The following is a 109,924-nucleotide window of genomic DNA, read 5'->3' on the forward strand; positions in this document are numbered from 1 at the left end:
GTCTGAGAAGCTGGCATCGTGACTTGAGTGGGTTACCATTACAATGGTAGTTCCTTGTTCGTTCAATTCGCATAGTAATTCCATTACCTCATTACCATGACTACTATCTAGGTTACCGGTAGGCTCATCGGCTAAAATCAGCTTAGGTTTGGTTACAAGTGCTCTTGCAACAGCTACGCGTTGTTGCTGTCCGCCTGATAATTGTTGTGGAAAATGTCCTTTACGATTAACGATGTTCATACGCTCAATAATCTCGTTTACTAACTTTTTACGCTCAGAAGCAGCTACTTTATTGTAGATCAACGGCAGCTCAATGTTTTCAAATACGCTCAGCTCATCAATAAGGTTAAAGTTCTGAAACACAAAGCCCATATTTCTCTTTCTGAAATTGGAACGTTCCTTATCATTTAAAGTAAGTAATTCAGTATCTATAAACTTGTAGCTTCCTTTTTCAGGTTTATCTAATAAACCCATCACATTTAATAAGGTAGATTTACCGCAGCCAGATGGTCCCATAATAGAAACAAATTCCCCTTCTTTAATTTTGAAGTTAATACCATTCAGCGCAGTGGTTTCAATTTCTTCGGTTTTGTATATCTTTTCCAGATTCTCTATTGTGATCATATTTTAAGGTTTTTATTTTTTTTATTCAACGCATAATAAGTTGGCGCCCTGTTCAACGCACCTGATTCAGGGCTTAACCAACCTAAAATTATAACTGGTTTATTTGGTTTATTTAGTAATTTCTAACATATCATATTGGTTAAACAAATCGTAAGATGAGGTTACTACATTCTCTCCTTTCTGCAAACCTTCAAGAACTTCGTAATACAGATAATTTTTACGCCCTATTTTTACATTGCGTTTAGTTGCCTTTCCATCTTTTTCTACAAATACCCAGTTGCCTCCGGTACTTTGAAAGAACTGTCCCTGCGACAATAACAGCGATTTACTGTTATCTGAAAGTGTTAATTTAGTTTGCATAGATAAACCTCTTCTCAGGTTCTCAGGCGCTTTGCCATCAAATACCATTTCTACTTGAAACTGACCAGCTGTTACCTCTGGTATAACTTTGTTTACTTTTAATTTGTAAGTCTGTCCGTCAAACTCACAATGTGCACTTTGCCCTTCTTTAACTCTGTTGATATAATACTCGTCTACCCCAGCCTGTAATTTATAACCTTGCAGTACATCAATTTTTCCCAACATCTCGTTAGATGAATAAGATTTACCTATTACAGGATCGTAAGATGATAATCTTCCTGATACAGGTGCTTTAACGGTCATGTTCTCTATATTTTGTCTGATCAGCTCCAAACTTTCATTCATACGGCCTATAGAGCTTTCTATCTGCTGGAGCTGCATTCCACGACTTTGGTTTTCTTGTTTAATTGCTTGCTGTAAAAGTGCTTTACGTCCTTTATAATAATCGTAATCTTGTGATGACATAGTAAATTCTTCTCTTGTAATTACTTTACGATCAAATAAAATGCTGTCTGCTTTAAATTTACGGGTAGCCGAACGCAGTTTATTATCAATATCCATCATATCCTGCAACATTACACGCTGATTTTGCTCCAAATCTAAACGTACCTTACGCAATTGGTTAATTTGTTCGGTTATGCTGGTTTCACTGGCAGTATAACTTGCCAAAGCATTGGGGTTAGCTATTCTTAATAAAGGTGTACCTGCTTTTACAAATGATCCGTTCTCTGTAAAAATCTGCGCTACTGTTCCTCCTTCGCTTGAGCTTACAATTACAGAAGTTAGAGGCACAACACTGGCATTGAGTAGCACTACATCTTCAAAATCTCCGTATTCTACTTTACTCAATGTAATTTTATCTGCTTCAACCCTGTAAACTTTGTTTAATGATAAGCGATATCCGTAAGCAACCAATGCAATAAAAACAATAGCTGCAACCATGATAATAATGGTTTTGCGGTTAAATTTTTTCTTCTCTATTACTTTGTCCATGAATTTTTTAAACGTTACCTGCAGTTTGCCAAGTTTATGCCAACTCACAACAAAAACATTAAACAACTATAAATCAACAAGATAAATACAATTATCAAAAATAAGGTGTTCGTTATTGAACATTTACTGTGCAGCAACGTACACTTCCCCTATTTTTGCAACATGATAGACAGCAATATCCTTGTAATTGATGATGATGACGACATTTTACTGAGTGCCAAGCTTTTTTTAAAACTGCATTTCAGAAATGTGATTACCTGTAAATCTCCAAAAGAAATCAATGTCTTATTGAGCACCAATGATATAGACCTTATCTTACTGGATATGAATTACCAGAAAGGGGCCAGCGATGGCCGTGAGGGACTTTACTGGCTCGAACATATTCTTTCTATCGATAAAGATTACGTAGTCATCTTAATGACTGCCTTTGGAAGTGTAGAGCTGGCTATACAAGCCATTAAAAAGGGTGCTATAGATTTTATCCTTAAGCCTTGGGAAAATGATAAATTGTTTGCCACTTTATCTGCCGCCTCAAAACTGACCCAGTCTAAAAAGAAAGTTAAAAAGCTCGAAAGGATACAAAGCTCTCTTCATACCGATATTGCCCGAAAATTTGAAAATATAATAGGCGACAGTGCCGATATTCAGCTTTTGCAAAAGAACCTGCTTAAAGTTGCTCCTACCGATGCCAATGTGCTAATTCTTGGAGAAAATGGAACAGGAAAACAGGTGTATGCCTACGAAATCCATAAAAAATCATTGCGCAATCAACAAATTTTTATGCATGTTGATTTGGGTTCATTAAATGAGAATTTATTTGAAAGCGAATTGTTCGGTTATGCCAAAGGTGCATTTACAGATGCTAAAGAAGACCGTCCGGGCAGATTTGAAATGGCCGAAGGTGGTACCATCTTTTTAGATGAGATTGGTAATTTATCCTTAACCCTACAAACTAAATTACTTTCGGTTTTACAGAACAGAACAATAACCCGTTTGGGTGAAAGCAAGGAAAGGTCTATTAATGTAAGATTAATTGCAGCCACCAATATGCCTTTAAATGAAATGGTTGCTAAGGGAACATTCAGACAGGATTTGTTATTCCGTATTAACACGGTAGAACTGTTATTACCACCTTTAAGAAAAAGAGGAGATGATATACAGGTACTTGCCAAACATTTTATTGATGTTTTTAGCAATAAATACCATAAGCCTGCCAAAACCTTATCTCTACAGGCAAAAAAAGCTTTACAGGAATATAGCTGGCCTGGTAATGTGAGAGAATTGCAACACGTTATTGAACGGGCCACCATCATGTCTGAAAATTTTGAAATTACTGAAGATGACCTGCAGTTATCACCTCATAAGTTTAATCATCAGCAGGCTGTAGCTATGGATCTGCCTTTAGAAGAAATGGAAAAAGCTATGGTAGCCAAGGCTATAGAAAAACACAAAGGCAATATATCTCGGGCCGCAGCAGAATTGGGTTTAACCAGAGCTGCACTCTACAGGCGTATCGAGAAGTTTGGCTTATAGTTTTGTTGCTTGTAACTTTAAACAAATTTTAACAGAGAAAGAATCATTAGTTATATGTTCTACCAGCGTTTTACTTTCAGACTTATTGTTAAGCTTTTATTTATCAATCTGCTGGCAATTGTCTTATTTTTCTTAATCCGTGAAACGCAGTTATGGTTTACCATTATAGGTATAAGCCTTGTGTTGATTATAGCCATTATCTCTTTATATTATTACATTAACCAAATCAAAGAAGATATCCGGCGTTTTACACTGGCTGTTAAAACCAAAGATCATACTTTAAATTTCAGGAATAAGGCTACTCGAGGTAGCTTTCCGGAATTATATGAATCTTTCAATGAAATCATTGATGTGCATAAGAATGTTCAGTTAGAACAGGATGCTATCGCCATGCTCATTAAAACTATATTGGAACAGGTTCCGGTTGGCGTAGTGGTTTTAAAAACACAGATTAGTGATTGGGAAAAGGCACAGATTGCTTTTTTTAACCTTGCTGCAAGCAATCTATTAGGTGTACCTTCTTACAGTTACTGGCATCGGTTTAAACAACATTTACCTCATTTTGCGATAGAGATTGAAAAAATAGCACAGGGCGGTAAAAGGTTTTTAGAGCTTAAGATTCATGAAAAAATCGTGCAGTTATCTATAGAAGTTATTCCTTTAAATTTATATGGCGTCGATTACAAAATTATTTCTTTTAAAAATATCAAAGACGAGATTGAGCAGAAAGAAACAGAAGCCTGGAACCGGCTGGTAGGTGTGATCTCTCATGAGATTTTAAACTCAATTACGCCAATCAGTTCTTTGTCTGATACCGCAAATCAGATGATTACGCATAAAGATCATTTGAATGAAGAAGAATTAGCCGATCTGAAATCAGCTTTGCAAACCATTAAAAAGAGATCTGAAGGTTTATTACAGTTTGTGAATGACTACAGACTTATAGCTGAATTGCCTACTCCTAACAGAGAAGCAGTTACCATGAGTGAAATTTTAAATCACATCAAAACCCTGATGTTACCAATGGTTAAATCTAAGGGCATTGTTTTCGATGTAAAAAATACTTCATCTAAAATTACATTGATGATAGACTTTAAATTGATTGAACAGGCTCTGATCAATCTGATTACCAACAGCATTTATGCATTAGAAGAGACGGAACATTCGTGCATAGAGGTCAATTATCATCTTGCTGATAACAAGATACACCTGAATGTTACAGATAACGGACGTGGCATTGAACCTGATAAAATTGATAAGCTTTTTGTCCCTTTTTATACCACAAGAAAAAATGGTTCTGGCATTGGGTTAACCATTACACGTAACATTATGAAGATGCACAATGGTAATATAGAAGTGGTTTCCGAACCGTATAAACACACCACTTTTTCTTTGATTTTCAATTACCAGTAGTTCGTTGAATTGGTTAATTGAAATTACATCAAGATAGACCCTGAAATAAATTCAGGGTGACGCCGCTATTATCGTCATGCTGAACTCGTTTCAGCATCTTAAAAAGTAGTCACTCAAAGGTCACCTTAATATGCTGACTTGGAGCAAAGCTATAAAGTAAAACGGGTTCAGCATGACGGTAAGTAAAGGTCAACAATGTGTCAGGCTGTCCCGATAGCTATCGAGATTGTCGAAGCATACATTTCGACAGGCTCAATGTGACAAGGACAAGCTCAATTTGACAATTGGGTTTTAATTAACCTTTAATAGCATTGATAATATCATATTGAGTAATGATATCGAAACGCCCGTCCGGCAATTCAACCAAAACAGCACTGTTCTCTTTATTGATCAGCGATGATATTTTATCAATTGAAGTATTCAGATCAACAAAAGGAAAAGATGAAGTCATGATACTCTCAACTGGTGCGGATTTAAGGCTTGGATTTTCTAACAATGCTTTTAAAATATCTCCCTCGGCAAGTTTACCCACAAACATACCTTTCTGCGTAACCGGAATTTGCGAAATATTTAATGTATTCATAGTATTGATTGCCTCAGAGATGGTTTTCTCACAATCGATGCTCACAATTTCTGAACTTTCTTTTTTAGCCAGAATTGTACTTGCCGTAAGTTTTTCGTCTTTCAGAAATCCTCTCTCTCGCAACCAGTCCTCGTTGTACATTTTACCCATATAACGACTTCCGTGATCATGGAAAATTACAACCACTACATCTTCAGGTTTTAAATGATCTTTTAACTGTAATAAACCCGCGATTGCCGCTCCGGCAGAGTTCCCTACAAAAATGCCTTCTTGCCTGCAAATTTCACGGGTCATTAAGGCAGCATCTTTATCGGTTACTTTTTCAAATAGATCAATGGTATCAAAATCCACGTTGGCAGGTAAAAAGTCTTCACCAATGCCTTCGGTTATGTATGGATAGATTTCATTCTTATCGAAAATACCGGTTTCTTTATATTTCTTAAACACAGAACCATAGGTATCGATACCCCACACTTGTATATTCGGGTTTTTCTCTTTTAAGTATTTACCTGTGCCCGAAATGGTACCACCGGTACCAACTCCAACCAAAAGATGGGTAATCTTACCTTCTGTTTGTTCCCATATTTCTGGTCCTGTTTGTTCATAATGTGCCTGAGAATTGCTCAGGTTATCATATTGGTTAGGTTTCCATGAATTGGGTACTTCGCGTTCTAATCTTGAAGAAACTGAATAATACGAACGCGGATCTTCAGGCTCAACGTTAGTAGGACAAACAATTACCTCAGCCCCAAAAGCACGTAAAGCATCTACTTTTTCTTTAGATTGCTTATCTGTTGTGGTAAAAATACATTTGTAGCCTTTTATAATAGCGGCCATAGCCAGTCCCATACCTGTATTTCCAGAGGTTCCCTCTATAATAGTACCGCCCGGTTTTAATTTTCCGCTTTTCTCGGCATCTTCAATCATTTTAAGTGCCATACGGTCTTTAATAGAGTTACCCGGATTGGTTGTTTCTATTTTGGCTAAAACCGTAGCAGGAATATCTTTAACGATCTGATTAAGTTTTACCAATGGCGTATTGCCAATGGTTTCTAGAATATTGTTATACCACATGCTGCAAAAATAAGGATATGCTTTTAGTATTAAGGTAATTATAAAGCAATTAGAATATTATTTTAGCGAGATTTTTAGCAGAAAATTTTATTTCATTTTTAACCTTAAAAGCCCGGTGAAAAAGTGATTAATTAGGCAAGCTTATAAATTTTACCTGGCAAAGAAACAATTACACCTTTCATTTCCAGCATGAGCAGTTGAACAGCAAGCTTACTTTGCTGAAGGTTCAATTTGACTTGTAAATCATCTACGCTCAAGGTTTTTTCTGTCAAGGCGTTTGCAATCAATTGTTCTTCTTTAGACAGGTTAAGGTTCAAAACCGTTTGTTTTACGGGTTCAGGGTTTAATGCACCTTCCCATCCCATATAATACATCAAATCTTTGGCTTGATGAATTAAAGCTGCCCTATTGGTCTTGATTAAAAAATTGCACCCTTTTGAATATTCATCCGTTGTGCGGCCCGGGTAAGCAAATATATCTCTGTTGTATGAATTGGCAATCTCTGCCGTAATTAAGGCGCCGCCTTTAGCAGAAGCTTCAACAACTACAATTGCATCAGCCATGCCTGCAATAATCCTATTCCGTTTAGGAAAATTTTCTCTGTCGGGGTTGGTACCGGGCAAGTATTCTGTAAGCAAGCCCCCGTTTTTTGTCATTTTTTTAGCTAGTTCTGCATGACTTGCGGGGTATATACGATCTAAACCATGCCCCAGAACCCCTACAGTAGGAATATCGCAATTTAAACTCTCCTTGTGCACTATGGCATCTATACCATAAGCCAATCCGCTAACGGTGAGAACATTTTGCTCGCGCAACCCCTCTAAAAGATCTTTACATAGCCCTTTGCCATAAGTTGTAGCATTACGTGTACCTACAATGCCTACTACACGTTTATGGTTAAGATCTGCACTACCTTTGTAGTATAAAATTAAAGGCGCATCAATACAATTTCGTAAACGTTTAGGATATTGTCCATCTGTATAGAATAAGACTTCTATCTTGTGCTTTTCTATGAAATTAAGCTGTTCTTCTGCTTTTTTAAGAGCTGTTGTATGCAAAATTGCTTTAGCGGTCTTCTCGCCTATGCCCTCTGTCTGCACCAGCTGATGGTATTTAGCATCAAATACAGCTTGCGCTGTTCCAAATTTTTGCAACAGGTTTTTAGAAATCCGCGGTCCTACACCGTGAATCATTGAAAGCGCAATTTGATAAACTATTTCCATTTTAAAAAAAATATTTAACTGAAAATAAGCTAATTACATAATCAAACTATAAAAATAGTTGCAAAACTATTTTTATAGTTTTAAATTTAAATTATTACAAAATACACTTTATGAAAGAATTAACAAAAGCTGAAGAACAAATAATGCTTATCCTTTGGGAAATGAAAGAAGGTATAGTAAAAGATATTATTGAAAAGATTAGCCCGCCAAAGCCTGCGTATAATACGGTTTCAACTGTAATTAGGGTATTAGAAACTAAAAATTTTGTTGCCCATAAGGCAATCGGTAATACGCATGTTTATTACCCGATAATAAGCGAAGAACAGTACAAACATTTTGCATTAGATAAAGTTATGCATAACTATTTTGAAAATAATTATGAGCGTTTGGTATCATTTATTATTGAAAAGAAAAACATTGACATAAAACAATTAGATGAATTGGTAAACCTAGCTGAAAAACTTAAAAATAAGAACTCATGAACTGGATATACTACATTCTTGAAGTAAACTTATACGTAAGTATCTTTTACGTATTTTACAAGTTAATTTTGCAACATACCACTTTCTATAATGCAAACAGGTATTATTTAATATTGGCCGTTGTGGCATCTTTTATTATCCCGCTAGTTCAATTAGGTTTTTTAAAACCGCACGCTTTTATTGATCCAGAGCTTAATTACCACCCTATGCCTTTAGAACTACCAGAAACTAAAACGATTGAGCAAACACCTGCCTTAGCTTTTGAAGATTATGTTTTGTACTTCTATATAATTTTAGTTTTTTTCTTAGGTCTGAGGTTTTTAATAGCTATCTCCAAAATCATTAGAATGTATTTTGGTAACAGGAAAAGTAAATATGGGAAATATACTTTGGTAGAATTACCTACCGAACAAAGCCCCTTTTCATTTTTCAATATCCTTTTTATACACCCTATTATGGCTAAAAATGAAGCTGTTTTAACTCACGAAAAAATACACATTAGAGAAAAGCACAGCATAGACATCATCTTGTTGGAACTGCTTAAAATTATTTGCTGGTTTAATCCGGTTATCTATTTCATTAAAAATGACTTAAGGTTACTACACGAATACATTGCAGACGAAAACACCACAACGACAATTATTTCTAAACACGAGTATGCGATGTTTCTTATCGAAAACTCGATAAGCGCATTCTCCACTTCATTTGTCAATCATTTTTTCAATCAACCCACATTAAAAAACAGAATCAAAATGTTAAACAAAGAAAAAACAGCAAATCGGGCAAGGCTCAAATATTTGCTAACCATTCCGCTTGGAATTGGATTACTCTGTGTATCAACACTTAGCTTTAGTAAAAGTTATGGATATATAGATTTGCTTGCTGAGAAAAGCTTTTATACTGATGTTCAAGAAAAGCCCAAAGCAGTAAACATTAAAAGAGATCAGGTTAAATTTCCACCGCAAATTGTAAAAACTGATTCATTGAAAAAACAAAATCCTAAAAGAGATCAAATTAAGTTCCCTCCTACGTACAAACCTAAAAATCAAACCTCATTTTATCCTCTAAATCATTATAAAAACCAAAAAGCTGTACAGGTAGACAATAGACTGATCATAATTAATGGGTTAAAGGTAGAAGACAACAGTAAATTTTATGGTGTTACCAACAGTGATGAAGTTTTGATTTTAAATTCAACGGAAGCAGTAAAAAAATATGGACCTAAGGCTAAATACGGAGCAGTAGAAATTTCTGGAAATGTAAAAGAAATAGATCTGGCAGAACCACCACCCTCGTTATATAAATTACCAATTGAGATAGACCGTACTAAAGGAGAATTATTAAGTTTCAGCACGATCACAGGTGCAAAATCGCTGACGATTTACGATAGATTTGGAACTATAGTTTACAATAATACCGCTTATAATGATGATTGGAATGCCAAAAAAGGTAATTACGGTAAATTTGAAGACAAAGAAGTTGCCAGAGGTACTTATTATTTTTTTGTTAAAGTAAATGAGGAGCCTGAAAAAAGCCAAAGGGGTTCAATCATAGTTAAATAACCCTATTGTGGTACATAAACCACATATTTGGTATCAAAGAATTCTTCTTCAAAATAATCTGAAAGCGGATACAGCTCCGCTTTTAATTTAGATTCTTTGATTTCTTCGGTTAAATCGCCACCTTTTAGGTATAAAATACCATTTTGAATGGCGTTCAGGTTTTCTTTGGCAAATTTACCTCTTACCCAAGGGTAAAAATCACCCAGACGTGTTACTGCACGAGACACAACAAAATTATATTTATCTGTAATTTGCTCTGCCCTACTGTGGCTAGCTTTTACATTCTTTAACCCCAAAGCCTGAGCCACTTCTGTTACAACCTTTATTTTTTTACCAATAGAATCTACCAGATGGAATTGGGTTTCAGGAAATAAAATAGCTAATGGAATACCGGGGAATCCTCCTCCCGTACCTACATCCAATACTTTCTCTCCTTTTTTAAAGCTGCAAAATTTTGCAATACCCAAAGAGTGCAAAATATGACGCTCATAAAGCTCCTCAATATCTTTTCTCGAAATTACATTGATCTGTGCATTCCAGAAGCTGTACAGTTCAAATAATTTTTCAAATTGAACCGTTTGTTCAGAATTCAGGTTCTTAAAATATTTATAAATGATATCGGGTTTAATTTGCGCCATTTTAAATTCAAAGATTATTTCCAGCTTACTTTTTTTACAAAGATAGACAGAATAGCATTAAAGACTAAGAACAACACCAACAATATATCCAAAAATGGAAACCACCAGCGTAGTTCTTTGTAATTAAGCCTATGTAATAGCTTAGGGTAAACAAAACTCCTTACAATGATGTTTAGTATCAAAATACCCAAAGCAATAAACTGTGTGGCTTTAAAACATAACAAAGCCACAATTAGCGCATAAAACAAAAACTGAGTAACAATCTGTAAGCTTAAAATAAATTTATGCTTGGGTTTATAGAGTTTTCCAGCGCCTATATGACGTTTTTTCTGCCTGATGTAACTTAAAAAAGTTAGTTTAGGCCCGCTCCAAACATGTGTTTCACGGTTAATCTGTATAATGGTATTATCGGCAGTAGCATTTGCATTTACAAACAGATCATCATCGCCCGATGGTATGTGCATATGTGCAGCAAATCCTTTGTTCCTAAAAAACAGTTCTTTATGATAGGCCATATTTCTGCCTACGCCCATGTAAGGCATCCCCTTTAGCGCAAAAGAAAGGTAATTTACTGCAGTAAAAAAAGTTTCAAAGCGAATTAGCACATTCAATAAGCTTCTTTGCTTTGTATAGGGCGAATAACCCAGTACAATTTCTGTATCACTGTTCACAGTTTTTTGCATACCCAAAAGCCAGTTTTCTGAAGCGGGCATACAATCAGCATCGGTAAATACAAGCCAGTTGTACTTAGACGCTTTAATGCCCATGGTGGCAGCAAATTTCTTTCCGGCAATAAAGCTACCGCCTTCGCTTACTGTTACCATTTTAAGGTTAGCATATTGTTTGGAAAATTCTTCTAAAAGCTCTTTTGTGCCATCCCATGATCTATCATTAACCACTACAACTTCATATTGCCCATAGTTCTGATTAAACAGTTTGGGTAGGTTTTTTCTTAGGTTTTCTGCTTCGTTTCTGGCACAAACAATTATACTTATAGGTTCATGTTGCCCGGTATCAATTCCCGTAATTTTATAACGGGCCAATTTAACATGTACAAACAAGGTATAGTAAAGCTGTATCAGCACACAAATAACAAGCGCAATTAAAAGCGTAAATTCAATTAAATTTAGTTCCACAATGATGATTACAAGCCAGCAAATTTCGTTTTTTAATCTGTATTATTGCCTGATGTTGAAAAATATGCGCTTTTAACAATCAGTCTTGAACTATCCCAACAGTTTAAATGCGGTTTAGAAGAATTTTCTTTTTACTTTTGTTCGATTTTTTGAGGAATAATACAGGATATGAAATTTGAGTTAACCGCAGCCGATCCGCATTCTAAGGCCAGAGCAGGAAAAATAACCACTGCGCACGGCGAAATACAAACCCCTATTTTTATGCCGGTAGGTACAGCCGGTTCGGTAAAGGCGGTACATCAAAGAGAGTTGAAGGAAGATATTAAAGCTCAGATTATTTTAGGTAATACTTATCATCTGTACCTCAGACCGGGCTTAGATATTCTGGAGCCTGCCGGTGGACTGCATAAATTTATCGGATGGGACAAACCTATTTTAACCGATAGTGGTGGTTATCAGGTTTATTCTTTAAGTCAAGTAAGAAAAATCAAAGAAGATGGCGTAACTTTCAGATCACATATTGATGGCTCAAAGCATCTTTTTACGCCTGAAAATGTAATGGATATACAACGCACCATCGGGGCCGATATTATTATGGCTTTTGATGAATGCACACCTTATCCATGTGATTACAAATACGCTTCCAATTCACTGAACATGACCCACCGCTGGCTAAAGCGTTGTTGTGACAGGTTTGATCATACCGACCCTAAATATGGTTATGAACAAACGCTTTTCCCTATTGTTCAAGGCTCTGTATATAAAGACCTAAGGATTAAATCTGCCGAGTTTATTGCAAGTATGGACCGTGATGGAAATGCTATTGGCGGATTATCTGTTGGAGAACCTGCAGAAGAAATGTATGCCATGACAGAAGTGGTATGTGATATATTGCCTCAAAATAAACCCCGCTATTTAATGGGTGTAGGTACACCGATAAACATATTAGAGAATATTGCTTTAGGTGTTGACATGTTTGACTGCGTAATGCCTACAAGGAACGCAAGAAATGGCATGTTGTTTACCAAAAACGGCGTAATCAATATCGGCAATAAAAAATGGGCAAATGATTTCAGTCCTATTGAAGCAGATAGCGATCTATTTGCCGATCAGGTTTATTCTAAGGCTTACTTAAGGCATCTAATGCATTCTAAGGAAATTTTAGGCGCACAAATTGCTACCTTGCATAATCTTCACTTCTATTTATGGCTTGTGCAACAAGCACGCGAAAAGATATTGGAAGGTACTTTTTACGAGTGGAAAAACAAAATGGTAAAAGTATTAGGCACTAAACTGTAAATGAAAGCAATTAAACAGCGTTTAAAAATTCTCGATGCCTTTATTATTGGCAAATATCTAGGTACTTTTCTTTATACGCTGGCTGTATTTATTGTAATCATCATCATTTTTGACCTTTCAGAAAAACTGGACGATTTCTTGAACAGTGGCCTGAATATTTGGGGCGTAATTACCAAATACTATGCAGGTTCAATTCCTTTTTATGTAAATATGCTTTCGCCGCTGATGAATTTTATTGCGGTAATTTTCTTTACAGCAAAAATGGCAGATCAAACCGAAATTGTTCCCATATTAAGCGGAGGTGTAAGTTTTAACCGTTTCTTAAGGCCTTATTTTATTTCCGCATTCATTATTTTTTCGGCCAATCTGATATCAAACCTTTATATCCTGCCTTATACTAACCGCATTAAAAACAAGTTTGTAAACGAAGTTGTAAACAAAGACGATCCTTTTACAAAATTCAATATCCATATGAAATTAGATAAGAATACCTACATCTATATGGATAATTTTGATAACCGCAGCAATATTGGTTATCGCTTTACCTTAGATAGGTTTAAAGGCGATACATTAACTAAAAAGCTGGTTGCTGAACGCATTGCGTACGATTCGGTAAAACGGGTGTGGAAGATCTCTAACTACTCGGTGCGCAATATAGACGGCCTAAAGGAAAACTTCAGCTCTTATCTCAACTCTACAAAAGATACCCTGCTGGATATGACACCAGAAGATTTCTCGGTATATGACAATGTAGTTGAATCCATGAGCACAAAAGAATTGGGCATAAAGATTGAAAAAGAGAAAATAAGAGGTTCAGGCATGATGAACGACCTGCTATTTGAATATTACAAACGCTGGGTACAGCCCCTTTCTGCATTTATTTTAACGCTTATAGGGGTCGCCTTATCTTCAAGAAAAGTAAGAGGTGGCGTAGGTCTTCCGCTAGGTATAGGAATTGTTCTAAGCTTCGCTTACATCGTTTGTGACCGCTTTGCCAAAATGTTCTCTACCAAAGGTGGATTACATCCTTTATTAGCCAATTTAGCCCCTGTAATCCTGTTTGGCCTGTTGGGCTATTACCTGTTAAGGAGAGCACCAAAGTAAGCGCTAAAAACACCTATTTATTATATTACCGTAGAGATTACTCTTCTATGAATCTCTTGTACGGAAAAGTCCTGTATTTGCTCAACATTTACAATCTATTCTTACGCTCTCCGAGCCATTGGACAAACCTTATTACATTTTAAATTCCAGCTTTATTTAGATAAAAGTATCATTTCATCGGTCTAAACAGAAAGGAAGATAATCACAAAATACATTACAACATTTCTTTTAATGCTTCATAAAAAAAGTTACAAACCTCTTAAAAAAACGAAATCAAAACCACTTGTAAAATCAACATTTCGCATCAAATTACAAGTCGGTATTTATCTTATTTTGTTTCTCATGAGCAGGAGATAAACACTAAGAAAAGCACTAAAACGCCTGCATAAAATAGCAGTTTTTACAAGGTCAGTTTTACTACCTTTTCAAATATTTAGGCGCTTAAAAACATTCCCTATTTCTACAAATACATATTCTTAAAGGCTGTAATTTCATGACTTTAAAAACGAAAACCTATCTATTTTTTTGAAGAAAAAAAATAGATAAAATTAAATGAAAAATACACTAAGTATAAAAAATAAGAAAAAGTAAATACAAAATATCTTTCTAACATCAGGTAAAAATCATAGAAATACGCAGCTATAAAAAACCTCATTAAATCATATTTTTGTCAGTAAAAAAACAACAAACATTACATCCAAAGATCTCTAAATAAACAACAGATTCATACGAGTTAATGCAACCCAAGTTACGGGCTAAACAAGTTTCACAAAAACTAAATTAAAGCAAAATACCCTACAAAAATCAAACATGAAATAGTATTTATTTTTAGAAAAGAATTGCTAATTATTTATACAAATCAAAAAAAAGAGCTAAAAAACAGCAAAGAAATTAACCATAATTAGTGTACATAAAATTCACTATATAATACATTTATTTTTTTGTATGTTTGATGTATAAAAACCCATATAAAATTACCAAAAACAACAAAAATAATTTGATTTTAATCTTAAATAATAGAACTATAAAAATATAAATATCAATTATTTACAAAATTCAAATAAAATTTAAGTCAAATTAATAACCCAAAAAAATCAAAATAAAAACTAATATTTTTAGCAAACAAACAAAATGCACAAAAACAAAATATATAAATATTTAAAAATCAGTACATTAGTTATTATAATATTAATAATAAATTCATATTTTGGTTTTGCGCAGATTTTCGACTCCTCACAAAGTCCACTTAGTGTAAAATGGAGGCAAATAACCGCAGGAGGCTTTAAAATCATCTATCCTGCCGAAATGGAAAAAGAAGCCCAGAGAATGGCCAATACATTTACTGCCTCCTACCCTCTCATCGGCGCTGACTATAAACAACAGAAAACACGTATCCCGATCATCCTTCAGAACCAGGGAATAAGCGCAAATGGCTTTGTTCAACTAGCTCCTAAAAAGTCGCAATTTTATACTACGCCACCTCAATATTTTGACAGTCAGGATTGGCTAAATAATCTTACTGTTCATGAGCTAAGGCATGTAGCGCAATTTGATAAAATCACCGGAACACATGGCTATCCTTTTCCTGAAGAAATACACTTTGCCTATTTAGGCGCAAGCATCCCTACCTGGTACCTCGAAGGTGATGCAGTGTTGACCGAAACCATATTGACCCACTCTGGAAGAGGCAGGCAACCCAATTTGATAATGCCCTACCGGGCCTCTCTTCTTAGTGGAAAAAACTTCTCTTATTCTAAGGCCTATTTTGGTTCGGACAAAGACCAAACTCCGGGTTATTACCAATTGGGTTATTTACTCGTTTCAAAACTTAGGGAAAAATACGGTAAAGACATCAATGACCAGCTTCTTACCGACATCAACAAAAGACCTCTCAGACTTTATCCTTTTTCATCTAGTTTAAGGAAAATTACAACGCTAAACACCAACCGCTTTTACCACGAAACTTCAAATACATTAAAACTGCAATGGCAAAAACAAGACAGTTTAACCACTAGTAAATCTTACTCTCTTTATAACCGTGAAAATAATTTCGCAACAGATTATTTCTTGCCCGTAAAAATAGATGAGCACTATGTGTTAGCATTAAAACAAAGCAAGGCCGAAACTTCAAAATTTATACTTATTGATAGCACCAAAAACGAAAAGACTTTATTTCACATCGGCTATCAAGAGCAACCTTGGTTCAGTTATGCCAACCATAAAATTGTTTGGAACGAAACACGCTATGACCCACGTTACAGACAAAGGAGTTATAGCGTAATCTGCATTTACGATTTTCAAACCAAAAAGAAAAGCCAAATCACCTACAAAAGTCGATTGTTCTCCCCAAGTCTTTCGGCCGATGGCAAAAAACTAATTGCCGTGAGTATTGACAAAGCCAATCAGTCTGAACTTGTATTTGTAAATCTTAGCAATGGAAAACTCACAAGTGCTTTTTTAAATGATAAAAACGATATTCTACAAACTCCCGCTTTAAGTTTTGACGGAACAAAGATCAGTTGGGTTAGTGTTAGCGAAAAGGGGAAAGCCCTCTGGTTAAAAAATTCAGACGGAAAAATCCAGAAAATCATCGACGACACAAAAGAGCAGTTGAGCAGGCCTGTATTTATAAACCACCAAATCGCTTTTAATGCCCATTACAACGGAATTGATAACGTTTACAGCATAGACCCTCAGAATAAAAAGATAGTGGCGCTAACAGCCGCAAAATACGGTGCCTTTAATCCGTCATTTAGCACAGCTGGGAATTCCCTCTTTTTCAATCTTTATACCGAGCGAGGTTACCAGATAGCAGAGACTACATTTGAAATACTCCCATTGCAAGAGAACCATTTTGTTTACTTCGCTCAAGCCGCCCAAGATCAAGAGAACAGCAGTTCTATTTTTGAAAATATTCCCGACAGTACTTTTGAAAGCAAACCTTACAAAACATTCTTTCACACCATTAATTTACACAGTGTTACTCCCGTAACAGATGAAAAAGAGAAAATAGGGCTTGAGTTAAGATCTAATGACCTGTTAAATACCACCAGCATTTACGGAGGCGCATCATACAACACCAACTTGAAAAGATTAGAATACAGCGCTGGATTAATCTATAAAGCACTGTACCCTGTTTTCAGTATAAACTTTATGAACAGGCCTCGAACACAATTTTACAAATACAAGAACCAAATCAACCAGGCCAACTGGCGTGAAGATTACATCAATTTCAAAGTAAACCTACCTTTAAGCGGCAGCTATATGGATCATAATTACAGTATTAACCCAGAGGTCAGCACTTATTACATCAAACGTTTTTTTGAGCCTAAAGAACAAGGCGTTTTACGAGATGTGGTTAAATTTCCAATGAAATATAGGCTTAATTTAAATCACACTTTAAGAATGGCCCAACGAGATATCGCACCAAGGTTTGGCCAGAATATTATTGTGCAATACTTAAACCAACCTTTTGACAAAAATTTAAAGGGCGAGCTGTTTTCGTTTGAAAGTTATTTCTATTTTCCAGGCATAGCTAAAAATCACTCGGTCATGACTAGTTTTAATTACCAAAGTCAAAGCGGTATTTTTAATGGCTCAACAGAGATCCAAACTGTATTTGGCTACAACCAGATCAAGGCAAAAAACCTATTAAAAAATTCTTTACTGTTTAATTATCGCTTCCCTTTCTTATATCCCGATCTTGAAATAGGCCCTTTAGCTTATATCAGAAACGTGAGGGCTACCCTATTTAGCCATTATGAAAATTTTGGCATCGAAACCAATCTGTCGCAACCTAAAACCTATGGTTTTGAATTGAGAAGCGACATGAATTTACTCAGGTACCAACCTGTAGTTGATTTAGGCTGCAGAGTTATTTTTGTTAATAAAATCTACAACCAAAACCCTATATTCGAGTTATTATTTAATTATAGCTTTTAAAAACCCTCTTAATATCCTTAAAAATGAAAGGGAAAACTATTTTCATTATCGTTGTAACGGCTTTACTAACCATTTTCTTAATGGTTAATCGTGAACCTGTTGACTTTGATTTCTTGATAGGCTCACCAGTAGCTATTCCAAAACTGATCGTAATCGGTGTATGCATCCTTATTGGTTTTATTTTAGGTTTTATTGCCGGAAGACCCAGAAGCACCATGAGCAGTTACAATGATGAAATTGAGAAAAATCAGGTAAACGAGCAAAATAAAAACACCTTATCTGATGAAGATCGCGACTATATCAATTAATAAGCAACTTTTCACACTTTGCTAAACTTGTTTGTAAAAAGTTTATAGGTCATCAAAAATAAAGTCACTGATATACTCTATTTTAGAATATCTCAATATTAATATTACTTATCTAACCTCTTTAAAAACACATTTTTAAAAACCGTTTTGCTATTTTTGCTATATAAAATATAGTCCCTTGCTTTCTTTTATATTATATAAAACACCACAAAAATATTTTAAGGCATTTGATACCCACTACAGCTTAATCAATCTCAAACAAGTTAAAGTAATCAGTGCCTGCATTTTGGTTTTAGCTCTATTTGCCCGTATTATAGGGGTTGTTTTTTATGCAGAAACAAGCAAAATACCAAATTATGATGAATACTCTCTTAGCAATTGGATACAATTACTGGGCGGTATTCTGTTTTGGTCTGTTAGCTCATACATCTTGAGTTCTACTAAAAGCACACTTACACAACGTAAGGTCACTGTTTTTCTTTTCCTTCTGTTTCAGTTACTTATTTCATTAGGAATAAGCTATACCGTTTCTCATCACAACACGAAAAATACACTTACGATGCTATTGGTAGGCATATTGGTGGTGAGCATTTTTTTTGTCATAGAATTGAGAGAAATCATTTTCACTTCAATCTTCCTTGCCCTGGCCTTTATTGTAGCTATTGTTTTCCCAAAAATAGCATTAGAAGAAAAACTCATCAATATTATTGCCGGTGTTACATTAAGTTTTATTCTCTTTTGTTTCTCAAGGCATACTTATCAATCAAAGTCGGCACATTTTATTAAAATCAAAGAATTAGAAGAGAAAAACGAAGAAATTGCGCTATTAAACACCCAGAAAACCAACATTTTATCTTTTGTGGCTCATGACCTGAGAGGACCTTTAAACAACATTGATGCCCTTAGCAGTTTAATGCTTTTGGAGAATGAAGACAATGCCGAAGCTAAAATGATCCAATCCTCAGCATCACAGGCAAAAAATATTATCAACGACCTGATAGAAGGCATTAAACAAGGAGACGATAATTTTAAAAAGGAAAAGATTTCTCTAAACAACCTGTTACAGCAAATTGTAAAAAAATGGAAAATCAACAGCGACAGGTTGATTGACTTTACTTTACCAAAAGAAGAATTTTTTATTATGGCCAACCCTTCCAAATTAGAGAGGGTTTTAGATAACCTTATCAGTAATGCTTTAAAATTTTCGCCCAAAAGCACTGCCATTAAAGTTAATTTACATCAGGAAGAAAATCATGCTGTTGTGGGGGTGCAAGATTTTGGTATTGGCATAGATAAAGTCATGCAAAACTTTATTTTCGATCAGTTTTCTAAAGCTGGCAGAAAAGGTTTATTGGGCGAAAAATCCATCGGTTTAGGACTTTATATTTCAAAACAACTCATTGAAAAACATGGTGGGAGCATAGAAGTTACAAGTGAGCAGAACCAAGGCACTACCTTTACCATAAAGTTGCCTTTGGCGTAATCAGAAATCCTCTTCGATTCTGTCTTTAAAAAAAGTCTTACCAAAGTTTACCAGAAACAATTCTCTTTTGGCACGGGTTACAGCCGTGTATAACCAGCGCAGGAAATCCAAATCGAGCATATCTTCTGTTAAATAACCTTGATCTACAAAAACCGAATCCCATTGCCCGCCTTGCGCTTTATGACAAGTTACCGCATAAGCAAACTTAATCTGCAAAGCATTATAATAAGGATCTTGCTTTATAGCGACCATTTTAGCCTTACGGTTCGCAATATGATCATAATCAAGCAAAAGTCCCTCATATAATTGTTTAGCAGCTGAGAATGGAAGATTTGGGCTCTCCACCTGAATCGTATCTAATATTACTTTACAAGTTATAGCGCCTAAATCAGGATAATCCAGCAATTCTATCTGTGCTTCTGCAAACCTGAAACCATAACGTTCTTCTTCCCTCCTTACCCGTATGATCTTAGCCATATCTCCGTTCGCAATAAAAGAAGCATCGCTGTTTTCGGGCAGCCAGAAATAATTGTTACGCACAATCATAATCAGATCCCCACCACCCAGTTCATCATCTTTGTATAAGATGCGAGTACGAATCTGGTTATTATAAGCATTTGCAGATTTATTTGACCTGCAAACAACCAAAGTATTTTCTACACCGTATTTGCGGTAAGCATACTCAAGACCTTCTGTAAATTTATGCCCGTTCATGCTGAAGATGTCTTTATAAGCCTTGGTTGCAAATTTCGGGACACCAGATTTATGCCGCTGAGAAATATGGATCATTTTCCGGAGCATAGTTGCATTTTCAAGTATACCCGATTTCTTTTGCTGTCTTACCACTTCCGTTAGCTCTATGCTTTGTGCATTTAGCCCAAAATGATTGGCCAAGTATTTTTCATTTAGCGCAGGACTTTCTATACTACCTACCGGTGGTAGTTGGGCTGTATCGCCCACAAAAAGCAACAAACAGTTTTTCTCACTCCCATCATGGGCCGGTTGGTACACATACTCTATCAAATCTTGTAAGAGAGAGGAGCCGTTTTGTGTATTATATTCATCCGCTATCATGGATGCCTCATCTATGATAAACAAAGTTTGTTTAACAAGATTTGGTGCCAAACCAAACCGTGTATCCATTTCATTAGAAGTTTTTTTCCTGTAGATTTTCTTATGGATGGTATAGGCTTTTTGTTGGGTGTAGCTACTCATAACCTTAGCCGCTCTACCAGTGGGCGCTAATAAAATAGATTTATATCCAAATTTTGGAAGTACTTTTACCAATGCCGCAACAGATGTTGTTTTTCCCGTTCCGGCGTAACCTCTCAGAACAAAACAGCTTTCTGGCTTTTTAGCTGTTAAAAATCCCGCCATTGCCTCACAAAATTGTAGTTGTTGCGCAGTTGGGTTAACATTGTAAGCCTGTGCTATAATTTGTCCGTTGTGCATTTGGCAAATATGCGATGCTAATCTTATAGAAAAAAACTTATTTTTGCCTAACATGAACGAGAATAACAGCATTTTATTGATCGATCCCGGTTTTCATCCAGAAACAGCCGCTTCATGCAGCCTGATCGTAAAAATAGGTTCCGGTAATTTATCCTATACTATCATCAATAATGATGAAACACGTGTTATTGCTCTTTATGATGAACCTGAGTGTACAAACAGTATCCAGAAATTTAACCAGCTCTTAAAAACCGATATTTATTTAACCCTGCCCTATGCAAAAATCAGCATAGCGGTTAATACAGGTAACATCGCTTTTATTCCTAACGAACTGTTTAATGAAGATGAAATAAACACATATACCCAGTATTTTTCGGAAGACAGCTCGAAACAGATTTTTGTACAACCAGATCGTAGCGCAGGTTTTACAACAGTTTTCTCACTACCTTTACTTACCGAAAAAAGCATTTCGGGTATATGGCCTCATTATAAGGTATACCAACAGAACCAAGGATTAATCGCATTGGGAAAGGGTTTTGAAAAACAGAATCTCCTGCTTGATTTTTCGGCCCATACCTTTGAAGCTTTGGTATTTAATGATGGTATTTTGCAATTTCAGCAACATTACGAGTTTGACAATAATGAAGAGTTTGTATATTATCTCCTCCTTATTGCACAACAATTAAATCTTGATTTTGAACAGGTTAACGTTTTAGTAAGTGGGATTATCCATTTAAACGATGAAAAATGGAACAGTATCAAGAAGTATTTTACTAATTTAAGTTTATTGAACACTGATATTGCTTTAAACTGTTATGTGATTGAAGACATGCCTAAGCATTATTACGCAGGGCTATTATCTATTTACATATGCGGATAATTGGCGGAAATCTTAAAGGAATCTTTATAAAAGCACCCGATAAGCTTCCTGTAAGGCCTACTACCGATATGGCTAAAGAAGCCTTGTTCAATATCCTCAATCACTCTTTTGATTTTGGAGAATGTGATATCTTAGATTTGTTTAGCGGAACGGGCAACATCAGTATAGAGTTTGCTTCACGCAATGCAAAACATATTACAGCCATAGACAAACATCCTGCTTGTGTACAATGGATTAAAAGTATTTCACAAAAGCACCAGCTTACCCAGATTAATCCTTTAAAAGCCGATGTATTTAAATATCTGCAACAGGAAAAACGGCAATACGACATTATCTTTGCCGATCCTCCGTATGACCTGCCAAATATACCGACAATTGCACAACTGGTTATTGAACATAATTTATTAAAATCTGATGGTTTATTGATTATAGAGCATCCTTCTATGCTTAAGTTAGACCAGAAACCAGGTTTTTCTGAATGCCGGAAATATGGAAATTCTTCGTTCAGTTTTTTCAGAAATTAAATAATTCAATTTTAGAAAGGCATTCCTATACCAAAGTTGTACTGTAAAAAGCGGTATCTGTCCGGGCTATGCGTAAGTTCATAAGCTGCTTTAAACGCTTTTGCCCCACTTAAGTACTTGCTGATAACCCACTGTTCTCCAGGTGCAAACTGAGGATCTTTCAACTTTAAGCCTACATCAAACCTGAAAACAAAGTACTGTACATCATACCTGAAACCTAAGCCTGTTCCCAAAGCAATTTGTTCATGTAATTTTTTAAAATTAAAATAGGTTTGTGGTTGCGGGTTGCCTGGCGCAATATTCCAGATATTTCCGCCATCTAAAAAGGTAGCACCTCTCAATTTACCACCAAAAAATTTCGAGGCCAAGATAAATCTATATTCCAGATTGGCTTCAATACGCATCTGCCCTAACTGATCGATACCAAAAGAAGATGCACGCACCTCGGGACTCGAAATCACCTCACGATTGTAATTACCCGGACCTAAAGTACGGGCCTGCCAGGCTCTAACACCACTTGAACCACCAGCATAGAACAATTTATCAAAAGGCATAGCCAAAGAGTTACCATACGCATACCCCACACCTGCGTTTATGCGTGCTACAAATTGCTTTTCATTATCAAAGTTCTTATACCATCTAATATCTACCTCAGGCCGCAGGTATTGGTTATAAGGCAAACCTAAAACTTTTCCATAATTACCTGCTGCCGGATCAGGTTTTTTACCAAAAATCCTATTGCCCAGATACAAAAGATTACCGCCTATCTCCATATTTCCTTTAAAATAAATGAAAGTACGCTGTTGCGAAAGTTTCTCCGCATTTAAACTGTAAGCATATTTCATACCTAAGGTCACGTCTTTACGTCCGAGCAAAGTAATGTTATAGGAGTTTTTCTCAAAAAGTTCTTTATTATCAAGATATTGCTGATAATTTGTTTTGTCAGTGGTGTCTATCAGTACACTACCAAACCGGTATTCAAAATTTAAAGGAGTAAATGAATGTAATTTGGATTTCGTTTCAACCCAGTCGTAACTAATAGAGTTGATAAAAATACGCCTTACCGTTATATCTTTCTGTAACGCATAAAGATAGCTGCTTGAAAACGTAGTATAAGGAATACCATTTTTTCCCATAAGCGGAATGTTAAACGGCACCATTAATCTTGGCACGGTTAAACTTGCACTTACAGAGAAATCTCTCTGGTAGATATCTGAAAACAAAGAAGTTCCTTTGGTATTTCTAGCTTGCAACCCACCTTTGATCTGGAACTGAAAGCGCTCTGCGCCTTTAAAAATATTATTATTGGTATAGGTATTACTAATGTTAAAACCTACTGTAAAATCATTAAAGGGTATTTCGCCTTCAATACGATTGCTCATTCTCTTTTGTGGCGTTAGCATTACCACGGGGTTTACCTTATTCGTACTGTCTTTAGGCTTGTAATAATCTATCTTAACATTTTTGAACACATTGAGATCATACATCCTGTCATAAGTCAAGGTTTCTTTATCTATATCATAAATTTCACCCGGTTTAATAAAATTATAGCGTATAATGGGATTTCTTCTGTACTTATGAGAAAGATCTGTAAACCGTATATCTCTGAAAACGCGTTTATTTAATTCTATCGAATCTGTAAATCCCTCATAGCTTGGCGCAATGATAATATTGGTTTCACCTATGGTATAAATCTTGTGCTTACCCGAACTGTCTATAGGATTATCTATAATCAGTTTTACGCTTACTTTATTGTTATTTTGGTTAGAATCAGGTTCATATCTTACATAAGGGCGCACAAAATCAAAATATCCGTTCTGGCGCATAAGCTTATAGATGTTTTCACGTTCGTAAACCAGTGAATCCTCATCATACTGCATACCTTCACTCAAATGGGTAAATCTCGATTTATTTCCCATATAAAGGTTTTTCACCTGTTCATCAGGTATTTCATAGTTGATTTTATTAACCATGAAAGGAGCACCTGTATTGGCCTTAAACTTAACGGTAGCCAGTTTATTTTTTACAGAAATTTCTGATTGTACTTTTGCATTAAAGAACCCTTTACTTCTCAGGTACTTTTCAATCTGCGTACGCGAGATTTCTACCAGTGCACTATCTAAAATTGCCGGAGGAGTACCCAGAGGTTTGATGTTATGCGTTTTATACTTTCCGTTCTTGGTATTAAAAATATTATATATTCCCTCGTTAAGCCCTAACCAACCTGCAGGTCGTATATCTTTCTGAACATAATTGTAGGCAGCTTCTTCATAAGGTTTTGAAATGCTATCTATTTCTACCTTTTTAACTATAGACTGGTAACTTTCAATATATTTAGTTGATGAGCATCCTGCTGTAAAAAGCAGAATTAATAGTATTATTGCAAAGTGGAAATTCTTTTGCTTATAGTTTAGGTAATATGCTTTCAAAATCTCAAATCAGTTTTATAAAGTCGCTACATCAAAAAAAGTACCGCAATGCAAACGGGTTATTTATTATTGAAGGTATAAAAACATTAACAGAATTTTTAAAATCTGATTATATCCTACAAAGCATCTATTTTACACCCGCTTATGCCAAAGCTATTGCTGCACTTAAACTTGGTACAAATATAAATTTATTTGAACTAAGCGATGCTGTATTAGAAAAGATTAGTACACTGCAAACACCACAAGGTGTATTGGCTGTAGTTGAGATACCAAATACACGAGCTATTGATCCTCAAACCCTAAAAAGCAAATTTTCGTTAGTTCTTGATAATGTTCAGGATCCCGGAAATTTAGGGACGATTATCAGAACTGCCGATTGGTTTGGCATACAGCACATCATCTGCTCTGAAAACACTGTTGAGGCATACAATCCTAAAACAGTACAATCTACCATGGGTTCTTTATGTCGGGTAAATATATCCTATACTTCATTAACTGATTTCTTAGCCCATACCTCTTTACCTGTATTTGGGGCTTTGCTTGAAGGTGAAAATATTTACAAGGTAAATTGGGGAAATGAAGGGCTGATTTTATTAGGCAACGAAGGACATGGCATTTCTCATGAACTGATCAAAAAAATTAACATACCTGTAACTATTCCCCGTATAGGCCAAACAGAATCGTTAAATGTGGCTGTTTCGGCAGCTATTTTTTGTAGTGAATTAGGGCGCATGAAATTTTAGTATAAATTATTCTAATTTTTCTCATTTCTAATTTGCAACCTCACAATTAATTGTTATTTTTGCAGCCTTGAAAAAGGTCGAGTGGCCGAGTGGCTAGGCAGAGGTCTGCAAAACCTTGTACAGCGGTTCGAATCCGCTCTCGACCTCAAGATTAAATAATAAAAGAAATTAAAGCTTATTGTTATGGGAGTTACAAGATTAAAAAGAAAAGACAGATATAATAAAACTGTTTCTCGCTTAGAAGTTCAAGGGTTAAAATTAGCTACTAACTTAGAATTGGGAAGCCGTTCTAAACAATCTAAAACTGATCAGTTAGCTAAAAACAACGCTATTTTAGCTGCTTTGTCTAAATAGTCTTCTTTAAAGAAATTAAAAAAGCACGTGCTTACGTGCTTTTTTTATAAACTTTATATTTGATAGGCAATGATGTCTGCCTTGAACCGCCCTGGTGCTGATGATATCTACTTAACATACTATTAAATTAGTGTAGATTTTTACCATGGACATCAAAATTTATAATTTCTTGTTTTACCTGCTTAAATGGCTGTTCATTACTCTACTTATCAGTATTTTAGTGGGCTCTGCTTCGGCTTTCTTCTTGTACACATTAGACCAAGCCGGAAAATTTAGGGATAACCATCCTTTAATTATTATTTTGCTACCTTTTGCAGGCCTTGTAATAGGTTACGTATATTTTAAATACGGTAATGGCGTAATTAGAGGTAATAATCATTTAATTGATGAATTTCATACCCCAAGATCCGTCATCCCTTTTAAAATGGCTCCCATGGTTTATGTAGGAACCTTACTTACCCATTTATTTGGTGGTTCAGCCGGACGTGAAGGAACCGCCGTGCAAATGGGCGGAGCAATAGCCGATCAATTTACCACTCTGTTCAGGCTGTCAAATCACGAGCGTAAAACAGTATTGATTATAGGTATAAGCGCAGGATTTTCGTCTGTTTTCGGAACACCTTTAGCAGCTGCTGTTTTTGCACTAGAAGTATTAAGTTTCAGAAAACTGAAAAGTTCAAATGTATGTATAGCGCTGGCTGCAGCTTTTATGGCTGATTACATCTGCCGTTTATACCCTATAAATCACAGTCATTATATATTATCCTCTTTCCCGAGCTTCAGTTTCAAAATCTTATTCTGGTGCATTGTTGCAGGTTTAATATTTGGCATAGCTGCTTATTCTTTTTCAAGTCTGCTGAGATTTTTTGAAAATACATTTAAGAAAGTGATCAAACATGTTGTTTTAAGACCTGTTGTTGGTGGAGCAATTATTGTTATAGCGGTATATTTTATGGGCACCAGGTACACCGGCTTAGGTGTCCCTGTAATCAATAACAGTTTTGAAAACCTCCAGAACAACTATGATTTCCTACTTAAGATGCTGTTTACTACTTTTACTTTAGGTGCCGGCTTTAAAGGAGGAGAAGTTACACCTTTGTTCTTTATTGGTGCCACATTAGGTAATGTTTTAAGTTGTTTTGTTCCTCTACCCATGGCTCTTTTAGCTGCTATGGGTTTAGTTTCTGTTTTTGCAGGAGCAACTAATACACCTTTAGCGAGTTGCTTTTTAGGCTTTGAATTGTTTGGTGCGCCTGGTATTTTATTTATTTCTATTTCCTGCATAACGGCTTATTTATTTACCGGCAAAAAAAGCATTTATCATTCTCAGTTACCTTTAGGCCCTAAGTATCTGATTTATAAAAAGCTTAGAAATTTTAAAAAGTAAATCTCATTATTTAACTTAACGTAGAAAAATCGTCGATTGATTCCTTGCTTTTACGAATCTACAAAGGTTTGTATTGTTATTGCAGAGGCAAGATAGATTTAAATCAATTTAAGGGCTTTGAAAGATTGATATTGCTTAATTTATAATTTTATGAAAAATCAGGATATTGAAATAACGGTTTTAATTAAAGCTCCCGTAACAAAAATTTGGAATGCCATTTCTTCTGTTGAGGAGATGAAGAACTGGTATTTTACCCTGAAAGATTTTAAACCCGTACCCGGATTTAAATTTAAATTCTGGGCAGGTCCTGATGAAAAACAATACCTGCATTGCTGCGAAGTGATTGATGTAGAACCTCTAAAAAGGCTGAGTTATACCTGGCGTTATGAAGGTTTTCCCGGAAACTCTTTAGTGATCTGGATACTTGAAGAACAGCAAAACAACCATACTCTGCTTATCTTAAAGCATGTAGATGTAGAAACGCTTAAAAATGAATATCCTGCTTTTGACCCTGAAAATTTTGTAGCCGGATGGAAATCCATCACTCATAATTTAAAGGAATACGCAGAACGTTAGTATAAGGCTTTACATATCCGTTTAATCAAACCCGGTCCCTCGTAAATAAAACCGGTATACAATTGAACCAGTGAGGCACCTGCCTCCAGTTTTTCCTTTGCATCCTGAGGAGTATGAATACCTCCTACGCCTATTATTGGAAATTTACCTCCAGACTTTTTAGAAATATAGCGGATAACTTCTGTAGATTTTTTAGTTAAAGGTTTGCCGCTTAATCCTCCGGTCTCACGTTTCAATCCATCTGCCGCATATAAACCATTTCTGTCAATTGTGGTGTTCGTTGCGATTACACCTGCTATTTTGGTTTGATTAACGATTTCTACAATATCATCTAACTGTTCAAAAGTTAAATCTGGAGCTATCTTTAATAAGATAGGTCTTGAAACACCTTCTTTATTATTTCTAAGCTGCAAAGTGTTAAGAATATGCATTAGAGGCTCTTTTTCTTGTAACGCCCTTAAACCTGGCGTATTAGGCGAGCTTACATTTACCACAAAGTAATCTACCACATCAAAAAGCCTGTCGAAACATTTTATGTAATCATTAACAGCCTCTTCGTTAGGTGTGTTCTTGTTTTTCCCAATATTACCACCCACTACAATATCAGAATGCTTGCATTTAAGTAGCCTCAAACGCTCAGCCATTACATCTACACCTTTATTGTTAAAACCCATTCGGTTAATGATTGCTTCGTCTTCTTTAAGTCTGAACATCCGCGGTTTATCATTTCCGGGTTGTGGCAAAGGTGTAACCGTACCCACCTCAATAAAACCAAAGCCTAAATTGCTCAATGCTTCTACAAATTCTCCATTTTTATCAAAGCCTGCAGCCAGCCCTACCGGGTTTTTAAACTTCAGTCCAAAAACCTCACGTTCCAGTTCTTTACTATGCAGGTGATATGATTTTCTTAGAATTTTCTTTCCCAAAGGAAAAAAGTCATGAAACCATTTTAAACGTTTAACCACAAAATGATGCATCCTTTCAGGATCAAATTTGAAGAAAACAGGTTTTACCAAACGATACATGGCACGAAGATAGAAAAAAGCCCGATATAATTTTTAGAAAGCGCTTGTTAACAGCGTATATCTGTTTGCAAATATAATAAAATGAGCCTGATACATTGCAAAAGATAAACTTTATCGATCTGTATCAGGCTCTTGAAAATCTATTTAAGATTTATTGCTTAGGCTTGCTTAAATAATAAACCGGGATACCAATCAGCATAATCAGTACGCCCCAGCCACAGGTGCTGGTTTTAAATACCAATAACGAAATGCTGATCGCGCTGGCACAAATAATATATAATGCAGGTAGAACCGGATAAGCAAAAGCCTTGTAAGGTCTTTCTGCATTCGGCATTTTCTTTCTTAATATGAAAATACCTAAAATGGTAAGAATGTAGAAAATCATTACAATAATGATCACGAAATCAAGCAAATCCCCATATTTACCAGTAAGGCATAACGCCGAAGCCCATATACATTGAGCCCATAGCGCCCATGCAGGTACGTTGAATTTATTTAAATGGCTTGCTTTTTTAAAGAACAACCCGTCCTTAGCCATCGTATAATATACCCTTGCCCCTGCCATAATCAGTCCATTATTACAGGCAAAAGTAGAAATCATGATCATAATAGCTATAATGTATGTTCCCATGCTACCAAATATAGGCTGGGCGGCTGCAACAGCTACTCTGTCATCGGCTGCAGTTGCTATTTCTTGTAAAGGTAATACGGCCAAGTACATCACATTGGCCAGAATATAGATTACACTCACAATTAAAGTCCCCAAGAACAAACTTAGACCTACATTACGCTGAGGATTTTTAATTTCTCCGGCAATAAAGGTCACACCGTTCCAAGCGTCGCTACTGAATAAAGAGCCAACCATTGATGCCGCTATACCCGATACTAAGGCTACTCCTGTAATATTAACCCAGTCGCCTGTTTCCATATTAAATGCTTTTGGTGTCCAAGCATCCTGCCAGTTGGCATTCCATATCTCGGCTTTGGCACCCAACATAAATCCAAATACAATAAGGCCAAACAACGAAAGAATCTTAATAATGGTTAAAAAGGTTTGCAAAATTTTACCATCTTTAACACCTCTACTATTTATAAATGTTAAAATGATAATGGTTACTATAGATACCAATTGAGCGGCATTTAGTTTAAATGAACCAATTTCATACAGTACGTTTTTATCACTGAAAGCCGGAAAAAGATATGCCGCAAACTTAGAAAAAGCTACACCTACCGCCGCAATGGTACCAGTTTGAATTACGGCAAAGAAACTCCAGCCATACAAAAAGGCAATCAGCTTATTATAAGCCTCTTTTAAATATACATATTGCCCTCCCGCCTTGGGAAACATGGCGCTCAGTTCACCATAGCTTACAGCAGCAATCATCGTGATTAACGCGGTTAGTACCCAGATTAAAATAAGCCATCCGGCAGAACCTACCTGTCTGGTAATATCTGAGCTCACAATAAAAATACCCGAGCCAATCATTGAGCCCACCACAAGCATGGCGCCGTCAAAAAGTCCTAATTCGCGTTTAAAAGATTCTTCTTCTTTTAGATTTTCCATAATTCAGTTTAGTTCTGGTTAATAGTTTAGTATTAGCGAATATAAAAGAACCCTTTAATTTTTTTACATCCTATAAGCATATTAATTATAATTTTTTTATGACATAGACCAAATAATCTTTGGTTTGATTTAAAAATGCAATTACTTTTTTAAGGTAAAAAGGCATTTTTTATTTCATTTTGAGAAAAATTTGTTTATTAGGCAAACAAAATTATCTTTGTTTAAACCACTTAAACTCAACCAAAACTAAAACGTAAGTATGACTTTTTTACAAACTAACTTAATTTATCTGATACCCATATTAGGCCTAATAGGCATTATGGTAATGGCAGTAAAAAGCGCATGGATTAACAAACAGGATGCCGGTGATGCAAACATGAAAGAACTTGCCACTTATATAGCTAATGGCGCTATGGCTTTTTTAAAAGCCGAGTGGAGAATCCTAAGTATATTCGCTGTTATTGCCGCCGCCTTGTTAGCTTATTCTGGCACTGTAACCCATATTAATGGTAAAGAAATACACTCAAGCTGGATCATTTCCATTTCCTTTATTATTGGAGCCGTATTTTCGGCTACAGCTGGATATATGGGCATGAAAGCAGCTACAAAAGCCAATGTAAGAACAACACAGGCAGCTCGAACCAGTTTAAAGCAGGCTTTAAAAGTTAGTTTTAATGGCGGAACAGTAATGGGATTAGGCGTTGCCGGATTAGCCGTTTTAGGATTAGGCGGTTTATTTATCGTTTTTTTAAAATATTTTAACGTAATCAGCCCAAACAGCAATGAGCTAAGAACAGCTATAGAAGTACTAACCGGATTTTCATTAGGTGCAGAATCCATTGCCTTATTTGCCCGCGTAGGTGGTGGTATTTATACCAAAGCTGCCGATGTGGGCGCCGACCTTGTAGGTAAAGTAGAAGCAGGTATACCTGAAGATGATGTACGTAATCCTGCTACTATTGCCGATAATGTTGGCGATAACGTAGGTGATGTAGCAGGTATGGGTGCCGATTTATTCGGTTCTTATGTAGCTACCATCTTAGCTACTATGGTTTTAGGACAGGAAATTGTTTCTACCGATTCTTTTGGTGGTATGGCTCCTATATTATTACCTATGCTGATTTGCGGATTAGGTATTTTAGCCTCTATTGTAGGCACATGGTTTGTAACCATTAAAGATGAAAAATCGAGCGTACAAAATGCCCTTAACCTGGGCAACTGGTCTTCAATTATCATTGTAGCTATTGCATCTTTCTTTTTAACTAAATGGATGCTTCCAGAAACGCTTAGCTTACGTGGTTATGAATTTAGTAATGTGAACGTTTTCTATGCAATTATAGTAGGCCTTGTAGTGGGTACCATTATGAGTATTGTTACAGAATATTATACCGCCATGGGAAAATCCCCTGTAAATTCTATTATTCAACAATCGTCAACCGGGCATGCTACCAATATTATTGCCGGACTTTCTGTAGGAATGAAATCTACCGTAGTTCCAATCTGTGTCTTAGCCGCAGGAATCATGGCCTCTTATCACTTTGCAGGTTTATACGGTGTTGCTATCGCTGCAGCAGGTATGATGGCTACTACTGCCATGCAATTGGCTATTGATGCTTTTGGTCCTATTGCCGATAATGCAGGTGGGATTGCAGAAATGAGCCAGTTACCTCCCGAAGTTCGCGAAAGAACGGATAATTTAGATGCAGTAGGTAACACTACTGCTGCTACAGGAAAAGGATTTGCCATCGCTTCGGCTGCCTTGACTTCTTTAGCCTTATTTGCCGCCTTTGTGGGTATAGCAGGTATCACAGCTATTGATATTTATAAGGCTGATGTTTTAGCCGGTTTATTTGTAGGAGGTATGATTCCATTTATATTTTCTGCATTATGTATCCAAGCTGTTGGTAAAGCCGCTATGGATATGGTACAAGAAGTACGCCGACAATTTAGAGAGATTCCGGGCATTATGGAGTACAAAGCAAAACCTGAGTATGAAAAATGCGTTGCCATTTCAACACAAGCCTCAATCAGGGAAATGATGCTTCCAGGTGCTATCGCCTTAATTACTCCGGTGGCTGTTGGCTTTTTATTTGGCCCTGAGGTTTTAGGTGGTATGCTGGCCGGTGTAACTGTTTCGGGTGTTTTGATGGGCATATTTCAGTCTAATGCAGGCGGTGCATGGGATAATGCCAAAAAATCCTTTGAAAAAGGGGTGGAAATTAATGGAGAAATGCATTATAAAAAATCAGAACCACACAAATCTTCAGTAACAGGCGATACAGTAGGCGATCCTTTTAAAGACACGTCAGGTCCTTCTATGAATATTTTGATTAAGCTGATGTCTATCGTATCTCTGGTTATTGCGCCTTACATCGCTGTAAGTGCTTCAAAAACAGCAAATCAGGTAGAAATTAAAAAAGAAGTCAGGATCAGTAAAACTATAGATTCTTTAGGTAATGAGAAGATTGACACCTTAAAAAATGAGACCGATACGGTTTTATATCAATAAATTGTTACTCAAAAACGAAGCTGTAAACAAAATCCGTTTTTCATTTTAAATAATTTTTATTTAGGTTTACGCCTCAAAAACAATCAAACTAATCAAAACTTAATAACGTATTATGAATTTGAAAAAGCCCATTGATGTGCTAATTGCCGAGTCGGCAGAGAGTGGAGAGGGCACCTTAAAAAGAACATTAGGAAATACCAGCCTTATTGCATTGGGTATTGGTGCCATTATTGGTGCTGGGTTATTCTCGTTAACAGGTATAGCAGCAGCAGAAAATGCTGGCCCTGCAGTTACGCTTTCATTTGTTTTAGCTGCATTAGCCTGTGCTTTTGCTGGTTTATGTTATGCAGAATTTGCTTCCATGATCCCTGTTGCAGGTAGTGCGTACACCTACTCATATGCTACAATGGGCGAATTTATGGCCTGGATCATAGGTTGGGATCTTGTACTTGAGTATGCTTTAGGAGCTGCTACCGTAGCTGTATCATGGTCAAGGTATTTATTGGAGTTCTTCCATAAATATGGTATAGATCTTCCACACAATTTATTGGTTTCTCCTTTCGAATCTTTAAAGCTTGGTGATGGAACTTTTATTGCTAAAGGTGAAGGTATAGTTAACTTACCAGCTATTTTCATTATCATATTATTATCTGCGGTTCTGATCAGAGGTACTAAAGAATCAGCAACCATGAACAATATCCTTGTAATTGTTAAAGTTGCCGTTGTATTGATATTTATCGCTTTAGGCTGGTCGCATATCAATAGTGCCAACCATGAGCCTTATATACCTGCTAATACAGGTGTATTTGGTGAGTTTGGATGGAGTGGTATTGCACGTGGTGCCGCGGTAGTGTTTTTTGCTTTTATTGGTTTTGATGCGGTTTCTACAGCTGCACAGGAAGCTAAAAACCCTAAAAAAGGTATGCCTATCGGTATATTAGGTTCATTAGTAATTTGTACCTTATTATATGTATTATTTGCTCACGTAATGACAGGACTTGTAAACTATAAAGAATTTGCAGGCGATGCAAAACCTGCTGCTACAGCTTTTGCTGTAACAGGTTACTCTTTCTTACAAGACGGCTTGATTATTGCTATTTTGGCAGGTTATACTTCTGTAATGTTAGTTATGTTGATGGGCCAATCGAGAGTATTCTATACGATGTCTAAAGATGGTTTATTACCTACGTTCTTTAGTTCGATCCACCACAAATTCAGAACTCCATGGAAAACCAATATTTTCTTTATGTTCTTCGTAAGTATTTTCGCTGGTTTTGTTCCGGTATCTGACTTAGGGCATATGGTTTCTATCGGTACATTATTTGCATTCTCTTTAGTATGTATCGGCGTATTGGTATTACGTAAAACTGATCCTAACAGAGAACGTCCGTTTAGAACCCCACTTGTTCCATTTGTTCCTATTTTAGGTATCATTACCTGTGTAGGTTTAATGGCAACTCTACCATTAGAAAGCTGGGAGCGTTTAATTATATGGATGGCTTTAGGTATAGCAATCTATTTCTTCTACGGAAAGAAAAACTCAGTTTTAGGAAAAAAACAAGCAGGAAATTCTTAATTCTTATCGAAAACAAGAAAGCCACCTTAAAGGTGGCTTTCTTGTTTTTATACATCGACGTTTTACAACAATATATCTAACTTACTTATTTTCTTTGCTCATTTTCTTAATCCAGGAATAAACCGAGAAGATAACAGTTACAATAAACAACAGAATAAAGATTACACGGTTTCTGTAAACAAAATCGTGAAAACAAGCTCCTACTAAAATATAGGCACTGGCAATACATAATTTTAATGGAATAAATTCTCCATTAGTCCATGTGGTTTTACGGTTAAAGAAATTCATACAATCTTATTTTAAGTAAACAAATTGTTAATTAAATATACCAATAATCGGACTCATTCTACCAACCCTTTACACCCTGTTCCAATTTTTCAAGCATAGAGTAATCATCAGGAGTAATTACAATTTTTTTATGCTGCTTGGTTATGATTAAAATTCTATTCTTTCTTTGAGTGGCATATAAGGTTATACTGCCTATTTTATTTGCATAAAATTTACCAAAGTAGCCAAAGAGTCCTCCAACACCAAATGTTCTAATCAGACCATTCATTTCTCCTTCTTCAACTGCACGAACCTGATCTATATCATCAAATTTCAGGCTAACCTTACCTATTATTCTGTTGACAGAAAATCCCGTTTCATCTATACCATAAGATTGCGGAGCATAAAGATAGCAAAACAGCAGTGTAGCAATGAGAAATAAAAGTATAACGGTATGAACAAAGATTACTCCCCTGCTTGTACCGGCATGCATAATGGTACGTAAATTATTTTGCCCTATAAAAAGAAAAAGTACCAATACCCCTGTGGTAATAATCTTAACAGGTTGATCTGTAGATGCGATGTATTTCATATATAGTTTATCAATTGTGTAATCTAGTTTACAGCTTTTTAATTAATTTGTAACAATTAAAATTTACTTTTGTAAAAAAATTGAAACAATGGAATACCTGAAATTCGACTTCAACCAGATTTTGTCTACCACAATGATCCTTTTTGCCATCATTGATATCTTAGGTTCTATTCCTATTATTATTGAATTGAGAAAAAAAGCGGGCCATATACAATCTGAAAAAGCTTCAGTAGTAGCAACAGTTCTGATGGTTTTGTTCTTATTTGCAGGCGAATCATTGTTAAGCGTGATTGGGGTAGATGTACAGTCTTTCGCCATTGCGGGCTCTCTGGTTATTTTCTTTATTGCCATGGAGATGGTTTTAGGAATTAATTTCTTTAAAGAAGAAGCTCCTGAAACTGTATCTATTGTTCCTCTGGCTTTCCCGCTTATTGCAGGAGCAGGTACCATGACTACCCTGCTTTCGCTAAAAACAGAATATCATACACAAAATATATTGATAGGTATTTTATTAAACATGCTTTTTGTGTATTTTGTACTTAAGAATACCGCCAAGCTTGAAAAACTTTTAGGTAAATCGGGCTTAAATGTTTTAAGAAAGGCTTTTGGTGTAATCTTGTTAGCTATAGCAATTAAATTGTTCAGATCAAATGCTGGTCTGTAACAAATATAGCCAAGCAGTATCTTATAACTAAAAGATATTTGATGATGAACCCTTTCGAAAAATATACCGTTGTAATTGGCGCATTAGCCATACTACTGGAAGTCGTTCAGTATATCAAGAATAAGATTAAACAATTGTTTTAATCTGTTCTGATCAAACGGGCAGCAAACATGCTATCTGCTTTATGGCTATAGCCTTTAATCAGTTCCATTTTTTCTAATTTTAAAGGACAGTTTTCCACCAGATAAGCTACTACATCTTCGTTTTCGGCTTTAAATACCGAACAGGTCATGTATATTAAGGGCTTACCAGGTTTAAGGTATTTAATTACATTACTTGCAATGTTTTTCTGTAAGTTATTGAAATAAGAAACCTTTCGCCCATTAAAACTGCTTAACATTTCAGGAGTACGCCCCCATGTGCCAGAACCTGTGCAAGGAGCATCAAGCAATATACCATCAAAACTAAAATTGTGCAGTATCTGATCATTATTCTGCAAAAGATCCAGAACTTTTTTTTGGTATTTTTTGATACCTGCGAGCCTAAATCTTTCCTCAAGATTAATCAGACTACTTTCTCTTACATCGCTTACCAAAAGATTAATATCAGGTTGCAGATCATGCAAAAGCAGAGATTTTCCACCAGAAGCTGCACAACAATCCCACCAATATTCGTAAATATGGGGTTCAAAAAAAGCAGAGGTTTGCTGTGAGGATAGATCTTGTATATGATATAAGCGCTGATCTGGAATTATGTGATCTAACTTAGTTCCATTAGGCACACTTAAAGTAAAGTTCGAAATCTCATTTACCGGTATGTCATGGTTTGAAAGTATATTTTTTACTAAAGACAAATGCGTTTCTTTTATCCGGATAAACAAATCGGGCTGAATAAAGAAAGAATGCAAAAATGCTGTTTTATCTATTGTAGCAGATAAAGTTTCGACAAAAGGAAATACCTGTTCTATATTAAAATCCGTATAAATCTCCTTTATACGTTTAAGCTTAAGCCCTAAAGACTGTTCAATTTCTGAAACAAGATTTGGAAGGTATTCATTAATAACAAGACTCAAAGTAGGATTACACAAAAAGTCTGCAACCGCTAAGCGTTCAACCAAAGGCAAATCTGATAAAGCATTGCCAAGTCTAAAATAACTATATAAATACCTGCTGGCCCATCTCCTGTCTGAAGAGCCCATCTGCTTATTTTGTTTATAATAATTTACCAAAAAACGATGCAGAGGAAGCTTATGGTCATATCCTGCTAATATCTTTTCGAAAGTTTTGATCTGGTAATGTACTTTCATAAAAGTTAATCAATTACATTAAGCATCAGGTTTCTGTATTGCAACAGCATCAGACTTTTATTATAGTAACCATAAAGTGGGTTAAAATCAAATTCAAAATCATTATGCAGCCCCTTATATTTCTCTTTCCTTATAAAATCAAGGTAATTACGGCCATACTTTACCATCAGTTTACCAAAATAAAAACCAATATCAAAGCCTTTAAAAGCATATTCTGTTGGCTCTACTTGATACTTTGCCCGGTATCTTTTCACAAAATTCACTACTTCTGTAGATTTGTAATCTACAAAATAAGAGGAACTTATAATGGTATTGAGATTTTGTAATTGCTCTATGTTATAATTCTGCTTTACCCAATTTGGATGTCCAAAAAGATTAATTTGGTAACCTGTGTTAGGTAAAGTCTTCAATTTATAGAGTTTTGCAATAGATGGAGTTACAAATGGCACATCTTGTGAGCAAATAATAACCGCATACTTTTTATCCCTGATCATCTTTGTTTCAAAAATATTTACAGAGGCGTATTCCTGTATCAGGAAATTAGGGTAACGCTTTTTAAAGGTTTCTTTTATAGGGTCAGCAAACTGTTTGTCTAAAGCTTTTTGCGTATTGATCAAAACCACAATACTGTTTGCAGCATTGTAATGCTTAGCAATATAATCAGCTATTTTAATGCCATGCTGATCAATATCATTTACAATAGAAATTAGATTAGGATTATTAAACTCTGAAGGCTTTGAAGCCGCCAAAGGCGATACTACAGGAAGATCATTTGCAATAGAGAAATTGGTAACGTATTTTAATCCGTCAGGAAAAACAGGGCCTATAATCAGGTTACTTTTTTTAATGATATTGTTTTGTAATAAGGCTCCTAAACGAGTGTTATTATCTCTGGTATCAAAAACATTTAATTTAAAGTTTAAACCCAAATTGGCTGCCGAATCAAAACCATAGGTTAAACCCTGATAGAAATCAAGAGGCATTTCAAATTTTTCGAACTGCTTTTTGGTAACGGTATTCGGGTTAAACTCATTGAGCTTAAAAGGGACAAGTATGCTTACCTCTGCTTGCGTAAAATTATTAAGGTCCTCGGTTTTCTCTGGTTTTACCACAGGGATGGTTACAGGTTCTTTTTTTTGCACTACCTTAGGAGAACAAGCACCTAAGGTAATGATACAGCACAGTACGATTAGAAACTTATTCCCATTCAATTGTAGCCGGTGGTTTTGAGCTAATATCATATACAACCCGATTAATTCCTCTTACTTTATTGATAATTTCATTAGAAATTTTTGCGAGTACATTATATGGCAAATGGCACCAGTCTGCGGTCATTCCATCTAATGATTCAACTGCTCTCAGGGCTATTACATTTTCATACGTACGCTCGTCGCCCATCACACCTACAGATCTTACCGGTAAAAAGATTGCACCCGCCTGCCATACTTTATCGTATAATCCGGCTTCTTTTAAGTTATTGATATAAATATGATCTGCTTCCTGCAATATAGCAATTTTTTCGGCAGTAACCTCACCAATAATCCTGATTCCTAAACCCGGACCTGGAAATGGATGACGGCCTAAGATGAAACTTTCTAAACCTAAAGCAGCTCCAACCCTTCTCACTTCATCTTTAAATAAAGTTTTAAGAGGTTCTACTACCTTAAGTTTCATAAAATCTGGTAAACCTCCCACATTGTGGTGCGATTTAATGGTAGCAGACGGACCTTTTACTGAAACCGATTCGATTACATCAGGGTAAATAGTACCTTGTGCTAACCATTTTACATCTTGTATCTGATGCGCTTCATCATCAAAAACTTCGATAAATACACGACCAATTATTTTACGTTTTTTCTCAGGGTCTTCAACTCCGGCAAGTTCGCTTAAGAACCTGTCTTTTGCATCAACACCTTTAATATTTAAGCCAAAATTTTTGTACTGTTCAAGTACATTTTCGTATTCATTTTTACGTAAAAGGCCGTTATCAACAAAAATACAATGCAAGTTTTTGCCTATTGCTTTATGCAATAATACTGCTGCTACACTTGAATCTACTCCTCCAGAAAGTGCCAAAACTACTTTATCATTACCTAACTGTTGCTTCAAGTCTGCGATTGTAGTTTCTACGAAAGCATCAGAAGTCCAGTCTTGCGCACAACCGCAAATAGTTGTAAGGAAATTACCTAATAAAATCTTTCCATCTACACTATGCGTTACTTCTGGGTGGAACTGGATCGCGTAAACATCTTTACCTTTTAACTGGTAACCTGCTACCTTAACATCTGCCGTACTTGCAATAATATCGAAATCTTCAGGGATATGTGTAATGGTATCACCATGACTCATCCAAACCTGAGAATCTTTCTGAATGCCTTTAAATAATTTGTTATCAGCATTTACATAGTTCAGGTTGGCTCTGCCATATTCTCTGCTTGCCGATGCTTGTACATTACCCCCATGTTGCTGCGCAATAAACTGTGCACCATAACATACCGCCAAAAGCGGATAATCTTTAAACAAATTCAAATCAACATAAGGTGCATCTTCCTGTCTTACAGAGTAAGGGCTACCTGATAGAATAATACCTTTAACAGTTGAATCTAATTCCGGAATATGATTAAAAGGGTGGATTTCACAGTACACGTTTAATTCGCGAACGCGACGAGCAATAAGTTGTGTGAACTGAGAACCAAAATCGAGGATAATGATTTTTTCAAGCATGTGCAAAGGTAGGTTTTTTCAATGATTTTCACATTAAAAAAGCGGCAAAAACACAACAATTTAAAGGCGTATTAAAATAGAATGTTTACTATCTGAGCCTCTAACGTTCTTATTTTTCAAGCTGAGCAATACTTACCCCAAAACGTTTTAAGAAATCAACGCCTTCATCGCTGCTTAAACCTTTATATGCAGCGTATGAATCTCTGTAATATACCTGGCTAATACCTGATGATAAAATCAGTCTTGCACAGGCAATACATGGCGAAAGTGTAGTGTATAAGGTTGCTCCTTCTATTTTAGAGCCATTTTTTACTGCATAGAGTATAGCATTTTCCTCTGCATGCAGGGCTAATGAGCAACTTCCTTTGCTATCTCGATCACAACCTTTTCCAGGCCATTCTTCATCACAATTATGAGTACCTGACGGCGGGCCGTTATAACCTATAGAAATGATACGGGTATCTTTTGTAAGTACAGCACCTACCTGGGCTCTCACACAATGGGAGCGCCCAGCCAGATCTGTAGCTAAATTCATAAATATTTGATTAAAACTAGGTTTATGCATCTTTTAAGCCTGCTTTATAGCCTCTAACCGCATAATAGAAAATATAGATATAAGCAGGTAACATACAAATTAAAAATGCCATGTTATTTGCTACACCGAAGTCTTTTTTTAAGTGTCCGTAAATTTGCGGAATGATAGCACCACCCGCTATACCCATAATTAACAAGGCAGAACCAGTTTTGGTAAAACGACCTAACTTATTAATGGCTAATGGGAAAATAGCCGGCCACATTGGTGCATTTGCCAGACCTAATAAAGCTATAAAAGTAACTGCTGTATAACCATCGGTAAAATAAGCACCTAAGGTGAATGCAATCCCTAAAATCGCTGCTAATTTTAAGCTGGTTTGCTGGCTGATAAATTTAGGTATAGTAAGAATGCCGATAATATATCCTGCTAACATGGCAATCAAGGTAAAAGTAGTGAAGTACTTGGTTTCATCTAAGCTCATTCCCATAGAGCGGCCATAATTACCTATAACATCACCTGCCATTACCTCTACTCCTACATATAAAAACAAACAAATTACACCTAACACTAAATGAGGATAAGAAAAAACTGAAGATTTTGCAGGTAATGCCGTACCTGTTTCTACCGTTTCTTCTTTATCTGTATCAATTTCAGGTAAAGCTGATTTCTTAACCAAAAATGCGACCAATGATAATACTACCGCTAATACAATATACGGCATAATTACTTTTCCTGCCAGTTCATTTAATAAAGTAGTTCTTTCATTGGTTGTAATGCCTACCATATTAATTTTTTCCTGAACAGCATTTGCACCGCTTAATACCAGAGCGCTTAATACTAAAGGACTAAGGGCTCCCGCTATTTTATTGCATATACCCATAATACTTATACGTTGGGCTGCACTTTCCATAGGACCAATAATTGCCGCATAAGGATTGGATGCTGTTTGTAATAAGGCTAAACCTGCACCCTGAATAAATAATCCGGTTAAAAACAAAGTAAAATTACGTTGCTGAGCAGCAGGTATAAAAACCACACAACCTATAGCCATTACAAAAAGACCTAAGGCCATTCCATTTTTAAATCCTGTCTTTTTTAGAATTGATGAAGATGGAAGAGCAAAAACTGCGTAAGCAATATAAAAGGCAAAGGTTACAAATAATGCCTGATGTTCATCTAAATCGCAGGCCAGTTGTAAAAAAGGTATAAGCGTACCATTAAGCCATGTTATAAAACCAAAAACAAAAAATAATGCACAAATGATTACCATTTGCTGAACATAGTTGGAAGATCTCTTTTCCATAAAAATAGTTTAGGTTGTTTGAAATTTTGGCCTAACTTAAAAAATTTATAAATGCCAACCTATTTTTGTTAAAAATAACGTAAAAAGTATCTTATTTTTTTCAAAAAATACAGATCGAAACAAAGGGACTTACATAGATGTTAAAAATTAAAAAATATATTTTTAACTTACAAAAGTGCATATTAGCAAAAATTTTTACGGCAGATATTAATGTTTGAAGCGATTATATTAGGTCTTGGTGCAGGGTTAATTTCCTCATTTATAACTGGTCCGGTTTTCTTTGCCATGATTAAAACAGCTATTGAAAGAGGCTTTAAAGCGGGCTTTTCTTTAGCAATTGGCGTTTTTATCAGCGATATTATCTTAATCAGTATCGTTCTTTTTGGTAGCCAGTTTTTTGTATACAGGGAAAATTTAGATAAATATATCGGTATTATAGGAGGCCTGTTCCTGCTTGGAGTGGGCATTTATTATATCTCCTCTCGCATATCACTAAATTACCAGGAAAACAGCTTGGTTAAGATCAGTAAGCGGGGTTATATTATCAAGGGTTTTTTGATGTGTATTTTAACACCTTCTACTTTCATGTTTTGGGTAGTGGTAAGCGGTATCATCTCTGTTAAGCTTAATAATTTAATGTATGAGAAGATTATTTGTTTTATTATAGCCTTACTTACTCAACTTTGTATCGATGCCGTTAAAACTTTCTATGCCGGTAAATTGCGCTATCGCATACATGAGAGCCATCTTAAATTGCTCAACAAACTGGCCGGGATAGTTATCATTGCTTTTGCGATATGGCTAATCTTAAAAACTTATCTGCAATTCTATAGTTAAGGTATCTTTCTGTTCTATAAAAGAAATTTAACAGTATCTTTAGATAATTCATCATACCAGGTAATTAACTTATTTGTATGTACTTCAATATCTATTCATGTCATTTATAAAAGAATTTCGTTACGCCTGCTTCTATGGGTCTATTTTAGCCATGCTAATATTTATATTAAAATGGATGCAATGGAAATTTTTAATTGACGACCTTAGAATAGAAATTTATACTGGTATGGTTGCTTTATTTTTCACCATATTAGGTATTTGGATCACAAATCAGTTCGCAAAACAAAAAAATAACATTCTTATTATTGAAAAAGAAATTCCCGAAAATTCCCTGATTGATAAAAACGAGTTGCAGAAATTAAACTTAAGTAACCGTGAATATGAAGTATTGAAACTTTTAACAAAGGGTTACAGTAATGCCGATATAGCTGATCATCTGTTTCTTTCGGTAAGTACGATTAAAACCCATGTTTCCAACCTTCTCTTGAAAATGAATGTAAAAAGCAGGACGCAGGCCATAGAAAAAGCCAAAAGACTGAAAATTGTTGAATAAATTATCGTCTACTTTAAATAAAGTATTCCTAAAAAATGTTTTTGGTACTAAAGTATGAACTAAACTTCATTTCCTGATTTTAATTTTACAGCAATTTAAATGGTAAAAAAATGAAAAAGACGGTATTGATTTTCGGTTTAATTATTGGGGTAATTTTATGTGCTAACATGATCTTAATGATCAATATAATGTACAATAAACCCGAGTTTAAGGGTAATGATATTGCAGGTTACACTGCAATGATCGTACTTTTCTCACTTATTTTCTTTGGAGTAAGAAATTATAGGAACAAGTATCTAAATGGTAAAATCTCTTTTGGGAAAGCCTTAAAGACAGGTGTTTTGATAACCTTCGTAGCTTCTACTATGTATGTTATTGTATGGCTGTTCTATTATTATTTATTCGTACCCGATTTTATTGACATATATACTTCTCATGTTTTAAAGCAGTGCTCTGCAAATGATCTGGCAGCTAAGACCGCAGAAATGGAAAGTTTTAAAAAGATGTATAAAAACCCTCTTTTTGTAATTTTAATTACGTATTCAGAAGTATTGCCTGTAGGGCTGGTAGTTGCCTTTATAAGCGCCTTGATACTTAAAAGAAAACCAATAGAAAATTAATATTTAATGGCTAATAAAAAAGCAGTGTTAAAAACACTGCTTTTTTATTTATGAGGAATTTTAGTACGCTCTTTGATTATTGCCTTCTTTCCAGTTTACAAAAGCTTTGTTTACTACTTTATTTCCTCCAGCAGTAGGATAATTTCCTGAAAAATACCAATCACCAGTATGATTAGGTGTAGCCAGATGAAGGTTATCTAAAGTCTGATAAATTAATTGTACTTCTGCATTTGTACCTTCGGGTGTGATAATTTCAGCTATTTTATCAGAAATTTCCTGTTGTTTAAACGGTTTATAAATTTCCTTTACGTGATTTACAATCTGATTTTTCGGCAGCAATAAAGAAGCTTTACATTTCTCGTAAACTTCTTCAATAATATGTTCCATCCCTCTTTCTTTCAATAATTGTATAGCGGCATCAAAAGCTACAAATTGTCCCATTTTAGACATATCAATCCCATAACAGTCAGGATATCTGATTTGTGGTGCAGAAGAAACAATAATTATTTTTTTAGGATGTAACCTATCTATAATTTTAATGATACTTTGTTTAAGGGTTGTACCTCTCACAATAGAATCATCTATGGCTACCAAAGTATCTACATGGTTTTCTATAATACCATAAGTGGTATCATATACGTGTGCCACCATTTCACTACGATCTGCATCTTGTGTAATAAAGGTGCGCAGCTTAACATCTTTAATCGCCAGTTTCTCAACTCTTGGTCTTAGCGATAGTAATTCATCCAGTTGCTCATCGTTTAAATTTTCTTTGTTTTTAATGAGCTTTTCTTTTTGGAGATTTCTGATGTATTCATTTACACCTTCTACCATACCGTAAAACGAAACTTCGGCAGTATTAGGAATAAAAGAGAATACTGTATTTTTAATATCGTGGTTAACTGCCTGTAAAACCTGCGGACAAAGTAACTGCCCTAATTTTTTACGTTCTTTATAAATATCGGCATCACTTCCTCTTGAAAAATAAATGCGTTCAAAAGAACAGGCTCTTTTTTCTACAGGATCGCGGTACATTTCCTGGCTTACTGTCCCGTCTTTCTTCACAATAAGCGCATGTCCGGGTTCTATTTCCCTTACATCTTTAATTGGTATGTTAAAAGCGGTTTGTATAGCCGGACGTTCTGATGCGGCCACTACAATCTCATCGTCTGCATAATAGAAGGCGGGTCTTACTCCAGCCGGATCACGCAGTATGAAAGCATCGCCATTACCTACAATACCACAAATGGTATATCCTCCATCCCAATTTTTAGCCGATCGGCGTAAGATATTAGCAATATTAAGGTTTTTAGAAATCTTTTGGGTAATTTCTACATTACTTAAGCCTTCTTTTTTATATTCATCAAAAAGTTCCTGATTTTCATCATCTAAAAAATGGCCGATCTTTTCTAATACGGTTACAGTATCAGCTTTTTCTTTAGGATGCTGACCCAGTTCGTAAAGCTGCTCTAACAACTCATCTACGTTGGTCATGTTAAAGTTACCAGCTATAACCAGGTTTCTGGTCATCCAGTTATTCTGACGTAAAAAAGGATGGCAGTTTTCAATACTGTTCTTTCCATGTGTACCATAACGCAAATGCCCCATTAAAACCTCGCCAACAAAGCTTACATTTTGTTTAAGGTATTCAGCATCTTTCATTAACTCAGGCGTTTCTTCTTGTATGTTTACAAATTTGTTTTGTACATAGCTGAAGATATCTGATACTGCATTTTGGGCCATTGAGCGGTAACGGCTAATGTAGCGGCTACCTGGCTTCATATCTAGTTTAATGGTAGCGATACCCGCGCCATCTTGTCCGCGGTTATGCTGTTTCTCCATTAAGAGATAAAGTTTATTCAGGCCGTAAAGTGTTGTACCGTATTTTTCCTGGTAATATGAGAGAGGTTTTAACAAGCGGATAAAGGCTATTCCGCATTCGTGTTTGATCTGATCGCTCATTGATTTGTATTGAAGCGCAAATTTACCCTTTTAAAAATTAAAAACCAGAAACAAGGATGATAAAAATTCAGCTTCACCATCATTTTTATGTTATATTTCTGGATCTTAAATATTTACCATTCCATTTTTAAAGATGTTACAGCCTGTTCTAAAAAAACAGCTGCATGTTGATCAAAGTTTTCGGTATCTCCAGATGTATAAAATAGTCGTTCCTGATTTTTAAACAATCCATTTTCTATTTCAGGATGTCTGTTTAGATAATCAAGGAGACTTTTGGCAACAATATCTGCCTGTGCTACTATCTTAATCTGGTTAGAGACATGTGCTGCTATCTTAGGAATCATTAATGGATAATGCGTACAAGCTAACAGCAACGTATCTATATCTTTAGATTGAACAAATAATTCATCTAAATATTTCTTTACAAAATAATCTGCGCCTTCATTTAAATGCTCGTTATTTTCTATCAAAGGTACCCATAAAGGACAGCTTTGCTGAAATACTTCAACATCCGAAAAAAAATGGCTGATCTCTATAGGATAAGAGTTTGAACGAACCGTTCCCCTGGTACCTAATATACCTACTTTTTGAGTTTGAGTAAAATTACCTATTATTTCGGCTGTAGGTCTAATTACACCCAAAACCCTGTAATCAGGGTATTTTTTAGGTAAAACCAATTGCTGTATATTTCTAAGTGCTTTTGCCGAAGCTGTGTTACAAGCCAATATAACCAGTTTGCAACCTTTACTAAATAGCCATTCTACACTTTGCAGTGTATAATGATAAACGGTTTCAAAGCTATGGTCTCCATAAGGAGAACGGGCATTATCACCTAAATAAATATAATTATAGTCTGGCAGGATTTCTATAATAGATTTAAGAACGGTTAGCCCACCGTAACCCGAATCAAAAACACCTATTGAAAATTCTCTTTCCATAAAAAAACGGAATTGAGCTATCTTCAATTCCGTTTTCAAATTTAGTAAAATCTGTTACTAATTTTTAGGTTTTGTAGCTCCTGCGGCAGGTTTATTTGCAGCTGGTGCCGGCGCTGTGGCAGAAATACCTAATTTTGATTTAATTTCTGCGGTAAGATCTTCTCCTCCATCAGAATAAATAATATTGTTGAAACCTTGAGAGGCAGCAATGTCAAATATATAAGCGAAACCTTTTTCTTTCGCTACAGCTTTAATCACGTTTCCTATTTTGGTATGCAAAGGTGAAAACAATTCTTGTTGTTTAGTTTCAATGTCTTTTTGAGCTTTTTCTCTTGCTGCCTGAATTCTGTTTTGCAAATCATTAAGCTCTTTACCCATTTTCTCTAATTCCTGGTTAACTTGCGCTTGGTTAGAAACACTTCTTGAATCTTCTTTGTCCTGAGCAGCTTTAAGCTTAGTCTGGTACTCGCCCATCATTTTATCGATCTCTTGCTGCTTAGTATTAGAAAGGTTATTAATTTCTGTAGCCGCTTTTGTCCAATCTCCCCAAACACTTAAAATCGCTTCAGAATTGATGTGCCCTAATTTTTGTTGTGCATTTGCCACACTTACGCTAAGCATCAAACCCGCCGTTACGCAAATTACGTTAATTAACTTTCTCATTTTTTCTTATTTTCCTAATTTAATTTTCTAAAATACTATTTTACTACAGTTCCAGGCTTAAAGCCTAATTTAACAATCACATCATTACTGATATCAAATGATGCACTTGCATAAATCATCATGGTAGATTCGCTGCTTTTATCAAAAACGAAATCAAGGTATTTGATTTTAGCAACTTCTCCTACAGCTTTCGCTACTTTTTCCTGAATAGGTTTTAAAAGCTTGGTACGCATTTGAAACAGATCTCCTTCCGGACCAAATTTTTGTCTTTGAATTTCTTTTGCTTTTTTCTCTTTCTCTATAATCTCATTCTCACGTCTTTTGCGCATATCATCTGTTAGCAGTACCTGGTCTGCTTGATATGCACGATACATTTTATCTACTTCTGCAAACAACTGATCTACATCTTTCTGGTATTGCTGCGACAATCCTTCTAACTGTGTTTGTGAGGATTTATAATCTGGTAAATGTTTTAAAATATACTCTGTATCTACATAGGCAAATTTTTGTGCCGATACAGTTAAACCACATAACAGAAATAAACAGGCTAAAACAATTTTTTTCATGTGTGTTATTTTTAGTTAAAACCGCCCAGTTGTTGTGCTATACTAAAGTGGAACTGTCCTTTGTTAGCATCTGGCAAACCCGGTATCTTATCAAAACCGTATCCATAATCAATACCCAACAATCCAAATATCGGCAAAAATATTTTAGCTCCAACACCTACAGAACGTCTAACGTTAAACGGATTGAAATCGCTAAATCTGTTCCAGGTATTTCCGGCCTCTGCAAATGCTGTTAAAAATGCCGTTGCCTGTTGCGAGTTGATAACCGGATGTCTTAACTCCATTACATATTTAGTAAAAATAGGGCTTCCCGAACTTTGTGCAATATTAGGATCTGCTCCAACCGGAATAACAGAGTTATTCGAATACCCACGCATCGCTATAATTTCTGATCCCTGTAAGAAGTCAAAACCTTGCATACCATCACCACCTAACTTAAAGCGTTCAAAAGCCGACTGACCTACCGCACTGTTATATGAACCTAAGAAACCAAATTGTGCCTGTCCTTTAAACACCAATTTACCCACTAAAGTTTCAAACCATTGTGCCTCAAATTTCCATTTATGGTATTCAGTAAACTTATAACGTTGTTTATCTGATGCTATTGCGTAGTTAACGTTATTCAACAATGAATATGGTGGGGTTGCCTGTACAGTAAATTTAATATAAGAACCTCCAGTAGGGAAAATATTATGATTTCTTGAATCACGACTGATCTCCTGTGTAAAGTTCAGGTTGTATGATGTACCGGTGCTAAACAAATACCCTGGATAGTTCTGTAATATATACTGGTTCAGGTTAACCGAATGTACTAAAGCAAACCAGTTATCAGGCCATTTTAATTTTCTACCTAAGCTCACCGAAACTCCATTTAAGCGTATTTTATAGAAACTCGCATTAGATGATGATAAACCATTTGATTGCAAAGACGTAAATGCACTTAAACCAAAACTAACTGGTTTTTTACCTCCAAACCAAGGTTCAGAGAACGAGAAACTGTATGACTGGTAGTATTTTCCGTTAGTTTGTCCGCGTAAGCTTAAACGTTGCCCATCTCCTTTAGGAAGTGGTCTATAAGCTTCACCTTTAAATAGGTTTCTCAATGAGAAGTTGTTAAAAGTTAAACCTAAGGTACCGATTACACGACCACCGCCAAAACCTCCTGATAACTCTATCTGGTCTGATGGTTTTTCTTCAACATGGTAAACAATATCTACTGTACCATCAGCCGGATTCGGTTTTGGAACTGGATTGGTTTTAGCCTCATCAAAGTTACCTAGCTGGCCAATTTCACGAACACTTCTGATCAAAAGGTCCTTGGAAAATTTCTCTCCTGGTTTGGTACGGATTTCTCTAATTACTACCCTATCGTTAGTAATGGTATTACCCTGTACAGAAATTCTGTTGTTGGTATATTGGGGGCCTTCATAGATACGCATTTCTATATCAATTGTATCTTTTCTGATCTTAGTTTGCACCGGATCTACATTAAAAGTCAGGTAACCGTCGTTTAGGTAAAGACTTGATACGTCATCACCGTTTGCGCTGCCACGAAGTTTCTTTTCTAATTTTTCTTCGCTAAATACTTCACCTTTTTCTATACCAAAAATCTTCTCTAATGCGCTGGTAGGGTACTTTGCGTTACCTATCCAGTTGATATTTCCGAAATAATATTTAGGTCCTTCGTATAAATCTATTTTGATACCCACAGTTTTATCATCGTATTTGTAAAGACTGTCTTTGATGATAGTAGCATCACGGTATCCTTTCTCATGCATTTTTGAGATCAGCTTAAGCTTATCTTCTTCGTATTTTTCTTTATTAAATTTACCACTGCCAAAAATCTTATAAAATGCCCGCTGTTTGGTCTTTTTAAGATATGATCTTAGTTTTCTTGATGAAAACTCCTTATTACCGGTAAATTCTATTTTTTGTACTTTAACCCGGCGCCCTTTGTTTACATCAACTACAAGTATAACGCTGTTTTCCTGATTTGGATCAGGCTTTTGTTTATAATCTACCGTGGTGTAGAAAAAACCTTTTTCGTACATGTACTTGGTTATAACAGATTTTGTAGTATTAAAAAGGTTATCGTTTATGATACTTTTACCTGCCTTATCTGCTAATTTTTCTGAGATATCATTCTTTTGAGATTTGGTTAAGCCCACAAATTCAAAACCGCTTAATCTAGGTTTCTCAACAACAGCTATGTTAAAATATACCGTATCGCCATTTACTTTATCTACATTTACCTCAATATCATCAAATAAACCCTGTACCCACAGGTTTTTAATGGCATTGGCAGTAGCCTCACCCGGCAACATTACGCTTTCTCCTTTAATAAGTTTGGATAATGTAATGATTACATCTTTATCCAGATATTTAGTCCCGGTTAAAGTTGTTCCCCCTATTATATATTCTCTCGGATTAAAATAATCTAAATCAGAGCCCTGTACCTTTAAAGAAGGCATAGTTTGCATATTTCTAATTTGCGCCATTGCAGGCAAACCAAAAAACACCAGAAAAATGAATTGATAAAAGATTCTCATTTATAATTTGTAATAGGTGGCTAAGTTAATTTAAAGTCATGTTAAAAAGTGTTAAAAGAAAAATTAGTTTAATTGCTCACTAATTTTGCCAAATCTGCGTTCTCTTTTCTGATAATCTACAATAGCCTCAAAAAGATGTTCGCGTCTGAAATCAGGCCAAAGCGTTTCAGTAAAATAAAGTTCTGTATATGCTAACTGCCATAACAGAAAATTACTTATCCTGTGTTCGCCACTGGTTCTGATCATTAATTCCGGATCTGGAATGTTATATGTAGTTAGTTGTGCGGCTAACTCCTGTTCGTTTATATCGTTCAGGTTTAATTCGCCGGCCTTAACTTTTGCTGCTATTTTTTTTGCAGCTTCAACAAGCTCCCATTTAGCGCTATAACTCAATGCCAGTGTAAGTGTACATTTATTGTTATTCTTCGTTTTTTGCATGGCATCATGCAAATCATCAATACACTTTTGCGGTAAAGAATTGATATCACCTATGGCATTAAGCCTGATATTATTTTTGTTCAGGGTTTCTGCTTCTTGGTTGATAGTTGAAATGAGTAATTCCATCAATGCATTTACTTCCTCAATTGGCCTGTTCCAGTTTTCTGTAGAAAACGCATACACTGTAAGATATTTAACGCCTACTTCTATACATCCTTCTACAATATCTTTTACGGATAAAACACCACTCTCGTGTCCAAATACTCTAAATTTTCCTTTATTTTTTGCCCATCGTCCATTTCCATCCATTATAATGGCAATGTGTTGTGGCAATTTGGTTAAATCAATTTGTTCTTTAAAGCTCATGTATTATTTAGCGATCCTATTAACTTAGAAGCACTTTTGGCTCACAAAGGTATAAGTTATGCCAATACCAACAAATAGATAAGTATCTCTTTTTCTAAAATCTCCACGCTGTGTATTAGGCTTTCCGATATAAATTCCTGTATTTTCGCCAGATCTGTCTGAAAAAACTTTTTGCAGGTGCGATATATTGCTGTCTTTGCTTAACTGCGAGGGGTCAGGGTAATATCCGCTTACATCATCCAGATAATCGGTATAGGCATTTCTATACCCGAGGCTTGCTGTAGTGCTCCAGTTGCCTGCTATATTGTACTTTACACCAACTCCATAAGGAATGGCCAATGCGTAATTCTCATACATTTTGTCCTGCCCTTCTGTTAAATAATATCTCAATTCGTAGGTTTTATCCATATACCTGGTTTTGGGATTAAATAGTGCCATACCTACACCGGCATATAAATAAGGTGTTACTTTATGGCGTCCTCCTTCAAGAATATAGTCTAAAAAATTAAAATCAACCATCAAGGCAAATTCTGTTAAAGGTGTATAGAAATTCAGGTTACGATCTCTGAATTGTTGATTTTTAGAGCTTGCGTCATCTCCTTTTATTTTTGAAGTAGTAACATATAGACCTAAAGACCAATAAGGATTAAAATTATTTTTGATAAAACCACCTGCTGCAAAGCCACTTATTTTTAAAGGATTATCGGGATTTAAATCTCCCATATACCCTGCGCCACCACCAAAACCACCAATTTCTAAAGTCTGGGCGAAACCTACGGTTTTAATAGTTAATAAAAATAAGAAAATGATTAAAGCCTTTTTTAGCATGCTAATAATTTCGCGTATCTATACCCCAAAGCAATTTATTCCTTAACGTAGTTAAAAAGGTTTCATTATTTAATCGGACTAAATTTATGTGAAAATTAGCTTTACTGATGTTTATTTCAATTTTGCGGTCAACCGTTTCGGTCCTTGAATCGCAGGTTAAAAGAAATTTCGTACTTCTGGCTTCTACCTGAAAAGTAAGTCGCACATCATCGGGTACAATAACAGGTCTTACATTTAAGTTGTGCGGAGCTACAGGGGTAATGACAAAGTTTTGTGCACTGGGTAAAATGATAGGTCCTCCGCAGCTTAAAGAATAAGCTGTAGACCCTGTTGGCGTTGCTATGATTAACCCATCTGCCCAATAAGAGTTTACAAACTCCCCATTCATATAAGCATGAATGATCATCATGGCTGAATCATCTCTGCGATGAATGGTAATATCATTTAAAGCAAAATTCTCTTTTCCAAATAAATTATTAGGCGATTCGAGGTTTAATATACTGCGTTTATCTAAAGTATATTCACCGTTTACAAGTGCTCTGATGGCTGCTTTAATATCAGCTTTATTGATACTCGCCAGAAAGCCTAAACGTCCAAAGTTTATTCCTATTACAGGAATTTTGGAATCTCTTATCAACGTTAAAGTATCTAACAAAGTGCCATCGCCTCCTAAACTTAACAATACATCTGTACTGTTTAACAATTGAGTATGTTCCTGAAAAGTTTCTGTATCTGTTGGGAGTTGTACTTTTTGGTGTATGAAATTGAAAAACTTTTGAAAAACCGTGATCTTTATATTGTACTCGGCCAAGCTATCAAATATCTCCTGTACATAAGGTAGTACATTGTCATTAAAATCTCTACCGTAAATAGCTATTTTCATAGGTTATACATTTAAATAGTTCATAAAGGACTGGTATCTGTCCCATGAACCATCATCATAAGCGGTATTGTTAAATACGGCTCTTATTTCGTAATCATATCGTTCAAAAGAAGCTATAATAGCAGAAAGATCTGTTTTATTTATCTTTAAAGTAACTTCTAAACGTGTAGAATCTGGAAAAGACCTTATATATGATGAAAGTATTTGTGCGTTATCTGATTCTACAATCTGAGCCATGTGTGCCAAAGAGTTGTTTCTGTTGCTTATGGATAAAGCAATAATACCTCCCGGTTCATCTACAGAAAAGATAGAAGCTGTATAATTGATCAGGCTATTGATTGATATAAGTCCTAAATAATTATTCTTTTGATTTAAAACAGGCATTATTGATAGCCGCAGCTGATGAAATAACTTTATAACATCATATATATGAGAATTATCAAATACAAAAGGATTAATAAGTGATAATGATAATGCACCTATTGGTGTTTGCTGATCTCTTACCTCTATCAGTTCTTCTTCTGATACAAGACCCAAAAACTGAGCTTCGTTTACAATTGGAAGATGAAAAATTTTGAACTCACTCATTCTCTCCAAAGCTTTCTGAGCCGTATCAGAGGTCCTTAGCGGAGGTATAATATCCGAAATGAGTTCTATAGCAAACATTATTTCAATAATACGCGTTTTAAAAACTTATCCAAATAAGCGTTAAATTCTTCGGGATGTTCCATCATTGGAACGTGCCCGCATTTATCTATCCAGTTAAGTTCAGAATTAGGCAGGCATTCATGAAACTCAGTAGCAACCTCAGGTGGAGTAATTTTATCCTGTTTACCCCAAATCAAAGATACCGGGATGGTTATTTTTGTAAGCTCTTTAGACATATTATGTCTGATAGCCGATTTAGCCATAGCTAAAATCCTGATGACTTTTGCCCTATCGTTAATGGTAGCAAAAACTTCATCTACCAGTTCTTTAGTAGCAATAGCCGGATCATAAAAGGTAAAAGCAACTTTCTCACGCACATAGTCATAGCTCTCCCTTCTCGGAAAAGAACCTCCAAAAGCATTCTCATATAAACCCGAACTTCCAGTTAACACAAGTGCTTTTACATATTCTTGATGATTGACTGTAAAAACCAGTCCTACGTGCCCGCCTAAAGAGTTACCTACTAAAACAGCTTGGTTTATTTTTTTAAATTTCAAAAATTTAAGTAAATATTTAGAAAGTGCTTTTACACCCAGCGTAAGTATAGGTAAATCATAAATGGGCAAAATTGGTACAATAACCTTGTAATTCTGCTTAAAGTGGCTTATTGTATATTCCCAATTGCTTAACTCTCCCATTAAGCCATGAAGTAACACCAGCGGATCGCCCTCACCTGTCTCAATGTATTTAAAACCATCTTCTTGTATTACTTCGTATGTCATAAAATTTGCGTTATATAAATTTGGTATGTGTCACTAAGTTAACAATATTCGGATAGAGTAATTTAAATTTATTACAATTATAATTTATTCTTTAAGAATACAAAATATTAAGACAATCTGCTTTTTACAATTTCTCCAATCAGTTTGCCTTCTGCTTTACCGGCCAGCTCTTTGTTAGCAAGTCCCATAACTTTACCCATATCTTTTATATTTGTTGCTCCTGTTTGGATAATGATTTTCTGTATAATCTCCTCAATATCTGATCTTTCAAGCTGCTTAGGCAAATATTGACTGATTACCTCTATTTCTTCCTGTTCTACCTGAAGCAGGTCTTCTCTACCCTGATTTTTATAAATATCTGCTGATTCTTTGCGTTGCTTTACCAGCTTCTGTAGAATTTTAATTTCGGCATCTTCTGTCAGGTCTTCTGCTCCTCCTTTTTCTGTTTTTGCCAATAAGATTGCCGCTTTAATAGCTCTTAATCCCCTTAATTTAACCTGGTCTTTGGCTAACATGGCCTGTTTTATTTCCTGATCTATATTTTCTGAAATCATTTTTCTGTTGTTTAATTTCTATTTACAATTGAACCATTAGCCTGTGCGGTAGGCATAATTAACATATCATTAATATTTACATGTGGGGGTCTGCTAACCACAAACCAGATTGCATCTGCTATATCCTGTGCAATTAAAGGTTCTAAACCGTCATAAACTTTTTTTGCCCGGCCAGTATCCCCTTTAAATCTTACAATTGAGAATTCTGTTTCTACCATACCCGGATTAATTGCCGTAACTTTAATACCATGTGGTAATAAATCTATACGCATACCCTTGTTTAGCGCATCTACCGCGTGTTTAGTTGCGCAATAAACATTACCATTGGCATATACCTCTTTTCCTGCTATAGACCCAATGTTAATGATATGGCCTTTTTTTCGTTCAACCATCCATCCCGAAACTGCCTTGGTAACGTATAGTAAACCTTTAATATTGGTATCTATCATCGTGTCCCAGTCATCGGGATTACCTTTATCAATAGGTTCTAATCCTTGGCTTAAACCTGCATTGTTTACCAGCACATCAACTTCTTTCCAATGTGCAGGTAATGTTTCCAATACATAAGCGATATTCTCTTTATCTCTTACATCGGCCTGTATCTTTTTAACCTCGATCTGGTGTTTTTGTTTCAGGTTTTCAGCTAATTTCTCAAGCAATTGCTCTCTTCTGGCAATTAAAATTAAATGATATCCCTGTTCTGCAAATGTATGTGCACAGGCTTCGCCTATACCTGAAGTTGCACCGGTAATTAATGCAATTTTAGCCATTACTCTAAGATTTTTAATGCAAAAATAAAGTTTTTATCAGAAGGTCTTTACTCGAAAAACAAACTAAATGTAAAATTGCGTAATATGGCTTTCTCTATTGGGGTTGCATAAGGTGTATTTTCTCTTTTCATTACATTTCCAATGGAATGAGAAATCTTTATCTCGGGCGACATCTTAAAATATTCAAAATAGAGATCGAAACCGATACCTGCTTCATAAGAAAAGAATGCTTTCTTATTCTTAAGGAACTTATCTATAGCTGCAAAATCTTCATCTTTGTATTTTTTACCCGATGCTAAATCCATAGAGTATTTACCTCCACCAAAAAAGTAGGCTCTGAAATTATTTTGCCTGTTCGATTTTACTTTAAACAATAAAGGCAGATCTAACATAGTTGACTGCACTTTTTGCTGTTTTTCTGAAAATGCTACGTTATTAACAGGGGGTGTTTCATATTTATAATCAACAAGCCTGTCGTTAAAAACGATTGAAGGTGTAAACCTTAGATCTGTATTTTTGCTTACATTACGATTTAACACAAAACCTATCCCAAATCCGGCAGATAAAGGAGAAGATATAGAATTTAAAGGATCTGTTACCGGAATCCCCCCTTGTTCTGCATCTCTAAAAGGTGCTCTCCAGTTAGGCGTTTTTATAATCTTGAATTCGGAAGCAACATATTGGAAAGTAAAGCCCCAGTTAAAATCTTCATCATCTATCCCTCCACCCCAGTTTTGCGCCTTAACATGGAGGCTAAAACAAGATAATAATAGAAACAGGGTTAAGAGTTTTCTCATTTAATACCGGTATAAATGGCACTTATACCAAACGTTAAAGAACGGTGTTTGGTATTTTTATAACCTACTTTTTGCATCAGATCTGTAAAACGCTTTCCATCAGGAAAAGCTACAACCGATTCTTGTAAATAGGAATAGGCTTTTTTATCCTTTGAAAACAAACCTCCAAAAAACGGAGTAATATATTTAAAATAGATGTGATAAGCCTGTTTTATGGGAAATGCCGTAGGGTTTGAAAATTCTAAGATAACCACTTTACCTCCGGGTTTCAATACCCTTAACATATCCGTTAATCCTTTTTCAAGGTTTTCATAATTTCTAACACCAAAAGCAACTGTAATGGCATCAAAAGTATGGTCTTCAAAATGCAGGCCTTCAGAATCTCCCAACTGTACTTCAAACACCTCTCCTAAACTCCTTTCCGCTATTTTTTGCTTAGCCACTTCCAACATTCCTTCAGAAATATCCACGCCCGTAATTTTATGGGGTTTAAGAATCTTAATAGCCTCAAAAGCAAAATCTCCAGTACCTGTAGCTACGTCTAAAATATGCTGTGGTTTATCTTTTAAAAGTTCTTTGATTGCTTTTTTACGCCATATAATATCAATACCTAAAGAGAGAAAATGGTTTAAAAAGTCATAGGTCTTTGAAATGTTATTGAACATGCTTGCAACCTGCTTTTTCTTAGTATCGTTACTTGCGTAGGGGGTGATTTCTGAATTCATAATATGCTGCAAAGATAGAAAAGAATGATCTATTTTTTTGTGAAATGATGAAGTAGCGTATGCATCTTAAGCGCTTTATCTGACTTCACCAACTAAATTACTACCTTTGCCCTATGCTTATTAAATCAGCAACATTTGTTGTCAGTAACACTAAAATTTCGGCTTTGCCTGCTCCAGATATGCCCGAATATGCTTTTATTGGGCGTTCAAACGTAGGTAAATCTTCATTGATCAATATGCTGGTTAGCCAGAAAGGGTTGGCTAAGACCTCTCAAAGACCAGGTAAAACCCAGTTGATCAATCATTTTTTAATTAACAGCAACTGGTATATTGTAGATTTACCAGGCTATGGTTATGCAAAAGTTTCCAAATCGAGCAGAGAGAAATGGGAAAAATTTATTAGAAACTACTTAACCAAAAGAGAAAATCTGCAATGTGTTTTTGTGCTGGTAGACAGCAGGCTTGAGCCTCAGCAAATAGACCTTGATTTTTGCTGCTGGCTGGGCGAATGTGGTATTCCTTTTGTGATTGTTTATACAAAAGCAGATAAGCAGTCTATCAATAAGTCAAAACAAAATATGGCTGCTTTTAACAAAGCACTGAAACGCTGGTTTGAAGAAGTACCTGCTTCTTTTTTAACCTCATCTGAAAATGGATTGGGCAAGAATGATATCTTAACTTTTGTAGAGGAGGTAAACAGTAATTTTGTATTACCTGATGTAGCGGCTAAAAACCCAGAAACTGAATAATTTTAAAAATCTGAATGAACATGAAGAAGTATTTTTCATTGGTATTATTTGCGCATTCTATTTTTGCTTTACCTTTTGCCATGATCGGTTTTTTTTTGGGCGTAAACAGTACCGAAAAGCCTTTTAATTGGCTGTTATTTATAGCTGTAATTTTATGTATGGTATTTGCACGGAACGCAGCAATGGCATTTAATCGTTATTTAGACCGTAGCATTGATGCCAAAAACCCACGTACGGTCACTCGTGACATACCTGCCGGAAGGATTAGCGCAAAAGAAGCGCTGATTTTTGTAATTGTGAATTGTGTTCTGTTTATCACCGCTACATGGTTTATCAATCCTTTATGCTTTTATCTTTCTCCGGTTGCTTTGTTTGTAGTACTTTTTTATAGTTACACTAAGCGTTTTACTGCTTTATGCCATTTAGTTCTGGGAGTTGGTTTAGGCCTTGCGCCTATAGGCGCTTATATTGCTGTAACCGGTCATTTCAATATCGTTCCTGTACTTTATGCTTTTGCTGTGTTATTCTGGGTTAGCGGTTTTGATATTATTTATGCTTTACAGGATGAAGAGTTTGACCGAGGTGAAAAACTACATTCCATACCTGCCGCATTAGGCAGAAAAAATGCCCTGCGCTTATCTGAATTTCTGCACTTGCTTTCGGCAACCTGCGTTATATTACCTTTAGCTTTTTATAGCTTTGGCTGGCCTTATTACATCGGTATTGCTTTCTTCTGCTTTATGCTCATTTATCAACATCTACTGGTTAAACCTACCGACATCAGCAAAGTAAATAAAGCATTTGCCACTACAAATGGTTATGCTTCTCTGGTTTTCGCCATCTGTTTTTTAACTGATGCTTATTTAAGAACGCATTAAACAGGCAATCTGTTCAGTTCTATATCATCAGGCGACACAAAAATCAAAGGCACTTTTTCTACTTCAACATAACTGGAATCAAGACCAAAACTTGATACTTCTGATAAAGCAAAACGTTTAAGTATAAAATAGTAATCCATAATGCTTCTCTCATAAAAGCTCAGATTGGTAAATTTACTTAAGTGTTTTTCTAAAAGCACGAACCTGAAATCACCTGCTATTTTATGTTTATTTAAAGAAGTGTATTGACTGGTAATATCTACCTCATTATTTTTTACCAGTTCTTCAATTACTTTACGGTATAACAGATTTACGCGTTGCTCTATTCTAAAACCTAATTTAAAATCTATTCTGATTAGTTTACCAGGTATCAAGAACTCAACCTTATAATCCATGGTATAAGGCTCGTCCATTACGTCAACGTGTACCAGCCAGTAAATATCTGCCCTTTTAGGTTCTTTCTGAATAATGGAATAAATAATCTTAGATTCAATCTCTGTTTTAAAATTAGCACTGGTTAAGTACACCAATTGCGAAGAGTATTTAGGTACACTCTCGTCAACGCTTAACTCTTTAATAATATCAAAATAATCTTCTATCTCTACATATTTAACAAATCTGTTTTTGATTTTCCTTGAACTGTACCAAGTCCACATTACACTTAACAGAACCGAACTGATTAGAAGTGTTACCCAGCCTCCATGTACAAATTTAGACATGTTACCAATTAAGAAAGCAATTTCGATCACACCATAAATCAGTACAAAAAGAACAATAAGATATTTTGGGAATTTCTTTCTCAGCATAAATACGGTAACCAGAATGGTGGTCATTAGAAAGGTAAGGTTAATAGCTAAACCGTATGCCCCTTCCATATTATCTGAAGTTTTAAATACACTTACCACAATTAAACAGCCCACAAATAAGATCCAGTTAATAGAAGGAACATATAATTGTCCCTTTTGAATGCTTGGATAATTAATCCTTACTTTTGGCCAAAGGTTTAAACGCACTGCCTCAGAGATAAGAGTAAAAGAACCCGATATCATAGCTTGAGATGCGATTACTGCTGCCGTTGTTGCCAAAGCAACCATATAAACCACTAAACTTTCCGGAACGAGTTCAAAAAATGGGTTTACCACATGTGGATCATAATTAGGGTTTTTCAATACCCATACACCTTGTCCTAAATAGTTAAAAATAAGCATAAGCTTTACAAAAGTCCAGCTTACTCTTATATTATCTTTACCACAGTGACCTAAATCAGAATAAAGTGCTTCGGCCCCTGTTGTACAAAGGAAAACACCACCTAAAATTGCTAAAGCACCCGGATTTGTAACCAATAGATGTACTGCGTAATAGGGGTTAAGTGCTTTAAAAATACTTGGATCGTGTATTACCTGTGCTAAACCTGCCACACCCAATGTGGCAAACCAGACAAACATAATCGGGCCAAAAAACTTGCCAACCAGATTGGTGCCAAATTGCTGTATGATAAACAGCACTGTAACAATGGCCAGTACAATAGGCAATACCTGTACATGCGGGAATTTTACTTTTAACCCCTCAATGGCTGAAGTTACAGTAATACTTGGAGTGATAATTCCGTCGGCAAGCATGGCAGCTCCTCCAATAATTGCAGGAATAACCAGCCATTTTGCTCTTTTACGTACCAATGAGTACAAAGAAAAAATCCCTCCCTCTCCTTTATTGTCGGCACGGAGCGTAATTAATACATATTTTATGGTAGTTTGCAGTGTTAAAGTCCATATGATGCAAGATAAAGCACCTAATACCAACTCGGGATTAATGTAATTACCAGCCGCATGTGTAGTTTCTGAGACCTCTTTTGCTGTTTTAAAAATGGCTTTTAATGTATATAACGGAGACGTTCCTATATCACCGAAAACAATACCTAAACTAACTAAAACACCTCCGGCAGTAAGTTTATTTACGTTACTAAATTTTGACACTTCTGTTTCTTTAATTTTGCCACAAAATTATGAAAATATAATTCACTTTATCTTCTGCATAACATAAACATTGTTCTGTATTAAAAGTTTACAATATCAGAAACTTAAACAAGGCTGTTAAATTTTGTTAAAATGCTTTCAAATACGTTTCACGCTTGATAATTTCAATATTTTTTTTATATTTTTGTTGCCATAGATCGATGAGAAACTACTTAGAAATAGCGCTCAAAAATAAAGTCATTTACCTTTCGGTATTGCTGGTGAGTTTTGCTTTTACTGTTTTTGGTCAAAAAGTAGACTCGTCATCAATAAAAAACGGTTTCAAAAATTTTATTCCCAAAGCCCCTCAGATTAAGGCAAACATTACTCCATATAAACCTAAAGCTTATATGGGTGCATTAGCCGCCGGTAAAGAAACAAACCTTATCTCAGCTTCAACTGGCAAAAGTGGCAAAACGCTAACTGTATTAAAAATCTATCCTAACCCGGTAGTTGATCAGTTGAATGTTAATCTAAGACTGGACAGGGAGGTTAATCTTTCTATCAAGATTACTGATTTATTGGGCAATGACGTGGTAACATTGGCCAATGAAAAAGCTCCGCATGGTGAGCAGACCAAAACTTATACCTTGCCAAACAAATTAAATCCCGGCATCTATTTTCTTAAGATCATAGCAGGAGGCGAACCTGTAATAAAACGTATTTCTGTACTCTAAATATTTTTTCTTTACTACTTTTGTTTATGAAAATTATTGCAATAGGCAGAAATTATGCCGCTCACGCCAAAGAATTAAACAACGAAATACCAACCAAACCTGTTATATTTCTAAAACCTGATACAGCGGTACTTAAAGATAATAAGCCTTTTTACATGCCCGATTTTTCTTCAGATATTCATTATGAATTAGAAATTGTGCTCAAAGTATGCAAAGAAGGCAAACATATTGCCGAGAAATTTGCATCGGGTTACTATGATGAAATTGGATTAGGAATAGATTTTACCGCTCGTGATATACAAACCGAGCATAAACAAAAAGGATTACCCTGGGAATTGGCCAAAGCTTTTGACCATTCGGCAGTAATCAGTAATTTTTTACCTAAAAATGAGTTTAAAGATTTATATAATTTAAATTTTGAGCTGGATATCAATGGTGAAAAAAGACAAAAAGGACACACAGCTAATTTGTTGTTCTCTTTCGAAAAGATAATTGCTTTTGTATCTCAATATATCACCTTAAAAAAAGGAGATCTGATTTTTACAGGAACACCAGAGGGTGTAGGGCAAATTAACATCGGCGATCATTTAACGGCTCATTTAGAAGGCACCGAATTACTTAATTTCCATATCAAATAAAAAATGCATCATAGCCGTTTATACAAATTCAATATATACACTGGCTTATTACTGTTTTCAATTACTTGTTTAAACATGAGCTTAAGTAGGGCTCAACAAGTTTTCAGTAATAATAAATACCCTTTAACAGATTTCAGATATCCGCTTGATATTGTACCCCCTGCACTTGCCGGCTCATTTGGCGAACTAAGAGCCAATCACTTTCACTCGGGCATTGATTTCAGGACCAACCAACGTACAGGCTACCCTGTTTATGCTACTGCCGATGGATATATTTCAAGGCTGCGGGTACAAAACAGCGGTTTTGGTCTGGCACTTTATATTACGCATCCTAACGGTTATACATCTGTTTATGGCCATTTATCAAGATTTAATCCTAAAATAGCCCAGATTGTAAAACAGTTACAATACGTAAAGAAATCATATGAAATTGATGAATTTCCTAATGCAGACCTGATTCAGGTACGTAAAGGCGAGGTAATTGCCTATTCTGGTAATACGGGCAGTTCAGGTGGTCCTCATTTACATTTTGAATTACGTGACAGCAAAACTGAAGCTACGATTAATCCTCAGTTGTTAGGTATTGATATACCTGACCATATCCCTCCGGTTATCCATGCCATGTATGTTTACCGCTTAAATGGTCAGGCTTTTAATGAATTTACACCTAAACAATATTTCCAGATTGCAGGTGTGAACGGAACGTACACGCTTAACAAGGTTAATACCATAAATTTAGGAGGAGAAGTGGGTTTTGGTATTGTAGTTAACGACAGGCATGATGGTGCATCAGGTAATAATGGGGTATATAGCATTGAATTGTTCGTAGATGATATCGCAGTTTATACTTCCGCTTTGGAGCGTTTCAGCTTTGAGAACAGCAGGGCTATCAATGCGCACATAGATTATGCTACCGCACAGAAAACCAAACAAAATATCCAGAAGAGCTTTGTTGATCCGGGCAACCCTTTAAAAATTTATTATAATTTGGTAAATAATGGTAGAATTGACTTTACAGATGAAAAATTACACAAAGTAAAATATGTAATTACGGATGCAAAGGGAAATAAAAGCACACTTTCCTTTAACGTACAAGCCAATAATAAGGCAACAATACCTACACCTAAAGCTGGCGATGGCATTTTATTTCCTTATGGGCAGGTAAATGAATATACCGCTGAGGATGTTAAAATTGTATTACCTAAAGGCACTTTATATAACGATCTAAATTTTGTTTATAAGAAACATAACCGTCCGCAGGGCAATGCTTTTTCGGCTATGCACCAAGTACAAAACGCCTTAACACCCTTACATACAGGATTTGATATCTGGATTAGACCAGACAGTTCTTTGAGCAAGTATCAGAATAAAGCATTAATTGTAAACAGTAACCATGTTTCGCAAGGGGGCTTTTTTGAAAATGGCTGGGTTAAAGCAAGCCTAAGAACTTTTGGAAATTTCTTTATTGCCATAGATACCATTGCGCCTAATATTGTGCCGGTTAATATTACAAACGGTAAAAATATGGCTGGCATAGCCAAAATGAGTTTCAGGATCAGTGATAATCTTTCAGGGATAAAAAGCTTTAATGGTTATATCGATGGGAAATGGATCTTAATGGAATTTGATACTAAAACAGCAAATCTGTGGCATTCTTTTGATGAAAATACCAAGCCAGGAAAACATAGTTTTGAGCTGATTGTTGTTGATATGAAGGATAACGTAAAGCGTTATGCAATTGATTTTTATAGATAAAGCGAAATAAAATGAACGAGTTAAAAATAGGCGATAAAGCGCCATCATTTACAGCAAAAGACCAGGATGGTAACACCATTACGCTTGACCAATTTAAAGGCAAGAAAGTGATCTTATATTTTTATCCTAAAGATGATACCCCAGGTTGTACAACAGAAGCTTGCGATTTTAGAGATAATTACCAAAGTTTAAAGGCCAAGGGTATGGAAGTTTTAGGTGTAAGTGTTGACGATGAAAAATCTCACCAGAAGTTTATCAGTAAACACAACCTACCTTTTACCTTACTGGCCGATACTGATAAACAAATTGTTGAAGCATACGGCGTATGGGGAGAAAAAAATATGTATGGCAAGAAATACATGGGCACAAACCGTAAAACATTCATTATTGATGAAAATGGGAATATTGCCCATATCATCAATAAGGTAGATACCAAGAACGCTTCGCAACAGGTTTTAGAGGCTCTTGCCTAAAAATAAAAATACTGCCCTGAACAGGGCAGTATTTTTATTTAAATGATTTCTAAGAGCTATTTAGAATCAAGTGAGGGTGCACCTGTATGCTTTATTAACGCAACAGGGGTAATTTTAATAATCTTAAATTCTGTACGACGATTTAACTGATGCTCAGCTTCCGTACATTTAATTCCATCTGCACATTGGTTAACTAATTGGGTCTTACCTTTTCCTATAGGTTTTAGCCTTTGTGCATTTATCCCTTTTCCAATCAGGTAATTCATAGCGCTGGCTGCTCTTTTTTCAGAAAGTTTCTGATTGTAGGCTGCTGTTCCTCTTGCATCTGTGTGAGCTACCAGTTCCAGATTGATCTGAGGCATACTGTTCATAAACTGATCTACTTTATTTAGTTCTGCCTCTGCGTCTTTTCTAATATTCCATTTATTAAAATCGTAATAAATGTTATTAAGGGTAATGGTATAAGCATTCTTAGACTTCTCCAATTCAAACTTAATTTCAAAGACCGTAGATTGCTTAATGCCTTTTGTAGAAATATCACCTCTTTGAGAAGTAAAATATTTATCTGAGTTACCACTTAACACATAATCCATTTCTTTATCAAGCCTGAAACTAAATTTGCCTTGATCATCAGAAAAAACGCTGGTTTCCTCACCGTTATTTTTATTACGAAGAATAATCTGTAACCCCATAATAGGAGCATTACTGCCTTTCTCAACCGCAATACCCTGGACCACATAAATATTTTCGAGAGGTTTTTCTTCAACTTTGATTCCTAATTTAAAGCTATAAATATCATCCATTCCAATTCCTCCTGCTCTATTACTTGATAAGTAACCAGTTAAGTTATCCTCATTAAATACAATCCCGAAATCATCTTTAGGCGAGTTAAGCGGAGCTCTCAGATTTTCTACCTTAGAAAAATTGTTTTTAGAGCCCTCGGCAGAAAAGATGTCTAATCCACCCATACCTATATGCCCTTTTGAAGCAAAATAAAATTTCCCGTCTTTTCTTACCGATGGGAAAACATCATCTTCAGGAGTATTGATCTCATTTCCACAATTTACTGGTACAGACCAGGTACCATTAGCCTGTTTTTCTACATAATAAATATCCATTCCACCATAACCTCCAGGCATATCAGATACAAAATACAGGATCCTGCCATCGGGTGATAAAGCTGGATGCTGGACAGAGAATTTGCCATCGCTATTAAACGGAAGTCTATCTTTAACTACCCAATCGCCATTTTGCTTCACTGCTATCAATAGATATTGACGCCCCGGATTATTACTGTTATTTTTATTTTTAAAAGGTACTGAACGGGTAAAAATCATTGTATCTGCTGCTGCATTAACAACAGCTGGACCCGTGTGGAAACCACTGTTTATTCTTTTGTTTAAAGCCTCTACCTGCTTGTTTTCACCATGCAAGGCATATAGTTTTAAATAAGGATTACCTGTCCACCCATATATTTTTTCCCCCTTAGTATCTTTTTGCCAGCGATCCGAGACCAATAAAAGGTCTTTACCTGCCCACATCGGACTGAAATCTGAATTTTCAGAGTTCAATGCTTTTTCATTTTTAATACTGGCTCCAACATCAGGGTTTTCTGTCCAGAATTTGGCTGTGCGACAAATCTCTGCCTGTTGCTGTGCTTCTGTATTTACACTTTGATCTCTTTCTCCCCAAGTAAGGTAGTTACGCTCTGCTTCTTCAAACTTGCCATTTTGTTTAAGTACATCGGCCAAATATTTATAATTATAAGCAGGAGCATCTGAATATTGCAATGCTTTTTTGTACCAGGTTTCAGCTTTTTCGGTGTTATTGATAAATCTGTAACAATTAGCAATCTTTTCGGCTACTTCCATACTTGGGCTGCTCTGCATTACTTTTTCATAAATTTCTAAGGCAAACTTATAATCGAGAGACTTATAGAGTTTATCCGCATCCTTAATATCGTCTGAAAACAACAACGAAGGCATGAGATAAACCAGTAAGAAAGCAAAAAAGAAACGTATAAATTTTCTTAGTGACATAGGATGGGTTTAAAAATAACGCGGAGAGGTTAAAGCGTTGTATTTTTCTTTTTTACCTATAGTAAGCCCTACTGAAATCTCATGACTACCACCAGTATAACCATTTAATTTAGAAAGACTATAATCAAATGCGTAGCCAACACGTACGCTTTTAGCAATAAAAACTTCAACCAATCCTATCAGCGAATTTTGTTGAAATGTTTGATTTATATCCTGGTTATTTTTCAACATATCAACACCCATACGGTATGAAGCACCTAACCATAAAGTTTCCTTGATCAGAAAAGAAATATTGGTATCAAAATTACCATAACCATCAGGGTCTTGACGCAACATTAAGGAAGGCTTAAACTTCAGGTCTTCGTTTACATTTAATAAGCCTCCAACCGTTAAAAAGAAGTTTGTAGGCGGCAATATTACATACTTGGCTTTCTCTTTATTTTTATTAAGTACTTTGGTTAAGGCATTGTTAGCAGATGCACCTGCATAAAAATGATCGTTATTAAAATAAATCCCGAAACGTGCATCTGGAGAGAAATAAGTCTGTTGCCCTGAAAAATTACGGTCACTTCCATCTCCAATCACCGCATTATTTCCATTTAGCATAAATTGTATAGCCCCCAAACCTAAACCAAAGCTCAATCTCGAATTTTCTCCAACAGGCAATCTGTAAGCATAGTTTGCCATAAAAGAGGTCTGTCCCTGTATGCCTACCTTATCATTCATTACAGATAAGCCCAAACCTACATTTTTGTTGTTAAAAAAAGCCCCGTCTATAATAAAAGACTGAGTAGTTGGTGCATCTTTTATCCCCACCCATTGATTGCGGTTCAATAATGTAATATTGACATTCTCTTTATATCCTGCATAAGCTGGATTAATCAACAGGTTATTAAACATGTACTGGCTATAAATCACCTCATGTTGCGCATGAACAAGGCCTGCACTTAAACAAAGAAGCAATAGAAAGATCATTTTCTTCATAGCACTATTTTTTAACAACAGTTACAGTTCCTTTGTACATCTTATCTTCACCGTTAATGCCAACTCTTAAAATATAGATATATGTTCCTGCACTTACATTTGAAGCATCCCATGCTGATACATTTTGGTAGTTAACTTTTTTGTAAACAAGATTTCCAGATCGGTCAAATATTTTCAGATCATTATCTGGATACAGATCTATGTTCTTAATTTCCCATCTTTCGTTTATCCCATCGCCATCAGGTGAAAAAGCATTATAAAGTTCTATGGAATTTAAAGTTGCAGAAAAAGCAAAAGGCATTTCTTTATTGTTCGATGCCATTAATTTATAAACGGCCGCAGCATTTAACTGTGGTAATAAAGCTGCCACATCTTTTCTAAATACAGCCGGAGCAATATCCCAGATGTTCTGATCGGCCCAGCTAACCAGATTATTAAACTGGTCTGCTTCAGTACCTGCATAAAACAACAGGTCAGCAGGGCTTTTACCCTCAATCTGAATAATTTTATGGTAAAAATTATCATTTATACTTCCTATTCCTGATTTTTTAACCATTCTGCTATACCCATCATCGCTTGGATCTTTGTCTATAAATGAAGCACCATAAGTATTTACTGCCGCATCTTTAGGTGTGATAACCACCGGCCTTTTTAAATTAAGTTTATCTGAACCAAAAGGGAAAATATACGTTCCGGCTTGCCCCGTTTTGCGGAATAAAAAGCTTCCTTTCTGAGTATAAAAAAAGCCTTTATTATACATTAATGCCTGTATATCAGGGTTAAATATGCTCAGATTATAACCATTTGTTCTGATCTCGGTATCTCCAATGCTGATATTATCGCCTACTTCTATATGGTTATTCAGATCAAAAACCCCATCTCCCGTAAAACTTAACTTAGGAAAGAAAGTAACCTTTTTCCCATCTAAAATTCCTTTTCCGCCTGTAAACCTTACTAAACCAACAGAACCATTATCCAGTAGCTTTGAACCTGTATTGTTTACCCATTTATTTTCAACAACAATTTCTCCGTTGTTGATCAACGTTCCATTATTATGGGTATAAGATTCATTTACATAAAATAAGCCCTGCTTTTCTATACTAATTGTAGTTCCTGTATTGGTAACCTGTGCATAAGCAGAGTTAACCAAGAGATGCAATACTATTATGATAAGTTTTTTTTTCATAATAACTATTCAATTGCACTGATATAAAATTGCATGGATGGCAGATCTATACTTGCTCCGCTCAGATTTGAAAATTTAATCTCTACAACTCCTGTTGCCGACACTCTTGCATAAGCAATCAGTAAACCATCAGGTAATTCCTGCGAAGAGGACACCGAAACACTTGCTGTTTTAGCAATTCCACTTACAGAAACAGTTTGTTTATATGAAGCTCCTGCGGCAATTAATGGGAGGTCTATAGTATTTATACTTTTGTAAATAGCAGTTATAGGTGTTCCGTTCTCCCCTATTTTTACCTGCCCATTTATTTTTATTCTTATGGCTTCTGCTCGATTAGCCGCAATAACGACTTCCTTATCATCAGTTGTACCAATAAAATCGCCAAAAACACCTGGATTGGTAGTCCCTCCGGTACTTCCAGCACCATTTCCTGTTCTTAACCAGGCAGCTGCACTTCCTGAAGGGCCCTGCGCTCCTTGTGGGCCAGGTTCTCCTGCATCACCTCTATCCCCTTTATCGCCTTTATCTCCCTTGGGCCCAGCAGGGCCAATCGGTCCGGCCGGACCTGTGTCACCTTTAGGGCCAATTGAACCCGTTGGTCCGGCAACACCCTGAGGACCTTGTGCTCCGGCATCTCCCTTATCTCCTTTATCACCTTTAGGACCTATTGGTCCCTGAGCTCCAGTATCACCTTTGGGGCCAGCTACTCCCTGCAGACCTGTATCTCCCTTATCGCCTTTATCTCCCTTAGCTCCGGCAGGGCCTATTGGGCCGGCAACACCTTGAGGGCCTTGAGCACCAACGTCACCTTTATCGCCCTTATCGCCTTTAGGACCTGTTAGTCCCTGAGCTCCGGTATCACCTTTGGGACCGGATGTCCCCTGCAGACCTGTATCTCCCTTATCGCCTTTATCTCCCTTGGGACCGACAGGGCCTTGCGGACCGGCAACACCTTGAGGGCCTTGAATACCAGCATCGCCTTTATCTCCTTTAGCTCCGGCAGGGCCTTGCGGACCCGTCAAACCTTGTGGACCTTGAGATCCTTGTGGGCCTGCCGCACCTTGCAGGCCTACAGGACCTTGATCCCCCTTATCGCCTTTATCTCCTTTAGGCCCAACTGGTCCCATTAAACCTTGCGGCCCTGTAGCACCTGTTAAACCAGTTGGCCCTGCCGGGCCAATAGGGCCTTGCGTACCCTGTGTTCCTGGCAAACCAGCATCTCCTTTATCTCCCTTCGGACCCGCAGGCCCTTGCGGACCTACGTCTCCGCGATCCCCTTTCGGACCTTGTATCCCAGTGGTTAAATTCGCTATAATAGTCCAGGTTCCATCCGCCTGTCTTTTGTAAACATTACCTGTATTATTGTTGAGATATAAATCTCCTTCTTTCACTGTTGGGGGCTCTGTAGACTGAACTGGGGGATTTAAAGTTCCATTATACCATTGGGCGCCGGCAGGGCCAACAGGGCCTACTACACCTGTAGTCAAATTCGCTACCTCAACCCAGCTGTTATTTACTTTTAAATAAACTTTACCATTATTGTTATTTAGATAATAATCACCACTTTTAGAGGCCGCAGGTTCAGATGCTGCAACGGGAGGATCCAAAGTGCCATTATACCAAGCCGGCCCGGCATCTCCTTTATCACCTTTGTCTCCTTTTATTCCGGGATCGCCCTTATCCCCTTTCTGCCCATCTAATCCGTTTTCTCCTTTTGGCCCCTGAGGTCCGGTAGCACCGTTAATACCATTCACACCGTTTACACCTACCGCTCCGGCATCTCCTTTGTCTCCTTTTATCCCAGGGTCACCCTTATCTCCCTTATCACCTTTATCTCCCTTATCACCTTTATCTCCTTTTGCGCCCACATTGTTCCCACTAAAGATTTCTTCCCAATCTGCATCTTTCCAAACATTAAACCTATTCGTAGTTGTGTTAAAAATCAGTAATCCATTTATCGCCTGATTATTGGCTCCGGGAGCCTGTAGGGCATCCCGTTGTACTGTGGATAATCGGGGGATCAGCAAACCTTTTTCAGTAGACGAAATATCTAAAATAGATTTAGGATTTGGATTTTCCGTTCCTATACCCACACCTCCCTTTTGACCAAGTGCAGATAGGCCAACCAGCAAGAGTGTTAATAAAGCAAAGATCCTCATAAAAGCGAAATATTTGTTGATTTTTGGGTAATTATTTACTCAAATATAAACAGTTAAAACAAAACAACAAACTTATCAACAAACATTATTTAAAAATGTTGATAAACAGCTTCATACAAGCTCTTTTTAAATGTTAATAAACTGAATTTTCACACAAAATGCCTGTGCTTTATTTATTTAACTTAACTTTGCTGGTAATCAACTTTAATTTTAATGAAACATACTATCAGCGAATTAGAAAATATCGCATCGCAAGTTAGAAGAGACGTTTTAAGAATGGTACATGCCGTACAGTCTGGCCACCCCGGAGGTTCTCTGGGTTGTGCCGATTTTTTTACGGCTTTGTATTTTGAAATTCTTAATCACAAGCCCGAATTCAATATGGACGGTATAGGGGAAGATCTTTTCTTTTTATCAAACGGACACATCTCACCGGTTTGGTACAGCGTCTTGGCAAGATCAGGATATTTCGAAGTAAGTGAACTGGCTACTTTCAGAAAAATCAATTCAAGACTACAAGGTCACCCTACCACACATGAAGGCTTACCAGGCATACGTATAGCTTCTGGTTCATTAGGCCAGGGTACGTCTGTAGCTATTGGTGCTGCTTTAGCAAAAAAACTTAACCATGATAATTCGTTAGTATATGTTTTAACTGGCGACGGTGAGTTACAGGAAGGCCAAAATTGGGAAGCTTTTATGTTTGCTCCTCATCATGAAGTTGATAATCTTATTGTAACTGTTGATTATAATGGCCAGCAGATAGATGGCCCTACTGAAAAAATATTATCGTTAACCAGCCTAAAAAATAAATTTGAAGCTTTTGGATGGCAGGTAATCTCCTACGATGGCAATAACATGGAAGAAGTTTTAAAAGCCATGCATTATGCCAAATCATTAACAGGAAAAGGCAAACCTATTGTTAATCTGATGAGCACACAAATGGGTTACGGTGTTGATTTTATGGCAGGCACCAACAAATGGCACGGTGCTGCACCAAATGACGAACAGCTTGCAAAGGCTTTAGACCAGCTCCAAGAAACGCTTGGAGATTATTAAAATTGCTCTTTTATTCAATTAAAGCTTCTATTATTTAGTTACAGTAATGAAAAAATACACATATACAGAAAAAAAAGACACCCGTTCTGGTTTTGGAGCCGGCTTGCATGAAGCAGGTAAAAGAAACGAAAATGTTGTGGCACTTTGTGCCGACTTAGTGGGGTCTTTAAAAATGGACGCCTTCATTAAAGATTTTCCTGAGCGCTTTATTCAGGTTGGTATTGCAGAAGCAAATATGATGGGTATTGCTGCCGGATTAACTATTGGCGGAAAAATCCCTTTTACCGGAACTTTTGCCAATTTTTCTACCGGTAGGGTTTATGACCAGATCAGACAATCTATTGCTTACTCAGGCAAAAATGTAAAAATATGTGCTTCACATGCTGGCTTAACGCTTGGTGAAGATGGCGCTACCCACCAAATTCTGGAAGATATAGGCATGATGAAAATGCTACCGGGAATGGTAGTTATCAATCCTTGCGATTACAACCAGACTAAAGCCGCTACCTTAGCCATTTTAGAGCATGAAGGTCCTGTTTACCTGCGTTTTGGCAGACCTACAGTTCCTGTATTTACACCTGAAGATCAAAAATTTGAAATCGGTAAAGCTTGGATGGTAAATGAAGGAACGGATGTAACCATTGTTGCTACAGGGCATATGGTCTGGAGAGCTATTGAGGCAGGAGAAAAACTAGCAGAAATGGGCATTGATGCAGAAATCATTAACATCCACACTATAAAACCATTGGATGAGGAGGCAATCTTAAAATCAGTTAAGAAAACCGGTTGTATCGTAACCTGTGAAGAGCATAATAAATTAGGTGGTTTGGGTGAAAGTGTTGCACATTTACTTACAACTACTTATCTTGTGCCTCAGGAATTTGTTGCGGTGAACGATAGTTTTGGCGAAAGTGGAACACCTGATCAGTTAATGACCAAGTATAAGCTTGACCCTTCTGATATCGTTGCTGCCGTACAAAAAGCGATATCAAGAAAAAACAAATAATTTAAATGAAGCAGGTTGAAGACGAAGAAATTCTTTTGAAATTCAAAGATGAGCAAACACGTACGTTAGCCTTCAATCTGCTTCTTCAAAAATACCAGCAGAAAATCTACTGGCATGTCAGAAGATTAGTAATAGATCATGATGATGCAGATGATTTAGTACAGGAAACCTTTGTTAAGGTCTGGAAAAATCTAGCAAATTTCAGGAACGACTCTCAACTCTATACCTGGATCTACCGCATAGCCACAAACGAATCTATTACCCATCTCAATAGAAAAAAAAATAAAAACAACGTTTCTATTGATGAGGTAAACACAGAACTTGCCGAAACACTGGCTGCATCTACTCATTTTGATGGCAATAAAATTCAAAGGCAATTACAGGCCGCTATACTTACCTTACCCGAAAAACAACGTATAATTTTTAACATGAAATATTTTGACGACATGAAATATGATGAGATTTCTGAAGTATTAGGTACAAGTGTAGGCGCATTAAAGGCCTCATTTCATATAGCCGTTAAAAAAATTGAGCTTTTTTTAAAAAATGTTGATTAAAGTATTAAACCTTTTACAAAAAAACGCATCAATAAATGTGTAATGAATAGAGTTGATGAAAATATGGAATGGAAAGATGAAGCACCAATACTCGCTCAGCTACCTGCAAGCAATCCATATCGTGTGCCTGATGATTATTTTAACACTTTAACCGAACACATACATCAGTGCATTTTTATAGCCGAACTGGATAAAAACCCAACCGGAGGCTTTAGTATCGAAAAAAGCTTTTTTGAAGAACAGAAACAACAGATTCTTAATCAGGTTGCTCTCTCAGATCAAAATCCAGCAGATACAGGTTTTAGCATACCTGATGGTTATTTTGATCGATTGAATAGCAATATCCTTGCTAAAACGATTAATACAAATGCTTCTAGACCTAAAAAGATCAAATTGTGGCTTTCTGTTACAAAATATGCTGCAGCTGCCTGTGTAATACTTATTGGCTCAATATTCTTTTACATTAGTCAGCAATCAAAAATTGAAAAAAAGAAATTTTTCGCCGATACTGCTACAGAGCGTATGCTTTATGATATAGATGAAACCGCAATCATTGATCATATACAAGAGACACAAAAAACACCGGTTACCCAAGTTTCTAATAATGATGTAGAAAAGTATATTTTAGAAAATTTTTCAGCAAACGATATTACCAATAATCTGTAAAAAATGAAGTATTTATCAATCTTATTTCTATTGTTTTTACTTCCTTTTTATTCGAAATCTCAAGAATCGAGAAGTGAAATAGAAGAAAAAATGGAAGCCAACAAAGTGGCATGGCTTACTACTAAATTAGACCTTAACCCTGACGAAGCTAAAGTATTTTGGCCAATTTATAATGATCTTGTAAGAGAACAAAAGGCGTTAAGAAACGAGCGTTTTCAAAAAATGATCAGCTTTAGAAAAATCAAGGAAATTGATGATTTAAGTGATAGTGAAATCCAAACACTAATTTTAAATGACTTTGACTTTAAACAAAGAGATTTGGACATTGAAAAAAAATATTATAACAGGTTTAAATCCAGATTATCGCCTAAAATAGTAGGTAAATTTTACAGGGCACAAGAGTCTTATAAAAAAGAACTGCTTAAACAATACAGAAGAGGCCCTCAGTCCTGAATATAATATCTTAATCTTACTAAAATTGAAAATCTGCTTTGAGTAATAGTATTCGCCCTCTTAAAGCATAGTTAGAATTTAGCAAATAATTATTTGTATAACTGTAACTTGTATAATTTTTAACATTAAAAATATTAGACACAGTTGCCGAAAGATCAATCTTTTGTTTTTTAAGCGTTTTCTGAATGCCAAAATCGGCAAAGAGATAATTAACCGGTTTCAGGTACTTCGCATCATTATAATAGTGTTCTAAATTTATTTTAACTGTATAATCATTAAATAATGAAGCTTTTAGATTAAAATTCTGATTAAAAAAATGAACAGGGTCATATTCAATGTAATTCCCGTTTTGTTTTGAAATATTCTTATATCTATTAAATTCTAAATTGTGATTCAAAACAAGCCATTTATTTGGCTGGGTATTGATTCTAAGTGTAAATTTCAGCGTTTTATTTAAAAAGCTATTTATAGTCTCCTGCTGTATTTCTTTAAATTTGGTAAACGCATAATTTATACCAAAATCTATACCCGTTTTAAGAGGTAAGTAGTATTTATTTATGTTTCCAGACAAATTAAGTTTATCAGATGGATTATCCTGAACAATTGCTGTCTGGGTTATCAAATCCTGATCAAACTTAGATTTCATTAAAATATTGCTCTTCTTTCGGGAGAAACTTATGCCTAAATTGGCAAACATCGCTGTTACTATATTTTTATAATTCAGACTGTAGTTAATACTCCTATCCCATGTCTTATACAAAGGAATTTCATAGCTCACTAAACTTCTGTAGTTCTGTAGCACAAAACTGGTATTGGATATATACGTTGCATCTCTCTGAACCGTTACATTAAGGCTATTGGTAAAAAATTGGTTAATATCATATTTTGATTTAATACTATAATTAAAAAAAACCTCATTTTCACTTTGTTTAATCCCTCTATCGTCATTACTCAAATGAGTTGGGCCTATATTCAAAGTTGTGATGACATTGGCTTTTTTCATTCTATACGTTAAGGCTGTCTCATTATATAATTTAAGCTGATTTCGTTTAATGTTATTTTGAAAAGAACCTGTAGGAAGTGAAATTTCATGCCCGGTAAACAGCTCTAAATTATTGTTCAGCTCTTGCAGATTGATTAATATCCCTAATTTGTTATTGATATATAATTTATTGATTTTCCTACCAATAGATAGAGTGTTATTTGAAAAGAAAGTTCTTGATTGTATTTTTTGCAATAACCCATCATATTCCTGATTATTATTAAGCAACTTCTCGTATTGTCCGGGAGTAATATTTAAATATTGTGGTAAATCACTATAGCTTATATAAGAATTAACCCCTAACAGATTATTTTTAATCTTTATAACCGAACTAAAATCATTGTACAAATTAATAAAGGGGTTATTCAGCTTCTGATTAACATCATTAGAAGAAATATGATTATATTCTGAGCTCCAAATCCTTTGAAAATTAAAAATATCTTTAAAAAAGATTTTTTGTGTATTAGCTTCTATACCTAACCTTGAAATCAGTTTATGGTAGGTATTATATCCGCTCTGGTTTTCATTTATTATAATCGTATCTGTAGGAAGATAAATCTGAGTAACAGCATCCGAATTATTTATTAATTTATCGTTCTCGTATGCAATATTATATTTCAATGTAAATAATTTACTAATAGGAAAAATTTGATTGCTTGTTGCTAAGGTGTTATTATTAAAAGTATATCTTTCTGCATTTAAAGGGGGAACTGGTGCTTTAACAATATTTACTAAATTTTGCGTAATACCCCCACTAAGTATGGTATTCAAATTTAGATTAAGGTCATTTAGTTCTTTATCCAGGTTTACTCCAACGTTATTATTTTTTACAGTATTGATGTACTGCATATTTTTGTTAAACTTTAATAATGCCAGATTGTTATTACGGAGAAAAGGAGTTAAACCTAAACCTGCATTTACATTTCCCATCAATTTCATTTTAGCATTTGCATTTAACTTAATATTTAATGCAGCTCTATCCGTATCCTCAATTCCCTCAAACATCTTAACTGGCTGATGGTTTTCTAATATCTGTACAGCATCAACGGCATTAACAGGAAGGTTGTTAGTTGCCAGATTATATCGTCCTTCCAAAAGATCCTGCCCTTCAACATAAAATTTATTGATAGCCTTATTCTGATATAAAATCTGCCCGCTTTCAGTTACTTTTATGCCCGGCAAATTTTTAATAACATCTATAATAACTCTGTCGTTTTTATTAGCAAAGGATTTAATATTATAATTAATGGTATCCGATTTTTTAGTAATCGGACGCTCATCTTTAATAATAATCTCTGGCAAAGTATTTACAGCAGTTTTAACCTGAACATTTACAAGCTGATAAGACTTGGAAACTAAAAAAAGTATTTTTCTTTCATAGGCGAGACCTATAATTTCTAACCTGATACTATCCGTAGTAGCATTTGGGTATTTAATTGTAAATCTTCCTCTTTCATCTACTCCCCCATATCCTAAAATATTTTCTCCTGTTCGCGGATATAAGATCAGATTGATATTGTTTACTATTTTACCTGTTTCATCTTTTATGGTTCCTTGAATAACATTTTGACTATAACCCTCAAATGAAATGGTTACAAGCAGGCAGATAATAATCTTATTAGGAAGAAAGACTGTAAGATTTAGTATTATTCTATATAAAAAAAGCACATTAGTTTTGTTTTCTTCCGGTATTAGGCGATGCTCCCCCTATCTGACGTGAGGCTTTTGCGTTTTCAACTGCTTTTTTAAAATCAGTTTCACTTACCAATGCATAATCGATAATGTCCATTTTCTTTTTATCATCTTTATTATAAGTGATACCTGTTAATTCTGCTTCCCATCCATCAGAAGATGAAGTCTTAACAATCAGGCCGGGTAATCCAAAGAAAGAGAATGGTCCTGCCTGAAAAGGTATATCTTTACAAAACCACCCTGTAATTATAGAAGAAGATCGCTCCAATATTGCTTTTTGACATTTCAATCCATTTATACTCATCGTATCTGGCTTTATTTCCCAATTATTGGTATATCCTGCATCAACATATCCCAGCATCTGGTTACCAACACTCTGTATATTAATTGTTTCTTTTTTACTAAATGAATGTAATTTATAGAATCTGTAAATTTTAGTAATAACAAAATCAGCAGCATTAAAATTAGGTTTTACCCCTGTTGCACTTGCCTTTTCAAAAGCTTCTTTCATTTTAGCTATATTTTCGGCTACATTTTTACTGTAAAAAAAACTATAGTTTTTACTTATATCCATCAAGCATACATCGTTTATTAATGTTTGTTGATTTCTTATCTGGCTTATTTTATAAGTTACAGTAGCCAAAACTGTTTCATTTTTCTGAGCATAATTTTTTTGTGAAAATGCAAAGAGCAAGATTAAGATTAAGTACTTCTTTAAAACCATTTTATTGATATGAGTATGAGTGTGCATTAACTACGATTTATATTTAAAGAATTACCGCTAGGCAATAAGATTGCCTAACGGTAAAATTGACCTTTTAGCAGTCGTTACCTTCTTCTACCTCCACATAATCTACAGCGGTACCACATGCGGCTTCCATTTTTGCCCATAAAGCCATATGGCAACCCCATGAAAGTCCTTCAGAAGTAGTTACATCCCACACTTCTCCACAACTACTCGTATACGTGTAGTCTGCAAAGAATTTTTCTGAAGCAACCTGTTCTGTTTTTGGAGTTTCGCTTTTAGCAGCATAAGCGCCTACCGATAGGAAAGCGAAGCAAGCGAGAATCATTAATTTTTTCATAGCTTTTAAGTTTTGAAGGTTAATTATTTGATTAGTTAATCCTAATTTAATTATCCTATTTACCGAACTCCAAATATTTAATGTGAATATTTTTCACAAAAAGAAACTAAAAAATAAATGCCTTAACTTTGTAAAATGCTAACACAACGTCAATTATTTTTAAAACATAACGCCCAAACTTCCCCTAACCCACTTTTATTAGCCTTTACCCGTGCCAAAGGCATTTACATGTATGATAAGGATGACAAACCTTATATCGATTTAATTTCAGGCATTGGTGTAAGTAATGTTGGCCATTGCCATCCCAATATTGTAGAGGCGGTGCAATTACAGGCACAAACCTATATGCACCTTATGGTATATGGCGAGTATGTGCAAAGCCCACAAGTAAATTTTGCCAAAGCGTTAGCAGAAGTATTACCTGATAATCTGACCTGTACTTATTTTGTAAACTCTGGAGCAGAGGCTGTAGAGGGTGCTATGAAGCTGGCGAAAAGATATACAGGAAGAGCCGAAATCATTTCCTGTAAAAATAGTTACCATGGCAGTACACATGGAGGCTTAAGTTTAATGGGTAATGAAACATTTAAACAGGCTTATCGCCCGTTATTACCCGGAATTAGTTTTATTCAATTTAACGATTTACCAGATTTAGAAAAAATCACTATACAAACCGCAGCAGTCTTTATTGAAACCATACAGGGCGAAGCGGGAATTGTTGTACCTGAAAAGGAATATATGCAACAATTACGCAAAAAATGTAACGAAACAGGAACACTGCTTGTATTAGATGAAATTCAATGTGGCTTTGGCCGTACTGGAAAACTATTCGGTTTTGAGCATTTTGGTATCGTACCCGATATTTTATTGTTAGCCAAAGGTATTGGCGGTGGCATGCCTATAGGTGCATTTATTTCATCTTCAGAAATCATGTCGGTATTTACAGATAACCCGGTACTAGGTCACCTGACTACATTTGGAGGGCATCCTGTTAGCTGTGCTGCAGGTTTGGCTACGCTTCAAACCATTTTACAAGGTCAATTGGTTAGTGATGTTGAAAGCAAGGGACAATTGTTTAAAGATCTATTAAAGCATCCTGCTATATTAGAAATTAGAGGAAAAGGATTGATGTTAGCAGTGGCCTTTAATAGCTACGAAACCAATAAAAAAATCATTGATGCCTGTATTGAAGATGGTGTAGTTACTGATTGGTTTTTACATTGCGATAATGCCATGCGTATTGCCCCCCCTCTTATCATTACAAGAGAAGAAATCAAAACTGCATGTGAAATCATTTTGCGTAATATTGAAAAAATCTGCGGATAAGTTATATTAGTAATCATAAACAGGCAAAATATGAATGTACTTATTGTAGAAGATGAAAAAAGTCTGGCTCTGGAAATGAATGAGTTTCTAAGCAAAGAAGGTTATATTGTAGAACATGCCTGGAAAAAGTCTTCGGCAGAAGAAAAAATCTTCGTTAATAATTACGATTTCGTTCTGTTGGACTTAGGCCTGCCTGATGGTGATGGTTTTGAAGTGCTCGAAGGCTTAAAAAAATTGAAAAACCGTGAAGATGCTGTTATTGTTCTAACTGCCCGAAGTGCAGTTGACGACAGGATAAAGGGTCTTGAAGCGGGTGCCGATGATTATTTACCCAAACCTTTTTCTCTAAACGAACTTCTGGCACGCATGCATGCCATTATAAGACGTAAACATAAATTAGAGAAAAATGAAGTAAGAGTACATGATTTTGTTTTAGATATACAAAACAGAACTGTATCGTACCAAATAGAGCGCGTAGCGCTTACCAAAAAAGAATTTGAGATATTAAACTATCTTGTTTTGAACAAAAACCGGGTTGTATCAAGAGTAAGTTTAACCGAACATGTTTGGGGCGATATTCTCGAAGTAAATTCTGATTCTAATTTTGTAGATGTACACGTAAAAAATCTGCGTAAAAAATTGAGTCAGTTCACTAAAATAGACTGGTTTGAAACCGTAAGAAGTATAGGTTACAGGGTAAACGTTTAAACAAATGAAACTTCAGGCAAAATTTGCACTGTACAATGCCATAACTAAAGTAGGTATTATCTTGGTTTTAGGGGTAATTATTTTGCTTTCTATTGATAAGATTTCTACCAACCATTTAGATAACCGTTTAAATAAAAAACGTTTAAAAATTGTAGAAAACCTAAACGAAGAAGAGATCAAAAACCTTTTACAGGAAAATCAGACTTTTACCGATTATAACATCCTAAAAGATGAATTCATTGTGTTAAATGTTATTCCCAAAAAGAAAGCATTGAATAGTGAGCTATACTTTTCTACTGAACACCGTGAGATTGAAAATTATATAGAAGTTTACAGGATATTAAGTGAAGAATTTGAATATAACGGACAGCGTTACCAACTAGAGATTGGTGAAAGCATGACCGCCATGCAAGCCATAAAAAATACCATTGGTTTTTATATGCTCATTGTACTCTCCTTAGCCATTTTTGTTACGCTTATTATCGATTTTGCTTTTACCCATTACCTGTTAAAACCATTTTACAAGATTATTGATCAAAAAATCAATAAAGTAAATGATCCTATTTCTTATAGTTATGATCATATACCCACTACTACAACAGATTTTAAAATACTGGATAATAGTATTAATTCATTAATGCAAAAACTATCAAGCTTATTTTTGTTAGAAAAGCAGTTCATAGCTAATGTTTCCCATGAATTGCTCACTCCTATATCCGTATTAAGTACCCGTTTAGAAAACATACTTGCTGATGAAGGTTTGAGCGAACAACATGAGAATAAAATCCTTTCTTCTCTTAAAACGCTTAACCGTTTAAAAGTGATCATCAATAGTTTATTGCTGATTTCTAAAATTGAAAATGAACAATATGTAAAACACGATCAGATTTCCATTCAAACAGAAATAGAAGAAATTTATGAAGAGTTAGAAGACCGTATAATAGGCAAGAACATTACTTTTGAAAATCATATTGATACAGATCTTACTTTTACAGGCAGCCAGCCCCTAATCCGTACACTTTTAATTAATGTAATTAATAATGCCATTAAGTACAACCGAATTGGAGGCAAAATAAGTATTGATGCTGAAATAAAAAATCACCAATATTTGCTTCATATAAAAGATACGGGGATTGGCATGAATGCTGATGAAATTAAAAAAGCTTTTGAAAGATTTGAACGTGTTCAAAACGAAAATGAAGAAGGATTTGGCTTAGGATTAGCCATTGTAAACAGTATCGCTAAATTTCATAATTTAAAACTGGATATAGAATCCGTTAAAGATGTTCATACTCTATTTACCATTACCTTTCCTACTAATTAAACTCTTCATCAAAACTTCATAAACAAGCTACATATTTGTTTTAACAAAACGTCAGAAATGATTTTGTTTTGTGATCTAAAAAATATCCATATATAATTTTTTAGTTTTCCGGTTACCTTATCTAACCTCCACATAAGTTTTTATGAGGAGGTTTTTTTTTATAAATTAAGCCATTTTCTGTCTTTTAATAAGATAAGCTTGCAATACCTGTTCAAAACCCTCTTCCATATTTGCATCAATCAAATCTATTTTATACTGGGCGCATTTTAACGCCAGGTTTTGGCGATAGTTTTCCATTTGCTGAAAATAACCTTCTTTAACCTGATTAGGATGTAACTTAACTTCGTCGCCCGTTTCCATATCAACAAATAAATAAGGACGGTTATCAAAGCTAAAGTCGAGCTCTTTGGTTTTATGCACCACATTAAAAACAATCACCTCATGCTTATTAAACTTAAGATGCTGTAAGGCAGAAAATAATTTATACTGGCTTTCTTCATCATGATGATTTTGAAACATATCACTCATTACCACAACCAATGATCTTTTGTGAATGGTATCTGCCACCTGATGTAATGCCTCTGCTGTATTTGTTTTTAATGGTACTTGCGGTTGCCTCATGAGCTGCTCTAAAATATTGAACAGGTGTTTTTGATGCGCAGTGGTAGATTTAGCTGGCGTATTAATGTGCAGATTGTCATTAAAAAGGCTTAAACCAAAAGCATCGCGCTGCTTTTTAAGCAGATAGATCAAGGCTGCTGTGCTCTGTATAGAAAATATAAGTTTATTGTACTTCTCTTCTGGAAAATACATGGAAGAAGAAGTATCTATCACAAACTGGCATCTCAAATTGGTTTCTTCTTCAAAACGTTTACTAAACAGCTTATCTGTTTTAGCGTACAGTTTCCAGTCTATGTTTTTCACATTATCGCCAGTATTGTACAAGCGGTGTTCAGCAAACTCTACCGAAAAACCATGAAAAGGACTTTTATGTAAACCTGTAATAAATCCTTCTACTACCTGTTTAGCTAAAAGCTCAAGACTGGTATTGAACTGTATATTATCGGGTTTCAAAGCGGTTTGCATGTAGTAAAGCTAAAAAAAGATTTTTATTACTTTTGTAAAAAAACTTTATGAAAAAACATTTACTTATCGCTTTCTGTATCCAATTAAGCGTTTATGCTTCTGCTCAAACCATCCAAGGTGGAAAAGTAAATACCGAAAGCGCAAAATTAGCAACAAAATTAGATACAGCTAAAAAAGCTGAAGGATGGACAGTAAGGGGCACCAATACTTTACTTTTAAACCAGGCTGCCTTTTCAAATTGGGTTTCTGGTGGTATTAACTCTGTTGCGCTTACCGGGAGGGTTGATTATGAATTTAACCTTAAGTCTGGAAAAAATCTTTGGGAAAACAGAATTTTAATGGGCTATGGCCTACGTTCTGAAGAAGGCAATCAAGCTACTAAGGTAGAGGATGTAATTGATCTTACCTCTAAATATGGGTACCAATTAGGCACAAGCAATTGGTATACCGCCGCAGCATTAAATTTAAAAACCCAATTTGCCAAAGGTTATGATTATGGTAATCCTAATCAGGGCTATATCTCAAATTTTATGGCTCCGGGTTATGTAACCTTAGGGGTAGGTCTTGATTATATTCCAAATGATAATTTCCAATTAAGCATACATCCTTTAACCTCAAGGTTTACCATTATTGCCGACAAAGCTGTTTTTGACCCTGATCATGACGGTATTTTAACTGATGCCTTTGGCGCCAAACCTAACGAAAGTCTGGTTTACCAGTTAGGCGCTTATGTAGGTGGACGTTACAAAGCAAAATTAATGGAAAATATTTTATTGGATAACCGCTTTGGTATGTTTACCAACTACCTGAAAAAACCACAGAACATGGTTCTTTCTTATTCGGCAATTTTAGACATGAAAGTAAATAAATTCATTTCTACACAGGTTACCGCAGATCTGTTTTATGATGATAACCAGATTGGCAAACTACAGTTAAAAGAAACCTTAGGCGTAGGTATAACTTACAAGTTTGGCAAGTATTAATCATTCCAAACTTTAGAAACACAAAAAAAGCCAGAGATACATCTGGCTTTTTTTAAAAAGGTAATGAACCTTTATATCTTATAATTGACTGTTTAATTTACCAGCTAAAACAGACTTAGGCACCGCGCCTACTTGTTTGTCAACTACCTGTCCATCTTTAAAGTATAAAAGCGCAGGGATATTACGGATACCGAACTGCATAGAAATTTGCGGATTGTTATCCACGTTTACTTTACCTACGATCGCTTTACCTTCGTATTCTTTAGCTATCTCATCAACAAGAGGGCCCACCATACGGCAAGGGCCACACCATTCTGCCCAAAAATCTACTAATACAGGTTTATCTGATTTTAATACTACTTCCTCGAAGTTAGCGTCTGTTATTTCTAAAGCCATAACTAAATTTATTTAATGTGTTACAAATATATAATCAATTGTGGTGCCAACAATACACATATGTCATTTTGACACTAATTCAACCGGAAATCAACTACGTTAAGTCGCTGTATCTGAGCCAAAAATTGGTTGTTAGGATTTATCTTTAAATTTTTAGAAGGTAAATCCAATTTTAATCCTTTTTCTCTATCGTAAACCTCAAAGTTAAGTTTACAATTCTGATTTTCGCTGATTTCTTTATTTTCCTCTAAGATATAAGCTATTTTATCCATCAGGCTAGTATCTACAGATTCAATAGGAAACAATAAAGTTAATGATTTGGTAAGTTTATCTCTTAAGCCCGAAAGCAAATCTATAGAGGTAATTTTAAACTCCCAGTCTCCTTCTTTACCATAGCGTAAACCAACTTTTCCTCTGATCTGCAAGAAATAGCCCTCTGTTAAAAATTGTTTGAATTTTAGAAAATCTTCCCCAAAAAGAGCAATCTCGCAACTGTCGTCATAGTCTTCAAAGGTAAAAGTTCCAAAAGGCCGCCCAGTCTTAGTAATACGTTGTGATGCCATACCAACCAGTCCGCCCACTACCAATTCTCTGTTCTTTAAGCCTTCAAATTCTGCCAGTACTTCTTCATTGGTATCACCGCTACGAACTTTGTTTATAATACTGATATCTTTTACCTTATGCTGGCAGAACCTATCCAGTTCAAACTTGTAATCATCTAAAGGATGGCCTGAAAGAAATATGCCAATTGCATCTTTTTCATATTTTAGCTTATCAATTAAGCCCCACTCTTGTGTTGCTGCAAAAGTAGGTTCAAGAATAAGATCTGCTTTTGAACCGCCAAATAATGAAGATTGCGCCGAGTTCTGGTTATTCTGAAAATCATTGGCATATTTGATCAGTTTTTCTATACCATTCATTTTATCATTGGCCCCGATATAAAAGTATTGAGATCGGTTGTATCCAAAAGCATCAAATGCTCCACTGTACACAAAACTTTCATAGGCCTTTTTATTTACGATACGGGTATTAGAACGTTTTGCAAACTCAAAAATACTTTGATAAGGGCCATTAGCCTGGCGTTCTTCTATGATACTTTCTACCGCTTTCTCTCCTACTCCCTTTACTGCCGATAAACCAAAACGAATTTCTCCATTGGCGTTTACCGAAAATTTCAAATCGGATTCGTTCACATCAGGGCCTAAAACCGTAACTCCCATTTGACGGCATTCTTCCATAAAGAAAGCAACCTGCTTAATATCGCTCATGTTGTTAGAAAGTACAGCGGCCATATATTCTGCCGGATAATGTGCTTTTAGATAAGCCGTTTGGTAAGCTACCCAGGCATAACAGGTTGAGTGTGATTTATTGAATGCATAAGAAGCAAAGGCTTCCCAGTCTTTCCATATTTTTTCTAATATAGCCGGAGCATGACCTTTTTCTGCAGCCTGTTGAACGAATTTCGGCTTCATCTTATCCAGCACATCTTTCTGTTTCTTACCCATGGCCTTACGCAAAACGTCGGCCTCACCCTTGGTAAAACCTGCCAGTTTTTGCGATAAAAGCATCACCTGTTCCTGGTAAACCGTAATACCATAGGTTTCTTTCAGGTATTCTTCGCAGGCATCCAGATCGTATGTAATAGGCTCTAAGCCATGCTTACGCCTTACGAAACTAGGTATATACTCCATTGGCCCCGGACGATACAATGCATTCATAGCAATCAGATCTCCAAAAACCGTTGGCTTAAGCTCTTTCATGTATTTCTGCATACCCGGACTCTCGTACTGAAATATACCAACTGTTTCGCCGCGTTGAAAAAGCTCGTAAGTTTTTACATCATCTATCGGGAAGTTATCTGGATCTAAATCGATCCCATGTCGTTTTTTAACCAGTTTTACAGTGTCTTTTATCAGGGTTAAAGTTTTTAAGCCCAAAAAGTCCATCTTTAAAAGACCTGCACTTTCTACTACAGAGTTATCAAACTGGGTAACGTACAGATCAGAATCTTTAGCCGTAGCTACGGGTACAAAATTTGTAATATCATCTGGCGTAATGATTACCCCGCAGGCGTGAATACCTGTATTACGCAACGAACCTTCTAATACTACAGCCTGTTCAATGGTTTCAGAAGCTAAACTTTTAGCAGCTGCTATGTTTTTAAGTTCGTTTACTCTTTCAAACTCATCAGGCCGTAAAGCAGATTTCAGCTCTTTTTCTTCAAGATTAAAAATCTTTGCCAACTTCATGTTAGGGATAAGCTTGGCTATTTTATCGGCTTCGAACAGAGGCAGATCCAATACACGTGCTGTATCTCTTATGGATGATTTTGCAGCCATTGTACCATAGGTAATGATCTGAGCCACCTGACTGGAACCATATTTATCAATCACATAATCCATCACCCTACTACGACCTTCATCATCAAAGTCAATATCTATATCGGGCATAGAAACCCTATCAGGATTTAAGAAACGCTCAAAAAGGAGATCATATTTGATGGGATCGATATTGGTAATACCCAAACAATAGGCAACTGCTGATCCTGCTGCCGATCCACGACCTGGCCCTACAGATACATCTCGCTTGCGGGCTTCAGCAATAAAGTCCTGTACAATCAGGAAATATCCCGGATAACCGGTTTTTTCAATGGTCTGTAATTCAAAATCCAGACGTTCGGTAATATCTGGTGTTAATTCTTCATAGCGTTTTTTAGCACCTTCGTAAGTTAAATATCTTAAATACTTATTCTCTCCTCTTTTGCCTCCATCTTGCTCATCATCAGCTACTTGAAATTCTTCAGGAATATCAAATTTTGGTAAGAGTACTTCACGGGCAAGTTTATAGGATTCAATTTTATCTATAATTTCCTGTATATTCAGAATAGCTTCAGGTAAATCGGCAAAAAGCATCTTCATTTCATCTGCCGTCTTGAAATAATATTCTTGGTTAGGCATACCAAACCTGAAACCTCGACCGCGACCTATGGGCGTTGTTAATTTCTCTCCATCCTTAACGCAAAGCAAAATATCATGCGCATGCGCATCTTTTTTGCCAATATAGTACGTGTTGTTGGTGGCAATCAGTTTAACATCATGTTTAGCGGCAAGTGGGATCAGAGATTCATTTACACGATCTTCATTTTCTTGGCCGTGGCGCATAACTTCAATATAGAAATCATCACCAAACTGTTCTTTCCACCAAATGAGTGCCTCTTCCGCCTGTTTCTCGCCAATATTTAACAATTTACTTGGTATCTCACCATACAAGTTACCTGATAGCACGATGATATTATCTTTGTACTGCTCTATCACTTTCTTATCTATGCGGGGTACGTAGTAAAAGCCTTTAGTATAAGCGATAGATGACATTTTAGCCAGGTTGTGGTAACCTTGCTTGTTTTTTGCCAAAAATACAACCTGATAGCCATCGTCTTTACGGGTTTTATCTGTATGATCATCGCAAACAAAAAACTCTACCCCTATAATAGGTTTAATGGTCTGATTTTCGGGCTTTTCTCCTTTTTCTATGGCTTCCGCATTTTTTGCTTCAACACCTTTGTTGTATTTGAATACTTCATTTACAAAATGAAAGGCTCCCATCATGTTTGCGTGATCGGTTAAAGCTACCGCGGGCATATTTTGTACGGCCGCGGCTTTTACCAGAGCACTTATGCTTATAGTACTTTGAAGTACTGAAAACTGTGTATGGTTATGTAAATGCACAAACGTAGCGTCAGCCAAAGCTGCTGCATCAGCGGCAGAGGTTTTTCTTTCTGCACCCGCACCAGCTTGTGTACGTTTTCTGATTTCATCTGAGGCCGCTTTTAAATTAATATGCTTTAAACCTACTGGCTCAAATGGTAAAGGATTGGCATCTTTAAAACGTAAAAAATAGTCGGTATCTACCTGTAACTCTTCTTTGGTAAAAACTCCCTTTTTTATCAATTCAAGAAAACAACGGGTAGTTGCCTCAACATCTGCGGTAGCATTGTGCGCTTCGCTAAAGGGTACACCAAATAAATATGAATGCAGCTCTGTTAAGGTTGGCAATTTAAACTTACCACCCCTACCGCCAGGTATTTTAAGCAATTCGGCAGTAATTTCGGTACAGGTATCAAGTACCGGCATGTTAACCAGGTTATTCTCAATACCTAAACGGTAAAACTCGCAGCCTATAATATTAATATCAAACCCTACATTTTGCCCTACAATAAATTTGGCTTTACCTAAAACTTCTTTAAATTTTTCCATCGTTTCGGTTAGGCTGATACCCTGTTCATCGGCAAGTTCCGTAGAAATGCCGTGAATACGTTCAGAATCATAGGGGATATTAAATCCATCGGGTTTAACCAGATAATCCTGATGTTCAATTAAATTACCTAATTCATCATGCAGTTGCCATGCTATTTGAATACAACGCGGCCAGTTATCCGTGTCGGTAATGGGCGCATTAAAATTACGGGGTAAACCGGTAGTTTCTGTATCAAAAATCAAGTACATAATCGGGAAAAATTTAGCTATCAAAAATAGCAAATTACACTAGCTAAACCGTCAGTTAATTATCAACAAAGAGACGATTTTCATTTACAAAGAATTTTAAAATATAATATTTGAGTATTTTTAAAAGCAGAATTATCCTTTTAACTGATGAAAAAACTACTACTCCCATTTTGCCTCTTTTCTTTTTTAATCATTTCAGGCTATAAAAGCGAAGGAAAATCGCTAGAGAAAAATCAAAAATATTACATTGATTCAGAATTAGGGAAAGATTCTAATTCTGGGACATCTGCAGATCAGGCTTGGAAAACCTTAGACAAAATCAATTTGTCTGTCTTTAAACCTGGTGACAGGATTCTTTTAAAAAGAGGTTCTGTCTGGGTTGGCCATATCGAATTAAAACAATCGGGATTATTTAAAAAACCCATAACTATTGCCGATTATGGCGATGGCAATTTGCCTAAAATAAATGTCAAAGGAACTGTTAGAGACGGTATTTTGCTAAAAAATATAAGCCACATTACCGTAAAAAACATAGAAATAACCAATTTTGATGCTTCGGTAGATTTTCAGAAAAACGGTCCTACCGGAGTTAGAATCTTAGCAGAAAACATTGGCACCATTTCTAACATTAACTTATTCGGTTTGTACATCCATGATATAAACGGTGATAATAAAAAAGGCAGTAATGAAGGCAATGGGATTTATTGGGAATGTAAAGGCCCCGCAAAAAGCAATATCGAAAATTTAAAAATCCAAAAATGTATTATTAAAAAAGTAGATAGAAACGGTATTAGGGGCAACGGAACTTTTGCTTTTAGAGACAACTGGTTTCCAAATAAAAATTTAACCATAAAAGATTGCTTATTGGAAGATATTGGCGGCGATGGTATTGTGGTTAAGGCTTTTGATGGTGCTTTAGTAGAACATAATAAACTTTTTGGTATGCGGGCCAGGGCTAAAGATAATGCGGTTGCCGTTTGGCCTCACAGCAGCGACAATACGGTTATTCAATATAACGAGGTGGCCTTTACTAAAAACCAAGATTGGTCTAACGACGGGCAATCTTTTGATATTGATGGTAATTGCAATCATACAACCATACAAAACAACTACAGCCACGATAACGAAGGTGGTTTTATGCTGGTAATTTCTGATGACATCAGTGCACAAAGTATGATGACCAAAAACAATATTATTAGGTATAATTTAAGCGTAAATGATGGTTTAAACCGAAAAAGGCTGTTCAATTTTGCAGGCACAACAGATAGCACCTTAATTTACAACAATATATTTATAAACAACAGTAAAACCAATTTAGAGATGGAATTGGCAGATATAGAACACAGCTTGCCCAAAAATATTGTCTTTAAACAAAACGAGTTCAGATATAACGACGGTGTATCGGCAAAATTCAGCAAATCAAACAAACAATACCAAACCATACAATGGATAGGAAACCTGTTTAAAGGTAAATTTATAGGTAAAAATTTATTAGTAAATAATGTTGAGGGACAGGAAAGCCCGCCAATAAATTTAAAACGTTTCCCTTGGAAATTTATGCCAAAAAAAGCTGATTAAGGTAAATTACCAATTAAATAATTACAAAAAAACATTTTTAAAACTAACTCAAATCAATATATTAGACCAATAAACATAATCTTAAACCTATCCATAAATATGAAAATTACTGTAGTAGGTGCAGGCGCCGTAGGAGCCACATGCGCTGATAATATTGCAAGAAAAGAATTAGCCGAAGAAGTTATTTTATTAGACATTAAAGAAGGTTTTGCAGAAGGTAAAGCAATTGATATGATGCAAACCGCCACCCTACTAGGCTTTGACACCAAAATTAAGGGTGTAACCAACGATTATCAGGCTACCGCGGGCTCTGCTGTCGCAGTGATTACTTCAGGACTTCCCCGTAAGCCAGGTATGACCCGCGAAGAACTAATCGGTATCAATGCGGGTATTGTAAAAGGTGTTGCCGAAAACATACTTAAACATTCACCTGACGCAATTATTGTTGTGATCAGTAATCCAATGGATACCATGACTTATTTAGCTCTAAAATCTTTAGGCTTACCTAAGAACCGTATCATTGGTATGGGCGGAATTTTGGACAGCTCGCGTTTTAAATATTATTTAAGCCAGGCTTTAAACTGTAATGCTAATGATCTACAAGGCTTTGTAATTGGCGGACACGGCGATACGACCATGATTCCGTTAACCCGTTTTGCAACTTACCAAAGTTTACCGGTTAGCAATTTATTAGATAGTGTTGCTTTAGAAAAAGTTGCTGCCGATACCATGGTTGGCGGTGCTACTTTAACGGGTCTGCTGGGCACTTCTGCCTGGTATGCCCCAGGTGCCGCAGGCGCTGCTTTGGTCGAAGCCATTGTACGCGACGAGAAAAAACTCTTTACCTGCTGTGTAGCCTTAGATGGTGAATATGGGCAGAAAGATATTTGCTTGGGTGTACCGGTAATTATCGGCAAAAATGGCTGGGAAAAAATCATTGATTTTAAATTAAATGACGATGAACAGGCCAAATTCAACAAAAGCGCAGATGCGGTTCGTAACATGAACAATGTGCTCACAGAAATGAACCTGATTTAATATGAGAACAGTATCTGTTCCGCTCCATCTTATTAATTTGCAAAATGACGGTTTCCACCTCTTGGTGGAAATTGTTGTTTTTAACGAAAAGGTTTTTGCCGTTTTAGATACGGGGGCATCACGAACTGTACTGGATCAAAGCCTGATGAAAAGGCATTTGAGCGATCTTGTACAAAACAGTGAAACACAGGCCGCAACTATTTTTAGCAGTGCCACAACCATACATGGCATTATTTCTGTTTTAAAAATAGGCAAACTTAACCTTAAGAATTACGAAGCAGTTGCCATTGATCTTCAAAGTGTAAGCGAAACCTATCTGCAGCTTGGCCACCCTGAAATTCATGGCATTATAGGTGGCGATATTTTAATGAAATACCACGCCAAAATTGATTACAAAAGCAAAATATTAAGATTATATGTATAAAAAGATTTTTGCGGCTGCATTGTTCATAAGCAGTTATACAGTTTCCTTTGCACAGCAAATCAAAATAGTAGATAAACCTATTGTTTTTGATACTACTCGCATTAGGTTGTCATTAGAGTATTTAAAAAACAGACATGGTTTGGTTAAAAGTACGCCTACTATAGAACCTAAAATTATTGTACTGCATTGGACCGCAGCCAAAACTTTTTCTTCTACCTTTAATGCATTTAATACGCCTAAATTGCCAGATGGAGATCGTAAAGACATTGCCTCAGTGAGCAGTTTAAATACTTCTTCACAGTTTTTGATAGACCGCGACGGTACCATTTACAGATTGATGCCCGAAAATTATTTTGCACGTCATGTAATTGGACTGAACTATTGTGCCATAGGTATTGAGAATGTGGGTAGCCGCGATTTCCCTTTAACGCCAGAGCAACTAGCCGCAAATGAAGCTTTGGTAAGGTATTTAACCGCAAAATATCCTATCGAATATTTAATTGGGCACTATGAATATTCGCGTTTTAAAAACACTCCATTGTGGAAAGAAACCAATCCTAATTACCTAACGGGCAAGGATGATCCGGGCAAAGATTTCATGGAAAAGGTAAGGGAAGATCTTAAAGACCTTAATCTGAAAGGTGTGCCCCAGCAAAAAAACAATTAAAATGTTAAGGCTAATTGTTTATCTTTAAGTAAATCAAATACAACAACATGAAATTCTTAAAAATTCTTTTAGCAATTGTAGTAGTATTGATACTACTATTTTTTGTAGTAGGTGCTTTTTTACCAAAGACCTATTCGGTTAACCGCTCTACCACCATTAATGCACCTGATAGTGTTATTTATGGAAACATTGCCAATTTTAATGAGTTTAACAAATGGAATCCGTGGATAAAGATGGAACCTTCTGCTAAAACTACTATCACTGGAGAGGTTGGCAAACCCGGACATTTATTTGAATGGGCAGGCGATAAAACCGGATCCGGGCAAATGAAAATTTTGAGCGCCACTCCTTACAGTAATGTAAACATCGAATTAAAATTCATTAAACCCTTTGAAAGCTTAGCCAATTGCAAGTTTGATATCGTGAAAGAGAATGATGGCTATAAAGTTACCTGGACCATGAGTGGTGAAAACCCTAACACCATGAGCAAATGGATGAGTTTAATGATGGACTATATGATCGGAAAAGATTTTGACAATGGATTAGCTTCATTAAAAGAGAAATCTGAAAAAGGAGAATAACAAAATATCTTTTAAAAAAAGGTGTCTAAAATAATTTTAGACACCTTTTTTATGAATTATACTCGAAAAATAATGTTTTTGCAACTTAAGTAGCCTATTTATTAAAATTGTTGTTGCACATTTGCATAAACAACACACGCAAATGATTTTTTTAGGTTACATCTTTTCAATATTCATAGGCATATCATTAGGGCTTATGGGTGGCGGTGGCAGTATTTTAACCGTGCCGGTACTGGTATATCTTTTCAATATCAATCCTGTTCTGGCAACCACTTATTCACTTTTTATTGTGGGCATGGGCAGCATGTTTGGCGTTTATGCTTATTTAAAGCAAAAACTGGTTAATCTTGGTGCGGTACTTAATTTTGGCGTGCCTTCTGTTATTGCCATTTTCATTACACGCAAATTTTTATTACCCCACATTCCTTCTGTAATTTTTACGGTTGAGGGTTTCGCAATAACCCGAGAATTGTTTCTGATGCTATTGTTCTCCGTTTTAATGATAGGTGCTTCTTATTCTATGATCCGCAAAAGAAAAACAGATCTATCTCTTAGCGGGAAACCCAAACCCGCTACTATGGCTTTCCAGGGCGTGATAGTAGGTTTTCTTACCGGCATTGTAGGTGTTGGGGGTGGTTTTCTGATTATCCCTTCGTTAAATATACTGGGCAAATTATCTATGAAAGAAGCTATTGGCACTTCGCTGGCCATTATTGTATTAAATTCATTAGTTGGTTTTGCCGGTAGTTTAGGACATTTTACGCCAGACTGGGCTTTCTTGTTATCTGTAACAGCTGTAGCCGTAACTGGTATATTTATCGGTACGCAGTTATCCAAAAAAATTGAAGGGACAAAACTAAAACCCGCTTTTGGCTGGTTTATCCTTTGTATGGGGATTTATATCATTGCTAAAGAGACTTTATTAAAATAACAGAGCAATGCCGGATCAAAATTATTGGCAAGATAGATGGCTAAACAAGCAAACACGATGGGACATTGGCTATGCTTCTCCTCCAATAACCACTTATTTTGAAAATTATAGTGATAAAAATGCAGTAATTCTAATTCCTGGCTGTGGAAATGCCTATGAGGCCGAATTTCTGGTAAAAAATGGTTTTACCAATATTACTTTAATTGATATTGCACCTAAAGCCGTAGAAATATTGAAAGAAAAATTCTCGACCTATCCTGCTATTAAAATCATATGTGAAGATTTTTTTAAGCATGAAGGAAATTATGACCTCATAATCGAGCAGACTTTCTTTTGTGCCATTAACCCCAATAACAGAAAGGCTTATGCCCAAAAATCCGCTGAATTACTAAACCCAGAAGGTAAGATCATAGGTTTGCTTTTTAACCGAATGTTTGCGCATGAAGGCCCTCCACATGGCGGACGGGAAGTAGAATACCGGCACATTTTTTTGCCATACTTTGAGATTCAAGTTATGGAATTATGCTATAATAGCATAGAAGCCAGAAAAGGGGCAGAACTTTTTATTATCTTGAATAAAAAGCCTACCCCTCCTCTTTACGAATCTTAAATAGATTAGCAACAAGCCTATTCTGGCCTTGTCATTGTAACCTTATATCATTTACTTTTCTTTCCTCCGCCAAAGAAGAAACCAATCTTAGCGGCTAAATAGCCACCATCTTTAATCATATTATACTCTCCCGACATGCGAAAATGACCTGTTTCAAAACCTACTCTCGGAAAAAATCCAAATTGGGTTGAACCAGGTATAATCTCTGTATTGCCATTTTGCATCGTGCTTTCATTTAAGGTTACAGAAGCCGATTTAAAAAATCCCAAACCAGCACCCGCAAAAGGTCTGAAACTGCTTTTACCAAAATAATAATCGCCAGTAGCAGTATAAGAACTCAATACAGAAACTTTTGCATCCGAATCATCATTACCTGTATTATTTACACGAGCCAAAGCTGCGCCTTCAAATCTTAAACCCACCGCCAACTCATCAAATAAACGATAGTGAGGTTCTATGGTAAAAGTAAGCCCTGCTTTGGTACCTTCACCCCCTCCAGTTGGTGCGGCATAGCCTAAACTCAGATCAACTTTAAAAGCTTTGTACTCTTGTGCAAAAGCGGTAAAACCGCCACCGATCAAAAAGAATAAAAAGAATAATTGTTTTTTCATTACTTAAAATTGTTTGTAATTGGTTAATAAATTTGTTTGTTCGACAATCCAAAAGTAGATAGCCTTTTGTACAAAAAAGGCTCACTTTATAAAGTGAGCCACATATTTATCAAACTGTATAACAACATATTACACACAATCACAAAACAAAAAGATGTATTCCTTATAGTTATAAAAAGATTTAAAGCATTAAGCAATATGCCTTAACTCCAGTTCACGGTATGTGCTTGGGGTCATTCCCGTATATTTTTTGAATGCCCGCTGAAATGATGCTTTTGAATTGAACCCGCACATATAAGCCAATTCTTCGAGCTTAATATGCATAAATTGTTTATCCAGTAATTTCTCCTTAAATGCATCGGTACGGTATGCGTTTACGAAATCAAAAAAATTCTTGCCGAATTTTTGGTTGATGACCTGCGATAATGCGTGTGAAGGAATTTGAATCCGGTTAGCCAATACGGATAGATTTAAATCTGGATCCAAATAACATTTTTCTTCGTCAAAAAAGGTTAGGACTTGTATAGCATACTCCTCAATTTTAGCGACAGAGAGATTTGAATTCGAATATTTTTCCTTTTGCTGATGGTAATGGTTTAAAGGAATATATTTTTCCTGAAACAAACGGTAATCATCTTCAGAGAAAATCATTCCATAATTGTAGCTCTTATACACAATGTAGAGGTACATTACATTGCCCAATAAGGGTATCCATACCAGATCTATATAATAAAATGAAACAAAAGTAGATAGTAGGATCAGCAGCACAATTTCTGCTATGATAATGAAATTAAATTCAAAAATATAACCTATTCTTAGGCTTTCTAAATTGGAAAAAACCTCTTTGTACAATGCAATATGCTTAAAAACCATATGGGCAGAAGCTGCAACATAAATCAATACAATAGTTATAGGTACCAAAGAAGACACCAGCATAGGCCAGGCTCTATAATTACCGTTATAGAAACTTTGCTCAAAAGCAAGCTGTGTTTTATTTCCGGCCAGTAAATAACAGATAAAAAGTACAGCTACACTAAAAGACGGAAGCAGATGAAATAATTTCTTCTTATCTATTTTAAATGGTTTCCCTATCATCTGCAAGCAGTAGAACAGGTAAACGGGACCAAAAAAGCTAAAAATAATTTGCGATATAAATAACGAGGGCACAAAATATACGGATGGCCCTTGGTAGAAAATATAATTGGAAACAATGGGAAATACTGGCAGCAGTATCAACAAGGCCAGCATACGGTTTGCCATAGAATTGTGTTTTCTGAAAAAGAAAAGCGGAAACAACAGTACTTTATTAATGATAGTGAAAATATGCAGGAATAAAATCCAATCCATTTTGATATTCAGGGTTGATTACATATAAGCTAAATTGCTGATTATTTAGTTATTACAGAAATATATTTCGCTTTTATACAACTTTTAAGACTTAACCCCATTGCAAAATCATACAAACCTTTTAAAAAATAATATAAAGATATGAAAGGCATTGTACCGACCTTTGTGTAGATCATTGAAAAAATATCATGACAGCAAAAGAACAAGTTATAGAAATACCTTTACAAGATGTTGAAAGTGAACATTGTGCCCTTATCGTTGATAAAGGTTTAAAAGATGTTGATGGTATTGCCACGCATACAGTAGAATTGAACAATAGAAAAGCACTGATTACGGCCAAGCAAAACCCTAAAGAAGTGGTACAAAAGGCTGTACAAAAAATACGCGATCTGGGTTACAATGTACCCACCGTTAAAAAAAGTTTTCCTGTATTGAGTTTAGCTTGTGCATCATGTGCCGGTAATACTCAGGATGCGCTTAACGGTGTAACCGGTGTGATCAATGCCGAAGTAAATTATGCCAATGCCGTAGCCAAAGTAGAATATGTACCGGGCCTAACCGATCCACAGACATTGAAGAGAGCTGTACAAGCTTCGGGCTACGATTTAATTATTGATGAATCTGAAGACGCGAAGGATGAATTAGAAAGAATTAAAGAAAATCATTACAAAAGCTTAAAAGGCAAGGTAACCGGTGCCATGATCTTTGCCATTCCTTTATTTATTATCGGCATGTTCTTCATGGATATGCCTTATGCCAATTACATGATGTGGGCCTTGGCTACGCCTATGCTTTTTTATTATGGCAGCCAGTTCTTTACAGGAGCCTGGAAACAGGCCAAACACCGTTCTGCCAACATGGATACCTTGGTGGCCATCAGCACAGGAACGGCTTATATTTTCAGCGTTTTCATCACCTTATTTCCTGATTATTTACACCAGAAAGGTATCCATACCCATGTTTATTTTGAGGCGGCCGGTATCGTTATCGCTTTCATTCTTTTGGGTAAATTACTGGAAGAAAAAGCCAAAGGAAACATCGGCACGGCCATTAAAAAATTAATGGGATTGCAACCTAAAACCGTAACGGTTGTTCATGATGGCGGCCATCAGATGGAAATGCCAATTAGCTCTGTTAAAGTAAACGATGTTTTATTGGTTAAACCCGGCGAACGTATAGCCGTAGATGGGGAGGTGATCAATGGTTCATCTTATGTAGATGAAAGTATGATCAGTGGCGAGCCTGTTGCCGTAGCCAAAAATCAGGGCAGTTTGGTTTTTGCAGGAACCATTAACCAAAAAGGAAGTTTTCAGTTTAAAGCACAAAAAGTAGGTTCAGATACCGTACTTGCCCATATCATTAAAATGGTTGAAGACGCACAGGGCAGTAAAGCACCTGTACAAAAACTGGTAGATAAAATTGCCGCCATCTTTGTACCCGTTGTAATGGGCATTGCCTTATTGGCTTTTATTTTATGGAATGTGCTTGGTGGCGATAATGCTTTTGTGCAAGGGCTTATTGCATTTGTAACGGTATTGGTTATTGCCTGTCCTTGTGCGTTAGGACTGGCAACACCAACCGCTATTATGGTTGGTGTGGGTAAAGGTGCAGAGCAAGGTATTCTGATTAAAGATGCCGAAAGCCTTGAACTGGCTAAAAAGGTAAATGCCGTTATTTTAGATAAAACCGGAACCATTACCGAAGGCAAACCCACCGTTACTGCCCTAAAATGGTTTACCGCGGTAAGCGAGGAACAAAAAAACATCTTGTATAGTGTCGAAAAATCTTCTGAACATCCGCTTGCAGAAGCTATTGTAAATTACCTTAAAAATGAAAGCAGGTTTATAGATGGTTTAACCATCGAAAATATAAGTGGTGAAGGCATAAAAGGTCAATATGGTACAGAAACCTATTATATCGGTAATCAAAAGCTCATCTCAAGACTTCATATACAAACAGACACATTACAGCAACAATGGATAGATGAGCATTTGAACAAAGCGCAGACCGTAGTTCTCTATGCCAACGAACAAAATTTATTAGCTGCCATTGCCATTGCCGACCAAATCAAAGACAGTTCTGCCGAAGCTATCAATCTGTTGCATAAACAAGATATAAAGGTTTACATGCTAACCGGCGATAATGAGCATACCGCAAAAGCTGTTGCAGACCAGTTAGGCATAGATGCCTACAAAGCCAACGTCTTACCTGCAGAAAAAGCGCAATTTGCCAAAAACTTACAACAAGAAGGCAAGGTGGTAGCCATGGTAGGCGATGGTATAAACGACAGTAATGCGCTGGCACAAGCCGATGTAAGCATTGCCATGGGCAAAGGCAGCGATATTGCCATGGATGTAGCCAAAATGACCATCATCTCTTCTGATCTATCTAAAATTGCGGATGCCATACGCTTATCTAAATACACCACCAATGCCATTAAACAAAACCTGTTTTGGGCATTTATCTACAATGTAATAGGCATTCCAGTTGCTGCAGGTTTATTGTATCCAATAAATGGTTTTCTGCTCGATCCCATGTGGGCCGGAGCCGCTATGGCGTTCAGCTCGGTAAGTGTGGTCGGCAACAGCTTGCGTTTAAAATGGAAAAAGATATAGGCTTAAAAGCATATCTTTACCCTAAAATTTGGCGTTAATAATAAACAAGGCTTAAAAACTGTTTAGATTTAGTTCATAATAGCTATACTCCGTCACCCTGAATTTATTTCAGGGTCTACTTATAAAAAGATTCTGAAACAAGTTCAGAATGACGTGTATTTCTAAATTTAACCAGTTTCTCAATTTGAGCCTGTTTCTTTTTATAAGCAAGCATAAACATGACAAAGATTATCATTGCCGGAATTGGAGGAGTTGGGGGTTATTTCGGGGGCCTGTTGGCTAAAAAATTTCACGATAATCCAACGGTGGAAATTGATTTCCTTGCCAGAGGCGAAAACCTTAAGGCTATCCAAATAAATGGCCTAACTATTGTAAGAGGGACCGAACAATGGCTTGTAAAACCTAAAATAGCAACAGATGATCCTGCTACTTTGGGAAAAGCAGATGTAATTATGCTCTGCACCAAAAATTATGATCTTGAAGCAACGGTTCTACAACTAAAACCCTGCATTTCTGATAAAACCATTATCATTCCCTTACTCAATGGCGTAAACAGCAGAGAAGTTATCCAAAAATATTATCCCAATAATTTAGTGACAGAAGGTTGTGTTTATATTATTTCGAGATTAACCGCTCCCGGTAAAGTTGAAAATACAGGCAGTACTGAAAACCTGTTTTTTGGTTTGGATCAAACCGAAGATGAACGTTTGGTACAGCTCGAAAGCTTGTTTAAACAAGCAGATATTCATGCAAAACTATCTAACGATATTTTAAAAATCATTTGGGAAAAATTCATCTTTATCTCTGCCACGGCTACTTCCACCTCATTTTACAACCAAGGTATGGGTGCCATACTTAAGGATTCTGAAAAGAAAGACAATCTTTTACAATTGGTTAAAGAAGGTGTACAGCTTGCAAAAGCCAAACAAATTCCGGTTTCAGCGAACATCGAGGAAATTACCCTGAACAAACTGCAAGCAATGCCGCCTTTGGCCACTTCATCCATGCATGCTGATTTTGCAAATCGTAAACAGCATACTGAATTAGAGTCGCTTACGGGCTATATGGTGCATGAATCTGAAAAACTGGGATTGCCAGTCCCAACATTTAAAAAAATGTATGAAAGCTTAAAATAATTAATTTTTACGCAATGAAAGCCATTATCCTCAAAACGTTTGGCCCGGCAGAAAATCTGGAATATATCGAGAAAGAAATTCCTGTTGCTGGCCCTGAAGAGATACTGATCAAAACAAGGTCTATCAGCATAAATCCCATTGATGTAAAGGTACGCGCCGGACAAAGACCTGCCTTTAAAGAAAAACTGCCTTTGATATTAGGTTGGGATATTGCAGGCGATATAATAAGCTCAGGCGAAAATGTAAAAACTTTTAAAACGGGTGATCGCGTTTTCGGAATGATCTGTTTCCCAGATCCCGGTAATGCCTATGCCGAATTTACTGTTGCACCTGCCAAAGATTTAGCGATTATACCCACTCATGTAGCTTATGCTGAAGCTGCATGCTCAGGTATAGCTGCACTTACAGCTTTACAAGCGCTTAAGAACTTTGCTCCTGTACAGGCCAATCAGCGGGTTTTGATACATGCCGCAGCAGGTGGCGTTGGGCATTTTGCGGTACAACTGGCCAAATATTTTGGGGCTTATGTGATTGGTACAGCATCAGCAGGCAACAAAGATTTTGTTTTAGACTTGGGTGCAAATGAATGTATTGATTATAAAACCACAGTTTTTGAAGATGAGATAAAAGACATAGATCTTGTAATTGATACGATTGGCGGTGATTATATCGAAAGATCTTTAAAAACGATGAAAGCGGGTGCTACCATTGTAAGTATCCCCAGTATTTTAAATGCACAAGTTAGCCAACTGGCAGAAGCCCAGGGTAAACATGGCTACCCTCTATTGGTTAAGCAAAACACCAAAGATCTAAATTTTATTGCTGATCTCTTGGCTAAGGGTATCTTAAAACCTTTCATCAGCCATGTTTTTTCTTTTGATGAAATGGTAGCTGCACACAGGCAGATAGAAAGTGGCAAAACACGAGGTAAAATTGTTGTTAGTTTTTAAAAACCATACTCTTTACTAAGAGATCTAAGGCATTTTTACTTTAGGCAACCAAATAAATATTCCAAATTTGAATTTTAAAATAGTAAAATTAATAGCCGATTACTATATTTATATTCAGGAGTTAACGCTACATCTTCAGATCGGTTATTACCGCAATCTACTTTAGATTATCAGAATGGTTAACGTTATCCCTACTAAAATAATTAAGGAGTCTTATGATAAAGTTAGGGTAGCAATGTATTTAATAGGTTTTTCTTCCAGAGTTTCAAATTTTATAGATGCAGCTGATGTAAATGGCAATATCAAGCATAATAGTTTAAGTTTACAATATTTAAATCAGATAGATAATGCCTGTAGAAAAGCAGGTATTACTACTGGTGCTGTATATCCTGTGATTGGAGGTAATGCAGATAGCCATAGTTTTAACTTTCTAAATCCTCAAAATACAAATAGTGCTAACAGGCTTGTATATAGTTCAGGTATCATTAATCACACTATTAATGGTATTGAATGGGTAAGAAATGTCAGTAATCCTGCTTATGCTAATACATTTTTTAAATCTACACAATTTGCAATTACTGGTAAAGCAACAATGATATATTATTCTAATACACAATCAAATATACAATCAGTTGAAATGGGATGGTATGATGGTGGTAGTACTGCAATAAATATGTTAACCCCAGGAAATGTAGCCCGAGTTTTATTTGGACAGAGTACAGTAGATGTTCAATATCCTAATACTAATACTAAAGGATGTGTATTAGGAACATTTGATAGCGGTTTATCTTCTTTTTATTTACGAGGAGAATTGGTTGGGTCTTCAAATGGCAGGATATTAAATATAACTAATAATTTAGACTTTTGGATAGGAGCAAGAAATGGAGATTCTCAAGTTTACCCATCAGATAAAACTTGCTCTTTTGCCGCAATATTACAACAATCATTAACAATATCACAAGCTAAAGTATTCTCACACGACATTACTGTAGCACAAAGAAGTATAGGAAGAGGATAATGAATAACTTAGAAAAATACATAGGTGATTTAAATCCAAGTTGTTGGTTAAACTCTGACCATGTAAATGGATATGGAGCTGCTCAACCATCTATTGGAGATGATGTAAATACTTGGGCTGATTGTAGTGGTAACGGTAATGATTTTATACACGAAGTTGTTATAGGTCAAAATCCACCAAAATTTGGTGAAGTTAATTTATTTGGTCAAACAAATAAAAGTTTAAATTTTACAGTAGCTAATCAAAACTCTTTAATTAGAAATTCAAGTTCAAATACAATTTGGAATATCGCATTTACTTTAATTAGTATAGGAGATATAAGCACAGGTTGGTTATTACAAAATAGATTTGGTGGAACAGAAAATGGTAGCATACAGATTTCTGATAATCAAATATCTTCTTATACTATAGGTTCTCAGTGGATTAGTTATGGTGGGAATTTTAGAACCGGGAGAAGAATTTTAATAATAAAAAGAGGTATAGATATATTTGATGTAAAATCAGTATTTAGTCAAAGTAATAATTATCAGTTAGTAAACGGTGCTACTATAAATAATATACCATCATCAGCACTACCTTCTAATAATCTGTCTTTAGGTTGTAGACTTTTATCTAATGGTAATAAGGATGTATTTTTCACTGGTTCAATATGTGAGGTCATAGCTTTTCCTAGAATACTAACACAGGGAGAAACATTAAAGACACAAACCTATCTTAAACTTAAATACAACATATAATGATATTATTAGATAAAGGAAGATTATTGGTTGATTTTGATAAGGATGCCGAAAACATTATTAAAACCATTAGAGATATTGATGGCGTGATGCTAACTGAACCTGAAAGATTCTATGTAAATCATATTGTTAGTGGATTAAAAGGAATTGGCGTATGGACCAAGATAAGAGCCTTATATGGTTTTGTAGGAGGTAGAGCAGCTACCCATAAATGGAACTGGAAAGATATGCGTGATACAGATGATGCATTTAGGATAGTTTGGGGTGGTACTGTAACACATTCTTTATTAGGTGTGAAAGGAGATGGTAATACAGGATATGGTAGGTGTTTTTTTAATTTGACAACACAAGGTAGATTGTCAACTGTATCAGTGGGTTTAACAATACAAGATAAAACTGGAGAAGGTATAGGTATAGGGGCAGGAGTAGGAGGTTCAGGTATATTTGGTTGCAGTAGCAATGGTTTTCAATTTGAACCAACAGGTAGTATATACTCCTATACTCCACAAAGAATAGGTAAATCCTTAGCATTTAGTTATAGTACACTAAATTCACCAGTATGTTCAATAGACGGTAACATAATACCAATTACTTTAAATTCTAGAATCCCTACTGCACCAATGCCAAATTTTAATATTAATTTATTATGTAGAGGTAAAAATAGTGAAGCTGATAGAGATAATTTTTCAGCAGCTAGATACACATCAATGTTTTTGGGAGAACCTATGAGTAATCAAGAATTATTTCTTACAAATAATTTACTTTATACAGCACAAGGAATTTTAAGCCGTAAATAGCATTAATAAAATATGATCGTAACATCAAGTGGAAAAATATTAGCAGGACCTAACCGAATAATTGTAAGTGACACAATTAATGAATTTTTGGGCACAGTAAGTAATTTATGGAATAACCCTGCCAATTGGAGTTTAGGTATAGTGCCAATAGCAAATCATATTGCTGTTATAAAAGCTGATTGCATTTTAAACACAACAGGCTCTATAAAGCAGTTAATTATTAACAGCAGTTTTACATTTATAAAGAGAGCAGCATTAACAACTGAAAATATCAATATATACGGCATATTCAATGACAATAATGGCAATCAAACAACTATAACTAAAGGAAATAACAGTTATTGGAACGGGTATATAAGAACTGCGAATAGCAATATCCAGTTTAATAATTCTGGTCCTGTAATACCAGCTATTGATTACTATAATCTATACATAGGTTCTAATTTAACCAGCCCCATATTATTATTAAATAACACCAGTGTTTTTAATACTTTAAGTGTAGGTGGGAATAGTCAATTTGATTTATCCGTTTATAATATAGATACTAATGATTTATCCCTTAGTAATAATAGCTATCTGATAGCTAAAAATAACAATTATATCCGTATTAATAATTTAGCAACATTTAATACCAATACATTATTAGCTACTAATTTTACATCGGGAACAGTTTTTGAATTTGTTAAAGACATTCTTACCAATGCATCTTCAATAAATGATTTCGGTCAATCAAAAATTATTTTTTCTACGAATAATAAAACAATAACGACAAATTCAACTGAAAATGTTAATCCGTTTGTTATGAGAAACGTAGAAATTAAAGAGAATATAGAGGTTACATTAACAGGAAAGAAATTTACCTTATTTGAAAAAATAATTGGTTTAAATGCATCATCAAAATTAGATACAAGAGGAAATATTGACTGGCAAGGTAAATTAAATTCAGATTTACTTGCCAATAGTTTATTTTATGCCAATCAGAATGATAATATTTTTTCGTATAATTTTTCAGGTAATCAGGAAATAAGAGTACCAGATGATGGCGGTTATAGAGAACTTAGATTACAAAATGCTGGAGTAAAAAAATTAACGGGTAATACTACCTGCACGCATTTATATTTTGCCGGTACTGCAACTCTAGATTTAAATGGTTTTACGCTGACCGGATATACAAAATATACCGATGCTCGTAACAGAGCTTCGACAGTACCCTTAGGTAATTATACCAATGTTGAGTTTAAAGATGAAAATTTAAATACTGTTCAAACATTAACAACAGGCTCTACTGTTGATGAATTAATTTGGCGCGGTGGGAATTTTACTGTAGGAACTAATACACCTGTATTTGCCTTAAATGGTGTAAATCCAACTCAATGGAGATTTATCAGACAGTTTTCCCAACAAATAAACAATATTACTTTTACGTTTTCTAATGTTAGACTTGAGATAGAGAGTGGCACTCCGGGCGGTCTAACATTGAACAATTCTAATATAACAATAACCGGCACGTTAGATTTTAGAAGAAATGGCCTAGTGATATTAAATGGTGCTTCATCCATAACCTGTAATACATTAGCATTTAATCTTGCTGGAGCACAAGATGTGCCAGCCAATGTTGGATTTACGAACCTTACAATAGGTGGTAGCGGAATAAAAACTTTAACAGGAAATATAATAGTAACAGGAATTTATTATAGAGATACTGTTAATACAACATTGAATAAAAACGGCTTTACCATTAAAAATAGCAGCGGCATGGATTTAGAATAAAAATCAATGAATATTTCCATAACTTCTACAGATTCAATCTTACATGTTTTAGCATCTATTTTAAACTATTTACGATTTTCAGTACAAAATCTGCCCTGTTCTCTACCGTATCTTTGGGTACTTCAATAGTTTCATAACCATACTGCTCATAAGTAGTTTTCATCAACTTAAAAGTATGAGCGGCTTCTGCGTAGATTTGCTTACGCTCGCGGTCTGTTTCATAAATTTCAGGCCATGGAGGCAACAAAAATACTTTTTGGTTATACCTGTATTTTGCGGCAAGCATTTCTGCTTCTTTGCCCAGCTCTAGGTTCTCCATATTCAAGTAACAAAAGGTATCTAAAATAGCCCGGTCAAAAAACACTGAGCTTTGAATTTGCTGCTCATCAAGGCGTTTATAGGTAGTTACCGAAGCAGCGAGCATTAAAGCAGCATACGCAGCTTTGTTTTCCCATGGTAAACCTTGGCCTTTCCGCGCAATTTCTTCTTTGATAATACGCCTTGCCTCTTCTGGTACAACAAGATATCCTCTTCTTTCCAATTCGTTCAGCAAGGTGGTTTTACCTGCTCCCGGCCCTCCGCTTATAACATGGAAATGATTATTATAAATTTTCATAGATTAATTTTGCAAACAAGTTTGTATGGTGCTCCAGTAATTTAAACCTGCCTTTATAAACAAGAAAGTACAGATACGCCAATAGCGACTATACATGCGGCAATTAATGAGAAGAGCCAGAGTACAGGTTTGCCCAAGCCCAAATTATAATAAAACAGATATTCACCCTTTCTGCTATAATCATAAAATATATACTGATAAAATAGACTTAAAGGGATATAGGCCAATGCCGCTCCCTGAACAATTCTGTTTGCAGGCAAGGAAACTACAGCCAATAATAAAGCCGTAACCAGGGATGGCAAGATCAGCTTTTGATAAAAAATCCACCAGGCTTTAAATAAATGTCTGTACTTCATATTTATTAGCTCATTTTAAGCAATTATTGGTAAACGATCATAAACCCATTTTCGCTTATTTATTTTTCTTGAGTTCCGAGACCTCTTTCTTCAATTCTATCAAATGCAAGGTCAGTTCCTCTATCTTTTTCAATAGTATCTTGTTCATCTCGCCCAGTTCTATGCCTTCTTTCTCTGCCTCTGCTGCCGAGGGCACACCGGGAAGGTGCTTGTTCGCTTTGATAAATTCTGCTATTTCCTTGAGGTCTGTCAGTCTATAACCGTCGTTGAACACGTAATCTGCCAGTTGGCGGTCTCTACCTTGATCTCTTTAGCACGGATCTTACCGTTTACAGAAAGTTTTTCTTGGGGGGTATCTGTGCCTATGCCTACATTATTGTTCAGTACAATATTTCCGGCATCTGCAAAAATTACGAGATTGGTAGTGTTATGCTGTATATAGCCCAATCTATTGCCCGAAGCATTTATTCTTGTCAATTGAAGACATAGCGCTTTGAGTAACCATATTTGGTTCAGTTGAAGTTGGATGTCAATGCACTTGCCCAATTATTATTTTATTTCTCGGAGAATCATCATTATCGATAAAATTTACACCTGTTGATGGAGCTGGAATAGAAGTCAATGTTGTGCTTGAATTAGTTCCAGGCTTACCCATTACCGATGATATTGTAGCATTCTCTCTATTTAGATAGATATATATATTTGATGTTCAATTTTACTTGTTAAACTATTGTCTCTTACTAACTGTAAATTAGTTTGTATATTATCATCAACCATTATGAGTTTACTATTATTTTGTAATGCGTTATCGTTCGTTTTATTTTCTTGATATACATTATCATCTATTAATCTGGCATTATTTGTTTTTACATTATCGCTTCCTAAATATTTTCCATTAAGCTTACTATAATAATCATCAAATGGCATCATCCCATCAGGATCAACAAACCTAATTGGGTTATTGAAACCATAATTGTAAGGCGAATATCTTCTCATTTTCTCCGCCAGCGGATCTATGACGTTCCACCTACCAATAACCGGAGCATAGAACCTCGCGCCATAATCATATTGTCCCAATTCATCCTGCAACTCCTTCCCGTTGTACAGGTATTTGTTGTTCCCCCCCGTTTACACTCTTCCTCAACCCGAAGGCATAATAACCGAGGCATGGCCGAGCTCATGAATACCATTGAAAAACAATAACAACCTATGAATAATCGTCCCGCTGCAACATCCGCACAGCTCCTTCAGTAAATATCGAAACTTCCCCGAACATTTCCAAGGTGATCCTTCAAATCGCATTGATAAGTATAGGTGCCATTGTTGTTCAATGTTCTGCCTTCTCCTTTTAATAGCATATTTACTACTGATGGCCACAAGTGTAACCTCGTTCGCCATATTATACCTCCCCTGAAATTATTTAAAAGTACGAACGTGGCGAAAATGTGCCCTCGATAGATGTGGCGGCAAAGATTGCCGATGCACTGACCGTTACACTCGATTACCTGGTAAAGGACGCAGAATACGAACAGATAGACAACGATACGCTGAAACACCTGAAAGAGGTACAGGGACTGGATGCGGAGAACCGCTCCCACGTGTTCGCCACAATAGACGCTTTCATAAAGGCCGCAAAGCTGAAGAGCATAGCGACAATGTAAAACAAGCAAAGCCCAGCAATATTCACATCGCTGGGCTTCTAATTCTATTTTAGGGCATGACGACCCTTAATCTTGTATTCCATAGAAATCAGCCATATCCAGCCATAAATTAGCTAATTCTATATTTTTCTTTATCCCAATTCCATAATAGTACAACCTCCCAACCTCATATATAGACTGTCTATCGCCTAATAATGCCGCTTTCATATAATAAAAAAAAGCATTATTAGGGTCTTTTTTCGTGCCGATACCTTCTTCATAACATTTTGCTATATCGTAACAAGCTTCTGGAATGTTATTCTCAGACGCTAATAAAAACAACTCAAAGGCCTTATTAATATCTTTTTCTACATATTTCCCAAACAAATACCATGTACCTAAGGCATAGGTGGCTTTGTAGTTTTTCATTTTTTTTGCTTTTTCAAGCAGAGCAAATACCCTGCTTAGTTCCGCAGAATCCGTAGAGGCTTCTTTCAAAGCAAGCCCATATAATCTATCTCCTTTCATAATTTATCTAATTTTTTGGTGGCCAAGGACCTTTCCATCCTCCTGGACGTTTTCTTGGAGCCATTTTTTCTCCTTTCTCCCCGCCTCTGTCTGCGGCTTTCCTAGCTTGTCCTTTTTGATGTTTGCCTTTTGTACTTGGCCTTGCTCCCTTTGTATGCTCAGATGCTTCCAAAATACGCTGGTTCCATTCCTCTTCTTTCTGCTTGCCGTAGTAATAATTTGTGATTGCATCGCCAATTACGTAAGCTGAATAAGCTGTCAGGGCAATCGCTCCAATGGTTTTTGTGACAGGCTCAGGATTTGCGCCCTCAGCTCCCCAAAGTGTCCCAGTGCGAACTGTCAGCCCAATGCCAATTGCACCCCACGCCGAACTAGGTTTTTTCGCCGTTACCGAAACAGTATTTAACGGTATCGGATTGGGATCGTAAAGAAGGGGGGTTAGATTTTGGCCAACTAGGCTGTTATAATCAACACCCTGCCTTTCCGTTCCTATCTTTACCCTTCCCGTAGTGGGATCTTTATCATACTTCTGTCTATCTACAATCTGGTAAACGGAATTATCGCCATCGTCAACACGCTTTATTACCTTTCCTCTTTCATCAACATGGGTAGATGCAATATAATGCGGACCATCTTCTACCCTCATACCGTCAGGATCAATATAGTTTACAGGGTTGTTAAGTACATAATTATAAGGAGAGAAATCATCATAGTACTCCGCCAGCGGATCCACCACGTTCCAACGCCCGATTACCGGATCATAGAACCTGGCTCCGTAATCGTACTGTCCCAGTTCATCCTGTAGTTCTTTGCCATTGTATAGATATTTGTTGTTCCCGCCGTTCACACTCTTCCTCAACCCAAACGCATAGTAGTCATCCCGCTGCAGCATC

100 protein-coding genes, 1 tRNA gene, 2 pseudogenes and 1 riboswitch (1 of these 104 running past the window's edge) are annotated in these 109,924 nt (G+C 35.9%); of the genes and pseudogenes, 52 read left to right on the forward strand and 51 right to left on the reverse strand.

Annotation, left to right across the window (positions count from 1 at the left end; translation table 11 throughout):
* Nucleotides 1–624: the 5' portion of an ABC transporter ATP-binding protein gene (locus ACLHG9_RS00245; RefSeq protein ID WP_410219606.1), read on the reverse strand. 75 nt of this gene lie to the left of the window's left edge; only the first 624 of its 699 coding nucleotides appear in the window; the start codon lies at nucleotides 622–624; its stop codon lies beyond the left edge, outside the window.
* A 108-nt stretch (nucleotides 625–732) separates the two neighbouring features.
* Nucleotides 733–1,977 (reverse strand): efflux RND transporter periplasmic adaptor subunit, encoded by a 1,245-nt coding sequence (locus tag ACLHG9_RS00250; protein ID WP_410219607.1) that lies wholly within the window; start codon nucleotides 1,975–1,977, stop codon nucleotides 733–735.
* 162 nt (nucleotides 1,978–2,139) lie between these two features.
* Here ACLHG9_RS00250 and ACLHG9_RS00255 point away from each other — a divergent pair, with 162 nt between their 5' ends.
* On the forward strand, nucleotides 2,140–3,510 hold the full coding sequence (locus ACLHG9_RS00255) for a sigma-54-dependent transcriptional regulator (protein WP_410219608.1): 1,371 nt from the start codon (nucleotides 2,140–2,142) through the stop codon (nucleotides 3,508–3,510).
* Nucleotides 3,511–3,564: 54 nt separating this feature from the next.
* Nucleotides 3,565–4,923: a sensor histidine kinase gene (locus ACLHG9_RS00260; RefSeq protein ID WP_410219609.1), complete on the forward strand. Its 1,359-nt coding sequence runs from the start codon at nucleotides 3,565–3,567 to the stop codon at nucleotides 4,921–4,923.
* 295 nt (nucleotides 4,924–5,218) lie between these two features.
* Here ACLHG9_RS00260 and ACLHG9_RS00265 read toward each other — a convergent pair whose 3' ends face one another.
* Both ACLHG9_RS00265 and dprA read right to left on the reverse strand, forming a co-directional pair.
* Nucleotides 5,219–6,580, reverse strand: a complete 1,362-nt coding sequence (locus tag ACLHG9_RS00265) for a pyridoxal-phosphate dependent enzyme (protein WP_410219610.1) — start codon at nucleotides 6,578–6,580, stop codon at nucleotides 5,219–5,221.
* A gap of 131 nt (nucleotides 6,581–6,711) precedes the next feature.
* Nucleotides 6,712–7,803, reverse strand: coding sequence for a DNA-processing protein DprA (dprA, locus tag ACLHG9_RS00270; protein ID WP_410219611.1), 1,092 nt, complete (start codon nucleotides 7,801–7,803; stop codon nucleotides 6,712–6,714).
* A 110-nt stretch (nucleotides 7,804–7,913) separates the two neighbouring features.
* On the opposite strand from dprA, the gene ACLHG9_RS00275 reads away from it, so the two are divergent.
* Together ACLHG9_RS00275 and ACLHG9_RS00280 are read left to right on the forward strand one after the other, a co-directional pair.
* Nucleotides 7,914–8,285: a BlaI/MecI/CopY family transcriptional regulator gene (locus ACLHG9_RS00275; RefSeq protein WP_410219612.1), complete on the forward strand. Its 372-nt coding sequence runs from the start codon at nucleotides 7,914–7,916 to the stop codon at nucleotides 8,283–8,285.
* Complete coding sequence (locus ACLHG9_RS00280) at nucleotides 8,282–9,847, forward strand: M56 family metallopeptidase (protein WP_410219613.1); 1,566 nt, start codon at nucleotides 8,282–8,284, stop codon at nucleotides 9,845–9,847. Before ACLHG9_RS00275 ends, ACLHG9_RS00280 begins: the two co-directional genes overlap by 4 nt.
* Before the next feature lie 2 nt (nucleotides 9,848–9,849).
* On the opposite strand, the gene rsmG is transcribed toward ACLHG9_RS00280, so the two are convergent.
* A complete protein-coding gene (gene rsmG, locus ACLHG9_RS00285) occupies nucleotides 9,850–10,485 on the reverse strand; it encodes a 16S rRNA (guanine(527)-N(7))-methyltransferase RsmG (protein ID WP_410219614.1) in 636 nt (211 codons plus the stop codon).
* A 14-nt stretch (nucleotides 10,486–10,499) separates the two neighbouring features.
* Complete coding sequence (locus ACLHG9_RS00290) at nucleotides 10,500–11,621, reverse strand: glycosyltransferase (protein WP_410219615.1); 1,122 nt, start codon at nucleotides 11,619–11,621, stop codon at nucleotides 10,500–10,502.
* Nucleotides 11,622–11,789: 168 nt separating this feature from the next.
* On the opposite strand from ACLHG9_RS00290, the gene tgt reads away from it, so the two are divergent.
* From tgt to ACLHG9_RS00315, 5 genes are all read left to right on the forward strand, one after another.
* Nucleotides 11,790–12,920: a tRNA guanosine(34) transglycosylase Tgt gene (gene tgt, locus ACLHG9_RS00295; RefSeq protein ID WP_410219616.1), complete on the forward strand. Its 1,131-nt coding sequence runs from the start codon at nucleotides 11,790–11,792 to the stop codon at nucleotides 12,918–12,920.
* Nucleotides 12,921–14,024 carry an LptF/LptG family permease gene (locus tag ACLHG9_RS00300; RefSeq protein ID WP_410219617.1) on the forward strand — a complete coding sequence of 368 codons (1,104 nt, stop codon included), beginning with the start codon at nucleotides 12,921–12,923 and terminating at the stop codon, nucleotides 14,022–14,024.
* Nucleotides 14,025–15,155: 1,131 nt separating this feature from the next.
* Entirely contained in the window at nucleotides 15,156–17,966 is a 2,811-nt protein-coding gene (locus ACLHG9_RS00305; protein WP_410219618.1) for a TolB family protein, read from the forward strand.
* A gap of 23 nt (nucleotides 17,967–17,989) precedes the next feature.
* The gene (locus ACLHG9_RS00310; RefSeq protein WP_410219619.1) at nucleotides 17,990–18,274 is read left to right on the forward strand and encodes a LapA family protein; all 285 of its coding nucleotides are present in this window, start codon (nucleotides 17,990–17,992) and stop codon (nucleotides 18,272–18,274) included.
* Nucleotides 18,275–18,452: 178 nt separating this feature from the next.
* The gene (locus tag ACLHG9_RS00315) at nucleotides 18,453–19,757 is read left to right on the forward strand and encodes a sensor histidine kinase (protein WP_410219620.1); all 1,305 of its coding nucleotides are present in this window, start codon (nucleotides 18,453–18,455) and stop codon (nucleotides 19,755–19,757) included.
* On the opposite strand, the gene ACLHG9_RS00320 is transcribed toward ACLHG9_RS00315, so the two are convergent.
* Entirely contained in the window at nucleotides 19,758–21,209 is a 1,452-nt protein-coding gene (locus ACLHG9_RS00320; protein ID WP_410219621.1) for an ATP-dependent RecD-like DNA helicase, read from the reverse strand. It abuts the gene before it with no gap.
* Nucleotides 21,210–21,261: 52 nt separating this feature from the next.
* Between ACLHG9_RS00320 and ACLHG9_RS00325 the strand changes: the two genes are divergently transcribed.
* Nucleotides 21,262–22,089: a DUF3822 family protein gene (locus ACLHG9_RS00325; protein ID WP_410219622.1), complete on the forward strand. Its 828-nt coding sequence runs from the start codon at nucleotides 21,262–21,264 to the stop codon at nucleotides 22,087–22,089.
* Nucleotides 22,080–22,613, forward strand: a complete 534-nt coding sequence (locus tag ACLHG9_RS00330) for an RsmD family RNA methyltransferase (protein WP_410219623.1) — start codon at nucleotides 22,080–22,082, stop codon at nucleotides 22,611–22,613. The genes ACLHG9_RS00325 and ACLHG9_RS00330 overlap by 10 nt, the downstream gene beginning before the upstream one ends.
* 11 nt (nucleotides 22,614–22,624) lie before the next feature.
* Here the strand turns inward: ACLHG9_RS00330 and ACLHG9_RS00335 are convergent, their stop codons facing one another.
* The gene (locus ACLHG9_RS00335) at nucleotides 22,625–25,042 is read right to left on the reverse strand and encodes a BamA/TamA family outer membrane protein (protein WP_410219624.1); all 2,418 of its coding nucleotides are present in this window, start codon (nucleotides 25,040–25,042) and stop codon (nucleotides 22,625–22,627) included.
* Here ACLHG9_RS00335 and ACLHG9_RS00340 point away from each other — a divergent pair.
* The 5 genes from ACLHG9_RS00340 to ACLHG9_RS00360 all read left to right on the forward strand — a co-directional run bounded on the left by ACLHG9_RS00340 (nucleotide 25,033) and on the right by ACLHG9_RS00360 (nucleotide 28,102).
* The gene (locus ACLHG9_RS00340; protein ID WP_410219625.1) at nucleotides 25,033–25,785 is read left to right on the forward strand and encodes a TrmH family RNA methyltransferase; all 753 of its coding nucleotides are present in this window, start codon (nucleotides 25,033–25,035) and stop codon (nucleotides 25,783–25,785) included. The genes ACLHG9_RS00335 and ACLHG9_RS00340 overlap by 10 nt on opposite strands.
* Nucleotides 25,786–25,860: 75 nt before the next feature.
* A tRNA-Cys gene (locus ACLHG9_RS00345) sits at nucleotides 25,861–25,931 on the forward strand.
* Nucleotides 25,932–25,968: 37 nt separating this feature from the next.
* Nucleotides 25,969–26,139 carry a spore protein gene (locus ACLHG9_RS00350; RefSeq protein ID WP_410219626.1) on the forward strand — a complete coding sequence of 57 codons (171 nt, stop codon included), beginning with the start codon at nucleotides 25,969–25,971 and terminating at the stop codon, nucleotides 26,137–26,139.
* Between the two features lie 56 nt (nucleotides 26,140–26,195).
* Nucleotides 26,196–26,256, forward strand: a riboswitch (Fluoride riboswitch).
* Between the two features lie 28 nt (nucleotides 26,257–26,284).
* Nucleotides 26,285–27,526, forward strand: coding sequence for a chloride channel protein (locus ACLHG9_RS00355; RefSeq protein ID WP_410219627.1), 1,242 nt, complete (start codon nucleotides 26,285–26,287; stop codon nucleotides 27,524–27,526).
* Between the two features lie 150 nt (nucleotides 27,527–27,676).
* Nucleotides 27,677–28,102 carry an SRPBCC domain-containing protein gene (locus ACLHG9_RS00360; RefSeq protein WP_410219628.1) on the forward strand — a complete coding sequence of 142 codons (426 nt, stop codon included), beginning with the start codon at nucleotides 27,677–27,679 and terminating at the stop codon, nucleotides 28,100–28,102.
* On the opposite strand, the gene ACLHG9_RS00365 is transcribed toward ACLHG9_RS00360, so the two are convergent.
* Complete coding sequence (locus ACLHG9_RS00365; protein WP_410219629.1) at nucleotides 28,099–29,127, reverse strand: quinone-dependent dihydroorotate dehydrogenase; 1,029 nt, start codon at nucleotides 29,125–29,127, stop codon at nucleotides 28,099–28,101. The two genes, ACLHG9_RS00360 and ACLHG9_RS00365, sit on opposite strands and share 4 nt — an antisense overlap.
* A gap of 151 nt (nucleotides 29,128–29,278) precedes the next feature.
* A complete protein-coding gene (locus ACLHG9_RS00370) occupies nucleotides 29,279–30,691 on the reverse strand; it encodes an APC family permease (protein ID WP_410219630.1) in 1,413 nt (470 codons plus the stop codon).
* A 259-nt stretch (nucleotides 30,692–30,950) separates the two neighbouring features.
* Here ACLHG9_RS00370 and ACLHG9_RS00375 point away from each other — a divergent pair, with 259 nt between their 5' ends.
* Nucleotides 30,951–33,200: a sodium-translocating pyrophosphatase gene (locus tag ACLHG9_RS00375; protein WP_410219631.1), complete on the forward strand. Its 2,250-nt coding sequence runs from the start codon at nucleotides 30,951–30,953 to the stop codon at nucleotides 33,198–33,200.
* A gap of 112 nt (nucleotides 33,201–33,312) precedes the next feature.
* Complete coding sequence (locus tag ACLHG9_RS00380; RefSeq protein WP_410219632.1) at nucleotides 33,313–34,776, forward strand: amino acid permease; 1,464 nt, start codon at nucleotides 33,313–33,315, stop codon at nucleotides 34,774–34,776.
* Nucleotides 34,777–34,857: 81 nt separating this feature from the next.
* On the opposite strand, the gene ACLHG9_RS00385 is transcribed toward ACLHG9_RS00380, so the two are convergent.
* Nucleotides 34,858–35,064, reverse strand: coding sequence for a hypothetical protein (locus ACLHG9_RS00385; protein ID WP_410219633.1), 207 nt, complete (start codon nucleotides 35,062–35,064; stop codon nucleotides 34,858–34,860).
* A 58-nt stretch (nucleotides 35,065–35,122) separates the two neighbouring features.
* Nucleotides 35,123–35,635, reverse strand: a complete 513-nt coding sequence (locus ACLHG9_RS00390; RefSeq protein WP_410219634.1) for a PH domain-containing protein — start codon at nucleotides 35,633–35,635, stop codon at nucleotides 35,123–35,125.
* 88 nt (nucleotides 35,636–35,723) lie between these two features.
* Between ACLHG9_RS00390 and ACLHG9_RS00395 the strand changes: the two genes are divergently transcribed.
* Entirely contained in the window at nucleotides 35,724–36,299 is a 576-nt protein-coding gene (locus ACLHG9_RS00395) for a MarC family protein (protein WP_410219635.1), read from the forward strand.
* Nucleotides 36,300–36,438: 139 nt separating this feature from the next.
* On the opposite strand, the gene ACLHG9_RS00400 is transcribed toward ACLHG9_RS00395, so the two are convergent.
* The 5 genes from ACLHG9_RS00400 to ACLHG9_RS00420 form a co-directional block, all read right to left on the reverse strand.
* Entirely contained in the window at nucleotides 36,439–37,605 is a 1,167-nt protein-coding gene (locus ACLHG9_RS00400) for an RsmB/NOP family class I SAM-dependent RNA methyltransferase (RefSeq protein WP_410219636.1), read from the reverse strand.
* A gap of 5 nt (nucleotides 37,606–37,610) precedes the next feature.
* The gene (locus tag ACLHG9_RS00405) at nucleotides 37,611–38,846 is read right to left on the reverse strand and encodes an ABC transporter substrate-binding protein (protein ID WP_410219637.1); all 1,236 of its coding nucleotides are present in this window, start codon (nucleotides 38,844–38,846) and stop codon (nucleotides 37,611–37,613) included.
* A complete protein-coding gene (gene guaA / locus ACLHG9_RS00410; RefSeq protein ID WP_410219638.1) occupies nucleotides 38,803–40,329 on the reverse strand; it encodes a glutamine-hydrolyzing GMP synthase in 1,527 nt (508 codons plus the stop codon). The genes ACLHG9_RS00405 and guaA overlap by 44 nt, the downstream gene beginning before the upstream one ends.
* Nucleotides 40,330–40,438: 109 nt before the next feature.
* Nucleotides 40,439–40,894: a deoxycytidylate deaminase gene (locus ACLHG9_RS00415; protein ID WP_410219639.1), complete on the reverse strand. Its 456-nt coding sequence runs from the start codon at nucleotides 40,892–40,894 to the stop codon at nucleotides 40,439–40,441.
* On the reverse strand, nucleotides 40,887–42,167 hold the full coding sequence (locus ACLHG9_RS00420) for a sugar MFS transporter (protein ID WP_410219640.1): 1,281 nt from the start codon (nucleotides 42,165–42,167) through the stop codon (nucleotides 40,887–40,889). The genes ACLHG9_RS00415 and ACLHG9_RS00420 overlap by 8 nt, the downstream gene beginning before the upstream one ends.
* Before the next feature lie 210 nt (nucleotides 42,168–42,377).
* Between ACLHG9_RS00420 and ACLHG9_RS00425 the strand changes: the two genes are divergently transcribed.
* The 3 genes from ACLHG9_RS00425 to ACLHG9_RS00435 all read left to right on the forward strand — a co-directional run bounded on the left by ACLHG9_RS00425 (nucleotide 42,378) and on the right by ACLHG9_RS00435 (nucleotide 44,177).
* The gene (locus ACLHG9_RS00425; protein WP_410219641.1) at nucleotides 42,378–43,004 is read left to right on the forward strand and encodes a LysE family translocator; all 627 of its coding nucleotides are present in this window, start codon (nucleotides 42,378–42,380) and stop codon (nucleotides 43,002–43,004) included.
* Between the two features lie 97 nt (nucleotides 43,005–43,101).
* On the forward strand, nucleotides 43,102–43,557 hold the full coding sequence (locus ACLHG9_RS00430; RefSeq protein ID WP_410219642.1) for a response regulator transcription factor: 456 nt from the start codon (nucleotides 43,102–43,104) through the stop codon (nucleotides 43,555–43,557).
* Nucleotides 43,558–43,667: 110 nt separating this feature from the next.
* On the forward strand, nucleotides 43,668–44,177 hold the full coding sequence (locus ACLHG9_RS00435; RefSeq protein ID WP_410219643.1) for a DUF4199 domain-containing protein: 510 nt from the start codon (nucleotides 43,668–43,670) through the stop codon (nucleotides 44,175–44,177).
* A 60-nt stretch (nucleotides 44,178–44,237) separates the two neighbouring features.
* Here ACLHG9_RS00435 and ACLHG9_RS00440 read toward each other — a convergent pair whose 3' ends face one another.
* From ACLHG9_RS00440 to ubiE, 14 genes are all read right to left on the reverse strand, one after another.
* Nucleotides 44,238–46,139 (reverse strand): class II glutamine amidotransferase, encoded by a 1,902-nt coding sequence (locus ACLHG9_RS00440; protein WP_410219644.1) that lies wholly within the window; start codon nucleotides 46,137–46,139, stop codon nucleotides 44,238–44,240.
* A gap of 113 nt (nucleotides 46,140–46,252) precedes the next feature.
* A complete protein-coding gene (gene murI, locus ACLHG9_RS00445) occupies nucleotides 46,253–47,077 on the reverse strand; it encodes a glutamate racemase (protein ID WP_410219645.1) in 825 nt (274 codons plus the stop codon).
* Nucleotides 47,078–47,134: 57 nt separating this feature from the next.
* Nucleotides 47,135–47,740, reverse strand: coding sequence for an OmpH family outer membrane protein (locus ACLHG9_RS00450; RefSeq protein WP_410219646.1), 606 nt, complete (start codon nucleotides 47,738–47,740; stop codon nucleotides 47,135–47,137).
* Between the two features lie 35 nt (nucleotides 47,741–47,775).
* On the reverse strand, nucleotides 47,776–48,306 hold the full coding sequence (locus ACLHG9_RS00455; protein WP_410219647.1) for an OmpH family outer membrane protein: 531 nt from the start codon (nucleotides 48,304–48,306) through the stop codon (nucleotides 47,776–47,778).
* Between the two features lie 11 nt (nucleotides 48,307–48,317).
* Nucleotides 48,318–50,855: an outer membrane protein assembly factor BamA gene (gene bamA / locus ACLHG9_RS00460; RefSeq protein ID WP_410219648.1), complete on the reverse strand. Its 2,538-nt coding sequence runs from the start codon at nucleotides 50,853–50,855 to the stop codon at nucleotides 48,318–48,320.
* 63 nt (nucleotides 50,856–50,918) lie between these two features.
* Nucleotides 50,919–51,659 carry an isoprenyl transferase gene (locus ACLHG9_RS00465; protein WP_410219649.1) on the reverse strand — a complete coding sequence of 247 codons (741 nt, stop codon included), beginning with the start codon at nucleotides 51,657–51,659 and terminating at the stop codon, nucleotides 50,919–50,921.
* Nucleotides 51,660–51,683: 24 nt separating this feature from the next.
* Complete coding sequence (locus ACLHG9_RS00470) at nucleotides 51,684–52,487, reverse strand: DUF6089 family protein (RefSeq protein WP_410219650.1); 804 nt, start codon at nucleotides 52,485–52,487, stop codon at nucleotides 51,684–51,686.
* 1 nt (nucleotide 52,488) lies between these two features.
* On the reverse strand, nucleotides 52,489–53,370 hold the full coding sequence (locus tag ACLHG9_RS00475) for an NAD kinase (protein WP_410219651.1): 882 nt from the start codon (nucleotides 53,368–53,370) through the stop codon (nucleotides 52,489–52,491).
* 3 nt (nucleotides 53,371–53,373) lie between these two features.
* Entirely contained in the window at nucleotides 53,374–54,036 is a 663-nt protein-coding gene (locus ACLHG9_RS00480; protein WP_410219652.1) for a CBS domain-containing protein, read from the reverse strand.
* A complete protein-coding gene (locus ACLHG9_RS00485) occupies nucleotides 54,036–54,800 on the reverse strand; it encodes an alpha/beta fold hydrolase (protein ID WP_410219653.1) in 765 nt (254 codons plus the stop codon). The genes ACLHG9_RS00480 and ACLHG9_RS00485 overlap by 1 nt, the downstream gene beginning before the upstream one ends.
* Before the next feature lie 107 nt (nucleotides 54,801–54,907).
* A complete protein-coding gene (locus ACLHG9_RS00490) occupies nucleotides 54,908–55,354 on the reverse strand; it encodes a GatB/YqeY domain-containing protein (RefSeq protein WP_410219654.1) in 447 nt (148 codons plus the stop codon).
* A gap of 11 nt (nucleotides 55,355–55,365) precedes the next feature.
* Nucleotides 55,366–56,124: an SDR family NAD(P)-dependent oxidoreductase gene (locus ACLHG9_RS00495; RefSeq protein ID WP_410219655.1), complete on the reverse strand. Its 759-nt coding sequence runs from the start codon at nucleotides 56,122–56,124 to the stop codon at nucleotides 55,366–55,368.
* Between the two features lie 47 nt (nucleotides 56,125–56,171).
* Entirely contained in the window at nucleotides 56,172–56,921 is a 750-nt protein-coding gene (locus ACLHG9_RS00500; RefSeq protein ID WP_410219656.1) for an outer membrane beta-barrel protein, read from the reverse strand.
* Entirely contained in the window at nucleotides 56,918–57,646 is a 729-nt protein-coding gene (gene ubiE, locus ACLHG9_RS00505; RefSeq protein WP_410219657.1) for a bifunctional demethylmenaquinone methyltransferase/2-methoxy-6-polyprenyl-1,4-benzoquinol methylase UbiE, read from the reverse strand. Before ubiE ends, ACLHG9_RS00500 begins: the two co-directional genes overlap by 4 nt.
* 113 nt (nucleotides 57,647–57,759) lie before the next feature.
* Here ubiE and yihA point away from each other — a divergent pair, with 113 nt between their 5' ends.
* Nucleotides 57,760–58,395: a ribosome biogenesis GTP-binding protein YihA/YsxC gene (gene yihA, locus ACLHG9_RS00510; RefSeq protein WP_410219658.1), complete on the forward strand. Its 636-nt coding sequence runs from the start codon at nucleotides 57,760–57,762 to the stop codon at nucleotides 58,393–58,395.
* 20 nt (nucleotides 58,396–58,415) lie between these two features.
* Nucleotides 58,416–59,273, forward strand: a complete 858-nt coding sequence (locus tag ACLHG9_RS00515; RefSeq protein ID WP_410219659.1) for a UbiA-like polyprenyltransferase — start codon at nucleotides 58,416–58,418, stop codon at nucleotides 59,271–59,273.
* Here the strand turns inward: ACLHG9_RS00515 and ACLHG9_RS00520 are convergent.
* Entirely contained in the window at nucleotides 59,270–61,246 is a 1,977-nt protein-coding gene (locus tag ACLHG9_RS00520) for a KUP/HAK/KT family potassium transporter (RefSeq protein ID WP_410219660.1), read from the reverse strand. The two genes, ACLHG9_RS00515 and ACLHG9_RS00520, sit on opposite strands and share 4 nt — an antisense overlap.
* A gap of 200 nt (nucleotides 61,247–61,446) precedes the next feature.
* Between ACLHG9_RS00520 and ACLHG9_RS00525 the strand changes: the two genes are divergently transcribed.
* The 4 genes from ACLHG9_RS00525 to bcp all read left to right on the forward strand — a co-directional run bounded on the left by ACLHG9_RS00525 (nucleotide 61,447) and on the right by bcp (nucleotide 64,828).
* Nucleotides 61,447–61,962, forward strand: a complete 516-nt coding sequence (locus ACLHG9_RS00525; RefSeq protein ID WP_410219661.1) for a T9SS type A sorting domain-containing protein — start codon at nucleotides 61,447–61,449, stop codon at nucleotides 61,960–61,962.
* Between the two features lie 26 nt (nucleotides 61,963–61,988).
* Nucleotides 61,989–62,600, forward strand: coding sequence for a fumarylacetoacetate hydrolase family protein (locus ACLHG9_RS00530; RefSeq protein WP_410219662.1), 612 nt, complete (start codon nucleotides 61,989–61,991; stop codon nucleotides 62,598–62,600).
* A 75-nt stretch (nucleotides 62,601–62,675) separates the two neighbouring features.
* Nucleotides 62,676–64,355 carry a M23 family metallopeptidase gene (locus ACLHG9_RS00535; RefSeq protein ID WP_410219663.1) on the forward strand — a complete coding sequence of 560 codons (1,680 nt, stop codon included), beginning with the start codon at nucleotides 62,676–62,678 and terminating at the stop codon, nucleotides 64,353–64,355.
* Nucleotides 64,356–64,366: 11 nt separating this feature from the next.
* Nucleotides 64,367–64,828 carry a thioredoxin-dependent thiol peroxidase gene (gene bcp / locus ACLHG9_RS00540; RefSeq protein WP_410219664.1) on the forward strand — a complete coding sequence of 154 codons (462 nt, stop codon included), beginning with the start codon at nucleotides 64,367–64,369 and terminating at the stop codon, nucleotides 64,826–64,828.
* 56 nt (nucleotides 64,829–64,884) lie between these two features.
* On the opposite strand, the gene ACLHG9_RS00545 is transcribed toward bcp, so the two are convergent.
* Genes ACLHG9_RS00545 through ACLHG9_RS00560 form a run of 4 tightly spaced genes read right to left on the reverse strand, consistent with a single transcriptional unit; the run spans nucleotide 64,885 to nucleotide 71,196 of the window.
* On the reverse strand, nucleotides 64,885–66,867 hold the full coding sequence (locus ACLHG9_RS00545) for an OmpA family protein (protein WP_410219665.1): 1,983 nt from the start codon (nucleotides 66,865–66,867) through the stop codon (nucleotides 64,885–64,887).
* Between the two features lie 9 nt (nucleotides 66,868–66,876).
* Nucleotides 66,877–67,851 carry a type IX secretion system membrane protein PorP/SprF gene (locus ACLHG9_RS00550; protein WP_410219666.1) on the reverse strand — a complete coding sequence of 325 codons (975 nt, stop codon included), beginning with the start codon at nucleotides 67,849–67,851 and terminating at the stop codon, nucleotides 66,877–66,879.
* A 4-nt stretch (nucleotides 67,852–67,855) separates the two neighbouring features.
* The gene (locus tag ACLHG9_RS00555; RefSeq protein WP_410219667.1) at nucleotides 67,856–69,037 is read right to left on the reverse strand and encodes a gliding motility-associated C-terminal domain-containing protein; all 1,182 of its coding nucleotides are present in this window, start codon (nucleotides 69,035–69,037) and stop codon (nucleotides 67,856–67,858) included.
* 5 nt (nucleotides 69,038–69,042) lie between these two features.
* Nucleotides 69,043–71,196 (reverse strand): hypothetical protein, encoded by a 2,154-nt coding sequence (locus ACLHG9_RS00560; RefSeq protein ID WP_410219668.1) that lies wholly within the window; start codon nucleotides 71,194–71,196, stop codon nucleotides 69,043–69,045.
* 213 nt (nucleotides 71,197–71,409) lie between these two features.
* Here ACLHG9_RS00560 and ACLHG9_RS00565 point away from each other — a divergent pair, with 213 nt between their 5' ends.
* From ACLHG9_RS00565 to ACLHG9_RS00585, 5 genes are read left to right on the forward strand one after another with little or no spacing between them, the layout of a single operon-like run.
* Nucleotides 71,410–72,255 carry a transketolase gene (locus ACLHG9_RS00565; protein WP_410219669.1) on the forward strand — a complete coding sequence of 282 codons (846 nt, stop codon included), beginning with the start codon at nucleotides 71,410–71,412 and terminating at the stop codon, nucleotides 72,253–72,255.
* Nucleotides 72,256–72,301: 46 nt separating this feature from the next.
* Nucleotides 72,302–73,261, forward strand: a complete 960-nt coding sequence (locus tag ACLHG9_RS00570; protein WP_410219670.1) for a transketolase family protein — start codon at nucleotides 72,302–72,304, stop codon at nucleotides 73,259–73,261.
* Nucleotides 73,262–73,266: 5 nt separating this feature from the next.
* Nucleotides 73,267–73,818 carry an RNA polymerase sigma factor gene (locus ACLHG9_RS00575; protein WP_410219671.1) on the forward strand — a complete coding sequence of 184 codons (552 nt, stop codon included), beginning with the start codon at nucleotides 73,267–73,269 and terminating at the stop codon, nucleotides 73,816–73,818.
* 42 nt (nucleotides 73,819–73,860) lie between these two features.
* Nucleotides 73,861–74,484: a hypothetical protein gene (locus ACLHG9_RS00580; RefSeq protein ID WP_410219672.1), complete on the forward strand. Its 624-nt coding sequence runs from the start codon at nucleotides 73,861–73,863 to the stop codon at nucleotides 74,482–74,484.
* A 3-nt stretch (nucleotides 74,485–74,487) separates the two neighbouring features.
* Nucleotides 74,488–74,937 carry a hypothetical protein gene (locus ACLHG9_RS00585; RefSeq protein ID WP_410219673.1) on the forward strand — a complete coding sequence of 150 codons (450 nt, stop codon included), beginning with the start codon at nucleotides 74,488–74,490 and terminating at the stop codon, nucleotides 74,935–74,937.
* A gap of 19 nt (nucleotides 74,938–74,956) precedes the next feature.
* On the opposite strand, the gene ACLHG9_RS00590 is transcribed toward ACLHG9_RS00585, so the two are convergent.
* From ACLHG9_RS00590 to ACLHG9_RS00600, 3 genes are all read right to left on the reverse strand, one after another.
* On the reverse strand, nucleotides 74,957–77,647 hold the full coding sequence (locus tag ACLHG9_RS00590) for a hypothetical protein (protein WP_410219674.1): 2,691 nt from the start codon (nucleotides 77,645–77,647) through the stop codon (nucleotides 74,957–74,959).
* Between the two features lies 1 nt (nucleotide 77,648).
* Complete coding sequence (locus tag ACLHG9_RS00595) at nucleotides 77,649–78,422, reverse strand: GLPGLI family protein (protein WP_410219675.1); 774 nt, start codon at nucleotides 78,420–78,422, stop codon at nucleotides 77,649–77,651.
* Between the two features lie 67 nt (nucleotides 78,423–78,489).
* Nucleotides 78,490–78,756, reverse strand: a complete 267-nt coding sequence (locus ACLHG9_RS00600) for a hypothetical protein (RefSeq protein WP_410219676.1) — start codon at nucleotides 78,754–78,756, stop codon at nucleotides 78,490–78,492.
* 135 nt (nucleotides 78,757–78,891) lie between these two features.
* Between ACLHG9_RS00600 and ACLHG9_RS00605 the strand changes: the two genes are divergently transcribed.
* From ACLHG9_RS00605 to ACLHG9_RS00615, 3 genes are read left to right on the forward strand one after another with little or no spacing between them, the layout of a single operon-like run.
* A complete protein-coding gene (locus tag ACLHG9_RS00605; RefSeq protein ID WP_410219677.1) occupies nucleotides 78,892–80,082 on the forward strand; it encodes an aspartate aminotransferase family protein in 1,191 nt (396 codons plus the stop codon).
* Between the two features lie 30 nt (nucleotides 80,083–80,112).
* The gene (locus ACLHG9_RS00610; RefSeq protein WP_410219678.1) at nucleotides 80,113–80,790 is read left to right on the forward strand and encodes a response regulator transcription factor; all 678 of its coding nucleotides are present in this window, start codon (nucleotides 80,113–80,115) and stop codon (nucleotides 80,788–80,790) included.
* A gap of 4 nt (nucleotides 80,791–80,794) precedes the next feature.
* A complete protein-coding gene (locus ACLHG9_RS00615) occupies nucleotides 80,795–82,114 on the forward strand; it encodes a sensor histidine kinase (RefSeq protein ID WP_410219679.1) in 1,320 nt (439 codons plus the stop codon).
* A 165-nt stretch (nucleotides 82,115–82,279) separates the two neighbouring features.
* Here ACLHG9_RS00615 and ACLHG9_RS00620 read toward each other — a convergent pair whose 3' ends face one another.
* On the reverse strand, nucleotides 82,280–83,200 hold the full coding sequence (locus ACLHG9_RS00620; protein ID WP_410219680.1) for a DUF58 domain-containing protein: 921 nt from the start codon (nucleotides 83,198–83,200) through the stop codon (nucleotides 82,280–82,282).
* Between the two features lie 47 nt (nucleotides 83,201–83,247).
* On the opposite strand from ACLHG9_RS00620, the gene ACLHG9_RS00625 reads away from it, so the two are divergent.
* Nucleotides 83,248–84,183: a DUF3078 domain-containing protein gene (locus ACLHG9_RS00625; RefSeq protein WP_410219681.1), complete on the forward strand. Its 936-nt coding sequence runs from the start codon at nucleotides 83,248–83,250 to the stop codon at nucleotides 84,181–84,183.
* A 78-nt stretch (nucleotides 84,184–84,261) separates the two neighbouring features.
* Here ACLHG9_RS00625 and trxA read toward each other — a convergent pair whose 3' ends face one another.
* Complete coding sequence (trxA, locus tag ACLHG9_RS00630; protein ID WP_243361663.1) at nucleotides 84,262–84,579, reverse strand: thioredoxin; 318 nt, start codon at nucleotides 84,577–84,579, stop codon at nucleotides 84,262–84,264.
* Nucleotides 84,580–84,653: 74 nt separating this feature from the next.
* Nucleotides 84,654–89,081: a DNA polymerase III subunit alpha gene (dnaE, locus tag ACLHG9_RS00635; RefSeq protein ID WP_410219682.1), complete on the reverse strand. Its 4,428-nt coding sequence runs from the start codon at nucleotides 89,079–89,081 to the stop codon at nucleotides 84,654–84,656.
* Between the two features lie 147 nt (nucleotides 89,082–89,228).
* Here dnaE and ACLHG9_RS00640 point away from each other — a divergent pair, with 147 nt between their 5' ends.
* The 7 genes from ACLHG9_RS00640 to ACLHG9_RS00670 all read left to right on the forward strand — a co-directional run bounded on the left by ACLHG9_RS00640 (nucleotide 89,229) and on the right by ACLHG9_RS00670 (nucleotide 94,910).
* On the forward strand, nucleotides 89,229–90,659 hold the full coding sequence (locus ACLHG9_RS00640; RefSeq protein WP_410219683.1) for a hypothetical protein: 1,431 nt from the start codon (nucleotides 89,229–89,231) through the stop codon (nucleotides 90,657–90,659).
* A gap of 99 nt (nucleotides 90,660–90,758) precedes the next feature.
* Nucleotides 90,759–91,697: a malate dehydrogenase gene (gene mdh / locus ACLHG9_RS00645; protein ID WP_410219684.1), complete on the forward strand. Its 939-nt coding sequence runs from the start codon at nucleotides 90,759–90,761 to the stop codon at nucleotides 91,695–91,697.
* A 1-nt stretch (nucleotide 91,698) separates the two neighbouring features.
* Nucleotides 91,699–92,121 (forward strand): retropepsin-like aspartic protease, encoded by a 423-nt coding sequence (locus ACLHG9_RS00650; protein ID WP_410219685.1) that lies wholly within the window; start codon nucleotides 91,699–91,701, stop codon nucleotides 92,119–92,121.
* Nucleotides 92,114–92,788, forward strand: a complete 675-nt coding sequence (locus ACLHG9_RS00655) for an N-acetylmuramoyl-L-alanine amidase (RefSeq protein WP_410219686.1) — start codon at nucleotides 92,114–92,116, stop codon at nucleotides 92,786–92,788. Before ACLHG9_RS00650 ends, ACLHG9_RS00655 begins: the two co-directional genes overlap by 8 nt.
* A 47-nt stretch (nucleotides 92,789–92,835) precedes the next feature.
* Nucleotides 92,836–93,369, forward strand: coding sequence for an SRPBCC family protein (locus ACLHG9_RS00660; RefSeq protein ID WP_410219687.1), 534 nt, complete (start codon nucleotides 92,836–92,838; stop codon nucleotides 93,367–93,369).
* Nucleotides 93,370–93,511: 142 nt separating this feature from the next.
* Entirely contained in the window at nucleotides 93,512–94,300 is a 789-nt protein-coding gene (locus tag ACLHG9_RS00665; protein WP_410219688.1) for a sulfite exporter TauE/SafE family protein, read from the forward strand.
* A gap of 7 nt (nucleotides 94,301–94,307) precedes the next feature.
* Nucleotides 94,308–94,910, forward strand: a complete 603-nt coding sequence (locus tag ACLHG9_RS00670; RefSeq protein WP_410219689.1) for a methyltransferase domain-containing protein — start codon at nucleotides 94,308–94,310, stop codon at nucleotides 94,908–94,910.
* A gap of 47 nt (nucleotides 94,911–94,957) precedes the next feature.
* Here ACLHG9_RS00670 and ACLHG9_RS00675 read toward each other — a convergent pair whose 3' ends face one another.
* Nucleotides 94,958–95,521 (reverse strand): outer membrane beta-barrel protein, encoded by a 564-nt coding sequence (locus ACLHG9_RS00675; protein ID WP_410219690.1) that lies wholly within the window; start codon nucleotides 95,519–95,521, stop codon nucleotides 94,958–94,960.
* 189 nt (nucleotides 95,522–95,710) lie between these two features.
* Nucleotides 95,711–96,868, reverse strand: coding sequence for a helix-turn-helix domain-containing protein (locus ACLHG9_RS00680; protein WP_410219691.1), 1,158 nt, complete (start codon nucleotides 96,866–96,868; stop codon nucleotides 95,711–95,713).
* A gap of 188 nt (nucleotides 96,869–97,056) precedes the next feature.
* Between ACLHG9_RS00680 and ACLHG9_RS00685 the strand changes: the two genes are divergently transcribed.
* The 7 genes from ACLHG9_RS00685 (at nucleotide 97,057) to ACLHG9_RS00715 (ending at nucleotide 105,891) form a co-directional block, all read left to right on the forward strand.
* Nucleotides 97,057–99,483, forward strand: coding sequence for a heavy metal translocating P-type ATPase (locus ACLHG9_RS00685; RefSeq protein WP_410219692.1), 2,427 nt, complete (start codon nucleotides 97,057–97,059; stop codon nucleotides 99,481–99,483).
* 218 nt (nucleotides 99,484–99,701) lie between these two features.
* Complete coding sequence (locus ACLHG9_RS00690) at nucleotides 99,702–100,619, forward strand: ketopantoate reductase family protein (RefSeq protein ID WP_410219693.1); 918 nt, start codon at nucleotides 99,702–99,704, stop codon at nucleotides 100,617–100,619.
* Between the two features lie 14 nt (nucleotides 100,620–100,633).
* Nucleotides 100,634–101,569 (forward strand): NADP-dependent oxidoreductase, encoded by a 936-nt coding sequence (locus ACLHG9_RS00695; protein WP_410219694.1) that lies wholly within the window; start codon nucleotides 100,634–100,636, stop codon nucleotides 101,567–101,569.
* A 175-nt stretch (nucleotides 101,570–101,744) separates the two neighbouring features.
* Nucleotides 101,745–102,587, forward strand: coding sequence for a hypothetical protein (locus tag ACLHG9_RS00700; protein ID WP_410219695.1), 843 nt, complete (start codon nucleotides 101,745–101,747; stop codon nucleotides 102,585–102,587).
* A complete protein-coding gene (locus tag ACLHG9_RS00705) occupies nucleotides 102,587–103,324 on the forward strand; it encodes a hypothetical protein (RefSeq protein ID WP_410219696.1) in 738 nt (245 codons plus the stop codon). Before ACLHG9_RS00700 ends, ACLHG9_RS00705 begins: the two co-directional genes overlap by 1 nt.
* A complete protein-coding gene (locus ACLHG9_RS00710) occupies nucleotides 103,324–104,121 on the forward strand; it encodes a hypothetical protein (protein ID WP_410219697.1) in 798 nt (265 codons plus the stop codon). Before ACLHG9_RS00705 ends, ACLHG9_RS00710 begins: the two co-directional genes overlap by 1 nt.
* A gap of 12 nt (nucleotides 104,122–104,133) precedes the next feature.
* Nucleotides 104,134–105,891 carry a hypothetical protein gene (locus ACLHG9_RS00715; protein ID WP_410219698.1) on the forward strand — a complete coding sequence of 586 codons (1,758 nt, stop codon included), beginning with the start codon at nucleotides 104,134–104,136 and terminating at the stop codon, nucleotides 105,889–105,891.
* A gap of 55 nt (nucleotides 105,892–105,946) precedes the next feature.
* On the opposite strand, the gene ACLHG9_RS00720 is transcribed toward ACLHG9_RS00715, so the two are convergent.
* From ACLHG9_RS00720 to ACLHG9_RS00740, 5 genes are all read right to left on the reverse strand, one after another.
* Nucleotides 105,947–106,507 carry an AAA family ATPase gene (locus tag ACLHG9_RS00720; protein ID WP_410219699.1) on the reverse strand — a complete coding sequence of 187 codons (561 nt, stop codon included), beginning with the start codon at nucleotides 106,505–106,507 and terminating at the stop codon, nucleotides 105,947–105,949.
* Nucleotides 106,508–106,560: 53 nt separating this feature from the next.
* Nucleotides 106,561–106,863 carry a hypothetical protein gene (locus tag ACLHG9_RS00725; protein WP_410219700.1) on the reverse strand — a complete coding sequence of 101 codons (303 nt, stop codon included), beginning with the start codon at nucleotides 106,861–106,863 and terminating at the stop codon, nucleotides 106,561–106,563.
* Between the two features lie 55 nt (nucleotides 106,864–106,918).
* A complete protein-coding gene (locus ACLHG9_RS00730; protein WP_410219701.1) occupies nucleotides 106,919–107,137 on the reverse strand; it encodes a hypothetical protein in 219 nt (72 codons plus the stop codon).
* Complete coding sequence (locus ACLHG9_RS00735; protein ID WP_410219702.1) at nucleotides 107,113–107,340, reverse strand: hypothetical protein; 228 nt, start codon at nucleotides 107,338–107,340, stop codon at nucleotides 107,113–107,115. Before ACLHG9_RS00735 ends, ACLHG9_RS00730 begins: the two co-directional genes overlap by 25 nt.
* 207 nt (nucleotides 107,341–107,547) lie before the next feature.
* Nucleotides 107,548–107,952: an RHS repeat domain-containing protein gene (locus ACLHG9_RS00740; protein WP_410219703.1), complete on the reverse strand. Its 405-nt coding sequence runs from the start codon at nucleotides 107,950–107,952 to the stop codon at nucleotides 107,548–107,550.
* A 347-nt stretch (nucleotides 107,953–108,299) separates the two neighbouring features.
* On the opposite strand from ACLHG9_RS00740, the pseudogene ACLHG9_RS00745 reads away from it, so the two are divergent.
* Nucleotides 108,300–108,524: pseudogene (locus ACLHG9_RS00745) on the forward strand (helix-turn-helix domain-containing protein); the annotation flags it as partial.
* A 66-nt stretch (nucleotides 108,525–108,590) separates the two neighbouring features.
* Here the strand turns inward: ACLHG9_RS00745 and ACLHG9_RS00750 are convergent.
* Both ACLHG9_RS00750 and ACLHG9_RS00755 read right to left on the reverse strand, forming a co-directional pair.
* Nucleotides 108,591–109,031 (reverse strand): tetratricopeptide repeat protein, encoded by a 441-nt coding sequence (locus ACLHG9_RS00750; protein WP_410219704.1) that lies wholly within the window; start codon nucleotides 109,029–109,031, stop codon nucleotides 108,591–108,593.
* Between the two features lie 631 nt (nucleotides 109,032–109,662).
* Nucleotides 109,663–109,924: pseudogene (locus ACLHG9_RS00755) on the reverse strand (RHS repeat-associated core domain-containing protein); the annotation flags it as partial.

Source organism: Pedobacter sp. (genome assembly GCF_046462515.1).
Classification (GTDB): domain Bacteria; phylum Bacteroidota; class Bacteroidia; order Sphingobacteriales; family Sphingobacteriaceae; genus Pedobacter.

Excerpts from the sequence above, each read along its gene's own strand:
- ACLHG9_RS00580 (WP_410219672.1), top strand. The coding sequence starts at position 73,861 with ATGAATAGAGTTGATGAAAATATGGAATGGAAAGATGAAGCACCAATA.
- ACLHG9_RS00500 (WP_410219656.1), bottom strand. The coding sequence starts at position 56,921 with ATGAGAAAACTCTTAACCCTGTTTCTATTATTATCTTGTTTTAGCCTC.
- ACLHG9_RS00725 (WP_410219700.1), bottom strand. The coding sequence starts at position 106,863 with ATGAAGTACAGACATTTATTTAAAGCCTGGTGGATTTTTTATCAAAAG.
- ACLHG9_RS00365 (WP_410219629.1), bottom strand. The coding sequence starts at position 29,127 with ATGTATCGTTTGGTAAAACCTGTTTTCTTCAAATTTGATCCTGAAAGG.
- ACLHG9_RS00440 (WP_410219644.1), bottom strand. The coding sequence starts at position 46,139 with ATGAGCGATCAGATCAAACACGAATGCGGAATAGCCTTTATCCGCTTG.
- dnaE (WP_410219682.1), bottom strand. The coding sequence starts at position 89,081 with ATGTACTTGATTTTTGATACAGAAACTACCGGTTTACCCCGTAATTTT.
- ACLHG9_RS00455 (WP_410219647.1), bottom strand. The coding sequence starts at position 48,306 with ATGAAAAAAATTGTTTTAGCCTGTTTATTTCTGTTATGTGGTTTAACT.
- ACLHG9_RS00435 (WP_410219643.1), top strand. The coding sequence starts at position 43,668 with ATGAAAAAGACGGTATTGATTTTCGGTTTAATTATTGGGGTAATTTTA.
- ACLHG9_RS00480 (WP_410219652.1), bottom strand. The coding sequence starts at position 54,036 with ATGTTTGCTATAGAACTCATTTCGGATATTATACCTCCGCTAAGGACC.
- ACLHG9_RS00545 (WP_410219665.1), bottom strand. The coding sequence starts at position 66,867 with ATGTCACTAAGAAAATTTATACGTTTCTTTTTTGCTTTCTTACTGGTT.
- yihA (WP_410219658.1), top strand. The coding sequence starts at position 57,760 with ATGCTTATTAAATCAGCAACATTTGTTGTCAGTAACACTAAAATTTCG.
- ACLHG9_RS00515 (WP_410219659.1), top strand. The coding sequence starts at position 58,416 with ATGAAGAAGTATTTTTCATTGGTATTATTTGCGCATTCTATTTTTGCT.
- ACLHG9_RS00400 (WP_410219636.1), bottom strand. The coding sequence starts at position 37,605 with ATGAAAGTACATTACCAGATCAAAACTTTCGAAAAGATATTAGCAGGA.
- ACLHG9_RS00565 (WP_410219669.1), top strand. The coding sequence starts at position 71,410 with ATGAAACATACTATCAGCGAATTAGAAAATATCGCATCGCAAGTTAGA.
- murI (WP_410219645.1), bottom strand. The coding sequence starts at position 47,077 with ATGGAAAGAGAATTTTCAATAGGTGTTTTTGATTCGGGTTACGGTGGG.
- ACLHG9_RS00350 (WP_410219626.1), top strand. The coding sequence starts at position 25,969 with ATGGGAGTTACAAGATTAAAAAGAAAAGACAGATATAATAAAACTGTT.
- ACLHG9_RS00370 (WP_410219630.1), bottom strand. The coding sequence starts at position 30,691 with ATGGAAAATCTAAAAGAAGAAGAATCTTTTAAACGCGAATTAGGACTT.
- ACLHG9_RS00585 (WP_410219673.1), top strand. The coding sequence starts at position 74,488 with ATGAAGTATTTATCAATCTTATTTCTATTGTTTTTACTTCCTTTTTAT.
- dprA (WP_410219611.1), bottom strand. The coding sequence starts at position 7,803 with ATGGAAATAGTTTATCAAATTGCGCTTTCAATGATTCACGGTGTAGGA.
- ACLHG9_RS00625 (WP_410219681.1), top strand. The coding sequence starts at position 83,248 with ATGAAAAAACATTTACTTATCGCTTTCTGTATCCAATTAAGCGTTTAT.
- ACLHG9_RS00425 (WP_410219641.1), top strand. The coding sequence starts at position 42,378 with ATGTTTGAAGCGATTATATTAGGTCTTGGTGCAGGGTTAATTTCCTCA.
- ACLHG9_RS00330 (WP_410219623.1), top strand. The coding sequence starts at position 22,080 with ATGCGGATAATTGGCGGAAATCTTAAAGGAATCTTTATAAAAGCACCC.
- tgt (WP_410219616.1), top strand. The coding sequence starts at position 11,790 with ATGAAATTTGAGTTAACCGCAGCCGATCCGCATTCTAAGGCCAGAGCA.
- ACLHG9_RS00720 (WP_410219699.1), bottom strand. The coding sequence starts at position 106,507 with ATGAAAATTTATAATAATCATTTCCATGTTATAAGCGGAGGGCCGGGA.
- ACLHG9_RS00490 (WP_410219654.1), bottom strand. The coding sequence starts at position 55,354 with ATGATTTCAGAAAATATAGATCAGGAAATAAAACAGGCCATGTTAGCC.
- ACLHG9_RS00670 (WP_410219689.1), top strand. The coding sequence starts at position 94,308 with ATGCCGGATCAAAATTATTGGCAAGATAGATGGCTAAACAAGCAAACA.
- ACLHG9_RS00355 (WP_410219627.1), top strand. The coding sequence starts at position 26,285 with ATGGACATCAAAATTTATAATTTCTTGTTTTACCTGCTTAAATGGCTG.
- ACLHG9_RS00655 (WP_410219686.1), top strand. The coding sequence starts at position 92,114 with ATGTATAAAAAGATTTTTGCGGCTGCATTGTTCATAAGCAGTTATACA.
- ACLHG9_RS00485 (WP_410219653.1), bottom strand. The coding sequence starts at position 54,800 with ATGACATACGAAGTAATACAAGAAGATGGTTTTAAATACATTGAGACA.
- ACLHG9_RS00325 (WP_410219622.1), top strand. The coding sequence starts at position 21,262 with ATGAACGAGAATAACAGCATTTTATTGATCGATCCCGGTTTTCATCCA.
- ACLHG9_RS00555 (WP_410219667.1), bottom strand. The coding sequence starts at position 69,037 with ATGAAAAAAAAACTTATCATAATAGTATTGCATCTCTTGGTTAACTCT.
- ACLHG9_RS00320 (WP_410219621.1), bottom strand. The coding sequence starts at position 21,209 with ATGCACAACGGACAAATTATAGCACAGGCTTACAATGTTAACCCAACT.
- ACLHG9_RS00615 (WP_410219679.1), top strand. The coding sequence starts at position 80,795 with ATGAAACTTCAGGCAAAATTTGCACTGTACAATGCCATAACTAAAGTA.
- ACLHG9_RS00430 (WP_410219642.1), top strand. The coding sequence starts at position 43,102 with ATGTCATTTATAAAAGAATTTCGTTACGCCTGCTTCTATGGGTCTATT.
- ACLHG9_RS00700 (WP_410219695.1), top strand. The coding sequence starts at position 101,745 with ATGGTTAACGTTATCCCTACTAAAATAATTAAGGAGTCTTATGATAAA.
- rsmG (WP_410219614.1), bottom strand. The coding sequence starts at position 10,485 with ATGGCGCAAATTAAACCCGATATCATTTATAAATATTTTAAGAACCTG.
- ACLHG9_RS00265 (WP_410219610.1), bottom strand. The coding sequence starts at position 6,580 with ATGTGGTATAACAATATTCTAGAAACCATTGGCAATACGCCATTGGTA.
- ACLHG9_RS00660 (WP_410219687.1), top strand. The coding sequence starts at position 92,836 with ATGAAATTCTTAAAAATTCTTTTAGCAATTGTAGTAGTATTGATACTA.
- ACLHG9_RS00525 (WP_410219661.1), top strand. The coding sequence starts at position 61,447 with ATGAGAAACTACTTAGAAATAGCGCTCAAAAATAAAGTCATTTACCTT.
- trxA (WP_243361663.1), bottom strand. The coding sequence starts at position 84,579 with ATGGCTTTAGAAATAACAGACGCTAACTTCGAGGAAGTAGTATTAAAA.
- ACLHG9_RS00640 (WP_410219683.1), top strand. The coding sequence starts at position 89,229 with ATGAAAAAACTACTACTCCCATTTTGCCTCTTTTCTTTTTTAATCATT.
- ACLHG9_RS00300 (WP_410219617.1), top strand. The coding sequence starts at position 12,921 with ATGAAAGCAATTAAACAGCGTTTAAAAATTCTCGATGCCTTTATTATT.
- guaA (WP_410219638.1), bottom strand. The coding sequence starts at position 40,329 with ATGCTTGAAAAAATCATTATCCTCGATTTTGGTTCTCAGTTCACACAA.
- ACLHG9_RS00665 (WP_410219688.1), top strand. The coding sequence starts at position 93,512 with ATGATTTTTTTAGGTTACATCTTTTCAATATTCATAGGCATATCATTA.
- ACLHG9_RS00310 (WP_410219619.1), top strand. The coding sequence starts at position 17,990 with ATGAAAGGGAAAACTATTTTCATTATCGTTGTAACGGCTTTACTAACC.
- ACLHG9_RS00560 (WP_410219668.1), bottom strand. The coding sequence starts at position 71,196 with ATGAGGATCTTTGCTTTATTAACACTCTTGCTGGTTGGCCTATCTGCA.
- ACLHG9_RS00530 (WP_410219662.1), top strand. The coding sequence starts at position 61,989 with ATGAAAATTATTGCAATAGGCAGAAATTATGCCGCTCACGCCAAAGAA.
- ACLHG9_RS00380 (WP_410219632.1), top strand. The coding sequence starts at position 33,313 with ATGAATTTGAAAAAGCCCATTGATGTGCTAATTGCCGAGTCGGCAGAG.
- ACLHG9_RS00275 (WP_410219612.1), top strand. The coding sequence starts at position 7,914 with ATGAAAGAATTAACAAAAGCTGAAGAACAAATAATGCTTATCCTTTGG.
- ACLHG9_RS00570 (WP_410219670.1), top strand. The coding sequence starts at position 72,302 with ATGAAAAAATACACATATACAGAAAAAAAAGACACCCGTTCTGGTTTT.
- ACLHG9_RS00280 (WP_410219613.1), top strand. The coding sequence starts at position 8,282 with ATGAACTGGATATACTACATTCTTGAAGTAAACTTATACGTAAGTATC.
- bcp (WP_410219664.1), top strand. The coding sequence starts at position 64,367 with ATGAACGAGTTAAAAATAGGCGATAAAGCGCCATCATTTACAGCAAAA.
- ACLHG9_RS00415 (WP_410219639.1), bottom strand. The coding sequence starts at position 40,894 with ATGCATAAACCTAGTTTTAATCAAATATTTATGAATTTAGCTACAGAT.
- ACLHG9_RS00690 (WP_410219693.1), top strand. The coding sequence starts at position 99,702 with ATGACAAAGATTATCATTGCCGGAATTGGAGGAGTTGGGGGTTATTTC.
- ACLHG9_RS00550 (WP_410219666.1), bottom strand. The coding sequence starts at position 67,851 with ATGAAGAAAATGATCTTTCTATTGCTTCTTTGTTTAAGTGCAGGCCTT.
- ACLHG9_RS00750 (WP_410219704.1), bottom strand. The coding sequence starts at position 109,031 with ATGAAAGGAGATAGATTATATGGGCTTGCTTTGAAAGAAGCCTCTACG.
- ACLHG9_RS00395 (WP_410219635.1), top strand. The coding sequence starts at position 35,724 with ATGGAATACCTGAAATTCGACTTCAACCAGATTTTGTCTACCACAATG.
- ACLHG9_RS00255 (WP_410219608.1), top strand. The coding sequence starts at position 2,140 with ATGATAGACAGCAATATCCTTGTAATTGATGATGATGACGACATTTTA.
- ACLHG9_RS00610 (WP_410219678.1), top strand. The coding sequence starts at position 80,113 with ATGAATGTACTTATTGTAGAAGATGAAAAAAGTCTGGCTCTGGAAATG.
- ACLHG9_RS00710 (WP_410219697.1), top strand. The coding sequence starts at position 103,324 with ATGATATTATTAGATAAAGGAAGATTATTGGTTGATTTTGATAAGGAT.
- ACLHG9_RS00705 (WP_410219696.1), top strand. The coding sequence starts at position 102,587 with ATGAATAACTTAGAAAAATACATAGGTGATTTAAATCCAAGTTGTTGG.
- ACLHG9_RS00685 (WP_410219692.1), top strand. The coding sequence starts at position 97,057 with ATGACAGCAAAAGAACAAGTTATAGAAATACCTTTACAAGATGTTGAA.
- ubiE (WP_410219657.1), bottom strand. The coding sequence starts at position 57,646 with ATGAATTCAGAAATCACCCCCTACGCAAGTAACGATACTAAGAAAAAG.
- ACLHG9_RS00390 (WP_410219634.1), bottom strand. The coding sequence starts at position 35,635 with ATGAAATACATCGCATCTACAGATCAACCTGTTAAGATTATTACCACA.
- mdh (WP_410219684.1), top strand. The coding sequence starts at position 90,759 with ATGAAAATTACTGTAGTAGGTGCAGGCGCCGTAGGAGCCACATGCGCT.
- ACLHG9_RS00495 (WP_410219655.1), bottom strand. The coding sequence starts at position 56,124 with ATGGCTAAAATTGCATTAATTACCGGTGCAACTTCAGGTATAGGCGAA.
- ACLHG9_RS00260 (WP_410219609.1), top strand. The coding sequence starts at position 3,565 with ATGTTCTACCAGCGTTTTACTTTCAGACTTATTGTTAAGCTTTTATTT.
- ACLHG9_RS00535 (WP_410219663.1), top strand. The coding sequence starts at position 62,676 with ATGAGCTTAAGTAGGGCTCAACAAGTTTTCAGTAATAATAAATACCCT.
- ACLHG9_RS00475 (WP_410219651.1), bottom strand. The coding sequence starts at position 53,370 with ATGAAAATAGCTATTTACGGTAGAGATTTTAATGACAATGTACTACCT.
- ACLHG9_RS00650 (WP_410219685.1), top strand. The coding sequence starts at position 91,699 with ATGAGAACAGTATCTGTTCCGCTCCATCTTATTAATTTGCAAAATGAC.
- ACLHG9_RS00680 (WP_410219691.1), bottom strand. The coding sequence starts at position 96,868 with ATGGATTGGATTTTATTCCTGCATATTTTCACTATCATTAATAAAGTA.
- ACLHG9_RS00465 (WP_410219649.1), bottom strand. The coding sequence starts at position 51,659 with ATGAGCTTTAAAGAACAAATTGATTTAACCAAATTGCCACAACACATT.
- ACLHG9_RS00250 (WP_410219607.1), bottom strand. The coding sequence starts at position 1,977 with ATGGACAAAGTAATAGAGAAGAAAAAATTTAACCGCAAAACCATTATT.
- ACLHG9_RS00470 (WP_410219650.1), bottom strand. The coding sequence starts at position 52,487 with ATGCTAAAAAAGGCTTTAATCATTTTCTTATTTTTATTAACTATTAAA.
- ACLHG9_RS00715 (WP_410219698.1), top strand. The coding sequence starts at position 104,134 with ATGATCGTAACATCAAGTGGAAAAATATTAGCAGGACCTAACCGAATA.
- ACLHG9_RS00375 (WP_410219631.1), top strand. The coding sequence starts at position 30,951 with ATGACTTTTTTACAAACTAACTTAATTTATCTGATACCCATATTAGGC.
- ACLHG9_RS00695 (WP_410219694.1), top strand. The coding sequence starts at position 100,634 with ATGAAAGCCATTATCCTCAAAACGTTTGGCCCGGCAGAAAATCTGGAA.
- ACLHG9_RS00605 (WP_410219677.1), top strand. The coding sequence starts at position 78,892 with ATGCTAACACAACGTCAATTATTTTTAAAACATAACGCCCAAACTTCC.
- bamA (WP_410219648.1), bottom strand. The coding sequence starts at position 50,855 with ATGAGAATCTTTTATCAATTCATTTTTCTGGTGTTTTTTGGTTTGCCT.
- ACLHG9_RS00575 (WP_410219671.1), top strand. The coding sequence starts at position 73,267 with ATGAAGCAGGTTGAAGACGAAGAAATTCTTTTGAAATTCAAAGATGAG.
- ACLHG9_RS00360 (WP_410219628.1), top strand. The coding sequence starts at position 27,677 with ATGAAAAATCAGGATATTGAAATAACGGTTTTAATTAAAGCTCCCGTA.
- ACLHG9_RS00675 (WP_410219690.1), bottom strand. The coding sequence starts at position 95,521 with ATGAAAAAACAATTATTCTTTTTATTCTTTTTGATCGGTGGCGGTTTT.
- ACLHG9_RS00420 (WP_410219640.1), bottom strand. The coding sequence starts at position 42,167 with ATGGAAAAGAGATCTTCCAACTATGTTCAGCAAATGGTAATCATTTGT.
- ACLHG9_RS00595 (WP_410219675.1), bottom strand. The coding sequence starts at position 78,422 with ATGCACACTCATACTCATATCAATAAAATGGTTTTAAAGAAGTACTTA.
- ACLHG9_RS00385 (WP_410219633.1), bottom strand. The coding sequence starts at position 35,064 with ATGAATTTCTTTAACCGTAAAACCACATGGACTAATGGAGAATTTATT.
- ACLHG9_RS00620 (WP_410219680.1), bottom strand. The coding sequence starts at position 83,200 with ATGCAAACCGCTTTGAAACCCGATAATATACAGTTCAATACCAGTCTT.
- ACLHG9_RS00305 (WP_410219618.1), top strand. The coding sequence starts at position 15,156 with ATGCACAAAAACAAAATATATAAATATTTAAAAATCAGTACATTAGTT.
- ACLHG9_RS00600 (WP_410219676.1), bottom strand. The coding sequence starts at position 78,756 with ATGAAAAAATTAATGATTCTCGCTTGCTTCGCTTTCCTATCGGTAGGC.
- ACLHG9_RS00405 (WP_410219637.1), bottom strand. The coding sequence starts at position 38,846 with ATGATATTAGCTCAAAACCACCGGCTACAATTGAATGGGAATAAGTTT.
- ACLHG9_RS00340 (WP_410219625.1), top strand. The coding sequence starts at position 25,033 with ATGCTTTCAAAATCTCAAATCAGTTTTATAAAGTCGCTACATCAAAAA.
- ACLHG9_RS00450 (WP_410219646.1), bottom strand. The coding sequence starts at position 47,740 with ATGAGAAAGTTAATTAACGTAATTTGCGTAACGGCGGGTTTGATGCTT.